Consider the following 112122-nt stretch of genomic DNA (forward strand, 5'->3'; position numbering starts at 1 on the left):
GTGTCGGGTGTGGTTGGTGTGTTGTTTGAGATTTGTATAGTGTGCGTGAGTGTCTTTGTTTCTGCCTTGACTGACAGGGCTGCGCTGCCGTGTGGGCTGTGGGTGGTTGATCTTCGGGTTGATGGTCTGCGGTTCGGTTGGGGCGCTGGTTCGTTTTCGGGCTGGTGTCCCTGGTGGTGTGGTTTGTGGTGTTGGTTAAGTTGTGTAGGGCGCATGGTGGATGCCTTGGTGCCGGATGGCCGATGAAGGACGTGTGAGGCCGCGTTAGTCCTGGGGGAGTTGTCAACTGTGCTGTGATCCCAGGGTTTCCGAATGGGGTAACCTGGCCGGGTTGGTGCCCGGTCGCCGCTTTCTGAATGTATAGGGGAGTCGGTGGTGTGGCGGGGAAGTGAAACATCTTAGTACCTGCTGTGGAGAAAACAAGAGTGATTCCGTGAGTAGTGGCGAGCGAAAGCGGAGGAGGCTAAACCGGGTTCGTGTGATAGCCGGCAGGTGTTGCGGGCTCGGGGTTGTGAGGCATGGGCGTTGTCCGCTGCCGCGGGCAGGTGTCTGGTGTGTTGGTTAGCTGAACGGTCTGGGAAGGCCGGCCGGAGTGGGTGAGAGTCCCGTAGGTGAAGGCTGATGTGCTGGGTGCGGCTTGTGTGCTCGAGTAGTGCGGGGTTCGTGGAGTCTCGTGTGAATCTGCCAGGACCGTCTGGTAAGCCTAAAGTGGTCCGGTGACCGATAGTGGAGAGTACCGTGAGGGAATGGTGAAAAGTACCCCGGGAGGGGAGTGAAAGAGTGCCTGAAACCATGTGCCTGTAAGCCGTCAGAGCCCGGTGTGGTGGATTCGTCTGCTGCGGGTGGGTGATGGCGTGCCTTTTGAAGAATGAGCCTGCGAGTCGTGATGTGCAGCGAGGTTAACCCGTGTGTGGGGGAGCCGGAGCGAAAGCGAGTCTGAAGAGGGCGTTGAGTTGTGTGTTGTGGACCCGAAGCGGGGTGATCTACCCATGTCCAGGGTGAAGCGGCTGTAAGAGGTCGTGGAGGCCCGAACCCACCTAGGTTGCAAACTGGGGGGATGAGGTGTGGGTAGGGGTGAAAGGCCAATCAAACTCCGTGATAGCTGGTTCTCCCCGAAATGCATTTAGGTGCAGCGTCGTGTGGTGCACCGGGGTGGTAGGGCGCTGGTTGGGTGATGGGCCGTGTCGGTTACTGAGCTCAGCTAAACTTCGAATGCTCTGGTGTTGAGTGCGGCAGTGAGTCCGCCGGTGAGAAGATCGGTGGTCGAGAGGGAAACAGCCCGGATTACCGGCTAAGGCCCCTAAGGGTGTGCTGAGTGGAAAAGGATGTGGGGTCGCGTTGACAGCCAGGAGGTTGGCTTAGAAGCAGCCATCCTTGAAAGAGTGCGTAATAGCTCACTGGTCGAGTGGTTTCGCGCCGATAATGTAGCGGGGCTGAAGTACACCGCCGAAGCCGTAGCAGCGCTGGGCAGGTTTTGCTTGTCCGGTGTTGGGTAGGGGAGCGTCGTGCCAGAGGTGAAGCCGAGCCGTGAGGTAGCCCTGTGGGGTGTGTTGGTGGATTTGGTGCGAGTGAGAATGCAGGCATGAGTAGCGTGACGGCTGTGAGAATCAGCTGCGCCGATTGACTAAGGGTTCCAGAGGACGGTTGTTCCGCTCTGGGTTAGTCGGGGCCTAAGGCGAGGCCGAGAGGCGTAGTCGATGGTGAACCGGTTGATATTCCGGTACCCGAGTGCCGCGATGGACGCGATAGCGGTTGTGCTAACCGGTCGGTTGCTGGTGCCGCTGCCATTTCGGTGGTGGTGGTGTTGGTTGCTGGTTGGGGTCCCTGCCGTGTGTAGTGTAGTGATGGGGTGACGCAGTGGGGTAGCCGTACCGTCTGGTGGATCAGGCGGGGTAAGGTGGTAGCCCGTCCTCTCAGGCAAATCCGGGGGGATGTGGGGTGAGCGCTGAGGCGTAGCCCGTCAGGGTGAATTCGGTGATCCCGTGCTGTCGAGAAAAGCCTCTAGCGAGTGGTGTCTCGGCCCGTACCCGAAACCGACACTGGTAGTCAGGTAGAGTATACTGAGGCGTTCGAGTGATGTGTGGTTAAGGAATTCGGCAAATTGCCTCCGTAACTTCGGGAGAAGGAGGGCCCTCGGTCGTGGCCGGAAGCCGGCGGAAGCGGTTGGGGGTTGCAGAGGCCAGGGAGAAGCGACTGTTTACTAAAAACACAGGTCCATGCGAAGCCGTGAGGTGAGGTATATGGACTGACGCCTGCCCGGTGCTGGAACGTTAAGAGGATCCATCAGCCCTTCGGGGTGTCGTGGTGAATTGAAGCGCCAGTAAACGGCGGTGGTAACTATAACCATCCTAAGGTAGCGAAATTCCTTGTCGGGTAAGTTCCGACCTGCACGAATGGCGTAACGACTTCTCCGCTGTCTCAACCACATGCTCGGCGAAATTGCAGTACGAGTAAAGATGCTCGTTTCGCGCGGCAGGACGGAAAGACCCCGGGACCTTTACTATAGCTTGGTATTGGTGCTTTGTCTGGTTTGTGTAGGATAGGCGGGAGCCGTGGAGTCCGCCACGCTAGTGGCGGCCGAGGCGTTGGTGAAATACCGCTCTGGTCAGGTGAGGCTTCTAACCTGCGGCCCTGGATCGGGTCGGGGGACAGTGCCTGGTGGGTAGTTTAACTGGGGCGGTTGCCTCCTAAATGGTAACGGAGGCGCCCAATGGTGCCCTCACGTCGGTTGGAAACCGGTGTTTGAGTGTAAGCGTAGAAGGGTGCTTGACTGTGAGACTGACGGGTCGAGCAGGTGCGAAAGCAGGGGCTAGTGATCCGGCACCGGTGTACGGATGCGGTGTCGCTCAACGGCTAAAAGGTACCCCGGGGATAACAGGCTGATCTTCCCCAAGAGTCCGTATCGACGGGATGGTTTGGCACCTCGATGTCGGCTCGTCGCATCCTGGGGCTGGAGTTGGTCCCAAGGGTTGGGCTGTTCGCCCATTAAAGCGGCACGCGAGCTGGGTTTAGAACGTCGTGAGACAGTTCGGTCCCTATCCGCCGCGCGCGTTGGAGATTTGGTGGAGGGCTGTCCCTAGTACGAGAGGACCGGGATGGACGAACCGCTGGTGTGCCAGTTGTCCCGCCAGGGGCATGGCTGGTTGGCTACGTTCGGGAGCGATAACCGCTGAAAGCATCTAAGCGGGAAGCGTGCTTCCAGATGAGATCTCCGTCAACGAACCGTTGGTGAGGCGCCCGGGAGATGACCGGGTTGATAGGCCCGACATGGAAGCGCCGCAAGGTGTGGAGTGGACGGGTACTAACCGCCGAGGACTTAACCCAACATGCAAGCAAACCCGCGAAAGGCGGGCCCTGCGCAGTCTCCGCTGGTGGGGACGGGGGCGCTCACGCACGCTATGCGATTCTGAGGCAACACACCGCCCGCCTCGGGCGGCCCCGCTGGGCGGGGCCGACCGGAGGGGGGCGGGGCTCACTGGTTTGTTTGGTGGTGAGAGCGGAAGTGGCACACCCGGTCCCATTCCGAACCCGGTCGTTACGGCTTCCAGCGCCGATGGTACTGCACTCGCGAGGGTGTGGGAGAGCAGGACACCGCCAAACAACACAACACGAAAAGAGGGCTCCCGCGCCAGCGGGAGCCCTCTTTTGATGTCCGTACCCGATTCAAAACGATGGAGTGCGGTCGGCGGCCGGGCTCCGGAGCCAGTCGTTCGTTCGCGTCGGGGGTGCGCAGCAGACGGGTCTGTAGGATCAGGAGCTGTGCATGAGCTGCCTATTCATCGCGTCGGGATATTCGGGGGGACCTTTGATCCCCCGCACCTCGGGCATCTGGTCGCCGCCAGTGAGGCGGCTCATCGGTGTGCGCTCGACGAGGTGGTATTCGTTCCCGCCGGCGACCCCTGGCAGAAGAACGACCGCGACGTCAGCGACGCCTCGGCGCGTTTGACCATGACCCGACTGGCGATCGAACGAGACTCACGATTCCGGGTCAGCACCTGCGACATCGACCGTGAAGGCCATACCTATGCGATCGATACGGTCGCCGACGTCCGCGCCGAATACACCGCACCCGTCGATCTGAACTTCGTCTTCGGCGCCGATTCCCTCGAGAATCTCCACACCTGGCATCGGGTCGAGGAGCTCTACATGGCCGTCAAGTTCATCGCACTCAATCGCCGGGGGCACTCACGCGCACGGGTAGATACGTCGTCCGGCATAGACGTCGAGTTCGTCGACATGCCCGGAGTCGACGTCTCGTCCAGCGAATGCCGCCGGCGCGTCCGCGTTGGGGAACCGGTTCGCTACCTCGTTCCCGAGGCGGTCGACGCCTACATCGAAGAACATCGTCTCTACCGAAGCTGAAATGAGAACGTGTCGCAGGTCAGACGGTACTAAGCGGTCGGAATTCGTCGGCGGTCGCGTGTAAGACTAGAGCGGTACGCCGGGATGTCCGGCAGGGTTCTCATCGATAGGGGAGTACGTGACCGCAACCGACACCGCCATAACACTGGCGTTCTCCGCAGCCGAAGCGGCCGCAGAGAAGAAGGCGCACGGCATCAATCTTCGCGACGTCACCGAGCAGATCGCCCTCACCGACGTGTTCGCGATCGTCTCAGCGGCCAACGAGCGGCAGGTCAAGGCGATCGTCGACGCGGTGGAAGAACGCCTCATCAAGCAGCACGACACCCGGCCGCTGCGCCGCGAGGGCAAGGGCGGCGAGTCGTGGGTGCTGCTGGACTACGGGGAACTGGTGGTCCACGTCTTCCACGAGGAGGCACGCGAGTACTTCGGGCTGGACGGACTCTGGAAGGACTGCCCCTCCATCCCGTTCGAAGAAGGCCCTCCGGGCACGCCGACCGGCGCGGACGGTAACGAGACCTCCGAGGAGCGGCAGTGAACCGACTCGTCGTACTGCGGCACGGCCAGACCGAATGGAACCTGTCCGGCCGCATCCAGGGATCGTCGGACATCGGACTCGACGAGACCGGTCGAGCCCAGGCCGCTGCGGCGGCCCCGACCCTCGCCGGCTACGAGCCGGCACGGATCATCTCCTCCGACCTGCGCCGCTGTGTGGACACGGCCAAGCCGCTGGCCGAATCGACCGGACTCGAGATCGAGCTCGACAAGCGCCTGCGCGAGCGCGGCTACGGCCCCTGGGAGGGGCTGACCATGAAGGAGATCGCCGAGCGGTTCCCCGACGACCACAGGCGGTGGCGCTCACAAGAGCCCCTGCTCAACCCCGAGATCGAGACCTGGAACGAGCTCAAGCGCCGCACCGGCGACGCCGTCGCCGACCTGATCGACTCCGACGTCGACGGCACGGCGATCATCGTCTGCCACGGCGGCTCGGCCCGCCAGATCGTCGGCGGCGTGCTCCGGTGGGACCACGACCCGACCAGCGGCCTCTCCGGCATGGACAACCTCCACTGGGCCGATCTGCGCCGCATGAAATCCGGCAAATGGCGCATGTTCGGCTACAACCTGGGCGTCAAGCCGCCCTACACGATCGGTTCGGGCCCGCTGGCGAGAGGCCAGCAAGCGAGCGGCGGATCGTAGCGGTGCAACCGCGAACCGACCTGAGGCGTCATACCCGCATGCAGACACCGAACCTTCGCATCAGACAGCTCACAAGGCTGGCCGCAGCCGTGATGAGCGGCGTACTCATGACCGGTGCGCTCGCCGCCTGCGGCGGCGGCCAAGGCGGCGGCGAGGAGACCGCGACGCCCACGACGACCTCGGAAGCGCCCACCGGCGCACCGGCCGAGACCGGGAGTACCGAGCCGGAGCCGACCGACACCGAGGAGAGCGAGCCGATGCCCGACGACGAGACCACCCCCCGGCTGGATCCGTCCGCCGGTTCCGACAAGTCCGGACCCAAATCCGAGATGACCATCGGCGGGACCGTGGAGTCCGGCGTCGAATCCGGATGCCTGATCCTCGAGCACAAGGGCACCGTCTACGGCATCTTCGGCGAATACGACGAGTCCGTCGTCTACGCCGGAGCCGAAGTGACCCTGCACGGCCACACCGACCCGGGCATGATGTCGTTCTGCCAGCAGGGGACTCCGTTCGTGGTGGAGGAAGCCGAATCCGCCGGTTAGGTAGTGTGGCCGGGTGACCGTCGCCGTCGTAACCGACTCCACCTCGGCCCTCTCCGAGCACCAGCGTGCCTCGCGGGCCGATCTGACCGTGCTCGGCATCCCCGTGCTGATCGCCGGGGAGGAGTACCGCGAAGGCGAGACCGTCGGCGCCGAGCGGATCCTGCAGGCGCTGCGCGAGCCCCGGACGGCGGTGACGACCTCGCGCCTGGCCCCCGAACTCCTCCGCGAAACGTACGAGCGGCTCCTCGACGAAGGTGCGGACGGCATCGTGTCGGTGCACCTGTCGAGCAAACTGTCGGGGACCGTGGCGGCCGCCGAGGCGGCCGCCACCGGGTTCGCCGGGCGGGTAGCGGTGGTCGACTCCCTGAACGCCGGCATGGGCGTCGGCTACCCGGCGCTGACGGCGGCGGACGCGGCCGCCAAAGGAGCCGACATGCTCTCCGCGGCGGCGGCCGCCCGGGAGGCGATCGGCCGGACCACGACCTACTTCTACGTGGACACGCTCGAGTACCTGCGCCGCGGCGGACGCATCGGCACCGCGAAGGCGCTGATGGGGTCGGCGCTGTCGGTCAAACCGATCCTGGGCGTCGACGACGGTCGAATCGACATGCTCGAGAAGGTCCGCACGCCCACCCGCGGCCTGCAGCGACTGGCCGCGCTGGCAGTCGGCGACGCGGGGGACGCGCCGGTCGAGATGACGGTGCACCACCTGGCCGCCGAGCGCCGCGCCGAGGCGCTGGCGGGCTGGCTGCGCGAGCGGTTCGGCGAACGGCTGCGCCGGATGGAGGTCACCGAGGTCGGCGCCGCGATCGGAGCCCACTGCGGGCCGGGCCTGGTCGGCGTCATCACCCGCCGCCTGGCCTGAGCCGCCGCAGTATGACCCGCCGATCGGGCATCGTCCACTCCGATTGCGCTCGTCCACAGCACCGATCCGGTTGTCCACAGGCGGGAAAAATCGCCAGTCACGGCCGTAACCGCGGCTCGTTGAGCCGGGTATGGACGTCAAAGATCCCACCGACCGCGCGGCGCTCGCCTCGCGGCTGCAACTCAAACTCGCCGAATCGTCAGAACCGCAACGGGTCTGCGAAGAGACGATCGACGCCGCCGAGGACGGCCGCGGGACGCCGCCGCGCGCACCCCGGCGCCGGGGACTGAGCGAGCGGGCCGAACGGTTCCAGGCGCGACTGGGACTCTCCCATGTGAACCGTTGGGTCCTGGTGGCCGTCGCCGTCGTGGCGGCCGCGACGGGCCTGTCGGCGATGATCCTGTCCTGGCCCCAGTCCGAGCCGGCCGCGACGGCCGAAGTCGAGCCGACCGCTTCGCCCGCGACGCAGCCGGAGACGATCGTCGTGTCGGTCGCCGGCGCGGTGCGGCGCCCCGGAATCGTCGAGCTCGAGTCCGGATCGCGGGTCGCCGACGCCATAGCGGCGGCCGGCGGGATGGCCGAGGAGGCCGACCCCGGATTCCTCAACCTCGCCCGAGTGGTCACCGACGGCGACCTCGTAGCGGTGCCCGACGCCGACTCCGCGCCCGAGACGGCAGGCAGCGGCGGTGCGGCCGCGAGCGCCCTGGTCAACCCCAACGTCGCCGACGAGCGGACGCTCACGACCCTGAACGGCATCGGCCCGGTCCTGGCCGAGCGGATCGTGGCCCACCGCGAAGCGAACGGCAGCTTCCAGTCGGTCGAGGAGCTGGCCGACGTCCAGGGCATCGGGCCGAGCCTGCTGGATCAGATCCGCGACCAGGTGGCGCTGTAATGGCCGCCCTGAACGGGAGGCATCCCGAGCCCTCGAAGACCGTCGCCCGAGACCTGCGGCTGCCGCTGGCTGCGGCCGGCGCGTGGGCCGCCGCACTGGCCGGCCTCTACGGCGGCACCGCCGTATGCCTGCTTACCGCGACCGGCTGCGCGGTCCTGGTGGCGGCGGCGCGAGGCCGGGCCGACCGCCCCCGGGCGGCGGTCGCGACCGTGGCGTTCGGGGGGCTGCTCGCCGCGGCCGTGACCGCAGTGCATGTGACGGTGCGCGACGATGACCGCCTCGGCCGGTTGACCGCCGACCAGACCGTCGGCGAGGCCGAGTTGGTCATGCACACCGCGCCACGGCCGTCGGCGCGGAGCCCGGGCGTGTACACCGCGAGTGCCCGCCTGCGGGCCTTCGAGACGGGTTCGGTGACCGTGCGGGGCCGCTGGCGGGTCTTCCTCATCGCCAGCGGCGACGAATGGGCGGACGTCACCGTCGGCCGGCCGATAGCGGTCGAGGCCGCCCTCCGGGAAGCCGAGCCCGGCCGACTGACCGCCGCGGTCGTCAGCGCGAGGGGACCTCCGGAAACGATTGGCCGCCCGGCGCCGCCGCACCGCCTCGCCGCACACGTGCGATCGCACTTGGCCGAAGCCGCCTCGGCGGTCCCGGCGCCCGAGTCGGGACTCATACCGGCATTGGCGGTCGGCGACACCTCGGGCATGGACCCCGGGCTGTCGGCGGACTTCCGGACGACCGGCCTGGTCCACCTGGTGGTGGTGTCCGGCTACCACTTGGGCCTGGTCACCGGGGCGGCCCTGGCGGTCGCGCTCGCCGCACGGGCGGGGCCGCGGACCCGGGTGGCGGTGGGCGCGGTCGCGGTGGTGGGGATCGTGGTCGTCGCCGGGCCGCAGCCGAGCGTGCTGCGGGCGGCGGTGATGACCGGGATGATGCTGCTGGCGCTCGCGGCCGGTCGGCCCGCCGCGGCGATGCCCGCATTGGCGACGGCGGTGCTGGTGCTGGTCCTGGCCGACCCGGACATGGCCGCGCGGCCGGGGTTCGCGCTGTCGGTGGCGGCTTGCGCCGGGCTGCTGCTGTTGGCCTTCCGGTGGGCGAGGCCGCTGGAGCACCGCGGCTGGCCGCAGTGGGCGGCTCTGGCGGTGACGATCCCGGCAGCCACCCAGGTGGCCGTGACACCGCTGCTGGCGGCGTGGACCGGCGGGGTCAGCCTGGTGTCGGTGCCGGTGAACCTGCTGGCGACGCTCGCGGCGGCCCCGGTGGTGGTGCTGTCGGTGTCGGCGGCGGCAGCGGCGGCGGTCTGGATCCCGGCCGGAGAGTGGTTCGCGGCCCTGGCGGCGATCCCGGCGCGGTGGCTGGTGTGGTTGGCCGAGACCGGGGCGGCGGTGCCGGGGAGCACGCTGCCGTGGCCGGAGGGCGCCTGGTGGGGCTTGGCCGCGGCCGCGGCCCTGGCGGCGTTGATCGGCCTGCTCCATGTGCGCCGCTTGCGGCGGCCGCTGCTGGCCGTGATCGCCGCGGCGGTGCTCGGTTCGGTGCCGGCCTGCTGGTTCACCGGCGGACCGCCGTCTGGCTGGGTGGTGACGATGTGCGATGTGGGGCAAGGCGACTCACTGGTGCTGCCCGCAGGGGACGCGGTGGTGGTGGTCGATGTGGGCCCGGACCCGGGCCCGGTGGACGCTTGCCTGGACGACCTCGGGGTCGACCGGATCGCCCTGCTGGTGTTGTCCCACTTCCACATCGACCACGCCGCCGGGATCGGCGGCGCGGTCTCGGGCCGGGAGGTGGAGGCGATCCTGGCGCCGCCGCCGGGCGAGGCGACCTATGGCTTCGACCTGGTCGAGGAGCACGCCGGCGGGGTGCCGATGCTCGATCCCGCGCCAGGGCAGGTCTACCGGTTCGGTGCCACGAGCTTGGAGGTGCTGTGGCCGGGCGAACGGCTGATGTCGGGGACGCGATCGGACCCGAACAACAACTCGGTGGCGGTCCGGGCCGAGGTGGCGGGGACAACCCTGCTGTTGACAGGGGACGTCGAGGCGGAGGCGCAGCAGCGGCTGCTGGAGACCGGGCGGGGCTTGGCGGTGGACGTGCTCAAGGTGCCGCACCACGGCTCGGCGTTCCAGATCCCGGAGTTCCTGCGCGCGACCGAGCCCGCGGTGGCGCTGGTGGGGGTCGGAGCGGACAACTCGTACGGTCACCCGAACCCGGGCCCGCTGGCGCTCCTGGAGGAAACCGGCGCACTGGTGTTCCGCACCGACACGTCGGGCCGGGTCACCGTCTCGAGGGAAGGAGGCCGATTCGAGGTCGCGACCGACCGCCGCGCCGCCTGAGGCCCCGGTTCGCCGCAACGCGGACGGTCCGTCGCAAGACGGGCCGGCGCCTCGGACCTCACCCCGGGCGACCGGCGTTCCACCCATAGCGCAGCGCCGCATGCGGCGCGAGGCGCGGCATGCGAGGATGTATCTCGTGGCTGCACTCCTACCGATCCGCTTGGTGCTCGGCGACGACGAGTTCCTCGCCGAGCGGGCCGCCGACGAGTATGTCGCGGCGGTGCGCAACGAACTCCCGGCCTCCGACCCCGAAGCCGTCGTCAACCGGGTGACCGGCTCGGAGGTGACCGCCGGCTCGTTCGGCACCCTGATCAGCCCCAACCTGTTCGGCGGGGCCGTGATCGCCGTCGTCGCTTCGGCGCAGGACGCCGACAAGGGCGCCATCGCCGCGATCCTCGACTACGCGCGACGGCCGGCGCCCGGGGTGTACCTCGCGATCTGCCACAACGGCGGCAACAAGGGCAAGGCGCTGCCGGAGGGACTCAAGAAGCTCGACGTCGAGGTCGTGAAGGCCGCCAAGATCAAGCGCCAGCCCGACCGGGTCGCGTTCGTGCGCGGCGAGCTGCGCGCGGCCGGAGCCTCGCCCAGGTCGGCCTCGGCCGAGATCGCCGACACCATCATCCAGGCCGTGGGCTCCGATCTGCGGGAGCTGGCCTCGGCCTGCTCGCAGTTGGTGGCCGACACCGAGGGGAACATCACCGTCGACGGCGTAGCCCGGTACTACTCCGGCCGGGCCGAGGTCACCGGGTTCACCGTGGCCGACGCGACCGTGGCCGGGAACCCCGGGGAGGCGCTCGGCGCCCTCAGATGGGCGATGCAGATCGGGGTCGATCCGGTGCCGATCGCCGACGCGCTGGCCATGGCCGTGCGGAACCTGTCGCGGGTCGCCGCCGAGCGCGGGGGTTCGAAGCAGTTGGCCGCGCAGCTCGGCATGGCCCCCTGGCAGATCGACAAGGCGCGCCGTCAGTCCCGGAACTGGACGGCCGACTCCCTCGCCGAGGCGATGCGGGTCTGCGCCCGGCTCAACGGCGAGGTCAAGGGCGGATCCGACGACCGGGCCTGGGCGTTGGAGCACGCGGTCCTCGAGATCACCCGACTGAGCGGGGCCGACCCGTACCGGCGGGCTCCGGTCCGGTCCGGGGAGCCTGGTGGTCGTGTCTGAATACCGTCACGGCCGCGTCGTCCGGCCTCGCCGCCCCTGGTATGCGAGGGTGCTCCGAATCCGGCACCTGCGCCTCTCGAACGCCTGGTGCGTGGTCCTGTTCGAAGGTTCGATCGTGCTCGGCGTCCTCATGGCGCTCACCGAGCTCGTCTCCTGGTGGGTCGTGCCGGTGCTGCCGCTGGCGGTGGCGGCCATGGTCAAGCTCAACGACCTAGTCGCCGGCGCCGCCGACCGGACCGGCGGTCAGGCACGCTAAAGGCTCCGGTCGGGTCGGTGCCCTCCGGAGCCTTTGAAGTCTGCGCGCTAGCCCGCCTTAGGAGGCGTTCTCCAGCTTCTTGTAGGCCGCGGCCATCTTCGACTTGCGCTGGGCGGCCTGGTTCTTGTGGATGACCCCCTTGGAGGCGGCCTTGTCCAGTTGACGGCTGGCGGCCCTCAGGTGGGTCTCGGCGGCGGTGACGTCGCCGGCGGCCGTCGATTCGCGGAACTTGCGGACGGCGGTCTTCAGCGACGACTTCACGGCCTTGTTGCGCATCCGGCGCTTCTCGTTCTGCCGGTTGCGCTTTTCCTTGGACTTAATGTTCGCCACGCGTGAAGCCTCAGTCTCGTGATTACTTGGTTCCTTGCAAACCGCGTCGGGCGCAGGGCGCGCGCCACGCGACAATCAACGGTACCAGGAGCCGAGCAACGCACACGGCGCGGCGTCCCGACCGCGAGCCAGGTTACACCCGGTGCGGCCCGGCGTCCGCGCGGCCGCTCGGCGGTGCCGCCAGGCTCGCCGGTGACGGGGTGCCCCATGCGCTCCGACGCGCCGACTTTGCCGCCTTCATCCTATAGGATATAGGATATTTCCTATAGGATCGGGCCCGGGCCGTGGTGGGCGGCGTGTCCGCTCGGTGCCTCGGGTCAGCCGCGAATCGTAAGGCAGAATTGGTGCGCCCACCTAGACGAGCCGTGCCGAGTCGCGGCCCGCTAGCCTCGCCGAGAAGGAAGGCCAACGTGACGAACGCGCCAGGTTCGACCGCTCCGGCTGCGATCCGGAACTTCTGCATCATCGCGCACATCGACCACGGCAAGTCGACCCTGGCCGACCGCATGCTGCAGATCACCGAGGTCGTCGAGACCCGGAAGATGCGCGAGCAGTACCTCGACCGCATGGACATCGAGCGCGAGCGCGGCATCACCGTCAAGTCGCAGGCCGTCCGCATGCCCTGGAGGACCCGCTCCGGCGACGCCGAGGGCGACCGGTTCGTCCTCAACATGATCGACACTCCCGGCCACGTGGACTTCACCTACGAGGTCTCGCGGTCGCTCGCCGCCTGCGAGGGTGCGATCCTCCTGGTCGACGCCGCCCAGGGCATCGAGGCGCAGACTCTCGCGAACCTCTACCTGGCCATGGGCAACGACCTCACGATCATCCCGGTGCTCAACAAGATCGACCTGCCCTCGGCCGATCCCGACCGCTATGCCGAGGAGCTCGCCCACCTGATCGGCTGCGAGCCCGAGGACGTCTTCCGCGTCTCGGGCAAGACCGGCGAGGGCGTCATCGAGCTGCTCGACGCCATCGTCGAACAGGTCCCGCCCCCGAGCGGCGAGGCCGACGCCCCGCCCCGGGCGATGATCTTCGACTCCGTCTACGACACCTACCGCGGCGTGATCACCTACATCCGAGTCGTCGACGGCAGGCTCAAGGCCCGCGACCGCATCCGCATGATGTCGACCCGGGCCGACCACGAGCTGCTCGAGATCGGCGTCATCAGCCCCGAGCCGCAGGTCGCCCAGGCCCTCGGCGTGGGCGAGGTCGGCTACCTCATCACCGGCGTGAAGGACGTGCGCCAATCGAAGGTCGGCGACACCGTCACCGACGAGCGCAAGCCCGCGGCCGCGGCGCTGCCCGGCTACACCGAACCCAAGCCGATGGTGTTCTCCGGTCTGTACCCGATCGACGGCTCGGACTACGGGAACCTGCGCGAAGCGCTCGACAAGCTCCAGCTCAACGACGCCTCCCTGCAGTTCGAACCCGAGACGTCGGCGGCGCTCGGCTTCGGCTTCCGCGTCGGCTTCCTCGGGCTGCTGCACCTGGAGATCATCCGTGCGCGACTCGAGCGCGAGTTCAATCTCGACCTCATCTCCACCGCTCCCAACGTGGTCTACCAGGTGACCATGGAGGACGGCGAGCAGGTGGAGGTCACCAACCCTTCGGAGTTCCCCGAGGGCAAGATCGCCGCCATCACCGAGCCGGTGGTCAAGGCCACCGTGCTCACCCCGACCGACTGCATCGGACCGGTCATGGACCTGTGCCAGTCGCGGCGCGGCGTCCAGGAGGGCATGGACTACCTGTCGACCGGCCGGGTGGAGATCCGCTACACGCTGCCGCTGGCCGAGATCGTGTTCGACTTCTTCGACCAGCTCAAGTCCCGCACCAAGGGCTACGCCTCGCTCGATTACGAGATCGAGGGCTCCCAGGAGGCCGCACTGGTCAAGGTCGACATCCTCCTCCAGGGAGAGCGGGTCGACGCCTTCGCCGCGATCGTCCACAAGGACCAGGCTTACGCCTACGGAGTGAAGCTCGCCCAGCGGCTGAAGAAGCTGATCCCGCGCCAGCAGTTCGAGGTGCCGATCCAGGCCGCGATCGGATCGCGGATCATCGCCCGCGAGAACATCCGCGCGATGCGCAAGGACGTCCTCGCCAAGTGCTACGGCGGCGACATCACCCGCAAGCGCAAGCTGCTCGAGAAGCAGAAGGAGGGCAAGAAGCGGATGAAGACCGTCGGGCGGGTCGACGTCCCGCAGGACGCCTTCATCGCCGCCCTGCGCAGCGACGAGAACTGAGACTCCGCCAGAGACGAGGACGGGCGCCGGAGTAATCCGGCGCCCGTCGCTGTTTCGGTTACTGCTGCGGAGGAGGCGGAGGTTGCTGGGGCGGCTGCTGCTGTTGCGGCGGCGGCGCTCCCTGACCCGGGGCGGGCGGCTGCTGAGGGTAGCCGCCCTGCGGTGGCGGCTGCTGCTGGTATCCGCCCGGCGCGGGTTGCTGCTGCGGGTATCCGGGAGCCTGCGGCTGCCCCGGCGCGCCCTGCGGCGGCGCCGGCGGGCGCTTGGGCAGATTCCCCTGCTTCGACAGCAGCCACTGGTGCACCTCGGGCTGGAACACCAGGTAGAACGCCGCTCCGACTGCCGCGAGCCGGGCGAGCCCGAGCAGGGCGGTGAGGGCGGCGTACCAGCCCACGCCCCAGCCGCCGAAGAGGCCGAAGAGCGAGAAGAACCCGAGGATGCCGAAGCCGATCAGCAGCGGCGTGCGCGGGTCGGCCGCTCCGAACGCGCCCAGTCGCTCCTTGACGATGAACCAGACGATGACGATCGAGAGGCTGTAGAAGACCAGGCCGACGATGCCGCCGGCCAGCACGAAGCCGCCGAGGAACGGCACCGCGATGAGGGCGATGATGGAGAACAGCAGCATCAGCACCGATGCCGCCATGTAGCCCCACAGGGCCTGGGTCAGCCAGTTGACCTTCTGCGGGCGGTGCGGGTTGGGCTTGACGCCCCACTCGCTGAGCGGGTCGCCCCCACTGGGCGATTGGGGGCCGGGGCCTTGGCCGGGCGATTCCGGTCCGGCCGGTTGAGGCGGATAGGTCATTGCAGTTTTCTCCGGGGGGTTGGAGGGTCTATTACCGTGCTCACTCTACCGTCTCCGCGCCGCGCTCGCCTGACCCGTAAATGGGCTACTGCCTTGGGAGATGCCGCAATTCGTGGCAATTGTGCGGCATTGGAGAGACATGATCCCCCGGCCGTCCGGGGCCCCGGGGGCGGCTTCGATCACTCCGGGGAGTTCAGCGTAATGGTGACAATGGACTCATCGAAGTTTGCGGCCTCGGTCACTTCGAGATCGGGAACGATCCAGCCTTCGTCGCCCGGCTGCCAATGCCGTCCGCCGTAGGCGACCGAGGCGAAGTCGTACTCGTGCGATTTGGCGACCGCCCATGAGGCGCGGTTCCAGCCGCCGGCCCGGTCCTCGGAGGCGATCGCCACGACCGGTCCATCCACATCGGCCACCTCCGCGCCCCACTGCTCGGCGAAGTCCGCCGCCAGGGCCTGGGCGTCGAGCGACCGCTCCCGCGAGTCGGGCACCATGCACGACACCCCGCTCCGCTGGCCGCCGGCGAGCGCGGCCGCCACGGCGAACGCGTCGTCCTCCCACTGGTGGTAGAGGTCGGGGTGGGCGCTCACCTGCACCGCCTGCGCGGCGTCGCCGATCGCCATCTCCTCCCAGCCGTCGATGCGGCGCAGCTTCTCGTAGAACTTGAACGACGAGTAGACCGGGTCGAGCACCTCTTCCTCGGTGCCCCAGCCGGCGCTGGGCCGCTGCTGGAATAGGCCGAGCGAATCGCGGTCCCCGTAATCCACATTGACCAGACCGGACTCCTGGAACGCGGTGGCGATCGCCACCGCCACCGCCCGCTCGCTCATGCCGTCGCGCTGGCCGACCGCCGCGATCGTGGCCGCGTTGTGGGTCTGCTCGGAGGTCAGATGCAGCGGCTCGGCACCGTCCCCGATGTGGCAACCGGTCGGCTCGGGGGAGAGGGCGTCTTTGACGTCGTCGGTGCAGCCGGCGGTGAGGCCGACCGCGAGCGTGAGGACGAAGAGTGCTCGCAGCGGTCGCAACGTGACTCCGATCGGATCGGGGCTGCCTAATCTACCCAGTGGGGTGAGTCCTTCTCAAGGAAGGACTGGACGCCTTCGCGGCCCTCGGGAGCGAAGAAGTACCGGGCCGTGGTCGCGGCCGCCTCCTTGAGCCGCCGCCGCAGCCCCGGATCGCCGGTCAGCTCCTTGACCCCGGCCAGCGCCGAGGGCCCGCCCCGCTTGAGCCGCCCGACCGCCCGCTCGGTCTCGGCGGCCGCGTCCTCGGCGACGGCGTCGGCCAGTCCCCAGGCCGCCGCCTCCTCGGCGCCGAAGGTCCGCCCGGTCAGGAACAGCTCGCCCATGCGGGCCGGGCTGAGGCGGCGGGCCACCACCGGCGCGATCACCGCCGGGACCACGCCGAGGCGCACCTCGCTGAACGCCAGGGTCGTGCCGGTGCGGCAGATGGCGAGGTCGGCGGCGGCCAGCAGCCCGAGCCCGCCCCCGCGGACGGCGCCGCCGGCGACGGCCACGATCGGCTTCGGCGCCTCGGCCATGTCGGCGAGCGCCTCGGCGAGGCGGGTGGCCGGCAGGTCGGCGGCGCCGGTGGCCGCGGCCGACTCGGTCAGGTCGGCCCCGGAGCAGAACACCGGGCCGGCGTGGTCGAGGACGACGACTCGGACCGACTCGTCGGCGGTGGCCCTGACCAGCGATTCCCGCAGGCGCGCGATCAGCGCGGTCGACAGGGCGTTGCGGCGGTCGGGCTCGTTGAGGGTAATGGTCGCCACCCCGCGGTCGGCGCGGTAGGCGATCGGTGCGTCGGTGGGTTCCACGCCAGTACCGTAGACCGCGTGTCCGCTGAAGTGGTAGCCGCCGCCGCGAAGTCGCCCGAGACCGGTCGGCGCGGGTTCGGGATCTACGTCCATGTGCCTTTCTGCGTCTCCCGTTGCGGCTATTGCGACTTCAACACCTATACGGCCGCCGAGCTCGGCGCGGGCGTCTCCCGCGAGACCTACGCCGGGCTGGTGCGCGCCGAGATCGGCCGGGCCGCGGCGCTGTTCGGGTCCGTGCCGCGGGTCGACACCGTGTTCTTCGGCGGCGGCACCCCCACGCTGCTGCCGGCCGCCGATCTGGCCGCGGTCCTGGCCGAGATCGACGACCGATTCGGGCTCGCCGACGGTGCCGAGGTGACCGCCGAGGCCAACCCCGAGTCGGTGGACGCCGGGTACCTCGCCGAACTGCGCGCGGGCGGCTTCACCCGCCTGTCGATCGGCATGCAGTCGACCGCCCCGCACGTCCTGCGCGTCCTCGACCGCGAGCATTCCCCGGCCAAGGCCCTGGCCGCCGTCGAGCACGCCCGCAACGCCGGTTTCGAGCACGTCAGTCTCGACCTGATCTACGGCACCCCCGGCGAGACCGCCGCCGACTTCGCCGCGAGTCTGGCCGCCGCGGTCGACTCCGGGGTCGACCACGTCTCGGCCTACTCGCTGATCGTCGAGGAGGGCACCGCGCTGGCCCGCCGCATCCGCTCCGGCCGGGTCCCGCGGCCCTCCGACGACGTCGCCGCCGACCGGTACCTGGCCGCCGAGGCCGCGCTCGGCGAGGCCGGCTTCTCCTGGTACGAGGTCTCCAACTGGGCCCGTTCGCCGGAGGCGCGCTGCCGCCACAACCTCCTGTACTGGGACGGCGGCCACTGGTGGGGGGCGGGCCCCGGCGCCCACTCCCACCTGCCCGGGCTGCGCTGGTGGAACCACAAGCACCCCTCGACCTATGCGACCGCGCTGGCCGGCGGCCTGCCGCTCGCCGAGCACGAGGAGCTCTCGGACGAGGACCGGTACTTGGAAAGCGTGATGCTCCTGACTCGCCTCGAACAAGGTCTCCCGGTATCGTGGCTGCGTGCGAACGGTTTGGCAGCCGCGCAGCAGGTGGTCGCCGATGGCCTGGCCCTCCTCGAGGGCGGGCGCCTTCGCCTCACCCTTCGAGGACGCCTGCTCGCCGATGCGGTAGTGAGGGATCTCACGGCCTGATCGGCGCCCCCCGACAATCCCCCCAATACTCCGGAGCCATCGATGCACCACTCACTCCAGTCCTCCGCCGTGCGCCGCCGCGGCCTCCTCACCGGGGCGCTCGCCGGCGTCGCCGGGGTCGCGGCCTGCTCGGACGAGGAGGAACCGCCGCCGGTGGACGAGGGCGGCGTCGGCGCGGCCGAGGAGACCACCCCGTCCGAGTCGCCCTCGCCCGAGCCGCCCCAGCCGCTCACCATCACCCACGTCGGCGACACGTTCCCCGGCTCCCACCCCAACCGGCTGCCCTCCGACGGCGGCGCGAGCTTCTTCGAGGGCGTGGCCGACGAGCTCAGCGGCGACGTCGTCATCGCCAACATGGAGGGCGCCCTGTCGACCCTGGAGTTCGACAAGTGCGGCGGCGGCTCGTGCACCTACTTCCGGCTCCCCGGCGAGTACGCCGGGGTCTTCGCCGAGGCCGGCATCGACGTGCTCAACATCGCCAACAACCACGGATGGGACGCCGGACCCGACGGCGCCGCCCAGACCGTCGAGGCGGTGAACGGCGCCGGCATGGAGCTGGCCGGCATGAAGGACGAGGTCGTCACCGTGGAGGCCCGGGAGCTGACGGTCGCGGTGGTCGGCTTCGCGCCCTACTACTTCTACACCGACGTGCGGGACCTGGACGCGGTCGCCGCGCTGGTCTCGGCCGCCAAGTCCAGCGCCGACCTGGTGGTGGCCACCGCCCACCTCGGCGCCGAGGGCACCGACCAGCGCCACGTGCCCGAGGGGGTCGAGAACTACCTGGGCGAGAACCGCGGCGACACCCGTGCGTTCTGCCACACCTGCGTCGACTCCGGGGCCGACCTCGTCGTCGGCCACGGCCCGCACGTGCTGCGCGGCATGGAGCTGTACAACGACAAGCTCATCGCCTATTCGCTGGGCAACTTCGGCGGCGGGCAGAACCTGTTCTCCATCGACGGGCACCTGGGCATCTCCGGCATCCTCAAGGTCGACCTGCTCGAAGACGGCACGCTCACCGGCGGGCGGATCGTCCCCAGCCGGATGGACGACCGCGGTTACCCTCAACTGGACGCCGACGGGGCGGCGATCGACTCGCTCAACGAGCTGGCCGCCGACTTCGGCGAGGCCGGCGTCACCGTCGACGGCGACGGCGCGCTCGTCCTCCCGGACGTCCGAGGCGGCGCCTAGACTGGCACTCTGAGGCAGGGAGTGCCAAACTTGAGTCCGGTCGGATAAGGGCAAGCGCGACAGCGAAGGGACGTGGCCGCGATGGACGATCGCAAGCTCGAAGTGCTGCGTGCCATCGTCGAGGACTACGTCGCCACCCAGGAGCCGGTGGGGTCGAAGGTGGTGGCCCAGCGCCACGGCCTCGGTGTGTCCGCGGCGACCGTCCGCAACGACATGGCCTACCTCGAGGAATCCGGCTACATCCACCAGCCGCACACCTCGGCGGGCCGCATCCCCACCGACAAGGGCTACCGCCTGTTCGTCGACCGGCTCGGCAAGATCAAGCCGCTCTCGACCGCCGAGCGGCGCGCGGTCCACCGCTTCCTGGCCGAGGCGCTCGACCTCGACGACGTCGTCACCCGCACCGTGCGGCTGCTCTCGCAGCTCACCCACCAGGTCGCGGTCGTCCAGTACCCGAGCCTCAACCGCTCGACCGTGCGCCACCTGGAGCTGGTCTCCTTGGGGCCGGGCCGGCTCATGCTGGTCATGATCACCGACACCGGCCGGGTCGAGCAGCGCCAGTTCGAGCTGTCGACCGACCTGTCCGAGGACGACATCCTGGATCTGCGCAAGCTCATCAACGAGCAGCTCCAGGGCAAGCCGCTCACCGACGCCCCCGGCATCATCGCCGACCTGTCCGACCTGGCCCGGCCGGAGCTCGGCACCGCCGTCGCCGAACTGGCGCGCGTCCTGCTCGAGACCGTGGTCGTCCGGGCCGAGGACCGAATCGCCGTGGCCGGTGCGGCCAACCTCACCCGCCACGCCGCCTATTTCTCCGGATCGCTCCGTTCGATCCTCGAGGCGCTGGAGGAGGAGGTCGTGCTCATGCAGTTGCTGGGCCGGGCCGACACCGGTCCGCTGCTGACCGTCCGCATCGGCGACGAGAACGAGATGGACGACTTCCGCGAGACCGCCGTGGTCACCGCCGGGTACGGGCCCGGAGCGGTGGTCGGGCACATGGGCGTGCTGGGACCGACCCGCATGGACTACCCGGGCACCATCGCCGCCGTCCGCGCGGTGGCCCGGTACGTCTCCGAAATTCTGGAACAGAACCGCTGACAAGGGACTATGAGAGCGCACGTGGCTAAGGACTACTACGGGATCCTCGGTGTCGACAAGAACGCCGACGAGGACGAGCTCAAGAAGGCGTACCGGAAACTGGCGCGCAAGTACCACCCGGACGTCAGCGACGAACCCGATGCCGAAGAGAAGCTCCAGGACATCAACGCCGCGTTCGAGGTCCTGATGGATCCGCAGAAGCGCGCGATCGTCGACTCCGGCGGCGACCCCTACGATCGCGCCGCCGCCGGGGGCGGGGCCGGGCCCGGCGGCCCGTTCATGGGCTTCGAGGACATCATGGACGCCTTCTTCGGCGGCTCCATGGGCGGCTTCGGCAGGCGCGGCCCGCGCTCGCGGCGCCGCCCCGGCTCGGACGCGCTCCTGCGCCTCGACCTCGACCTCGAACAGGTCGCCTTCGGCACCGAGTCGACCCTGACGGTCGACACCGCGGTGGTGTGCGACGAATGCGACGGCGCCTGCACCGAGGGCGATGAGACCCCGAGCACCTGCACCACCTGCGGCGGCTCCGGCGAGGTCCAGGTCGTGCAGCGCACGATCCTCGGCCAGGTCCGCACCGCCCGCCCCTGCTCGGCCTGCTCGGGCTACGGCACGGTCATCACCGACCCGTGCCGCAAGTGCGGCGGGGAGGGCCGCGTCCGCTCGCGGCGGCGGATCACCGTGAAGGTCCCGCCGGGCGTCGAGGACGGGATGCGCATCCGCCTCTCCGGCGAAGGCGAGGTGGGGCCCGGCGGCGGCCCGGCCGGCGACCTGTACGTGGAGGTCCACGAGAAGCCCCACGAGGTCTTCACCCGCGACGGCGCCGACCTGCACTGCCGGGTCCGGGTGCCGATGACGCAGGCGGCCCTGGGCACCAAGCTGAACGTCCACACCCTCGACGACCAGGTCGAGATCGAGGTCGCGCCGGGCACCCAGCCGGGCACGATCAAGAAGGTCCGCGGCGCCGGCGTGCCGAAGCTGCGCGGCGGCGGCGCCCGCGGCGACCTGTACGTCGACCTCGACGTGCGCACGCCGACCAAGCTCGACACCGAGCAGGAGGAGCTGCTGCACAAGCTGGCGACCCTCCGCGACGAGGAGATCAAGGAAGTGAAGACCGGCTCCGGCTTCTTCTCGAAGATGAGAGACGCTTTCAACGGCCACGCCTAGATGGATCCGGTCTTCCTGGTCGAGGCGCTGCCCGACGGCGCCTCGACCGTCCTCGACGGCCCCGAGGGGCACCACGCCGCCGACGTGCAGCGGCTCCGGCCCGACGAGCGCCTGACCCTGACCGACGGCTCCGGCGCGCTCGCGCGGGCGCGGGTGACCGGGGCCGAACGCGGGCGCCTCCACCTGGAGATCCTCGAGCGCCGGACCGTCCCCGAGCCCGACCCGAAGCTCACCGTCGTGCAGGCGCTCCCCAAGGGAGACCGCGGCGAACTGGCCGTCCAGATGCTCACCGAGACCGGCGCCGACGAGGTCGTGCCCTGGGCCGCCGCCCGGTCGATCACCCAGTGGAAGGGTCCGCGCGGCGACAAGGCCCGCGCCAAATGGGCCGCCGCCGCCCGCGAGGCCACCAAGCAGGCCCGCCGCGCCCACCTGGCCCGCGTCGCCGAACTCCACACCACCAAGCGGCTCCTCGACCGCCTGCGGCCAGCCGCCCAGGTCCTGGTCCTCCACGAGACCGCCGCGCAGCCGCTGTCCCAGGTCGACCCGGCCGCCTCCGGCGAGATCGCGCTCGTGGTCGGACCCGAGGGCGGCATCGGCCCCGGCGAGCTCGACGCCCTCGCCGAGTTCGGCCCTCGCGTGCGGCTCGGCCCGACCGTCCTGCGCACCTCCACCGCCGGGCCCGCCGCCCTGGCGGTCCTCCAAGCCCGCCTCGGCCGCTGGTAATAAGATCGCGCAATGACCGATCCGGACTGCATCTTCTGCAAGATCGTCGCCGACCAGATCCCGTCCCAGCGGGTCCGCGAGACCGAGCGCGTCCTGGCCTTCCGCGACATCAACCCCAAGGCCCCCACGCACGTGCTGGTCATCCCCAAGGACCACCACGCCGACGTCGCCGCCCTGGCCCGGCGCGACCCGAACCTGGCCGCCGAGGTCCTCACCGTCGCCGCCGACGTGGCCGACGACGACGGCGTCACCGAGACCGGCTGGCGGATGCTGGCCAACTCCGGCCGCAACGCCGGACAAGAGGTCGACCACGTCCATGTGCACGTATTCGGCGGCAAACCGCTCGGACCGATGCTGTCGGGCTGAAAGCTCAAGCGGTTGGGGATTTCGCATTGTCGGGCCTCGGCGCGGAGTTCTACCATTGAGGCATCGCAAGCGGCGGTCACCGGATCGCCGTTCATCTCCAATTGGGAAGCAGGTGGCGAACAGCCCGTACGGGCGAAGCCTATGACCGACCGCTCTACGCAAACCGGCCAGATCACCTCGACGATCACCGTCGCCGACCAGCGGGCGCTCATGGCCCTGCTCGGCCGAGCTGACGAGAACCTCCGGTACATCGAGAACCGCAGCCCGGGCGTCGACCTGCACGTCCGCGGCGACACCATCACCATCACCGGCGTCAACGGCGAGGCTCACGCGACCGAACGGCTCATGAAGGAGCTGCTCGCCTTGATCGAGAACGGCGAGAACGTCGATCCCGACATCATCCGGCGCACCGAGACCATGCTCGAAACCGCTCCCGCCGAGCGGCCGGTCGACGTGCTCACGCACAACATCGTCTCCCGCCGCGGCAAGGCGATCCGGCCCAAGACCCTGGGCCAGAAGCGCTACGTCGAGTCGATCGACGAGCACACCGTGATCTTCGGCATCGGACCGGCCGGGACCGGCAAGACCTACCTGGCCATGGCCAAGGCCGTGCAGGCCCTCCAGGCCAAGGAGGTCAACCGGATCATCCTGACCCGGCCCGCCGTCGAAGCCGGCGAACGGCTCGGCTTCCTGCCCGGCACCCTGGGCGAGAAGATCGACCCGTACCTGCGGCCGCTCTACGACGCGCTCCACGACATGGTCGACCCCGCCTCGATCCCCAAACTGGTGGAGGCCGGCACCATCGAGGTCGCCCCGCTGGCGTTCATGCGGGGCCGGACGGTGAACGACGCGTTCATCATCCTCGACGAGGCGCAGAACACGACCGCCGAGCAGATGAAGATGTTCCTGACCCGGCTCGGGTTCGGTTCGAAGATGGTGGTCACCGGTGACGTGACCCAGGTCGACCTGCCCCGCGGGACCGCATCGGGCCTCCGCGTGGTCCGGGAGATCCTGGGCGGGGTCGACGACGTGTCCTTCACCAACCTATCGGCGAACGACGTCGTCAGGCACCAGTTGGTCAGCGACATCGTCACCGCCTACGAGCGGTGGGACGCCGCACGGGCCGAAGCCGACGAACCGAAGAAGGGGCAGCGGGGCAGCCGTGGGCATTGAGATCGCCAATGAGTCCGGGCAGGCGGTGGACGAGTCCGGCATCGTCGACGCCGCCCGCTTCGCCCTCGGCGAGATGGGCGTCAACCCGCTCGCCGAACTGTCGGTCATGATCGTCGACCTCGACCACATGACCGCGCTCAACAAGCGCTGGATGGGCGGCACCGGCCCCACCGACGTGCTGTCCTTCCCGATGGACGACGCCATGCCGAGCCGGCCGGACTCCACCGAGCCGACCACGCCGATCCTCGGCGACCTCGTCCTCTCACCAGACGTGGCCGAGGCGCAGGCCAGGGACGCCGGGCACTCCACCACCGACGAGCTGCACATGCTCACCGTCCACGGGGTGCTCCACGTCCTCGGCTACGACCACGCCGAACCCGAGCAGGCCAAGGAGATGTTCGGCCTGCAGAACCGGTTGCTCGAAGCCTGGCGCGCCGGACGGCGCGCCGCGCAGGGAGCGGAGAGTTAGGTCCCGATGGGCTTGGACTACACCCTTCTCGCCACGGCGGTCGCCCTCATCCTCCTCGCCGGGCTGGCCGCCATGGTCGACTCTGCGGTCAACGCCGTCTCCCCGGCGCGGTCGGCCGAACTGGCCGAACAGCACCGGCGCGGCGCCGCCGCCCTCGTCCGCATCACCGACGACCTGCCGAAGCACCTGAACCTGCTCATCCTGCTGCGGGTCGGCTGCGAGTCCGCCTCGATCGCGGTCATGGCCGTGGTCGCCTTCCACACCTGGGACGGCTCCTGGCTCGCGGTGGGCCTGACCGCCGTGATCATGACCGTCGTGTCGTTCGTGATCATCGGCGTCGGGCCCCGCACCATCGGCCGCCAGCATGCTTACCCGATCGCCCTGGCCGCGGCCGGACCGGTCCACCTGCTGGGCGCCGCGCTCGGTCCGCTCGCGCGGCTGCTGATCCTCATCGGCAACGCCGTCACCCCCGGCCGGGGCTTCCGCGAGGGCCCGTTCGCGACCTCCCAGATCGAGATCCGCGAGATGGTCGACGCCGCCGAGGCCTCCGGCACGGTCGACCACGACGAGCGCGACATGATCGAATCGGTCTTCGCCCTCGGCGACACCGTCGCCCGCGAGGTGATGGTGCCGCGCACCGCAATGGTGTGGATCTCCGCCGATCAGGCGGCCTCCGAGGCGAAGCGGGTCGCGCTGCGGTCGGGCTTCTCCCGCATCCCGGTGATCGGCGAGGACCTCGACGACGTGCGCGGCGTCGCCTACCTCAAGGACCTCGCCCGCCTCGACGCCGACGACCCGCCGGTGGCCGAGGTGATGCGGTCGGTCTCGTTCGTGCCCGACTCCAAGCCCGTCGACGACCTGCTGCGCGAGATGCAGACCGCGCGCATCCACATCGCGATGGTGGTCGACGAGTACGGCGGCACCGCCGGGCTGGTGACCATCGAGGACATCCTCGAGGAGATCGTCGGCGAGATCACCGACGAGTACGACGACGAGCTGCCGCCGGTCTCCTGGCTCGACGACCGGTCGGCGCGCGTGACCGCCCGGTTCGGCATCGACGACCTCGCCGAGCTGTTCGGCGCCGAGCTGCCCGAGATCGACGTCGACACCGTCGCCGGGCTGCTGGCGCACGAGCTCGGCAAGGTGCCGCTCGCCGGCGACCGGGCCGTCCTGGCCGGACTGGAGCTGACCGCGGAGGGTACCGTTGGCCGGCGCAACCGCATCGAGACGGTGCGCGTGAGCCGCCTGCCCGAGGCCGACGACACCGTCCGCGCCGAGGCGCCGTCCACCGACCATGAGAGGCACGAAGTAAATGTCTGAGCCGACCGCCGAGGCCCTCGATCCCGAGGACGCCAAGCTCGTCACCCTCGCCCGGGGGGCCGCCGGGAGGGTGCAGCAGACCACCGGCGCGGCCGTCCGCGACGGCATCGGGCGCACCTACGCCTCGGCCGCGGTCGACCTGCCCTCCCTGCGTTTGACGGCGCTGCAGGCGGCCGTGGCGCAGGCGTTCGCCGCCGGGGCCGACACGCTCGAGGCCGCCGTGGTCTTCGGGGCCGCCGCCGACGACGAGGGCGTCAAGGCCGCCCGCGAGATCGCCGCCGACCTCGCCGTCTACGCGGTGGTCGGCAAAGAGGTGAACCGTCTTGGGTGAGGACGCCTACCGGGCCGGATTCGCCTGTTTCGTGGGCCGTCCCAACGCGGGCAAGTCGACGCTGACGAACGCGATCATGGGCCGGAAGATCGCCATCACCTCCAAGCGTCCGCAGACGACCCGCCACGTCGTCCGCGCCATCCTGCACCGGCCCGACTCGCAGCTCATCCTGGTCGACACCCCGGGCCTCCACCGGCCCCGCACGCTGCTGGGCGAGCGGCTCAACGAGCAGGTGCGCCAGACCTGGTCCGAGGTCGACGTCATCGGGGTGTGCCTGCCCGCCGACGAGAAGCCCGGACCGGGCGACCGGTTCATCGCCGAGGAGATCCGGAACCTGCGCGCCAAGGTCGTGGCCGTGGTCACCAAGATCGACCTGGTGAGCAAGAACAATCTGGTCCGGCACCTGACGAACGTGTCCGAGCTGGCCGACTTCGCCGACATCGTGCCCGTCTCGGCCAAGACCGGGGAGAACCTCGAGACCCTGGTGGACGTGTTCGCCGGGCACCTGCCCGAGTCGCCGCAGCTCTACCCGGACGGGATGGTCACCGAGGAGCCCGAGCGGGTCATGATGGCCGAGCTGGTCCGGGAGGCCGCCCTCGAAGGCGTCCGCGACGAACTCCCGCACTCCCTGGCCGTCGTCATCGAGGAGATCGAGGACGAGCAGAGCGAGGGCGGGCCGCGCAAGAAGATCTGGGCCGAGATCTACGTCGAGCGCCAGAGCCAGAAGGGCATCGTCATCGGCAGGCGCGGCGAGCGGCTGAAGCGGGTGGGCACCAAGGCCCGCAAGGGCATCGCCGAGCTCATCGGCGGGCGCGTGTACCTCGATCTGCACGTCCGGGTCGCCAAGGAATGGCAGCGCGACCCGAAGCTGCTCAAGCGCCTCGGCTTCTGATCCGGCCCCGGCGCGGCTCGAACGGGCCCGCCTGTTTCAGCGCACTTGTGCGCACCGTATGCGCACGAACGCGCACAAGTGAGTAGTGACAGCCCTCACCGAACCCTCGCTTGCACGCCGTTTCCGGCATCATGTACGCTTAATACATCGACGCGGGATAGAGCAGCTCGGTAGCTCGCCAGGCTCATAACCTGGAGGTCGTAGGTTCAAATCCTGCTCCCGCTACCAAGAAATACCAGGTCAAACCCGGTTTCCTCACCAGAGGGAGCCGGGTTTTTCCATCCGTGTTGCTCGTTCGTTGCTCAGATGAACCATGATCACTCGGCACAACCCTGAATTACCAGCAGTCATCATCGTGATCTGTATCACTAAAATAGCTATCGTCCTCCGGTGCAACGAAAACACGATCCCTATTCGAGTGTAGATGCGGAGCCGTGGACGCTTGGAGCGTCGAGGTCTGCGGGAATGATGTGCCCAGCGGGAAAGAGCTCAGCTCGCACTAGCTTGTCATCTTGGTAGGCGAACAGCATCGCAGCTGGCTGGGTGTAGGTGGCCTCTTGTGCTGGTTGCACACCCAGGTTCCGGTCATGCGGTGTGTACTCGACCTGGATCTTGAGGATCTTGGCTGTTGCCGCAAATACCTGGTTATCGATCCTGGCCGCCTTGACTGGAATGGTCTTCCGGGGTTCAGGGATGATCGACCAAGCCTTGAGAGTGGGGAGTCCCAACCCAGGCATTCCCTTGAACCAGTCGGCGAGGTCCAGACGCGTTCGGCCGTCAGCTTGCAGGTTACGTTCCAGGGCAGAACGGAAAACCCCGCTTTGCAGGGCTCGATCGAGCTCGAGAGGGGCCTCGACTTTTGGGTTGGCTATCCAGGCAATGAGTTCCTCGTTCGTGGAGAAGTACTTCATATGTCCGACGTGGCGGACATGTGCCTCTCGGAGAAGATCCGGGTGCAACCGGCCGTCATCGCCTTGGAAACCCTTGTCAGCGGAGACGAAAATGGGGTTCTGTGACTGCTCCGCGGCGTTCAGGAAGGACAGCCAGGCTACGACGTCGCGTCCGCCCCTGACGCCCTGCGCGCCAGCCAGTGCCGGCCGAATCCGACTGGCCTCGCGGTGCATTGCCTCTTTCTCAGCGTCTTCCGGGGCTGGCAGCACCTCTTGGATGACACGCCGTACACCCTCCTCGTACTGCTTGACCGCCGATGAGATCGAAGGTGCGTAGCGAGGTTCGCCGGTGCGCAGGAACTCGATGCACCCTGTCCAGGTCGCCACCTCCCGCGTGAGTCGCATCCGCGCCGATGTTTGCTGGTCCTCTGGCTGCGTCGTGTCGAGTGCTCGCTCGAGAAGCTTCTCGATCTTGCGTCGGTAGGAACTCGTCAGCTCCGTCATTACGATCTCTGGGATCGCCAGACGGATGCGTCGCTCCGCGGCGACCGCCCGCAGCAGCGTCATCTCTGGCATGAACAGATGCCCATCGATGAGCTGATTCGTATCAAAGACGATTCTGTGCATGGCACCCAGTCTATCGCCCACGGTGATCCATAAGAGCAGCGCAGGGGGCGCGGACTGAATCCTCAAGTGCAACGTCGTAGTACGTCATTCGCTCGTAGATAACGATGTTGTAGCGATTCCGCTGCCCGGGTGCTGGGAGGTAAAATCATTCGACCGAACCCAACCGCTTGATCGCGACGGCCGAAGAACCCAAGCGCAACATCCAGCAAACCAGGAGCACTATGCCCGATTATGATTTTAAGACACTGTCTCCTGCAGACTTTGAGCTGCTCGTACGCGACTTGCTGAATGCCGAGCATGGCTGGCGTCTTGAGGCTTTCGGGCATGGTCGCGACGGAGGTGTTGATCTCCGAGGGCAAACCAGTGATGGCAGCCTCGTAATTCAATGTAAGCACTATGCAGGGTCGACATTCGGGGATCTCCTCAAGGCTGCGAAGAGTGAACGGTTCAAGCTCGAAACCGAAAACCCAGATCGGTATATATTTGTTACTTCTCAGAATCTCAGCAAGACTCAAAAGGACACCTTGTGTGGCGAGCTGAGGCCATATCTAATGGATTCTCACGATCTCTTGTCGCGGCTTGACCTAAATGAATTGCTAGGTCGACACGCGAAGATCGAGGAACGGAATTTTAAACTGTGGCTAGCATCCGATACCGTTTTGAGGAGAATAGTTCAGGCTGGGCTATGGGAGCGGAATGAAGCTCTCCTCGAAGATATCCGTGACCGGGTCCAGCTCTATGTAGCGAACGCAGGGTTTGATCAAGCAAGGGATGTTCTCAACTCGCAGGGGGTAGTTGTACTCACGGGAGCTCCAGGTGTCGGAAAGACCATGCTAGCGGAAATGCTGCTGCTCTCACACTGGTATGAAGGCTGGCAAGTTATACAATTGTCAGATATTAAAGAAGCCTGGGATAGTACCGTTCGGGGCAGGCAACAGATATTCTTTTTCGACGACTTTCTAGGTCAGACCGACTTGAGTGAGCGTAGTAGAGCTAGCGATTCTCAAATTACCCGATTCATGCGCAGTTTGGAACGAGACCCTAGCAACCGTCTGGTGATGACAACCCGGACGCAGATTCTTAATCAGGCGAAACTTATTAGCGAGGAAGTCCGACGCGCCGAATTCAACCCGAGTCAATATATTGTGAAACTGGCAGATTATGGACCATTTGAGCGTGCGCAAATTCTCTATAATCATCTGTACTACTCAGTGCAAGACCGCGAAGTTATACGCGAGTACGTTGCCGATAGGCGATACCATGAAGTGATTTATCATCCGAACTACTCTCCGAGAATCATTGAGCAAGTGATCCGAAGGAGAGTTTCGTCTGCAAGAGAGCTGGATGACGCGATCCGTACCGCGCTAGATAGGCCAATCGAGCTCTGGGGAACAATGTTTGAGACAGTTCTCTCTTCGGCGGCGCAGAAAATCGTAATCACAATCTCCTCATTTCCCGTCGAAGGAGTTCGACCGGAGATCCTGCGAAAACTGTGCGCTGCGGATCTGACGCCAATCCAGTACAACCATGCTCTGAAGCCGCTGGAAGGGACCTTTGTGTCGATTCAGCATCGGCCGCGTCATACAGTCCCGACAATCGCGTATGCTGATCCCAGTGTTCGAGACTATATTCTTGCGTTTCTTGATGGGGAAACAGAGTACGTAGTACAGCTCATCCAAGGTGCCACGGAACTAAGTCAAATTGCTACTCTACTTGACTACGCCAGTGCTGTTGTGAGCGGCGGCACGAAATTTCCCGGCATTGCTTCAGCAATTAGATCAAACCAACGTATGGTCGCGGACTCGGTGCGGAAAATAATCCACGATAGCGATCCTGCATCGCGAATCGAAGAAGGACGACTCGCATTCCCTATCATGAAGCCACTAGTGCACTTGCTTGGACACGCCTCATTCCACATGCCAACTGAGCTGCCTGACCTTGTTCAGATCGCCTTTGACCTCGCTGAGCGCTGCGACTATCAACTCCTTGAAGAGACTCTTGAGGGCATGGCCTATATGGTGATTCGAGATCCAGAGACGTTCGAGCTTATAATGCCAACCTTGATTCCGAAACTCCTAAAAGCCTGGGGTCATGAAGTAATCCAATCTGACAGATTGATGGACTTTGCGAATTTCGTCGAGCAGCACGAAAGCTTCTTGGGGCAATTCACTGATCCTCAGGAACTTGTACGGGAAGCAGCCCTTTCGGCGTTGCAAGCCGATCTGGATGCTCTGAACGACAATCGTAGTTCAATCCATGCTGACATGGAATGGATTGATGGCGTTGAAGAAGCCGCAGTTGCGACGGGGGTACTTGAGCAGCTCAGCCCCGAGATTACTCGTGAGCGCATTGAGACTTTGGAAGAATACGATATAGAAGAATACGACTATGTGGGTGCGTATGAATCTGCCTCTAAACCAGTCCTTGGGGCGGGGATCAGTCAGCAGGCCCGAGAGCCTGCACGGAACCAAGAGATCGAAATCGATGCCATGTTCGACAATCTAAGCTAGCGACCTCGTGCATGGTTGTGGTTGGCGCGCAACAGCTCCTGTGTGCGGCTGAGTTCAGCTCGAGGAACCGGTCGCGCGGGCGGCGGTCTGCTGGTGTGAGAGCAGTCCGGCGACGGCTCCGATGATGTCGGTCATGGGCTCGCGGCGGCCGTGGTGGCGGGCGAGGGACCGCCAGTTCTTCAGATGCGCGATGCCGTGCTCAACACGGATCCGCCGGGACGAGTGCGCATGGCGCTGCTCGGCCAGGAGTGCCTCGTACCAGGCCGGCGGGTGCTTCTTGAACTTCCGGTGCGGTGGTGTCACGACCCGTCCACCGGATTCGGTCCCGAGCCCCTGGTATCCGGCATCGGCCAGCATGGTCGTGTCGTTCTCGGCGGCCAGCAGCTCCGGCAGCCCTAGCTGCCGGGCGTGGGTGATGTCCGCGCGGCTGCCGGGCACCGCTGGGCTGCAGTACAGCACGCGTCCCTCGGTGTCGGTGACGACCATGGTCTTCACCGCGTTCTGCTTGGTCTTGCCGGAGACGAACCGGTCGCGGCCTGGGCTGCCTTCCGCGGGTCGGCGGACGCGGATCTCGGTGCCGTCGACGATGCCGGCCTGTCCGGTGGCGCCGAGGTGGTCGACGACCTCGGCGAGGGTGCGCAGCCGGACGCCAGGAGCGATGGAGCAACCCCGAGCGGCCAGTAACGGCCGGATCTCACCGACAGCGCGGGTGATGGTGGAGCGGTCGACGCCGAACCAGCAGGCGAGCACGTCATGGGTGACGCCGTGCCGCAGGTTCACCAGGGTGGCCAGGAGTCGGTCGATGAAGACCAGCCGGTGCTTCGCTCCGGCGCCGATGGCTCGGCTCCGCGGCCGGGAGACCAGGCGGTCGATGCGCTGCTGCTCCCAGATCGGTCCGATCTCGGCCTCGATCGCGGCGATCACCTCGGGTGTCAACCCGGTGATCCGCCGGTCGCCAACGATCGCATCCCGCACTCCGGTCCCCACCATGGACCTATGATCCACGTTGAAGGCCTTGTGCGCCAACCACAACCATGCACGAGGTCGTTAGGACGGCCGCTATCCGCGTTCGTTGAGCGCCTCGAACTACCTCCTTCGCTCTTCTTCGGCGAACCGGCGTTCGGGCGAAGTTCGAAACCGGCGTTGGGGGAGATGTCGGGGCTCTGGTGCAGAGTTGGACCATGGCGATACGAAAACTCCCGGACCTCACCCCCGAACAAGTGGTTCAGTTGCAGGACGCGTTGCTGGAGAACGCCAACGCTCTCCTGACATCGGCGCTCGCCCTCCTGGATCAGGGCCAGGTGGCCCTTGCAAGATCGTTGGCAGTCCTGGGGTTGGAGGAATCAGGCAAGGCGATCGCAATCCATGAGCGGCGAGTCGCCATTGTCAGTGCACCAGAGGGTGAACCCTTCAGATGCGACGATTTGGATCAGCTGTGGGCAAGTCATGAGCAAAAGCTTCACAAGGTGTACTACTTCTTGCTCGAAGAGCCGTACTGGTTTGATCGAGAACCTCCTGACTCGGGCCGGAATGCAGCCCAGCTTGGCACGATCAAGTCCTGGGCACGCCGCCACGACAGGTGGAAGCTGCGAGGCTTCTACGTGGATCTTGACAAGCTCGGAAACGTTAAGATGCCCACGGACGCAGATGACAAGACAACCCTGCGTGAAGTCATCGAGCGAGTTCATCAGATTGGATGGCAGCTTCGACTAGGTGAGCACATCGAAGGCCAGCAACAAGATGAACGCGAAGCGGGCTTTCCTCCGCTATCCGACGAGAGCTTGGAGTGGCTTGACGCGAACGCCAAAAACATTGACGGCTCACCGAATGAGTTCCACCAGTCGTTGCGGCAGGGAGTGCCGGGGCAATCCTTGTCCAATGCTGCTTACCGCTTCAACCTCCCCGGATCGGACCAGAACCCGTTCCCCAACTTCGGAAAGCCCGGATACGAAGCTGAGACCATCGAGCTCATCGCGTTGGCGGAAGAACTGGGCCAGGAGGATAGCGAGTGAGTACTGATACTTTGGCGGTGATCGGTGCATTGGCTGGAACTATTGGCGCGCTGACAGGGGTTGTCTCAGCTGTCTGGCAGATTCGGGTGCACCAGCGCTTCGGCCGACTGATCTCTATCAAGCTGTCAAATCTGATCCCAGTTTACGGACCGCCCTATGCCCCTGAGTTCCATGATGACGATCAGGTGGCGATAAACGTGTTCAATCGAGGCGGCGCGTCCGTGACTGTACTGAACTACGGTGTCAGCATGGGGCGACCAAAGAAGGGCATCAATTTGTTCGTGCTCGATCCGCATGTGATCTCCACGCAGCTGCCAGCCGTGCTTGAGCCAGGGGGCCGCCCAGTTCAGGTGACGGTTCCAGTCGGACAGTTGCGAGAAGCGCACGCGAAGCGCAACCTCCCATTCAGGCAGATGCGCCCATGGGTTGAACTCGGGGACGGGCGACGGATTTATGCGAGAAGCGGCGTTCCCCTAGCGTAGCGCAGGGTTCGACTGGTCGCGATTCCTATACGAAAAGGTTGCTGCTATGCACTTTTCCGGCCCCAGGCAGAGCGCTAAGCGTCTTCAGGAGCGAGGATAGTATTGCATCGATTCCCGACCAATCCTGGCTGCCCCTCAATGACGGATCAGACTGGAGTGCACGAACCTTCGCCTTGAACCTCTTCTGAATATTGGATTTGTCCGCTACCTCGCCTTGGTATCGGCTGATGCCAGGCAGTCGTCCTTTCCAATGCACCGGATGAAGTCCGTCCGCCCCGGAGAGAACATCCGTTCCCAGATACAGCTCTATTGACCCAGCTAGTCCGTTCACATTCATCTTAGCGGTACCTTGAGGCCCAACGGTTGGATAATTCCTAGCCAATTGAATGTCCGGATAGTGCGTAACCGCGAAGTGGGAGGGAAGCTTGAAACCTCTCAAGCCTGATACGGCCTCGTAGGCTGCGCTGTCATTGTCAAGCAGGGCAATGACTCGATTCCTTATTCCGGCTGCAGTAAAGCTCTTCAGGTTCCTTACAACACTTCCTGCTCCTCCTTCCACGCCCACGGCGTGCTCAAAAAATCTGATGTAAGGCGCCAAGTGCGGTTTGACGATGCGAATTCCATCATTCAGTACTTCGGCATCAAACGTTCCTTCCGTAAGTACAATTGTGGGTTCAAGGCCGAGATCCCAACTTGTGGGGTCATCCCATATCTCTTCCTTATTTCGTGCGAGGCAGCACCCTCCGCCATCCTCGGTAAGGTCTATGGTGATTATCTTGCCATCTGGCACGTGTGCTACGATCGCCCTTAGTACCACTCGAATATCCGCGTACTCATCAAAAGGCCAAATATAGGCATCATCATACTTCAGATGGTACCTGACGGGTCCTCCTGAAATGGTTCCTTGGATATCATTCCACCAATCTTCAAATTTTTCATTGAGAAGTGTGTCAATTCTCGAATCGACTTCGGCGAGCATTTCCTCTCGGTCAGAGTTGCTTTCCATCTGACGGATGTATCCAGCGATATTTCTTTGGGATTCTACGTCCGAGTTCACGTGAAGCAAGTAGGCATCCTTGACCGCATCTTTGCCAATACCCATTGCATCGAGTCGATCCCGCAGTTCTCGCGCCTGAATCTGAACCACATAGACTTCCTCGTCAGGATCAGGTTGCTCGTGTGAAGCTACGCGCCAATATGTCGCATACCAGCGCGCCTGCGAGCCGGTCAATACCTTGACCGGACTGTCGACAAACAGATACTCAAGGCCGACGGGCGGGACTGGCCAGTTGCGGATGTGGTGTACGAGTCGCCTATTGACATAAATTCCGTTATAGTGTCCCATTCATGACTCTCTTGTGATCTGGTGGGCGAACTCCAACTAGAGTAGACGCCATCTTCTGCCCAATCAAAGAGGAAATACCCTTAGGTCCGGCCCGACCTGGATCGGTAGGAAGGTCAAGTTAGTGAGCCTTCGACTTTCAGCGACGTATCGATCTACCCGGACTGGCAGAGAGCCCGGTTCCTTCCGGCCCCCATACTCTCCCCGAGGTGCAGATGATGCTCCGCATGACCTTTGATCTCGGCGTGACCGAGGCTCTCTAGATCCAGGGCGATGATGTGAAGGTCCGCTGCGAGCTCGGGCGCCAACAGTCCGCAGTTGGAGAGCTCACGGATCAGGTCAGCGGCCAGGGGCCCTGCGTCGCTGCCGTTGAGGGATCGCGGGAGACGATTTGCCAGGCTGTCCCCCAGGCGGATGCGAGGGCGTCATCGACTGCGGCTCGGTCAAGATCCGGAAGCGCCACATAGGTGTCGTGGGCGATGGTGATCGCGAGCTGTTGTGCTGCCGTGTTGGCGAGGCCGATGGTGCCTGTGAACGCCTCGGTGCTGTCAATAGTGAGAGCTGCGCTTGCTGCGGCCCACCATGAGTGGTGTCCTGCGCGGCCTTCTTCGGGGTAGGGGCCGAAGGGGTGTACGGGGTCGTCGGTGTTGGTGCGCATCTGGTCGCGGTGCGCGGCGGCGATGGCGATGGCGGTGCGCCAGCGGTCGTAGGTCGCTTCGTCGGTTGGGGCCTCGCCGAAGGCTTCGGTCCAGGCAGGTCGTTCGGTGACGGCTATGTCGGTGAGGTGGTCGACGCGGGCACTGAAAGCGCCTGCGACGTGGTCGAGGTAGTCGCGGAGTGCGGTGGGGACGGCGTCGCTGTGGTGGAGGACAGCGGGTGCGATGGCCCAGGGGAGCGGGAGCCTCCCCCCTTGATGGGGACACCCTGATCGCCGGGCCGGTAGGCTCGGCTGCAAGGAGCGATCAAGGTGACCTCAGGCAGCAAGTACACCGATGAGTTCAAGGCCGATGCGGTCCGTTTGTACGTGAACGACCCTGATTCGTCGTATGTCACGACCGCGCAGGCGTTGGGTATCTCGCCGAACACGCTCAAGAACTGGGTGCGCAAGGCCAGTGCGGGCAAACTCACGGCCGATGCCGCTGGGCAGAGCTCGAATCCGACGCTCGATGTAGCCTCCCAGGCTGTGATCGAAGCAGAGAACCGTCGCCTGAAAGCCGAAGTCGCCCGCCTGCGCGAGGAGCGCGACATCCTGCGCAAGGCGTCGGCGGTTCTTCTCCGCGCGACGGACTGAGCGAGCGTTATCAGTTCGTCGCCGATGCCCACCAGGCCGAAGGCTGGGCGGTCACCCGCCTGTGTGCCGCGCTGGGGCTGACGCGCTCGAAGTACTACCAGTGGAAGGGCACCAAGGAGGCCCGCCGTGCCCGCAAGGCCTCCGACGCGGCCGTGTTCGAACAGATCACGGCCGCCTGGAAGGACTCCGGGGAGTCCTACGGCTCGCCGCGGATCACCGCCGATCTGCGGCGAGCGGGGGTGCTGGTCAATGAGAAGCGCGTGGCCCGGCTGATGCGTGAGGGCGGGATCGAGGGCCGCTCGTGGCGCCCGAAGCGGCCGATCACCACCGTGCCCGACCCCGAGGCGCCGGCGGTGCCCGACCGGCTCGGACGGACCTTCACCGCCGAGGCCGTCGGCCAGAAGTACGTCTCGGACCTGACCTACCTGCCGCTGGCCGACGGCACGTTCCTGTATTTGACCTCGGTGATCGATCTGGCCAGCCGCAGGGTCGCCGGCTGGACGATCACCGACCACATGCGAGCCGAGGTCGTGGCCGACGCGTTCGAGGCCGCCAGGGGCACCCGCGGCACGCTGGCAGGCGCCATTGCGCACTCGGACAACGGCAGCCAGTACACCTCGCTCCTGTTCAGACAGTACTGCGAGCGGCACGGCCTCCTGCAATCCGCGCGGGAAAGTCGGCACCAGCGCCGACAACGCACTCGCTGAGTCCTTCCACGCCTCGCTCAAACGCGAACTGCTCGGCACCGGCGGCAGGTTCACCGACGCCGACACCGCCCGGCTGGAAGTGTTCTCCTACCTCAACTGGTTCAACCACCGCAGGCGGCACTCGTCACTCGGCTACGACTCCCCGGTCGAGTACGAACAGCGCCTCGCTACAGTCCCAACAACCGTCTAGATTCGGTGTCCCCATCTGAGGGGAAACTCCCAAGTCCATGACGTGCGCGTAGAGCTGATACGTGTAGACTTCCCGGGTTTTGACCTCGACAGTGATGTTCGGCAGCCAGATCTCCTCGACGTACTGCCTGAATGAGACCTGGCCGCGAACGAGGTGGTCGCCGCGCTGGGCGTCGACCTCGGCCTCCGCAGCCTTCCACTTTTTGTCGGCCTGCTTCTTCGTCGAGAAGGTTCCAGCGGACCTCCGGTCTCCCCGCCGATCGAAGTACACTGCGGTCCACCGTCGCTCGCCATCGGAGTTGTAGCGCTTGAGCGAATAACCCATGGATTCCCGTCCTGTTCTCGTTGCTGGTTCGTTGCTCTGATGAACCGCGCTCGAGCGGTACCTGCAGGCACGCACCGGTATGATTCCGGGAATCGTTCTCGCAGGTCAGGATGGAAGTTAGTTCGGCATTTCGCTGGTCACAAGGGTCCCTGTAGTTCCGACAGGACCGGGCTCATAACCTGGAGGTCGTAGGTTCAAATCCTGCTCCCGCTACCAACGCCCGGGCCATTCGGCCCGGGCTTTTTTCGTGCCCACTCGGGCCGAACTTGTAGAACTACGCTTTTATAAACCGTAGTTCTATAAGTTGGAGGCACAGTGGACAAGAGCCTCATCGGCCTGCACGACCACTACCGATGAGCGGCCCGACCTCGTTGCCTCCGTTGGTGCCCCGGCGTCTCCACGTTCGATTCCCGTCACGGCCGTCAGCCGTTCCCCGCTTCTTCACTGCTTGTTGGTGGAATCGCACCCGCCGGGGACATAGCGTCCGGAAGCGAGATTGAAGATTCAACGGTCAGTTCACCGTGGACCGGTGAAGCTGGTACGTGCCGTACTGCCATTGGAGCCGCTATGAGCCCCAGATCCTCCACCGCCGGGCACCGACTGCCGCTGCTCACCTCCCATCCGGGTGGGCGCTCGGCCATGACCTGCGAGTACCGATGCGGCAACGCCTGCAGCCACCCCGCCCCGAACCGCTCCGACAACGCCTACCTCGGCGACCTGATCGCCGGGGCCGTATCGCGGCGCTCCCTGTTCCGCGCCGGCGCGGTCGCCTCGGTCGCCATCGGCGCCGCCGGAACCGCCGCCGCGCCCGCAGCGGCCTCCCCGTCCGACACCGCCCCCGGAACGGCCCGTTGGGGCTGGACTCCCCGCGGCCTGGACTTCGACCCGGTCGACCCCAACACCGCCGACGAGGTCGTCGTCCCCTCCGGTTACGACAGCCAGGTCGTGATCCGCTGGGGCGACCCGATCCTGGAAGGCGCCCCCGAGTTCGACGCCGACGACCTCACCGCCGAAGCCCAGGCCGGACAGTTCGGCTACAACTGCGACTACCTGGCGCTGCTCGACCACCCGTGGGCCTGGCACAAGAAGGTGCTGTTCGCCAACCACGAGTACACCGACGAGCAGCTCATGTTCGCCGGCTACGACCCCGACAAGCCCACCCGCGAACAGGTCGAGATCGCCTGGGCCGCCCACGGCCTGTCCGTGGTCGCCCTCGAGGAGGACCACCGCTCCGGCGAACTCACCCCGATCGTCGGCCACGGCCTGAACCGCCGCTTCACCGCCTCCTCCGAGTTCGAACTCACCGGACCCGCCGCCGGCAGCGACCTGCTCCAGACCGCCGCCGACCCCACCGGCACCGCCGCGCTCGGCACCTTCAACAACTGCGGCGGCGGCACCACCCCGTGGGGGACGGTCCTGACCGCCGAGGAGAACTTCCACCAGTACTTCGCCAACGCCGGCGAGGTCACCGACCCCCAGGCCCGGGAGCGGCTCGACCGCTACGGCACGCCCACCGGCGCCTCCCGGCGCAAGTGGGAACGGTTCGACTCCCGCTTCGACGTCACCGCCGAACCCAACGAGATCAACCGCTTCGGCTACATCGTCGAGGTCGACCCCTACGACCCCGAATCGACGCCCCGCAAGCACACCGCGCTGGGCCGGTTCAAGCACGAGGCCGCCAACCTGCGCGTCACCCGCGACGGCACCGTCGTCGCCTACATGGGCGACGACGAGCGGTTCGACTACTTCTACAAGTTCATCTCCAGCCGCAAGATGAAGAAGGGCCACAGCAAGTGGGCCCGGCGGCACAACCGGAAACTGCTGGAGGAGGGCACCCTCTACGTCGCGACCTTCACCGGCGACAGCCCGGCCGAGGAGATCGACGGCTCCGGGACGCTGCCCTCCGACGGCGAATTCGACGGCACGGGCGAATGGATCGCGCTGGCCAGCGGCCAAGAGTCGTTCGTCGAGGGCATGAGCGCCGAAGAGGTCTACGTCTTCACCCGCCTGGCCGCCGACAAGGTCGGCGCGACCAAGATGGACCGCCCCGAGGACGTCGAGCCGAACCCGCACACCGGCAAGGTCTACATCGCCCTGACCAACAACTCCCAGCGCGGTGCCGCGGGCCGCGCGGGCGCCGACGAGGCGAACCCGCGCAATGCCAACCGGCACGGCCAGGTCGTCGAGGTCACCGAGCAGTGGAACGACCCGACCGCGGCGTCCTTCAACTGGAACCTGCTGCTGGTGTGCGGCGACCCGGCCGACTCCGATTCGTACTACGGCGGATTCCCCAAGGACCAGGTCAGCCCCATCTCCTGCCCGGACAACGTCGCGTTCGACCCCAAGGGCAACCTGTGGATCTCCACCGACGGCAACTCGCTGGGCTCCAACGACGGCCTGTTCGGCGTCGCCCTCGACTGGGCGAACCGCGGCCAGGTCAAGCAGTTCCTGACCGTGCCGGTCGGCGCCGAGACCTGCGGGCCGGTCATCCAGGACCGCCACGTCCTGGTCGCGGTCCAGCACCCCGGCGAGGTCGACGGCTCCACGTTCGAGGACCCGGCCTCGGTGTGGCCCGACGGTCCCGGCTCCGTCCCGCGTCCCTCGGTGGTCAACGTGACCCGCGACGGCCGGCGGCGCATCGGCTCCTGACATTCCTCCGATGAGGCTTGAGGGGCGGCCGACCACCGGCCGCCCCTCAAGCGCCCGAACGTCACCATGCGGTCACCGTGCGAGTGAAAATCTACCGCCCGTACTGGACTCTGCGTGACAGATGGGGTCGACTAGTCCTTGACGGCAGTGCGCCGGCGCCCCCTGTGCCGGCCCGAGCCGCGAGGAAAGGAAGAAGATGACACTGGATGCGAAGGTGGGGCCTTCGAGTGTCGGCACTGATGAAGTCTGGACCGTCGAGCGCGTCAAGGCGCTCGGGGTCATGACCAATGTCGAGACGGCCGCGCAGATCCTGGGCATCGGCAGGACGGTGGCTTACCGGCTCGCCAAGGAGGGGGACTTCCCCGTGCAGGTCCTCCGGATCGGCCACAGCTACCGGGTGCCGGTGCTGCGGCTGCTGGAGGTCCTGGGCGCCGAGCCCGAACGGCCGGAGTGATCGAGCGTGCCGCCGCGCAGCGGCGGCACGATCTCACTTCTTCTGGCCGCGCTTGTGCTTGAAGTGGACGAACAGGCGCCCGAAGTTCTTGGAGTCCTTGTCGATCCGGTGGTACAGCGCCTTGATCTCCTTCTGCTGCAAGAACCGCAGCACCCGCTTCTTCAACTGGCCCGAGCCCTTGCCGGGAATGATCTCGACCACGTCGATCCGCTTGGCGATCGCCTCGTCGATCACCTCGCGCAGGGCCCGGTCGATCTCGCCGCTCCGGTTGTAGATGTCGTGCAGGTCCAGTACGAGTTTCGCCATACCGCCTCCCAGCCCGCCGGCGCCCGGCGCAGGTCCGGTTCGAGATAGATGCGTCTCGTCTCGGTGGGGGGCGAGACGCGCGCTGATATCCTTGCACACCGGCGACGCACCGAGCGCTCCAGCGTTCGGAACGGGCGACGGCCCTGCGCACCGCCAGGGGACGCCATTCGTCCCGGCCGTACCGTTCGGCCCCTGTGCAGACCGCGCCCGCGTGGCCGACGCAGGACCGAGTGGCGGACCGGTTCCGGCATATGAAGACCCGCACGGGTCGTGCCGAGAACCGATCTGCGAAAGGCCGAAGCGTCGTGACCACACTGCGAGCGCGCCCCCACTCCGGCGCCGCCCTCGAACGCCCCACCCTCGGGCAATGGCTGGCCGTGGCCGCCGTCGCCCTCGGCGTGTTCGTCGTGATGACCGCCGAGATCCTGCCGGTGGGGCTCCTCACCCCCATCGCCGGCGACCTCGGCGTCAGCGACGGCACCGCCGGCCTCATGCTCACCGTGCCCGGCCTGGTAGCGGCCGTCGCGGCACCGCTGAGCACCGTCCTCACCGGCCGCGCCGACCGCCGCCTGGTGCTGCTGGGCCTGGCCGTCCTGGTGGCGGTCGCGAACCTCGCCGCCGCCCTCGCCGACGGCATCGCGGTCATGCTCGCCGCACGCGTCCTGGTCGGCGCCGCCATCGGCGCGTTCTGGTCGGTCGCCGGAGGCATCGCCGTGCGACTGGTGCCCCCCGCGTACGTGCCGCGCGCCACCGCCGCGATCTACGGCGGCATCGGCGCCGCGACCGTCCTCGGCGTCCCGGCCGGGACCTTCCTGGGCGACCTGCTCGGCTGGCGCGCCTCCCTGGCCGCGCTCGGCGCTCTGGCACTGGTCGCCCTGGCAGCGATCGCCGCCTGGGTGCCGCGCCTGCCCTCGACCGGGACGGTGCGGTTCGCCGCGCTGCCGCGCCTGCTGCGCGATTCCGCGGGCGTGCGCCGGGGCCTGGCCCTGACCTTCCTGATAGTCGCGGGCCACTTCGTCGCCTACACCTACATCAGTCCGATCCTGGCCGCGGGCGGTGCCGGGACCGGCCGCGTCGGCGCCCTGCTGCTGGTGTTCGGCGTGGCAGCGCTGATCGCCACCTTCGCCGCGGGCGCGCTCATCGGCCGCCGCCTGCGCGGCACCCTGATCGGCCTGTCCGTGGCGATGTCACTGGCGATGGTGCTCATGGCGGTCGCCGTGGGCGACCTGTTCTCGGCCGCGGCCGTGCTGGTCCTCTGGGGCGCCGGCTACGGCCTGGTGTCGCCCGCGGTCCAGACCTGGTACATGAACGCGGCCCCGGGGCAGACCGAGGTCGCCACCAGCCTCAACACCATGATGTTCAATCTGTCGATCGCGGTCGGGTCCTTCACCGGGGGCGTGGTGGTCGACGCGGCCGCCCCGAGCGCGGTGCTGTGGATCGGCGCGCTCCTGCTGGTGCCGGTGGCGATCGGAGTGCGATTCGCCAGGACCTGACCGGCCCCGCTCGAGTGGATGTCGTACCCGTGCGGTGGGATGGTCCGAGCGGCGGTTGGCCTACCGGCCCGGCGGGCTTGCGGGAGCTCCGCCGACCGGACTGCGACCGGCCGCCGCCCTTGACATCCCAATTAAATGAGTGGCGGCCGCCGCCGCGCCGCGCGAAGATCGGAGCCATGTCCGAATGGGAACTCGAGCGAGCGATCAGGGCCTACTACGAGCGCGGCGGCGAAGCCGTCCGCCTGACCGCCGACGGGCAGGGCCGACTCGAGTTCGCGCGCATGCGGGACCTGATCCGCCGCCTGCTCCCGGGCGATCGCCTCGACGTGCTGGACGTCGGGGGCGCCACCGGAGTCCACGCCGAATGGCTGGCCGCCGACGGCCACCGGGTGACGCTGGTCGATCCGGTCGAGAGCCAGGTGGCGGCGGCCGCCGAACTCCCGGGGGTGGAGGCGCTGGTGGGCGACGCCCGGGAGTTGCCCTGCGGAGACGACGCCTTCGACGCGGTCCTGCTGATGGGGCCGATCTACCACCTGACCGACCGGTCCGAGCGCGTCCGGGCGCTGCGCGAGGCCTCCCGTGCGGCCAGGCCCGGAGCCGTGGTCGCGGCGGTGACCATCAACCGGGCCGCGGGCTGGCTCGACTTCCTGTGCCGCCGGGTCGGGGGAGGGGCCGCCACCATCTCCTATGAGGAGAGCCTGCGGGCGCTGCGGGAAGGCGACATCGGCTATTTCGATCTGGGCCTGTTCACCACCGCCTACCTGCACCACCCCGGCGAGATCGCCGACGAATTCACCGAAGCGGGCCTGGGCGGACCCGACCAGTTCGCGGTGCAGGGTCCGGCGGGAGTGATCCCCGACCTCCACGACGTGCTCGACCACGAGGAAGCGGCCGTGCACTACATGGAGGCGATGCGCGGCCTCGAGGCCGAACCGAGCCTTTTGGGCGCCAGTGCGCACCTGCTGACGGTCGCCAGGGCCGGCTGAGCCCCGCGCCGAAGTAACATCGCCCCCGAGGGCCCGGCCATCGGGCCCGCGGACGAGGGAGCCGTACCCGCACCACGACAAGACGGCCTCGAAGGGAGTTGCGTCGTGGCGTGGCTGATCCTGATCGGCTCGGGCATCCTGGAGGCGGTGTGGGCGGCGGCGCTGTCCGCATCGCAGGGCTTCAGGCGCCGGCGGCCGACCGCCCTGTTCTTCGCCGCTCTCGCCCTCAGCATGACCGGGTTGGCATGGGCGATGACCTCGCTGCCGACCGGCACCGCCTACGCGGTGTGGGTGGGGGTCGGCGCCACGCTGACCGTGCTGTGGGCCGTCTGGACCCGGCAGGAGCGGGCCACCTGGTCCAGGATGGCGCTGCTGGCGGTGCTCGTCGGCTCGATCGTCGGCTTGAAGGCGGTGAGCTGACATGCCGTGGGTCCTGCTGCTCGTCAGCGCCGTGCTCGAGGCGGTGTGGGCCACCGCGCTGGGCCGGTCCGACGGCCTCACCGACCTCGGGCCCACGGTCGTGTTCGCCGTCGCGCTGGCGGCGAGCCTGATCGGTCTGGGCCGTGCGGCCGCGGCGATTCCCATCGGTACCGCCTACGCGGTCTGGGTGGGCGTCGGCGCCGCGTTGACGGTCGCGTACGCGATGGCCACCGGCGACGAGGGCGTCTCGGCGCCGAAGCTCGTCTTCCTCACCGGGATCGTGGTCGCCGTCGTCGGACTCAAGCTGGTGCCGGCGGGCGGCGAGCGGCATCGCCGATGCGCGCTCAGGTGTCGGCCCTGACGACGACCACGGGGCACTTGGCGTGGTTGATGCAGTGCTGGCTGACCGAGCCGATCAGCGCGCCCACGAAGCCGCCGTGCCCCCGGCTGCCCAGCACCAGCAGGTCGGCGTCCTCGGCGCGGTCCAGGAGCGCTTTGGCCGGGTGCGCCTCGAGCGCGTAGCGCTCGACCTCGACGCCCGGATGCGCGCTGAGCGCCTGCTCGATCGCGTTGTTCAGCGATTCCCTGGCCGCGTTCTCGAACTCCTCGCCGGGGAGCATGATCACGGCCGCCCCGTAGGCGGCCGGGATCTGCCAGGCCTGGACCGCTTCGACCTTGGCGCCGGTCGTCTTGGCCTGCCCCAGCGCCCAATCGAGTGCGCGCTGCGATGACGGTGACCCGTCGACTCCGACGACTATCCGTCCTTGGTCGTTCTCCTCGGATGCCATGTCCGGCCTTCCTTTCGGCTGGTCGCTTTACTCCAGTCTCCTCCTATGATCGGGGCGCGCCGGGGGCGAAGGGCCCGGAAGTCCGATTTCGTGTCGATGCCCCTCGACGGGTCCACCACCGGACCGGCGGTCGGCGGGTTAAGTCCGTGTCTCGGCGTGGGCGAGGGCCGACCGGGTCAGGCGGCCGACGATCGCCGGGGCCTCCCGCACCAGGTCGTCGTTCTCGGCGGCCTCGACCATGAAGCGGGCGAAGTCGATGCGCCGGGTGCGGTCGCTGGCCAGGATCGGGTCGCCGACGTGGCGGCTCCAGACCGGCAGGCCCTGGCCGGGGCCCTCCTCGAGGGTGCTGCCGCGCACGACGGTCCAGCGGGTGCCGCTGTCGAAGACCCTGCGGCAGGCCTCCACCTGGTCGTCCAGGTCCACGGCGCGGACGAGCTTCGCGAGCCGGCCCACCACGGCCACGGCGAGCTTGAACTTCCAGCCGTACACGTCCTTGCCGTCGCGGGTGATGTGCCAGCCGCAGGAGAAGATCAGCCGTGCGCCTTCGGGCGCGTGGTCGAGCACGGCCTGGGCGGTGCCGGAGGCGTAGTGGTGCATGCCCCACGGCACCAGCACCGTGAACACCGCGTCGCAGCCGTCGACGGCGCGCTCGATCACGGCGCGGTCGTCGGTCGGTCCGGGGACGACCGTGATCCGTTCGGCGAAGTCGGCGAGCTTGGGCACGCTCTGCTCCCGGCAGACGCCGACGACTTCGTAGCCGCGGTCGAGGGCGTGGCGCACCATGTAGCGCCCGAGCTTCCCGGACGCGCCGACTATGCACACCCGCTTGCCTTCGCCCGGCGGGCGGCTCTCGATCGGTTCCATGACATGCTCCTCCGCTCGTCATCATGGCTACCTTTACACTGTACGGTAGCCCTTTACGGTGTACGGTACACCTGTCCCGAGCGATCGACCAGGAGGACCACGTGACCACCGATCCCGGCGCCCCGCGTCCGCCCCGCTCCGGCCCGCTCACCAAGGAGGCGGTGCTGCACACGGCGGTCGCGATGGCCGACCGATCCGGCGCCGGAGTGCCCAGCATGCGCAATCTCGCCGAGCGGCTCGGCGTCAAGGCCATGGCGCTCTACCACCACTTCCGCAACCGGCCGGCGCTGCTCGACGGCATGGTCGATCGCGTCTTCGGTGAGATCGAGCCGCCGCCCGAGGACGCCGAGTGGCGGGAGGCGATGCGGCGGCGGGCGGTCTCGATGCGCGAGGCGCTGATCCGGCACCCGTGGGCGATCGGGCTGATGGACTCGCGGACCGAACCGGGACGGGCGACCCTGCGCCACCACAACGCGGTGATCGGCTGCCTGCGCTCGGGCGGTTTCTCGATCGCCGGTGCGGCGCACGCGGTCTCGGTGCTCGACGGCTACATCTACGGCTTCACGCTGCAAGAGCTCAGCCTGCCGTTCGAGACACCGGCCGAGCTCGAGGACACGGCCGACTCGATCATGCGGGGGCTGCCCGGCGACGAGTTCCCGCACCTGGCCGAGATGGTCGCCGACCATGTTATGAGGCCCGGCTATGACTACGCTGAGGAGTTCGGCGTCGGACTCGACCTGATCCTCGACGGACTCCAGCGGCGGCGCGAGTCCTGGCGCTGACCGATCCGGGGCGGCCCTCTCAGGAGCGGAGCGACCGGTCGTTCGTCACCGGGCGCATTCTCGCAACCCGCTCGTCCCCGGGGCCGCCGTCGGTCCCGATGATTCCGGACCCGCCGCGTCGTCTTTAGGGGAGGGAAAGGAATTCAAGCGGGAAGGATCACGTCATGGGCGAACTGATCGTCACCGAGTTCATGACCCTCGACGGCGTCGCGCAGGCACCGGGCGCGCCCGACGAGGACTCCGAAGGCGGCTTCGAGTACGGCGGATGGCAGGCGCCGCTGCTCGACGCCGAAGCCGACGGGCTCATCTTCGACCAGGCCAAGAACATGGAGGCGCTGCTGCTGGGCCGGCGCACCTACGACATCTTCGCGGGCTACTGGCCCTCGGCCCCGGCGGAGATGGACTTCACCCGCCTGCTCAACACCGTCCCGAAGTACGTCGCCACACGCACGCTGGAGGACCCCCTCGACTGGGAGGGCGCGAGTGTGCTCGAAGGCGACCTGGCCGAGGGCGTGGCCGGGCTGAAGGAGCGCTACGGCCGGGTCCACGTGATCGGCAGCCTCGACCTGGTCCGGTCGCTGCTCGCGGAGGGGCTGGCCGACCGGCTGAACCTCTGGGTCTACCCGCTGGTGCTCGGCGCGGGCAAGCGCGTGTTCGAGGGCGGAGCGGCGCCGTCGGCGCTGCGGCTGATCAAGTCGCGGGTCTTCCAGAACGGGTCGCTCCAGCTCGAATACGAGCGGGCCGGCGAGCCGACCGTGGGCGACCTCAGCGACACGCCCTGACGGCCGGGGCGTGCGAGGGCCGATAGTCGGATTTTCGGCCCCGGTGTCGGTGGCTCAGGGGGACTGCGGCGACCGCAGTCCCCTCAGGAGCAGTTCGACCAGCCGGCGGGGGTCGTAGCCTGGATCGTCGCCGCGGCCGATGCAGAGGTTGCCGATGCCGCGCATCAGTTCGTAGGCCCGCACGCCGGGCTCGATCTCCCCGGCCTCGGCCGCGGCGACGAGCAGCTCTTCGCAGACGGGCAAAAGGCGGTCGATGAAGTAGGTGTGCAGCGTCTCGAAGCTGCCGCTGCCGGACTGCAGTGCCTTCGCGAGCCCGTGCTTGGTGACCAGGAAGTCGACGAAGAGGTCGACCCACCGAGTGAGCGCGGCGGACGGGGAGTGGGCCTCGGCCAGCAGGGCCGGGCCGGCTTCGGCGCAGGCCTCGACCTGGTGGCGGTAGACGGCGACGACCAGGTCCGCCCGGGTCGGGAAGTGGCGGTAGATCGTGCCCATGCCGACGCCGGCCCGGGACGCGATCTGGCGTACGGGCGCGTCGACGCCGGATTCGACGAACACCGCGGCGGCCGCCTCGAGTAGTCGCCGCTGGTTGCGCAGCGCGTCGGCCCGCTTGCCGCGGACCGGCTCCCCCTCGGACTGGCTCGTGGCCGACATCACGGTCTCCTTCTCGGGCGGCGCTTGCTGAAACGGAACTTCGTTCCGTATCGTTGTGGAACAACGCTCCGCTTCAAAGCGTAGCCGAGCCGGACACTCCCGTCCGCCTCACCCAACGGAAACGGAAGACCCACCATGAGCACAGCATCGCTCGCCCCCGCCCCCGTCCAATCGGTCGCCCCGCTGACGCTGACCGCACCCGACCGGCCCGTCGACCTCCAGGTACGGGTCTCCGCACCGGTGACCGGCGGCGACCTGCCGATCATCCTGCTCTCGCACGGCGGCGGCCCCTCGAACCACCTGTCCTCCCTGAACGGCTACGCCCCGCTCGCCGACCACTTCGCGGCGAACGGATTCGTTGTCATCCAGCCCACCCACCTCGACTCCAAGTCGCTCGACCTCGAACTCGACGACCCCGACGCGGTGTACTGGCGATCCCGCGCACAGGACATGACCCGCATCCTCGACCGGCTCGACCAGATCGAGGCCGCCGTCCCGCAGTTGGCCGGCCGCATCGACCGCGGCAAGGCCGCCGCCGTCGGGCACTCCGCGGGCGGAGTCACCGTGAACCTGCTGCTGGGCGCCCGCCTCACCGAACCCGACGGCACCGAGGTGAACCTCACCGAACCCCGGATCACCGCAGGCGTCCTACTGGCCTCCATCGGCAGGGGCGAGGCCCTCAGCGACGGCGCGGCCCGGCTCCACCCCCGCCTGGCGACCGTCGACTTCTCCACCATGACCGCGCCGACGCTCGTGGTGGCCGGCGACCGGGACGACAATCCCCGACTCACCATCGGGGGACCGGACTGGCACGCCGACCCGTACCACCTCGCCCCCGGCCCGAAAACCCTGGTCACCCTGTACGGCGCCGAGCACGGACTCGGCGGCGTCTCGGGATACGACGTGGCTGAGACCACCGACGAGAACCCGGAGCGGGCGGCCGCGGTCGCCCGGCTCTCCCGGGCCTACCTCCGCACCGAGCTCTACCCCGGCGACACCGCCTGGCAGGAGGCCCGCGAGGCGCTGGCGACCGGCCCCGACGCGCTGGGGCGCATCGAATCGAAGTGACCGCGCAGCCGCGCGCTCAGTTCGCCTCCGGGGCCAGCAGCTCGGTTCCGGTCCGGTACAGCTCGGTCATCAACGGGCGCAGCGCCTCGCCGCGGGCGGTGAGCCGGTAGGTGACGCGGGTCGGGAAGCCGACGGCCTCCATCCGCTCGGCCACGCCGAGATCGGTCAACCGGGCCAGCCGCTCGCTCAACACCTTGTCGCTCAAGGACGGCAGCAGCCGCCCCAAATCCCGATAGCTCAAGGGCCCGTGCAGGAGCTCGCGGATGACCAGCGTGGTCCAGCGCCCGCCGACCACCCGCAGGGCCGCCTCCACCGGGCACGCCGGATCCGGCGCGTCCGTGCGGCCCGCATCCGTGGGCACCAGCGTGCGGTCCCAGTCACGCACCATTTGGTGAGTCACACGTCCCCCTGCTTCACTCGCCGCCATGAGCAGAACAACAGTGACACTCACCGACGATGCGGCGCAACACCCGCGGGTCTTCGCCGAGGCGTTCAACTCCGGAGACCCCGACCAGGTCGAGCGCGTCTACGAACCGGACGGCGTCCTCATCACCGAGCACGGCCGGGCGCTCACCGGCGCGGCGCGGCGCGAGGCCAACTCCGCGCTGCTGGCCCTCGGGCTGCCGATAACGGTCGAACCGCGCACGGTCTCGGTCAACGGGGACCTCGCCCTGCTGATCGTGGACTGGGAGATCGCCGGCCGCGGCGCCGACGGGCGGCGGGTCGAAGTCCGCGGCACCGCCACCGACGTCGCCCGCAAAGGGACCGACGGCCACTGGCGATACGCCATCGACAACCCTTGGGGCACCTCGGCGACCACCGGTCGTTAGGAAACCCGGCCCGAGTCGGAAGCCCGTCCGTCGGACGAGCGCGGCCGAACCGGCCGCGAGCGCTACAGCACCGGCATGCGACCGGTGTCCGGATCCCGGGTGGTGATGCAGTAGGGCAGGCCCGAGGGGTCGTTCATGACCCGCCAGTGTCCGAAGCGCTCACCCACGACCGCGCCGAGCCCGGCGTGCCGTTCGGCCTCGGCGTCGACGTCGGTGCAGGCCAGGTCGACGTGCGCTCGGGTCGCCTCGTGGGACCCGGCCGACTCGAGGCGCTGGAGCAGCAGCTCCAGCGCCTCGCCCGGCGACCGTTCCAGGCGTTCGAACTCCGCGCGGATGCTGGGGACGCGCTTGCGGTCGGTCAGGGCCGACCAGAACTCGACCTCGCGGTCGTACAGGTGCGGCGGGATGTCGATGCAGAGCTGGTCGACCAGGCTGTGCTGCCCGGCGGGGGAGAAGACCGGGCCGGTCCGCCGCGACTCCCCGTGGAAGTCGACCACGCAGAAGGGGAACCCGCCGGGCGAGCGCATGACCGCCAGCTCCTCCTCCGCGGCGATGCGGGTGGCACCGAGGGAGGCCGCACGGTCGGCTTCGGCGGCGACGCTGTCGACGTGGAGGTCGAGGTGGTTGCCGCCGTCACCGGACTCGACGCGCTGGACGCGGAGGTACGGGTCGCCGTTCGGAGGAAACAGCGTCGCGAACTCCCCGTCCGGACCGCGGTAGGGCGACAGGGTCGAGCGGGTGGTGTTCAGCCAGAACTCCGTCGAGGCCCGGAAGGTCGGGGCCGGTAGGTCCCAGAACGCCGTCATCCATCGAATCGCCATACGACCGAAGTCTAAGGGTTATCGCACAGATCGCACGGGACCGCTCGACCGAGCCGCGCGAGCTGGGATCGGTAGGCTGGGCCGCGAAGGGTCCGACCGCGACCCGCCTTCGGTCGACGAAGGCCGCCGACGCTGTGGGGAGGGCATCGGTTGGGGGAATCGGTGACCGACGAGACGCTCGTCCGGTCGCTGCTGAGCGAGCAGTGCCCGGACCTGGCCGACCGGGAACTGCGCCGCGTCGACGGCGGCTGGGACAACCGGATGTGGCGACTCGGCGACGACCTGGCGGTCCGCCTGCCGCGGACCTCGCGCGCGCCGTCGCTGCTGGAGAACGAGCACCGGTGGCTGCCGGTCCTGGCGCCGCGGCTGCCGCTGGCGGTGCCGGTCCCCGTCCGAAGCGGCGAGCCCTCGGAGCGGTTCCCGAAGCCTTGGATCGTGACCACCTGGGTCGCCGGTGAACCGGCCGACCGGGTCCCGATCGACCGCGGCCCGGACGCGGCCGAGGCTCTGGCGCGCTTCTTGACCGCGCTGCACGTGGAAGCGCCGGGAGACGCCCCGGTCAATTCCCGACGCGGCGGTCCGCTCAAGAGGTACGCCGACGAGATCGAGCGGCAGTCGGAGACGCTGGCTCCCGAAGGGGCGGCCGATCGGATGCGGGAGGTCTGGGACGACGCGGTAGCGGCCGCCGAGTGGGACCGGCCGGCGGTGTGGGTCCACGGCGATCTGCACCCGGCGAACGCCGTGGTCGCCGACGGCACGCTGGCGGGCGTGATCGACTTCGGCGAGATGCGCGCAGGTGATCCGGCCGCCGACCTCGCCGCGGCGTGGCTGCTGCTTCCGGAGGGCGCGGCGGCGCGGTTCTTCGAGGCGTACGCCGAAGCCGATGAGGTGACCATCCGGCGGGCGCGCGGGTGGGCGCTGCTGGGCTGCTTGCAGATGCTGGAGATCGGCCGGGCCGGTCAGCTCGGCCTGCCCGGAGGCAAGCCGACCTGGAGGCGCACCGGCGAGGCGGCGCTCAACCGACTGCTCGGATCGTCCGCCTCGTCGCCGTAAACGCTCCTCGAGGAAGGAGAGCGGTCAGCCGGAGTGCCTGGCGGTTCCGAGGAGCGCGGCGAAGTCGCCTGCGGGGAGATCGAAGACGGGCGAGTCATGGCCGAGCTTGGAGTCGCGAACCTGGAACCCGGAGGTCAGGTGGCGGGCCTCAACGCAGTCAGCGTTCGAGGAGCTGTTGCTCCGTGAGCTCCTTCTCCAGGATTGGCGGCACTCAACGCAGTCGGCGCTAGAGCCGTTAGAGCTCCGTGAGCTCTTCCGCCAGCCGGTGAACTCAGCCATGAAGAAACCTTCCGATCGGTATCGCGTTCTCCCAAAGAGCGCCCGCAATCCGATCATACAAGGCGAGTTTCTTGTCCTCGACGATGTGGCGGCTCTGGTCTATCGCTTCCACGTAGACGAAGGGCGGTCCTGCATCGGAGCGGCCATCTGGGTGGAAGATGTTGAACGCATGGAGTGCTTCGTGAGGTGCATCCACCACGCGAACTTCGCATTTGGGCATGGCATCTACCTCGAGGAGGCGCTGAACCTGATGCTCCTTCTCTGGTTCCGTGAGTCGTGAAAGCTCGGCGATCGCCTGTGCAGGGATGAGGAATCTCGCTTCCGGATGATCCGTGCGGCTGAAGAAGTGCTCGATCCGCCGCTCCTTGCGTTTCCAGCTCTTGATCTTCTGGGCCGGACCGCCTTCGAGAGGCTCCGCCAGGAGTTTCATGTGGTAGGGCTCCTTCTGGAGTAGTCCGTGAAGCAGGAGCGGATCCCAGGTGAGGATTCGGCCATACCTCCGCTCCGAACCCTCGACGATGAACAGGTTCCGTTTCTCGAGGTCCGAGATCACTCCCGGCCCCTCGTGAAGCTGCTCGATGACGTGGAGCAGGAACGCCGCGCGCTCCTTGTCAACCCCGAGCTTGAGGCAGATCAGGGCCACGTTCCCCGGATCGGGCAGGCGGTCGCCGCGCTCCCAGCCTCCGACCGTGTTCTGGTGCTTCTTGATCGCCTCGCCGATCCACTTCTGGGATACGTTTGCCTCGTCCCGGATCGCGATCAGTTCGGCGCGGACATGCCACTCGGACAGTTCGGGGTACTTCATCGAGCCTCCCATTGCAACGGCTGGACCGTCTGATGATAGCGAATCCTCCCGCCTTGGGGCTCATGCAAACCGCGCAATCCGTCCTCTCGGTTCGCGACACAATATTTGTGGCCGAATATTGTGTCAACGCTGTTGTTGACCAGCCTCCTTTGTAGCCCAATTTACGGCTTGACACCCCGTGCGAGCTGCAAAAACATCCCCTATCGTTTGATGCATCGCGGGCCGCGCCGGGCGGCTCGCGTCGGTGGGGAAATGCCTCGGGAGTCTGCGTCCTCCCGATCCAATCGCGGCTCCCGAGGCGCCACTCCACAGGCAGCGTCAGATCCGAAATGGAGAAGCAATGCGGTATCCGGTCACGCAACCGAATAGCGGCCCCGGCCGCCCGCCCGAGGAAATCGAGTTGGGGGTGACGATCGTGGGCGAGACCCGCGTGCGCGTCCTGTTCGATCCGGACTGGGGCTCGCTGGTCTGCCTGCGTGTCGCACCGGGCGAGATCGCCCAGTACCTCGGCGTCGTGACCGGTGCCAACACCGGCACGCCCAACCTCCACCTCATGGAGGATCACGGCTGGCGCTTCCCGACTCCCGAACTGCGCGAGTCGATGCGTCGGACCGTGGTGGGGCTGTACCGGAACTGGCAGGAGCAGCGATGAGACGCCGGCCCGAACCGTGGCAGGCGATCCCGGGGCGGCACGTCTCGGACGGCGGGGCTCCGCCGTGGTGCCTCACCTGCACGCGCCACTACAGAGCGCCGATTCGCTTCCCATGCGGCACCTATCGCTACCAGAATGAACGGGGGTGACACAGACTCGGGCGCGGCGGCCGGCCACTTTGTAACTGTCCCCAGGCCTCCCGTAAGGCCGCCGCGCCCGACCATCTTCCCTCGGAAGGTCCCCGCACAGAGTCCCTGGGCCGAGGGAAGAGGGGCCGGTCGGCAGGTGCCGACCGGCCCCGCGCATGCGATACTTCATCACCATGAATGCCCTAGACCGTGTCCGGCTCCGCCTCGATCGGATCCACGCCGCGGTCGGCCAGATCGATCGGTCGTTTCTCGACACGCCCGCACTGCCATGCGCGCCGCTCGGCCGGGCCCTCGGGTGCTCGATGACGCTGAAGGTCGAGACGCTCAACCCGGTGCGGAGCTTCAAAGGGCGCGGCGCGGAGACGGTCGCGGCCCTGGCCGGTGAGCAGGGCGTGTCGCGAATGGTGTGCGCGAGCGCGGGAAATCTCGGGCAGGCGCTGGCTTACAGCGGATCGCGTCGGGGCCTCGGCGTCACCGTCGTGGCGGCGACGACCGCCAATCCGCTCAAGCTCGATCGGATCGCCGCCCTCGGCGCCGACGTGCGGCTCGAAGGCGAGGACATCGAGGACGCCCGGCTGCTGGCGGGACAGATCGCGGAGGCCGACGGCGCCTACCTGGTCGAGGACAGCTTGGACCTGGCGACCTGCGAAGGCGCCGCCACGATCGGCCTCGAACTCGTCCGGGACGACCCGGCGCTCGACGTGGTGCTCGTGGCCCTCGGCGGTGGAGCTATGGCCAGCGGCGTGGCCTACGTCCTCCGCGCGCTCGCCGAACACGTGGAGGTGATCGGCGTCCAGCCGGTCGGTGCGCCCGCGATGGCGCAGTCGTGGCGGCGGGGAACGGTCGTCGAGACCGACCGCATCGAGACGATCGCCGACGGCGTCGCGGGGCGCTGTCCGATCCCCGAGGTGCTCGACGACCTGCTCGTCGTGCTCGATGACGTCGCGCTCGTGGGGGAGGACTCGATCAAGGCCGGTATGCGCGCGCTCTACGAGCACGCGGGGCTCGTCGTCGAACCGTCCGCGGCGCTTGGGATCGCCGCCGTCCTCGAGCAGCCCGAACGGTTCGCCGGGCGGCGCGTTGCCACGATCCTGTGCGGAAGCAACGTAGGACCCGACGACTTCGCGCGGTGGGTACTGGAACCGGCCGCGCGGCTCGGACGTTAGTTGCGCGCCTGGAGGGCTCACGTGCTCGGGGACGACCGGTCGGAATCGGCGGCGACGATGTCGGTCAGGGCGGTGGTGATCGATTTGACCCGGTCCGGTCCGGTGACCGCACCCCAGCGGGATTCGAGGTCGGCGAAGAAGGCTTCGCCGACCTCGGCGGCTCGACTGCCTCGATCGGCGTAGACGACCACGCGCGCCCGCCTGTCGTCGGGGTCGGGGACACGGCGAACGTAGCCGCGTTCCTCCAGGTAGCCGATCAGTTCACTCATCGCCTGCGGCGTCATCTTGGCCCGGCGGGCCAACACGGTCGGGCGTGTGCCGTCGCAGTCCATGAACCGGAAGACGTTCAGCACGTGGGTGGGACGCAGGTCGTCGTAGCCTGCCGCCACGAGATGCCGGTGGAGCTCGTCGATGACCAGGTCGAAGGCCTGAACGATGAGCTGTGGCGCCAGCATCGGCTGCTGGTTTGCATTTACTTCGGTCACCTTATAACCTCGCCTTCTAAGGAAGCCTGAATATATCAAGGATAGCGAGGGGAACCGAAATGACCTGGCGCAAAGCCGCACGAGTGACCGCGGGAATCGTCCTGACGCTCCTCGGCCTGCTGTGGATACTTCAGGGCGCCGACCTGGTGCGGATCGAGCCGATCCTGTGCGTCGCCGACTGCGAACCGGTCACCGGCGGCTCGCCGGGCTGGCTGATCACCGGCATCGTGACCGCACTGATCGGGCTGACGCTGGCCGTCGCGCCGTGGAAGCGGCGCCGACGCGACCGAGACCGGAATTGACCGGGAATCGGTGTTGAACCTGCGCGACTCTTGCAAGAGGGGACATGATGGTGTCGGCAGCGGGATACGCCGCAGGTTCGTTCCGGCCGCTCGGACTATCAACCGAGCGCCCGGAGTCAGGACACAGCACGAGGAGGCAGCCACTATGGCCTTGTTCATGACGATCGGCTACGGAGATCAAGCAGGATACGACCGGACCGACTCGTCCGTACGCGATGCGGCGCACGCCCACGACGAGCGTCTGCGAGCCAGCGGCGCACTGATGGGCGTCGCCGGTGAACCGGTACAGGTGCGCAACCACAACGCAGCGGAGATGCAGGCCACGAGCGGCACATTCATGCAATCGGAGCTGCCCGTCGCCGGATTCGCGATCATCGAGGCGGACGACATCGACGAAGCCACGCGGCTCGTCTCCGAAACACCATGCGCCGTCGCTCACGGCGTGGTCGAAGTATGGCCGCTCCGCCCGGCGGCGTGAGCGCCCGAGAGGGCACGGTCGGGACGGCGGTCGGGCGGTACCCCACTCGTGGGGTACCGCCCGACTTCGCATCGTCGGCGTGACCGGGACTCGTGAACCGCGACTCGCGCTCGCCCTCGCTCCGGCTTCGGGCCGTCAGCCGACCGTGAGCGAATGGACCGACCACAGTTCGCCGTCGCAGTCGGCGTCCGGTTCCTGTGCCCAGTCGCGGTCGGGGCGGGTCTCGGCCTCGCCTTCGTACTCGAGCGAGGACCCGCCGACGGTGAGCGTATCGCCGTCTGCGAGCCGGACCTCGCCGTCAGAGCCGGTGAAGACGATCCGGCCGTCGTCCCATCGGACCTCGCTGGCGCGCCAAACGAGGACGAGTCGCCGATCGTCATCGGCCTTGAGCCGGACGCATCGGTCGGTGATATCGAGTTCCCCGGTGCCGCCGAGGGCGTCATGGCCGCCCTCGGGCGCGGTATCGGAATCGTCGATCACCGCGAGCGGGCCGTAATCGGTGCTTGAGGAATCGGACTGGCCGCAGCCTGCGAACGGGATCGACATCGCCAGCGCGGCCACCAGGACCCCTGCGCGCCTACGCGGTCCGGGCTTGTGCACCGGGTGCGTCGCCAAAGTAGACCACCTTCGAAACGACATCTCTCATCTGTCCAGGACGCCATCCTACGTGCGACCAAGTCGCGGAAGCACCGGTTCGACCGGAGCGTGCCGTCGGTTCGAGGTCTGCTGTCCCGCATCGTTTGCGGGAACCGAATACTCTCGTATCGAGCGCGGCCGCCGGCGGGCCGACGCCGAAATGGAGTGAGGAGTGCGGATGGACGACCGGATACTCGATCCGGATGGCGCCCAAGATCGACTCGCCGCCTGGAAGGACCGGATCGACCAGCTCGCGGCCGATACCAAGGCGATGAGCGATCAACTGGAGGAGCTGCGTCTGACCGTCGCCGACTCCAACCGGATCTGCGAGGTCACCCTCGACCACTCCGGGAACATCGTGGATCTCCAGTTGAGCTCGCGGATGAACCGGGCCCGGCCCGAGGACGTGGCGAGAACGATCATGGAGACCGTCCAAGAGGCCAAGCACCGCCTGGCCGACCGGTCCCGGGAGATCATCGAGACCACGCTCGGCGCCGACTCGGCCGCGGGCCGGGCGATCGCCGGGCGCGTCCGCAACCAGCTCGATCCCGATGACGACTCCGACCAGAACGGGCGGGGGTGAGCCGTCATGGGCGACGGAGTCGGCGTCGAGCCCGAAGAACTGCGCGGACACGCCTCCAACCTGGAGTCCCTGAAGGCGCGTTTCAAGGCGGCCAGTTGCCACATCCAGCAGGAAGACGAGGCGTACGGACTGCTGTGCAGTTGGATGCCGTCCGTCCTCGAAGCCAGGCACACCCGCCAGGACGAACTCATCGCGTTCGCCGAGGACAATCTCGACCGCGCCGCCCGGGCGGTGCGGCAGACGGCCGACGACAACAGCCGTTCGTTCGCCGAGCAAAAGAACGAACTCGGGAATTTGGGCCGGTCGACATGCCGGATGAGTCGCTGATCGCCGAACTGGCAAGCGTGCCGTCGGCTCGGCTGAGGCGGCTCCTGGCAGGCCGGTCTGCCTCCGCCGGCATGTCCGGGTCAAGAGACTTCGACGATGACCTTTCCCAGGTTGTCGCCTGCGGCCAGCCGTTCGAAGATCGCGGGGGCCTCCTCCAGGGGATCGATCCGGTCCACCGCGGGGGCCACGGCCCCGTCGGTCACCAGGGCGGTGACCGCCTCGAGGTCGGTGCGCGATTGCGGCACCGCCAGCACCCTGACCCGCTTCCCGTCGGATCGGCCGATCGTCCATCCGGCGAGCACGGTCGCGAGCAGTACCCGTGTGTACCCGCCCACCATCAGATACGTGCCGCCGGCGCGGAGTGCCTTGTGCACGCGGTACGGCGAGCGGTGCGCGACGAGGTCGACGATGCGGTCGTAGCGGCCGCGCTGATCGGCCCAGTCCTGCTCGGCGAAGTCGATCGTCTCGTCGGCGCCCAGGCGCAGCAGGTGGTTCCGCTTGTCGGCGCGGTCCACGGCGGTCACGGCCGCGCCGAGGTGCTTGGCCAGCCCGATCACGAACGCGCCACCCGATCCTCCCGCGCCGTTGACCAGCAATCGGTCACCGGACCGGAGCCCCCGCGTGGCGCGGTGCGCGATGCAGCCCGCCTGCGGGATCGCCGCCGCATCCGAGAAGGACAGACCCGGCGGCTTGCGGGCCAGCAGGCGCGGCGAGGCCGCCACGAACTCGGCGAGCGCGCCACGGTATCCGGGCAGTTCACCGAACACCTCGTCGCCCGCCGCGTACTCGGTCACCGAATTCCCCACCGCCGCCACGATCCCCGCGATATCGGATCCGGGCACCGGATTGCGCGGGCGCCGCAGTCCGGCCACGCGCGCGTAGTAGGGCCTGCCTGCGAGGTTCTCGCGGTCCGATCCGTTCAGCGAGGCGGCCTTGACTTGGACCAGGATCTCATCGTCCGCCGGTTCCGGTTTCGGGAGATCAGCGACGGCGATGACGTCGGGTGGTCCGTAGCGGTCCTGGATGACGGCTCTCATGAGGGGACTCCTGGTTTGCAGCGGCGGGGAACCCATCATAGACGGCGACATCCGAGCGCGCGGCTTTCGCCGGGACGGGTGGGCCGAATCGGGGGACAACTATTGAAAGCCGTGATCACTCAATACAACCGATACTGGCAAGAGAGGTGTGTTTTGCCTGGGTCGACTGCGTCGGCTCTTCGACCGAGCGTGAATGAAAGTTCTTGAACCCTGCTATCCTCGGTCTCATCCCCGGTGATCGTCCAAGGAGGCCGTCGTGACGCTCATCCGCAATTCGGTCGTCCTCCCGTGCGACCCCGAAGAAGCCTTCGACTATCTCTCGGATCTTCGCTCTGAACTGGAGTGGAACCCCGACTGCACCTCGATGGAGAAGGTCACCGGCGGGCCGGTCGATCAGGGAACCAAGTTCCGGGCGCGGTGGAAGGGCAGCCCCGAAACCGAGGTCACGATCACCGACTACCGACGCCCCACGACCTGGACTGCCCATGCCGAAGGATCGTTGGAGATCAACTTCACCGCGAGACTCGAGCCGTCGTCCGGGAGCACTGAACTCAACGTCGACTTCGATGTTCGACCGCACGGGTTCTTCCGCCTGGTATTCCCTGCAATCCAACTGATGCTGCGGCGGCAGGAGAAGGCCAACATGAGGCGACTGCGGGAAACGTTCGAGAGACGAGCCGGGGCGAATCCGGACGGCGGCTGAACCGCCTTCTCGGCCCGAGATCGGCGCCGCTTTCGGTATTGCCGGCGGCCGTCCGGCCCGAACGGCCCGCGGGGCCTCACGTCTCGAGCTCTTGCAGCATCGCCTCCGCTTCGGCGGCCAGATCACGGTTCGGGTATTCGTCCACCAACATCTGCAGCAGATCGATCGCCCGCTCCCATTGCGATTCCGAGCGTTCCGGATCGCTCTCGGCGTTGAACTCGGATGACTCGACCAACAGACCGGCGCAGGCGAACGCCGCATCGGGACGGATCCCTTCGAGCTGCTCCAGCATCGGTGCCACCAGCGGGCCGGACTCCGACACCTCGGCGGGCAGGTCCGAGTCAGGGCCGGTCAGGCTCTCCACCTGCGCGAACACCAGGCAGGCCGTGCGGTTCCCGGAAATGTCCTCCCGCCATTGATCGGCCACGTCCTCCAGGCCGGTCAGGGCCCGCTCGGCCAGCGGATCATCGGGCTCGGCGGCCACCAGCGCCTGGACGTCGGCGAGGGCCTGGTCGAACCGCTGCACCGGATCGGCGTAATCGACCAGCGTCGCCAGCACCAGGTCGACCTGGAGCGACAGGATCCGCTGCTCGGCCTCCGCATGCAGCAGTGCGTCGTGCCGCTGCAGGTAATGGGTCTCCAGACTGCGGATCGCCGCATCGATCCTCACCTTCTCGGACCCGCTGTAGAACTCGTCGTCCTCGATCACGGCATCGAGGTAGTAGCCGCATGTCATGGCCTGACTGCGGATGGCGTCGTACCGGTCGGTGGCCAGCGCGTGGTGGCCCCAGTGCAGGTGCTCGGCCTCGGCCACCGCGGCCGCGCAGTCGCCTCGCGCGTGGGCATCCGTCTGGGCGTCGTAGCGCCGCTCGGCGTCGAGGACGATCCAGCCGTACGCGCCCGCATAGGCCGCCAGCACCGCGACGAACGCGGGCAGCCAGAACCGGCCGCGCCCCGGTAGGGGACCGGGGGACTTGGAGTAGCGGTGGTAGGCGGTTTCGAAGTCGGCGGCTCGCCAGGCCGCGATGGCCGTTGTCAGTGCCACCAGTCCGACCGCGACGAACCAGAACGGCGGCGGTGGGGGTTCGGACCGGCGGATGATGAGTGCCAGTACGCCGGTGACGAACAGGGTGGTTCCGAACTGGGGCCAGCGCCGCAGGTAGGCGAATCCGAGTCCGAGGGCGGTGGCGTTGCCGAGCGCGGCGGTCGCGGCGTGTCGGTGGAGGGCCCACCATCCCGGGTTGTCGGGGGCCGGTTCGGTCTCGTCGGACGTCATAGGGGGCTCACTCCAAGGGGGCGCGGCATCCTCCCAGTGTGCACCACGACGTCGAGGCGATCTTGGATGATCGTTCCCCGTTCAGTCGTCGAATTCGAAGCCGTCGGCCTCGGCCGTGGCGATGAGCCGACGCACGCGGTCGCCGTCCTCGATCACGGTGCGCATCATCGTGGCCAGTGTTTCGAGGGCCGTCCGGTCCGTGCCGTGGGCGCAGAACATGCCGCCCTCGGAGTCGTAGGAGAACCGGCTGCCGAGCGCAGGGTCCTCGGCGCTGACCAGGAGTTGCGCGACTCCCTCCCAGAAGTACCCGTTCGGTTCGTGGCCGAGCCGTTCGATCAGTTCGTCCACCGGCGTGGTGCCGGCGTCCAGCAGCAGTGAGAAGCTCCCGGGGGTGGTCTCGACCAGCTTCATCAGGCTCATCCGAGAAAGCTAGCACCCGGCTGCGACACGGGCGGCGGCCAAGCGGATCGACCGGCGGTCGCCCGCACCGAACCGCTCGTCCGGTCTCACGTCTCGAGCTCTTGCAGCATCGCCTCCGCTTCGGCGGCCAGGTCACGGTCCGGATACTCGTCCACCAGCATCTGCAGCAGTTCGGTCGCCCGTTCCCAGTAGGCTTCCGAATTGTCGGGGACGTCATCGGCGGTGGATTCGGCCTGCTCGACCAGCATTTCGGCGCAGACGAAGGCGGCGTCCGGACGGATCTGGTCGATGCGCTCCAGTATCGGAGCCACCAGCGGCCCGGATTCCGACGCCTCGGCGGGTATCGGCGAGTCGGGTCCGGTCAAGGTTTCCAGGTCGGTGGTTATCAGACAGGCCGAATCGTCTTCGAATACTTCTTCCCGCCACCACCTCGACACGTGCTCCAGGCCGGTCACAACCCGCACTGCCTGCGGAGCTTCGGGATCGTTGGCGATCATCGCCTGGACGTCGACGACGGCGTTGCCGAACCGATCCCCGGGAACCTCATGCCCGGCAAGCGAGGCCAGCACCAGGTCGACCTGCTGCGCCAGTCGCCGCTGTTCGGCCTCGTTCTGCAGCAGCGCATCGGGCCGCTCCAGGTAGGCGTTGAGGCGTGCGATCTTCCCCTCGATCACCAGGGGGTCGGTCCGGTGGGACTGGTCCTCGTACATCGAATCGAGGTAGATCTCGCACGTCCGGGCCTGGCTGCGGATGGCGTCGTGCCGGTCGGTGGCCAGGGAGTGGTGGCCCCAGTGCAGGTGGTCGGCCTCGGCCACGGCCGTCTCGCAGTCGCCTTTCGCGTGGGCGTCGGTCTGGGCGTTGTAGTGTCGTTCGGCGTCGAGGTTGATCCAGCCGTAGGCGCCTGCGTAGGCGGCCAGCACGGCGGCGAACGCGGGGATCCAGAACCGGCCGCGTCCCGGCAGCGGTCCGGGGGACGGGGAAGTGCGGTGGCGGAGGGTCTCGAAGTCGGCCGCTCGCCATGCCGCGATGGCCGTCGTCAGTGCCACCAGTCCGACCGCGACGAACCAGAACGGTGCCGGCGGGGGCTCCGATCGGCGGATGATGAGGGCCAGCACGGCGGTGACGAACAGGGTGGTTCCGAACTGGGGCCAGCGCCGCAGGTAGACGAATCCGAGCCCGAGGGCGGTGGCGTTGCCGAGCGCGGCGGTCGCGGCGTGCCGGTGGAGGGCCCACCATCCGGGGCTGTCGGGGGCGGGTCCGGTCTCGTCGGACGTCATGGGTCTCACTCCAAGGGGCGCGGCGTCCTCCCAGTGTGCCGTATGGTGCCGATCCAGCTCCATACCGCAGCGGACACTCCGGAGGCCGATCTGGATGAGGCCGTCCCGCCCCTCCGGACGTAGGCTGGGGGTGTGAGTGAGCATGCGGGTACTTCCGGTGATCGGGTTCGGAGGGATGCGCGCTGGGACGCGCACCGCCGCCGGGCCGGCATGGTCCAGGACCTGCGCGAGCGCGGGGCGATCGGCGCCGCGGCGGTCGAGCGTGCCATGTCGACCGTGCCGCGTCACCGGTTCATTCCAGAGGTGACGGTTCGGACCGCCTATCAGGACGTAGTCGTGGTCACCAAGCGCGACAGCGCGGGCGAGGCGGTCAGTTCGGCCTCCCAGCCGGCGGTGGTGGCCCAGATGCTCGGGCAGCTCGACGTCCGGCCCGGCCAGCGGGTGCTCGAGATCGGGGCCGGCACCGGGTACAACGCGGCGCTGCTGGCCGAGCTGGTGGGCCCGGAGGGATCGGTCACGACCGTCGACCTCGACGCCGACACCGTCAATCGGGCCCGCGAGTCGCTGGACGCCGCCGGGTACCGGCGGGTCCGGGTCGTCCAGGGCGACGGTGAGCGCGGCTTCGCCGACGGCGCCCCCTACGACCGGATCATCGTGACCGTCGGGACCTGGGACCTGCCGCCGGCCTGGTGGGACCAGCTCGCCGAGGGCGGGATCCTGGTCGTGCCCTTGGAGATCCGCAGTTCGGAGCACTCGATCGCCTTCGAGTACGTCGGCGGGGTCCTGCGCAGCCGGTCGATCATCTGCTGCGGGTTCATGCCGATGCGCGGGATCGGCGCGCACGGGACCCAGACGGTCGAACTGTCGGCGGGCCGGATACTGACCTTCCACGCCGACAAGGAGGTGGACGCGGCCGGGGCCCAAGGGGTCCTGGACGAGCGCGGGACGTCGGTGTGGACGGAGGTCGCGGTCCGGCTTGGTGAGGACATGGCCCAGCTCGCGCTCTGGTTGGCGTGCGCGTTCCCCGGCTGCGGGCGGATGAGCGCGCCGTTCGGGGACCACGGGCAGTTCAGGCTGCTGCTGCGCTGGGCCAATCCGGCGGTGGTCGACGGGCGCGATTTCGCGTACGTGGCGTGTCGGCGCAGCGGCGATGGGAGCGATGCCGAGGTCGGGGTGCGCGGGCACGGACCGAACGCCTCGGCGCTCGCGCGGAAGCTCGCCGAGCAGGTCCGGGCCTGGGACCGGCTGTGCCGCGAGGACGTGCGGCTGCGGATCGACGCCTACCGCAGCGAAGTCGGGCCTACCGTGGACGGCCGTTTCGTGGTGCCCAAGCTCCACAGCCGGCTCGCCATCCAGGCCGTCTAGGGTCCTACGACCCCGGGAGGAGGCGCGGTCGCGCCTCGGGGCGGACGCGGCCGTCGCACCGCCCGGGTAGCGTCGGAGCCGACCGCCGACACCCAGCGGAGGAAACCTGATGTCCGACACCACCACGGCTGAGGCCGGGGCCGATCCGACGGCCTCGGAACCACCCGACAAGGCGCCCATATCGCGGCTGTGGGCCTACGCCAAAGACCACGTGCGACTGCTGCTGATCGGAGGCGCCCTCTCGTTCGGCGGCGGCATCGCCGGACTGGTCCAACCCCTGATCGCGATGGAGGTCATCGACGCCCTCTCCGCCGACGACTCCCTGCGCGACCCGCTCCTGCTGCTCGCGGCCGTGGTCGTGGTCGGCGGGACCCTGAGCGCGCTGGGCCCCTACCTGATGCAGATCGCCGGGCAGGACGTCGTCCTGGGCGTCCGGCGGAGCCTGGTGGGCCGGCTGGTGCGACTCGAGGTCGCCGAGGTCGACCGGCTCCGGCCCGGAGACCTGGTCTCCCGTTTGACCTCGGACACCAACCTGCTGCGCACCGTGGCCAGCACCACGGTGATCGGCGGGGTCACCGACGCGTTCATGATCCTCGGCGGTATCGCGCTCATGGCCTGGCTGGACCCGGTCCTGTTCGGCACCACGATGGCGATGGTCGTGATGGTCACCGTCACGATGATGTTCATCCTGCCGCGCATCCAGAACGCCACGCGCGATTCGCAGAAGGCCCTGGGCGACATGGGATCGCTGCTGGAGCGGATCTTCAGCGCCTTCCGCACCGTGAAGGCCTCCAGCGCCGAGGACCACGAGATCGGCAAGCTCGACCAGGCGGCGAAGACCGCCCGGGACCGGGGCGTCACCGCCTCGCTGTGGGAAGGGCTCGCGGGCGTCGCGGCGTGGATGCCGATCAACATCGCATTCCTGATGGTGCTCGGCGTCGGCGGCGCCCGGGTCGCCTCCGGCGCGATGGACGTCGGCACGCTGATCGGCTTCCTGCTGCTCCTGTTCTACCTGATGGGACCGGTCAACGGCCTGATCGCCTCCCTGTCGCAGCTCCAGATCGGCCTGGCAGCGGTCAAGCGGATCGAGGACGTGGCCGGACTGGCCGCCGAGGAGTCCGGGAACGGCGAGGCGCCGACCGCCACCGGTCCGGCGCGGGTGTCGTTCGAGGACGTCCGGTTCCGCTACGGCGACGACCTCCCCTTCGTCCACCACGGCGTGACCTTCGAGTCGAGCGGCAAGGGCCTGACCGCGTTCGTGGGCCCCTCCGGCGCGGGCAAGACCACGGTGTTCTCGCTGATCGAACGGTTCTACCCGATCACCAGCGGCGCGGTGAGGGTCGACGGCCGGGACGTCCGCGACTGGCCGCTGGCCGACCTGCGGGAGACGATCGGCTACGTCGAGCAGGACGCACCGGTCCTGGACGGGACGCTGCGCGAGAACCTGGTGATGGCCGCGCCCGACGCCACCGAGGCCGAGATCCTCGACGTGGTCGAGCGGGCCCGACTCGCCGAGCTGGTGGGGAAGCTGCCCGAGGGCCTCGACTCGGCGATCGGATACCGGGGGACGACCCTGTCGGGCGGAGAGCGCCAACGGGTGGCGATCGCCAGGGCGCTGCTGCGCAAACCGCGCCTGCTGCTGCTCGACGAGGCGACCTCGCAGCTCGACGCGACCAACGAGGCGGCCCTGAAGCAGCTCATGCTCGACGCCGCCGAACGCACCAACGTGCTGGTGGTGGCCCACCGGCTGTCGACGGTGACCAGCGCCGACCAGATCGTGGTCCTGGACACCGGCAGGGTCCGCGCCGTGGGCTCCCACGCCGAGCTGGTCGAGCAGGACGAGCTCTACCGCGACCTGGCCGCCCAGCAGCTCCTGGCAGTCGCCGAATAGCGAACGGCGGCGCGGCCGGACTCCGGTCACGGCCGCGCCGCCCCGACCGCACGTCCGAATAAGACTGATCGCGTGATTTGGGACGGCATTCAACGCTCGTTCACAACAGGGAAGGCTCCATGAAGGCCGCAGCCGCTGTACTGGAGGCACCTGAACCCGAACGAGAAGAGGAAACGCATGTCCCGCAAGGGTGTCCTCCTCCGCGGACTCGCCGCCGCGGCCGCCGCCGGCTTCGCCATCACCTTCGCCGCCGACACCGCCGCCGCCAAAGGCGGCCACCACCCGCCCGCCGACGACGAACCGACCGTCATCGCCCACCGCGGCGCCAGCGGCTACCTGCCCGAGCACACGCTCGAAGCCTACGAGCTCGCGATCGCCCTGGGCGCCGACGTCATCGAACCCGACCTGGTGCTCACCGCCGACGGCGAACTGCTCGCCCGCCACGAGCCGTACCTGAGCGGCACCACCGACGTCGAAGACCGCCCCGAGTTCGCCGACCGCGAGACCACCAAGAACGTCGAGGGCCGACAGATCACCGACTGGTTCGCCGAGGACTTCACCGTCGCCGAACTCAAAACCCTCCGCGCCGAAGAGCGCCTGCCCGACCTGCGCCCCCGGAGCGCCAAGTGGGACGGCCGGTTCCAACTGGTCACCTACGGCGAGCTCCTCGACCACCTCGAGGCGCGCGGCCACGACGTCGTCACCTACCCGGAGATGAAGCACCCGGCCTACTACGACCGGATGGGACTGAGCATCGAGGACGCGCTGGCCGACACGCTGGCCGAACGCGGCCTGGACCGGGCCGATTCGCCGGTGTGGGTGCAGTCGTTCGACTACGACAGCCTGATCGAGATCGCAGAGCGCATCGAGAACCCGATCGGCCTGAACATCGGCGGCTCGGGGACCATCTCGGACGCCGATCTCGACCGGTACGCCGCGACCCTGGACACCGTCAGCCTCAGCAAGGACCGGATCGTGCCGCGCGACGCCGAGGGCTACCTGCTGGAGCCGACCGACGTGGTCGACCGGGCGCACGCGCGGGGCCTGGAGGTGCACGTGTGGACCTTCCGCAGCGAGAACGCGTTCCTGCCGGCCGACTTCCGGAAGGGCGACAGGCCCTCCAAGCGGGGCCGCTACAAGGACGAGTACGAGCTGTTCTACGGGCTCGGCGTCGACGCGGTCTTCAGCGACCACCCGGACAAGGCGATCCGGGTGCGCGAGAAGCGCTAGGCGGGTTCGGCCAGGGCTCGTCCGAACGCCGAGGGGCCGTCCCGGCCGCCGGGGGCGGCCCCTCGGTCCTGCGCGTATCCGGGTCGAGCCTCCCGCCCGGGGTCTTCCGGTCCGCGCCGGATCGCGATCTGGAAGTGGACGGTCTCGGCGGGCGCGCCGAGCGGATCGTCCGCCGCGGGCCGCATCTCGTTGACCGCGATGCGCTCGTCGTAGACGGCCTTGCCGTACCGGGACCAGAACGCCACCGCTCCGGGAGCCCGGGCGTCGACGTAGAGGTGGACGCCGGTGTAGCGCTCGCGCGAGGCGATGAACGCCAGGCACCGGCGGGCCAGTGCGTCCCCCAGGCCCCGCCTGCGGTGCTCGGGACGGACGTACACCCGCCGCAGGGTCGCGGTCCGGCCCTCCTCGAAGCGGCAGGTCACCTCGACCGGGTGGGGCGGCGAGGTCGGCGTCTGGCCGCGGACTCCCGCGGTGCCCACGACTGATCCGTCCACTTCGGCCACGAACAGCGCGTTGTCCTCCGGGGCCGAGTAGTGCGACTCCAAATCGATTATGTCCGAATGGGGCCCTGGGCGGTAGCCGTGTCCGAGGTCGCGGTACAGGGTGTCGAGCATGACCGATCTCGCCCGATCGAGATCGTCCGGTAGGGCCCGGCGAATCGTATACGCGCGCAGGGGCGTCTCGTCGAATGCGGGGATGGGACTCGACATGGATTCGATTGTTCCACCGCCGGCGCGCGGGCATCGCATCTCGACAGCGAGACTATCCTCACTGGAGTGCGTTATGCGGCCGTTATCGATGCATCCGAAGCGGCCGGTGCCCTTCGGCCGGGCCCGTGCCGGGTGAGGGCCGGTCCGGGCGGCGTCAGCCGGCGAAGCGGTCGGTGAGGCCGAACAGGGCCCCGCTGGGCGAGGACAGCACCGCGGTCCGCGCCCGCTCCTCGCCCGGCGGCACCACGACCCGCCCGCCGAGACCGACCGCCCTCGCGGTCTTCCGGTCGAGCGAATCGGCGCCGAAGCAGACCACCCACTGCGGATCCAGGTCCCGCTCCGGGCCGTCGGCGGCGTGGCATCCACCGAACTCCAGGCCCGTCTCCCGCGTCCGCAGCGCGACGGGCGCGTCCGGGCCGCCGGCAGGGCGGACGCCCAGCGCCCAGTCCAGCAGCTCGGCGTAGAACTGCATCGGCTCGGCCGGATCCCCGTCGTAGACGTACTCGAACCAGGCGGTCGCGCCCGGCTCGCCGTAGGCGGTGAAGCCCATGCCGTCGTTGAGCGGCTCGTAGAGGCCGAACCCGCCGCCGTCGGGGTCCTTGAGGGCGGCGTAGACCAGGTCGTCGCCGACGCGCATGGGCTGGGTGATCGTGGTCGCGCCGAGCTTCTCGGCGTGGGCGGCCGCGAGCAGGCAGTCCTCCACGTGGAAGGCCACGCCCCAGCTCGCCGGCCTGTCGGGCTGGTCGGTCTGGTTCGGGGCGATGCCCGCCACCGCGCGGGCGTTGGCGACGCTGGTGCCGAGGCACAGCTCGGTGTAGTGCCCGAACTCCTCGCCGGCGTCGAAGGTCTTCCAGTCGAAGAGGCGGGTGTAGAACTCGAGCTCGGCGGCCAGATCGGGGGCGTTCGCATCGGCCCAGATCGGGGCGCCGAGCGGTATCGAGGTCGGCATCGGAGCCGCTCCTTCGCGGGTCGGGGTCGGAATCCCCAATCACGGTCCCACGCGGGTACGACCCGGGCAAGCGTTTCAGCCTACGGCCGCAGGGGAGCCCGAACACCGCGCCGCTCAGAGCCGGCGTTCGCGCAGCAGGTCGCGGATCTGCTCCAGCAGCACGAGCTGCTCCTCGCGCTCGGCCTCCGCCTCCTCGGGCGCTGCCGCCATCCGCTCGCGGAGCCGGTTGAACGGGACCACCACCACGAAGTAGACCGCCGCAGCGGTCAGGACGAACACCACGATGCCGTTGAGGAACAACCCGTACGGGAACTCGACGCCGTTGACCGCGAAGCTGCCGCCGGCCTCCTCCCCGCCGGTCATGAGGGCGATGGCCGGGTTGATGAACGCCTCGCCGAACGAACCGACCAGCGCGGTCACCGCCGCGCCCATGACGACGGCCACGGCCAGTTCGACCACGTTCCCGCGCATCATGAAGTCCTTGAAACCTTTGATCATGGCCGAAATTCTCGCATCCGCCCAGGCCGGAACAGACTCGGCGAATCACCACATGTCGCATTCGCGAGGCCGGTGAGCCGAAGTTCACATGATCGAAATATTTCGCGACAGCCTTTTAACACAGCGGCTCGGGCTGCGTAACACGCCGCAGTGAAGCTGGCATGACTCCGGTAGGTAGGAGAACACGCGCCGGCCGCTTGCCGCCGCCTCGGACGGCGGCTCGACCGGGCCACGACGGCCCCTCGGTCGGCGCGTGGCACCTGCCCCGAGCAATGTCGCTCCCCTCGAAGCCGGAACCAGACTCTAAGCCCACTTTCGCCTATCACTGGAGAAGAGAGGAGGCGGCAATGCCCGAGCTCGATACCGGGAACAACTCCTGGATCCTTATCTCCGCCGCCCTAGTGCTGCTCATGACCCCGGGACTGGCCCTGTTCTACGGGGGTCTGACCCGGGCCAAGAGCGTCATCAACATGATGCTGAAGTGCCTGGTCGCCATCGGCACCACCAGCATCGTCTGGATGCTCGTCGGCGAGTCGATGGCCACCGACGGCAGCGGGAACTTCTTCCCGACCGACTTCTCGGGCGCCTTCGGACTCGACTACGTGACCGACCTCGGCACCGTCGACGGCGGCGTCTCGGCCGGAGCCATGTCGGCCTTCGGCATGATGTTCGCGATCATCACCGTCGCCCTGATCGCCGGCGCCGTCGCCGACCGCATGAAGTTCTCCTCCTGGGTCGTGTTCGCCGTCGCCTGGGTCGTCCTGGTCTACGCCCCGGTCGCCTACTGGGTGTGGGGCTCGGGCTGGATCGACGGCCTCGGCGTCATGGACTACGCCGGCGGTACCGCGGTCCACGCCAACGCCGGTGCCGCGGCGCTCGCCCTCGCGCTGGTCGTCGGCCGCCGCGTCGGCTGGAAGGACGGCACCTTCGCCCCGCACAACCTGCCGCTGGTCGTCATCGGCGCGGGCCTGCTGTGGTTCGGCTGGTTCGGCTTCAACGCCGGCTCGGCCTTCGTCGCCGACGAGGCCGCCGGCCTGGCGCTGCTGAACACCCAGGTCGCCACCGCCGCGGCGATCCTCGCCTGGCTCGTGATCGACCGCCTCCGCGGCATCAAGCCGTCGGTGCTCGGTGCCTGCTCCGGCGTCATCGCCGGCCTGGTCGCCATCACCCCGGCCGCCGGCCTGGTCGCGCCCCTCGGCGCGGTCGCGATCGGCGCCATCGCCGGTGTGATCTGCCCGCTGGCGATCGGCCTGAAGCACAAGCTCGGCTACGACGACTCGCTCGACGTGGTCGGCCTGCACATGGTCGCCGGCATCTGGGGCTCGATGGCCGTCGGTCTGTTCGCGGTCGCCGACATCACCGAGGTCACCTGGGGCGACGCCCAGAACGGCCTGTTCTACGGCGGCTCGTTCGGCTTCTTCGCCAACCAGACCGGCGCGGTGTTCGCCGTGGTCGGATACTCGTTCGTGGTGGCCCTCATCATCGGCCTGATCCTGAAGTTCACCATCGGCGTCCGCATCAGCGAAGAGGACGAGCTGGCCGGCATCGACGCCGCCCAGCACGGAGAGGCCGGCTACGACCTGCCGGTCAACGGCGAGGCCTTCCCGGCCCCGACGTCCCCGACCGACGCTCCCGACAAGGTCCAAGCCTAGACAAAGCGCGCCCGTCGCCATCTCCGCGGACGGCCGCCCGGTCTCAGACCGGGCGGCCGTCCTTGTCGCCTGCGACCGGGCCGTTAAGCTCGTAGGAGTACCCAGCTTTAACACCACCGAGAGGTTCGCCCGTGTTCGACGCCTTGTCAGAACGTCTGTCGGGAATCTTCGACTCACTGCGCGGCAAGGGCCGCCTGACCGAAGCAGACATCGACGCCACTGCCCGCGAGATCCGCCTGGCGCTGCTCGAGGCCGACGTCGCCCTCCCGGTGGTCAAGACCTTCATCTCCCAGGTCAAGGAGCGCTGCAAGGGCGCCGAGGTCTCCAAGGCCCTCAACCCCACCCAGCAGGTGGTGAAGATCGTCAACGAGGAGCTGGTCGGCATCCTCGGCGGCGAGACCCGCCGGCTCAACTACGCCAAGCGGGCCCCGACGGTCATCATGCTCGCCGGCCTCCAGGGCTCCGGTAAGACCACCCTCGCCGGCAAGCTCGCCAAGTGGCTCAAGGCCGACGGCCACTCGCCCCTGCTGGTCGCCGCCGACCTACAGCGGCCCAACGCCGTCGGACAGCTCGAGATCGTCGCCGAGCGCGCCGGGTCGGCGATCTACGCCCCCGAGCCCGGCTCGGGCGTCGGCGACCCGGTGAAGGTCGCCGGCGACGCGATCGGCGAGGCCGAGCGCGCCGGCCGCGACGTGGTCATCATCGACACCGCCGGCCGGCTCGGCATCGACGAGGAGATGATGACCCAGGCACGCGACATCCGCGAGGCCACCGACCCCGACGAGGTCCTGTTCGTCATCGACGCGATGGTCGGCCAGGACGCGGTCAACACCGCCGAGGCCTTCCGCGACGGCGTCGGCATCTCCGGCGTGGTCCTGTCCAAGCTCGACGGCGATGCCCGCGGCGGCGCCGCACTGTCGGTCCGCCACGTCACCGGCCAGCCGATCCTGTTCGCCTCCACCGGCGAGAAGCTGGAGGACTTCGACGTCTTCCACCCCGACCGGATGGCCTCGCGGATCCTCGGCATGGGCGACATGCTCACGCTCATCGAGCAGGCCGAGAGCGCCTTCGAGGCCGAGCAGAAAGAGGAGATGACCCAGAAGATCCTCGAAGGCGAGGACTTCACCCTCGAGGACTTCCTGGAGCAGATGCAGGCCATCAGCAAGATGGGCCCGATCGGCAACATCCTCAAGATGATGCCCGGCATGAACCAGATGAAGGACCAGATCGAGTCGATCGACGACAAGCAGATCGACCGGACCACCGCGATCATCCGCTCGATGACGCCCGAGGAACGCAGGAACTCCAAGGTCATCAACGGCTCGCGGCGCCTGCGCATCGCCAACGGTTCGGGCGTGACCGTCTCCGAGGTCAACCAGCTCCTCACCCGGTTCAAGGACGCGCAGAAGATGATGCGCCAGATGAGCGGCGCGATGGGCGTGGGCGGCGGCGGCAAGGCCACCAAGTCGAACAAGGTCAAGCGCAAGGGCAAGAAGGGCAAGAAGAAGGTCGTGCGCCGCGGCGGGCCCGGAGGCGGGCCGGCCGGATCGCCGCAGCTCCCCGGCGGGATGCCCGGCGGCGCGCCCGGCGGCCAGATGCCCGACCTGTCGAAGCTCAACCAGGACGACCTGCCCGACATCGACCTCGAAGAGTTCGCGAAGCAGCAGAAGAAGAAGCGCTGACCGAAGCCGTGGACAGCGGCCGGGCCCGTGGGCGATACTGCGAGGCGTCATGACTGAGACGCAAGTGCCCACGCGCCCGCTCCACCTCCGCGTGGTCTGGCTGCCCGACGACACCGTCCGCGACCTCTACGTCGACGGCGACCGCATGACCTTCGACCCGGTGGACGGCGCCGAGACCGTCGCCACGGCCGGATTCGCACTGCCCGGCCTGGTCGACGCCCACTGCCACATCGGCATCCGGCGCGGGGCGGCCCCCATCGAATCGCTCGACGAGGCCCGCTCCCTGGCCTACACCGACCGCGACACCGGAGTCCTGGCCATCCGCGACGCCGGTTCGCCGTACCCCTACCCCGAACTGGTCGGCGAGGACGGACTCCCGCGCCTCATCCGCGCCGGGCAGCACATCGCCGCCTCCAAGCGCTACCTGCGCGGCATCGGGCTCGAATGCGAGCCCGACGAGGCCGCCGGAGCCCTGGCCCGCCAGGCCAAGTTCGGCGACGGCTGGGTCAAACTCGTCGGCGACTGGATCGACCGCTCCCGCGGCGACCTGGCCCCCAGCTTCGAACCGGAGGTCCTCACCGCCGCCATCGAGGCCGCCCACACCGAAGGCGCCAAGGTGGCCGTCCACACCTTCTCCGAAGAGGCCGTCGCCTGCGTCGTCGAGGCGGGCGCCGACTCGGTCGAGCACGGCACCGGACTCGCGCCCGACCTGCTCGACCGCATGGCCGCCCAGGGCACCGCGCTGGTGCCCACCATGGTCAACATCGACACCTTCGACGACATCGCCGCCACCGCCGAATCCAAGTTCCCCACTTACGCCGACCACATGCGCCGCCTCAAAGCCGGTTTCCCCGACGTGGTGCGCGCCGCCTGGGAGGCGGGCGTGCAGGTCTACCTCGGCACCGACGCGGGCGGCGGCATCGACCACGGCCTGGCGGCCGAGGAGATGCACCTGCTGCACGAGCGGGCCGGCATCCCGGTCGACGGCCTGCTCGCCGCCGCCTCCTGGAAGGGGCGCGACTGGCTCGGCCTCCCCGCCGACCTCGGCGACCTCGTCGTCTACGACCGCGACCCGCGAGTCGACCTCTCGGCCCTCCGCGAACCGGCCGCGATCATCCTGCGCGGCCGCGTTCTCGCCTGATGCCAGAAGTATGCAATGGACGGTTCGGTTCGGAGGATCGTTCATTGGTCGGATAAGCTTGATCGGCCCGAATCGCCGGAACGACGAAAGCTTCCGAAATGAATGATCACCCTGCGAACGACTCCGCCGACACTCCCGATGAATCCGAAACCGGCCGATCGCCCGAGAACGCGAATCCGAATGCGACCGGACCGGTCGGCCCGCAATTCCCGCCCGCGCCGCCCGCACCCGTGCCCGGCGGGGTGCCCGCCGCGCGGCCGGAGAACGGCATGGGCACGACGGCCCTGGTCTTGGGCATCATCGGACTCGCCATCGGTTGGATCCCGGTGGTCGCCTGCTTCGGATGGATCGCCTGCATTCTGGCGATCGTATTCGGCGGAATCGGGCTATCCAAGGCCGGCAGCGGAAAGGCGACGAACCGAGGCTCCGCGATCGCCGGAATGTCGCTCGGAATCATCGGATTCGTCATCGGCCTGATCCTGACCATCGCGGTCTGGGGCACTTTCAGCTCGATATCGGACATTTCCGAGGCTTCGGATGAGCCCGAAGCCGTAGAGGAGCCCGTGCCCGCCGACGAGGCGGAAGAAGAGGAGGCCGAAACCGATCCGGCCGAGGACGAACCCCAAGACTCCCAGGGCGTCGGCGCCGGCATCTGGGAGGTCGGCGCCGATATCGAGGCCGGAACCTATGTCACGACCCCGCCCGGGGACGGAGCGTTCGACGGTTGCTATGTGGCGCGGTTGTCGGGGTTCAGCGGTGAGTTCGAGGACATCATCGCCAATGCCAACATCGACGGCGGCGGCCGCGGGCGCATCACCATCGACGAGAGCGACACCGGCGTCGAGTTCACCGGAGACTGCACCTGGCAGCTCGCCGGCGAGGACAACCTCGCCGACCCCGGCGCCGAGGTCGGCCGCGGCGTCTGGGAGGTCGGCACCGAAGTCGAGCCGGGCACCTACGTCACCCAAGCCGAAGAGGACGGAGCGTTCGACGGTTGCTATGTGGCGCGGTTGTCGGGGTTCAGCGCTGAGTTCGAGGACATCATCGCCAACGAGAACATCGACGGCGGCGCCCAAGGCCGCATCACCATCGACGAGAGCGACACCGGCGTCGAATTCAGCGGCGAATGCGTCTGGACCCTCCAATGACCGTCGCAGCCGACGACGTCGCTGGTCGGGGAGTCGCCGACTGAGACCACCTAGCCATCGCATTGTGGCACCGGTTGTATATGGTGAGCGCCTGTGTCGATTCCACCCGAACAGAGAGTGTAGAAGCGATGTCCTATCCCCCGCCTCCGGACCAGTCGGGTCAGGGTGGTTACCAGTACGACCCATACGGCGGCCAGCCCGATTCCCAGCCCCCGAGCCCGCAGCCCGGGGGCTACAGCCCTCAGCCGCCGCCCATGCAGCAGCCCGGGTACGGCCAACCGGCGCAACCCCAGCAGCCCTACGGGCAGCAACCGGGCATGCCGCCGCAGTACGGCGGCATGCCCCCGCAGGAGCCGCCCAAAGGGCAGGCGATCGCCTCGATGGTGCTCGGCATCTGCGGTGCCGCGCTGGTCTGCATCCCCTTCGTGAACCTGGCGCTGGGCATCATCGCCGCCGCCCTCGGCGGCGTGGCGCTCAAGAAGGTCAACGCGGGCCAGGCCGGAGGCAGGGGCATGGCCATCGCCGGCCTGGTGCTCGGGATCATCGTCTGCGGCCTGTTCGCACTGGGACTCATCCTGCGTGCGATCGGCATGGCCACGTTCTACTCCACCGGGTTCTGAGACCCGGGCCGACCCGAAACGAACGCAAGCGGCGCGGGCGAAGCCCGCGCCGCTTAGCCGCGTCCGCTACATCGTCACCAGGCAGAACGGGTGGCCCACCGGGTCGGCGAAGACCCGGAAGCTCGCCCCGCCTCCTTCGAGCCGGCGGGCGCCGAGCTCCAGCACCCGCCGTTCGGCCTCGTCGAGGTCCTCGACCCGGAGGTCGAGGTGCATCTGCTGCGGGACGGCCGGGTCCGGCCAGGTGGGGGCGCTGAACACCTCCGCCCGTTGGAAGGCCAGCCCCGGACGGTCCGGCGCGTCGCCGATGACCACCCAGTCGCCGTCGTCCTGCACTTCGATGAAACCGAGCAGTCCGCGGTAGAACGCCGACAGTTCCTTGGGATCCGGGCAGTCGATCACCAGCCCGTGCCATGCACCAATCATGCCCGCAGTGTGGCAGAGCGGCCCGACACCGGTCCGGCGATCAGGTCACGTCCTCGAACCCGCCGCCGGCGCGGTCGGTGCTCGGCTCGCGCCGGTCGCGATCGTCCTCGGCGCTGCCGCCGACGGCCTTCGAGGCCGACTGGTGGGGACTCTGCCCGTTGACACCGCGACGGGCGTCCTCGACCCCCCGGTTGACCCCGCGGGTGGTCTCGTTGAGCTCGTCCTTGACCGGCTTGGCGGTCTCCTCGAGGTCCTGCATCGTCGACTTCAGCGGGTTGGTCAGCATCTCCTGGTCCTCTTCGCTCAAGACGTGCTTGCGCACGAACGTCCTGGGGTTGAGGTCCTCGGGCTTGACGTCGATGCCGGTCTCGCGGCTCAGATCGGAGGCGGCGTTCGAGGCCATGTTGCGCGCCTTGACGATGAACCTCCGGATACTGGCCAGCGCATGCGGAATCTTCTCGGGCCCCCACAGGAACAGGGCGAGCAGGAGCAGGATCAGGAAGCCCGTCGTACCGATATTTCCGAACACGTCGACCTCTCAGGAGCTGAAGAATCTCCGCCAAGGGTATTCGCTTGCCTGATCGGATGGCAAGGCGGCGGTCAGTCGGTCGAAGCCGCCAGCGTGACCTGGGCGCTGGCCTCGACGCCGTCGCGCTCGTAGACCACGGTCACGGTCGTGCCCGGAGCCAGTTTGCGTACCAGCGCGACCAGTTCGGTGTTCTCGGTCACGGTCGTACCGTTGAAGCTGGTGAGGACGTCGCCGTCTTCGAGTCCGGCCTCCTCGGCGGGGGAGCCGGGGATGATCCGCTGCAGCTCGACACCCACGCCCAGCGCCGGGTCGCCCAGCTCGGCCCCGATCACGGTCCGGGAGGCGGTTCCGGTCTCGACCAGCTCGTCGGCGATGCGTTTGGCCTGGTTGACCGGGATGGCGAAACCGATGCCGATGTTCCCGGCCTCGGCGCTGTCGGCGGCGGTCGAGGCGATCGCGGTGTTGATGCCGATGACCTGCCCGCCGATGTCGGTGAGCGGACCGCCGGAGTTGCCGGGGTTGATCGCCGCGTCGGTCTGGATGGCGGCCATCACCGACTCGATCTCGCCGGCGGCGTTCTGGGTGAGCACGGGCCGGTCGACCGCCGAGACGATGCCCTCGGTGACCGTCGAGGACAGCCCGAGCGGGGCGCCGACGGCCAGGACCGGGTCGCCGACGGCGACCTGGTCGGAGTCGGCCAGGACCATCGACGGGTAGCCCTCGCCGGGCAGGTCGAGCACCGCCACGTCGGAGTCGGGGTCGGAGCCGACGACCTCGGCGGTCTCGAGTTCACCGTTGCTGAACAGCACCTGGAGCTGCTCGGCCACCTCGGAGCCGCCGCCGGTGACCACGTGGTGGTTGGTCATGACGTAGCCGTCCTCGCTGACGATGAAGCCCGAGCCGTTGCCGCCGCCGTCGGTCAGGACGGTCACCACCGACGGCATGATGCCGTCCACGACCCCGGCCACGGAGTCGGGGTCGCGCTGGGTCTGGGGGTCGGCTCCGGTGATGGTGCCGCCGAAGGAGTCGGTGCGGGTGGCCCAGATGCCGATGGCGGAGCCGAGGGTGCCGGCGATGAGGGCGACGATCGCGGAGACGGCCACGACGATCCCGAGCCCCGGGCGTCCGGCGGGCCGCGGGCGCGGCGGCAGCGGCTCGGGAGCGGGGCCCGGGTGCATGGGGCGGGCGTGGACGACCGCGTGGCTGGAGGGGTCGCGCCAGGGATCGTCGGGGGCACCGGGGTTCCACCAGGCCGAGCCCGGCCGGCCCCCCTGGGGGTGGTGGGGCGGCTGGGGCGGCTGGGCCCCCGGCGCGGCATGGGGTCGGTCGGTGCCGTAGCTCATCCTTCGATTGTCGCCCACGGGCGCAAGAATGGCACACCGTTCCGATGGAGGGACGGTCCGCCCGGAGGGGAGAAGGGTTCGGATCCGGCGTGTTACGGTCCCGATAACGAGGACTCGCCCCAGACCGGCGTCCGAGGCGAGCCTTCGTTGTCTGATCGGCGGAGGGGGTGCCCGCCGGTGGGGTGTCGGTGCGCTGGAGCGGCTACTCGAGGGCCCCTTTGAGCTCCTTGTGGAGCGTCTCGGCCTCCTCGGGCGTCATCTCAACGACCAAGCGGCCGCCGCCTTCGAGCGGCACCCGCATGATGACGCCGCGGCCCTCCTGAGTGACTTCCAGCGGGCCATCACCGGTCCGCGGCTTCATGGCCGCCATATTTCGTCTCCCCTCGATCCAAGGTCGCTGGTTGCGACTCGACGTTGCTGGATCAAGTTTCCCCGATAACGTGGGGGAGAGCCAACTCGCCCCTCCGTTTATGTGACCGAGTTGCGGAGAAAAACCGCAAAAAAGGGCATTTCGGGTGAGGAGAATCATCCCTGGGTACAGGCTTATTCCTCAGGGTCCTGTTCGTGTTCGGTCCCGAGCAGGAACGCGGTCCCCTCGATCTCGCGCCCGTAGGGGGCCACGAACGTCGGCAGCTCGGTCGGGCCCAGCGACCGCGTGTAGGACCAGAACCGGCGGACCGCCTCGGCCCGGTCGGCGGCCTCGACCGGGATCGACAGGCTCACCAGCCAGTCGCTGCGGCGCTCCGGCGCCGGCAGCGCGCGCACCAGCGCCTCCCACGCCTCCGGCTCCAGCCGCTTCCAACCGTCGTCGGCGTCGTCGACGCGGCAGGGCCGCTCGAGGCGGCGGCGGTAGGCCACCTTGCCGCCGTCGACCGCGCCGAACGCGAAGATGCCGTCGGGGCCGGCCAGGGCCACTTCGTCACCGTCGGCGGACCCGGCCGGGAGCGGGGGCGGCTCCACCGAGTCGGCCTCGTAGGCCTGTTGCTCTGTGTACTCGTCCTCGTTCAGCACCAGCAGCCAGTAACGCATGCCCACATCCCACCACGTCAGTCGGCGGGTTGGCGCTCTGCCTCCAGTTCGGCAATGCGCTCGTCACGTCTGCCGATCTCCCACGCCAGGCGCCGCATCGTCGCGTCGACCTGCTTGGTGCGGTAGCCGCGCGGCCCGGTGTCGAAGCGCAGCGCCCCCACCTCGGCCTCGGAGATCGGCTCGTCTTCGGGCAGCCCGGCGGGCTCGTCGTCGGGCGCGTCGTCACGCAGCGAGTCGTCGCCGGTGGCCCACACGACGATCGAGAAGGCGATCCACACTCCTATGGCCGCGACGACGACCGGCAGCACCAAGTTCACGGGGGTTCCTCCAGAGCGCTAAGCGAAGAACGCGAAATAGGCGAACATCGCCATTGTGACGACCGCCAATGTCACACCGAGACGCGGGTTGTGGGGCACGACCGGTTTGATCGGCCTGCCCGCCCGGTCGTGCATCGGCATGCGCGGCTTGTTGGCCGCCCCCACCAGGACGTACCCGATCAGGGCCGCCAGGACCGGCGGCAGGAACATGACCCACCAGGTCGAGTCGCCGCCGCCGGTGGCGCCGAGCCACAGCACCTGCCCCAGCAGGCACGCGGCCATCACGGCGCCGTAGATGAGCAGTTCCCGCAGGATGTGGTGGACGCGGGGGAGGAACGTGGGCCGCTGGGCCGCCCGCATCGCCGCCAGGCGGGCGTCGGACGCCTCCCGCAGCCGCACCCGGGCCCCGCGCACGACCTCGTCGAGCTCCTCGCCCGCGACCGGCTCGGGGGCCAGGTCCGGGACCGGCCGCCGCAGCGCCGCGCAGCCCTCGGCCAGCGAGGCCACCTCCTCGTCCAGATCGCCGCGCAGCTTCTCGACCGACTCCCGGCCTCGCGCCAGCCGCCGCTGCGCGCGCTCGGCGCCGGCCGACGTGTCGGACTCGAGCCGGGCCAGCTCGTGGACCAGGTCCCGGTACTCGCTCATCCCGCTCACCGGAGCTCCCCTCCCGGCGCGTCGATCGGACCGGCCTCGTCGAGCCGCCCGGGCCTGACGTAGGGCACCGCGAGGGTCTCGGTGCCCGCGTGCCGGTCGATGACCAGGCAGCGGTTGGCGCGGCCCTCCCAGTTGTTGTTGGGGTCGCCGGTGACCGCGCCCAGATCGGTGGCGGCCACGTTCAGCGCCACCAGACCCGAACAGTGCTCGCGCCCGGCCGAGCCGCCGATGTCGTCGAGGAAGCGCCGCGCCCCGCGCCACCAGCCGATGAGATGGAAATCCTCGGCCGGACCGTGCACGAGCCTCCGGCGCAGCGCGGCCGCCTTGCCGTCGGCCCCGTCGGCGCCGAACCACAGCAGGTACGTCGGCCCCTCGCTCTCGGCGTCGAGGACCTCGCCCGGCTCCAGCCGCCGCACCCGATGGCCGCCGGCCTCGAGCGTCGCGGCCGCGCCGTCGGCGACGTCCTCGGCACCGACGGCGGTGGACGCGATCTGGAACTCGGCCCCGCCCGGCTCGTACTGCCGCCCCAGCGACGCGGCGGCCGCGGCCACCACATCGGCCGCGACCGGCGAGGTGCCCAGCACCGCCAGGTGGCGGCCGGGACTGCGGTCGAACCGGTAGCCCACCGTGGACACCCCCACGTCGACCGCCCGGCCCAGGAGCGCCCGCGGCGCCGGGTCCGGCCGCAGCGCCGCATACGAGGGATCGTCGGCCAGGTGCTGCTCGTCGAAACCGCGGAACACCACCGGCTCGGCATCCGACTCGCGCCGCTCCCACAGTTGCCGCCGGAGCCCGGCCAGGAGCGGCTCGGCCGCCGAAGCGTCGGGGAAGGAGCAGGTGCGGTCGCGCCCGCGGACGCCCCCCGCGTCGTTGACCACCGCCTGCCCCACCGAGATCGCCTCGGCCGCATCGTTGTCCTCGGCCAGCAGGTGCTTGGAACCCGGCAGCGCCACCCGCAGCGGGAACTGCCCGAAGATCGAGTCCTTCTTGGTGTACAGCGCCTCGATTCCCGAGATCGTCTGGCTGGCCAACACCAGGTGGACGCCGTACGAGCGGCCCTTGCGGGCCAGCTCCTCGAGGTGGGCGACCGCCTCCCGGGCGAGCCGATCGTTGCCGGCGAAGAGGACGTGGAACTCATCGATTACCGCGACGATGCGCGGCAGCCGCGCCTCCGGGCGCAGCTCCCGCAGCCGGGCCAGGCCGGTCGCCCCCGCCCGCTTCATCAGACCCGCCCGCCGGGACAACTCCCGCCGCAGCGCCCCGAGCACCGCGACGCCGTACTCCCGGTCCGACTCCACGCCGACTGCCCGCACATGCGGAATCCACGACTCGTCGACCGCGCTCGGGGTGAACTCGGTGAACGAGACCCCCTCCTTGAAGTCGAGCAGATACAGCTCCAGTTCCTCCGGCGAGTAGCGGGTGGCCAGCCCGTACAGCACGTCGAGGATGAACACGGTCTTGCCGCCGCCGGTGCGCCCGCCGATCAGCCAGTGCGGGGTGGCGTCGTCGAACGACACCGTCACCTCGCCCCCGGGATCGCGGCCGATCACCGTGGTCAGCCCCTCCCGGCCGGACTCGCTCCAGAACCGCTCGGGCACCAGGTCGGCGACGCTCAGCGTGGACGCCTCGCGGCGCTGATCGGCGCGGGCGTCGAAGACCCCGCGGGTCATACTCGGCGAGGGCGCCTGGTCGAGCCTGACCGGCAGCGGCAACCCGCCCACGCGGGCGCCGTCGTCACCGCAGGTCAAGTAGGTGGCGTGCTCGAGCGCCGGGAGCGACTCGGTCCCCGCCGACCGGCGCCACCCGCAGACGACCAAGTGGCAGCGGGCGGCCGGACCGGCGTGGGCGAGCGCGGCGATGCGCTCGCGGACGGCCTTGCCCACCTGCGGCGGGAACCCGGCGATGACGATCAGATGGTACGGGCGGTTCGCGATCGACTCGCCGCGCGCGGCGATGTCGCGCAGCTCCGACAGCCGCTTCTCCGCGGCGGTCAAAGCGCGTCCCAGCCCCAAGTGGTCGGTCGCGACCGGCTCGGCCAGACCCGCGTCGACCAGCGGCGTGGCCGGGGCGAACACCTGCCCCAGGGTGACGCCGTCGATGAGCGACAGCTCCAGATCCGGATAGGCGGCGACCAGACGCACCAGCAGACTCTGGAGCAGCCCGCCGACGCGCGCGTCGGCCGCATCGGCGTCGGCCACCAGATGACCGCCGCCGAACAGATCGACCAGGGCCGGGAAGACCGGCTCGCCCTCGAGCTCGGCGGTGCCGACCCGGGCCGACCCGCCCCGCGGCTCGTCCGCCCGCACCGGCGTACCGTTCGCGAGAGCGTGGAGCTCCTCGCCGAGCCAACCGGTGGCGGCGGCACCGGCGGCCGCGCGGAGACGCCCGGCCAGATCGCGGCGCCGACGAGTGGCGTCGGTGGCGACCAGCCGCGACTCCTCCTCCGCCAGCAGCCGGTCGGCCCGGTCGGCCGCCCCGGCCGCGCCGCGCAGCGCGGCCGCCGCACGCTCCAATTCGGTCCGCCAACTCAACGCTGCCTCCTGCGCGAACGGGGTGTCGCCGACGACCCCACTCTATCGACAAGGGATCAGGCGTGCGTGTAGAGACCGAGCGCCAGATCGGCCAGGTGGTGCGGATCGTCGGCGCCGCACAGCTCCCTGGACGAGTGCATCGACAGGATCGGCGCGCCGACGTCCACGGTGAGCACGCCGAGCTGCGTCGCCGAGAGCGGACCGATGGTGGTGCCGCCGACGACGTCGTTGCGGTTGACGTAGAACTGCCACGGGACGCCGGCCCGCTCGGCGGAGCGGACGAACATCGCCTGCTCCTCGGCGCCGGTGGCGTAGCGCTGGTTGGCGCTGGCTTTGAGCATGGGGCCGCCGCCGGGCAGCGGGAGGTGGCCCGGCTCGTGCTTCTCGGCGAATCCGGGGTGGACGGCGTGGCCGGTGTCGGCCGACATCATCTCCGAGGCGGCCGCGGCGCGGGCGAACGCCGGGTAGTCGTCGCCGGCGATGCGGCGCAGGACGGTCTCCAGGAACGGGCCTTGTGCCCCCGAGTAGGTCATCGACCCGGTCTCCTCGTAATTGAACGAGGCGAAGACCGGCACGCCCGGGGCGTCCTCGGCGGCGATGATCGCGGCGAGACCGGCGTGGGTGCTCAGGAGGTTGTCGAGCCGCCAGGCCGCGAACAGCTCGCCGTCTTTGCCCAGATAGGACGGCCGGTCGCAGGCGGCGGTGAACAGGTCGAAGCCGAGCACGTCGCCGGCTTCGACACCGGCCTCGGCGGCGACGAACTCGAGGAACTCGCCCTCGCGGGGCTCGCCGAGCCCCCAGACCGGGGTGAGCTGGGACTGCGGGTTGATCGCGCGTCCCTCGTTGGTGCCCGGGTCGAGGTGGATCGCCAGGCGCGGGACGCGCAGCAGCGGGCGGTCGACGTGCACCAGGACCTCCGAGCCGTCGCGCATGGCCAGGCGGCCGGCGACGCCGAGGTCGCGGTCGAGCCAGGTCTGGACCGGCACGCCGCCGTAGACCTCGACGGCGACCTGCTTCCAGCCCGCGGCGCCGGTGTCCGGCCGCGGCTTGACCTTCAGCGTCGGCGAGTCGGTGTGCGCCCCGAATATCCGGAATCCGTCGGCGACCCGGCCGCCCAGCCGCCAGGCGATGATCGAGCCGTCCCGGACCGTGTAGTACCCGCCCGCCTCGGACGGCCAGGCGTCGACCTCACGCAACAGCCGGAATCCGGCCGCCTCGAGCCGGTCGGCGGCGACGGCGCACGCGTGGTACGGCGTGGGCGAGCGGCCGATGTATTCGGCGAGGTCGTCGGTGTGGGATCGGTCGAACCGGGGCATCGGAGCTCCTTCACTGGCGGATACCGGGCGCGGCTGACAGCATAGATGAATGCGCGCGTTGAAACTGGGGCGAAGGGTGTTCGGTGAGGACGAGTACGCGGTGATGGCGATCGTCAACCGCACCCCCGACTCCTTCTACGACGCCGGCTCGACCTTCGAGTTCGACGCGGCGATGGCGGCCGTGGGCGGCGCGGTCGCGGCCGGCGCCGACATCGTGGACGTCGGCGGGGTCAAGGCCGGCGAAGGCCCCGAGGTGACCGCCGCCGAGGAGGTCGAGCGGGTGGTGCCGTTCATCGAGGCCGTGCATGCGGCCCATCCGGGCCTGGTGGTCTCGGTCGACACCTGGCGGGCCGAGGTCGCGCGCGAGGCGGTCTCGGTGGGTGCCGAGCTCATCAACGACACCTGGGCCGGGTGGGACGCCGACGTGGTGAAGGTCGCCGCCGACACCGGTGCGGGGCTGGTCTGCTCCCACACCGGCGGGCTGGAGCCGCGGACAGTGGCCTCCCGCCCCGCCTACGAGGACGTGGTGGCGGAGGTGGCCGCCGAACTGGCGGGCCGGGCCGAGGCCGCGGTGGAGGCCGGGGTGCGGGCCGACGGCATCGTCATCGACCCCACCCACGACTTCGGCAAGACCACCTACCACTCCCTGGACCTGACCCGCCGCCTGGGCGAGCTGGCCGGGACCGGCTGGCCGGTGCTGGTGGCCCTGTCCCGCAAGGACTTCGTGGGGGAGACGCTCGACCTGCCGGTCGACCGCCGCCTGAACGGGACGCTGGCGGCCACGGCCGTCTCGGCCTGGCAGGGTGCGCGGGTCTTCCGCGCCCACGACGTGACCGCCACCCGGGAGGTCCTGGACATGGTCGCCTCGATCAAGGGCCGGCGGCCGCCGAAGAACCCCCACCGCAGCCTGTGACCGGGCGTTGAACGCCGCGGTGAGGCCGCCGGTGCGGCATGGAGGTCGGACACCGCTCATGCCACACCTGTTTGTGAATGCTGTGCTACACTGATTATGTGCTACACATGGAGGCAGTCGTGGCGAATGTGACCCTGAGTATCAACGATGACCTGCTGCGTCGCGCGCGCATCCGTGCGTTGGAGCTCGACACCACGGTCAACGCCGTGGTCCGGGAATACCTGGAGGGCTTCGCGGGAGAGAGCGAGGCGAATCGCGCCCTGGCGGAGTTCCTGGAGATTTCGGACGAAGTGAGCGCCTCCAGCGGTGACGACGGACGCGGATGGACCCGAGAGGACCTCTATGGCCGGTAGGACCTTCCTCGACACCAATGTTCTGGTCTACGCGGTCGATAGCGCCGAACCCGACAAGAAGAAAGTCGCGCGAGAGCTGCTCGCGCAGGCCGCGAACGTCGTCATCTCCGCGCAAGTGCTCACCGAGTTCTATGTGACCGTTACTCGTAAGCTCAAACCCGCTGTCGATCCGGAAACCGCGGCGCACATGGTTCGAAGGCTTGCGCGAATCCAGTGCGTGGCGATCGACGAGCAGTTGGTCCAGCGAGCCCTGCGTGTCGGCCAGCGCTGGCAATTGTCGCACTGGGACTCACTGGTCGTCGAGGCAGCCCGCCAAGCTGGCTGCTCACGATTGCTCACGGAGGATCTGGCCGATGGCGCGGCCTACGATGGCCTGTTGATCGAGAATCCTTTCGATTGACGGCGCTCAGCGAATCCCACAACTTCGGCAGGACCACCTCTGACGTCCGTGAGGGCCTTGGCCGGCGCATCACGGTGAGGGCGGTGGGTTAAACCATTACGCCCTAGCAAGCGGCTCGGGTGGCGCACAGGGTGATCAGTGCGCGCCGCGGCGAACGCGGTGCGCATCGAATCCGGCGAGGGTGGTCTGCTCCATCGTGTTCACAGCAAGCTGGTGTGCAGCCCGGCGGCGAACGCGGCCAAGGGGCCCATGACGTGTTCGGCATCGCGGGCGGCCCCGCGCAGGGTGTTCGAGGCGAAGGACCGCTGGAATTCCAGGCCGACGTAGGCCAGGCCGGGGTGCGTGGTGGAGACGCCGCCGGTGTGCCGGGGCATGCCCGTCTCGTCGAGGGCGCCGAGGCCGGACAGGTAGCCCAGGTCCGGGCGGTATCCGGTGGCCAGCAGCACCGCGTCGACCTGCTCGCGGGTGCCGTCGTCCCAGACCAGGCCGTCGGAGTCGAAGGCGGTGAACATCGGCCGCCGGTCGAGCAGCCCGGACTCGAACGCCTTGCGGTAGCCGCCGGTGTCCAACGCCAGTCCGCCGGACACGAACGGGGCGAACCATTCGACCGGCAGGTGGTCGTACCCGGCGGTGAGCGTGTGATGGATGTCGCGGCCGCCGGGGCGCTGCTCGACCAGGTTGATCGGGCCCCGGGCGGCGAGCGTGACGGTGGCGGTCTGCGCCAGTTCGCAGCCGACCTGGACGGCCGAGTTCCCACCGCCGACGACGACCACGCGCTTGCCCGCGTACGCATCCGGGCGGCGGTAGTCGGCCACGTGCAGCACCTCGCCGCCGAAGTCCTCCTGGCCGGGGAACCGGGGCAGATGGGGATTGCCGAACGAACCGGTGGCGGCGACTACGCCTGCGGCCCCGAACGTCTCGCCTGCGGCGGTGCGTACCAGGTAGCCGCCGTCGGCGGTGGTGACGGCTTCGACGCGGGCGCCGGTGCGGATGTCGACGTCGAGGTCGGCCGCGAAGCCTTCGAGGTAGTCGGCGATCTCGTCGCGGGCGGGGTAGTCGTCGGGGTCGGCCGGAATGGGGCGGTATCCGGGGATGGCGCTGAAGCGGGCCGGAGAGAACACGCGCAGGCTGTCGTAGTAATGCGGCCAGGAGCCCGCCGCGCGGGGACCGGCCTCGAGGACGAGGGGGTCGAGTCCGGCGTCGCGGGCGGCGCGGGCGGCGACCAGGCCGGACTGGCCGGCGCCGATGATCACGATGGGGTTGCTCTGTTCGCTCATGCGAGCCATCATATCGTCATATCGCGAATTGACGAATTGAAGAGGCGGTGGCCTCGGTCACCGGGCATACTTGACTCATGACGACCGAGACCGGGCCGCTCGACAGCGACGTGCAGGACTTCCTCAAGGCATTGGCCAGCACCACCCGGCAAGAGGTCATGTTCCTGTTCAACGGCGACGCCGAGCTCACCGTCGGCGAAGTCGCCGAACGGCTCTCACTGGCGCCCTCGGCGGCCTCGGCGCATCTCGCGACGCTGCGCGAGGCGGGGATCCTGGTCTCCCGGCGCGAGTGGAAGACCGTCCACTACCGGGCCAACCCGGACGGCATCCTCAACGGACTCGATGGCTTGCGCGACTACCTGCTCTCCTGCTGCCCGCCGGACGACTACGGCCGGGGCTGCGGCTGAACGTCGTTCATCTTCGAATTCCGCGACCGTCTCATCGTCGTGGTCGGCGGCGAATCGGCCCTGGAGGGGGTGGTCGGCTGACGCAGAACCCCGCCGCGGCCGCCGAATACCCCCGGCGTGCTGCCCCTCCGAGCCGGGGCATGCCCGCTACTAGGTGAACTCCTTGGTGTCGAGGTTGAACTCGAACGGCGATGGCAGCTCCAGCGGCTGCCCGTAGCGGACCGTCTTCCGCTCCAGGTAACGGCCGTGACCGTCGGGTTCGTGGTACATGGTGACCGTGCCGTCACCGTCGTACCGGTCCACAATCAGATAGATCGGAATGTCGGACCCGGCGTAGCTGTCCCGCTTCCAAACCAGGTCGCGGTGCCGTGTCGATGGTGAGGTGATCTCGGCGACGAGCCGGACATGTTCGCTGCTGATCAGCCATTCGTCGTCGCTCCGGAGGGTGTCCTTCGGGACAACGATCAGATCAGGGATGACTGCCTCGTCCGTAGCGGGTAGTTTGATGGATTCGGTGTTGGTGACCGCCCATCGCCGAGGTTGTGTATTCGGTACCAACTGCTCGATCAGGATCGAGAACACCAGGTTGTGCCCTGACGTTGGTGTCGGCGACACGATGATGGCTCCTTGCAGGATCTCCGCGCGAGAGCCAGGCGGCGGTTCGAGGCTCTCCCAGGTCTCCCAAAGGCGATCTCGGTCAGACTTCAAGTCGGGCTTTGGAGATTCGGTCGCCACCATCGTCAGACCTCCCATGTCGGCCCCCTTCCTGATCTCTCGGTTCGTACATGACCAGGACGGATCGGCGCTACCAGTATGCGGCAATGCAAGGGTGCGCGTCACCATCCCCGGCGGTACAACGATCGGGGGACTGAATAGTGGCGAATCTTCGCTGAACCGTCGACCGGTTCAGGCCGAGGACATCGGCGATTGAGGAGCCCCCTCAGAGCCTGCCGGTGTCCATGTGGGCCACCGCCTCGTCGAGGTCGTCGGTGACCAGGAGCTGGTCGACGTCGTCGGGGTGCACCTTCCCGTCGGCGACCATGGTGCCCCGCAGCCAGTCGATCAGGCCGCCCCAGTAGGCGGTGCCGATCAGGGCTATCGGGAAACTGCCGACCTTCTGGGACTGCACCAGGGTCAGCGACTCGAACAGTTCGTCCATGGTCCCGAAGCCGCCCGGGAGGGCGCAGAACCCGGTGGAGTACTTGAGGAACATGACCTTGCGCACGAAGTAGTAGTGGAAGTTCAGCTCCAGGTCCACGTACGGGTTCAGGCCCTGCTCGAACGGCAGCTCGACGCCGAGCCCGACCGAGGTCACCCCCGCGTCGGCCGCGCCCCGGTTGGCCGCCTCCATGGCTCCGGGCCCGCCGCCGGTGATGACCGAGTAGCCGGCCTCGCCGAGCTTGCCGCCCAGTTCGGCGCTCAGCTTGTACTCCTCGGAGTCGACCTCGGTGCGGGCCGAGCCGTAGACGCCGATGGCCGCGCCGAGGTCGGCCGCCTCCAGCGTTTCGAAGCCCTCGACGAACTCGGCCTGGATCTTCATCACCCGCCAGGCCGCCTTCTGCTTCCACTCCTCGCGGTGGCGGAGGTCGAGCAGGTGCTCGTCCTCGGTGACGCGGCGCTGCTCGGTCATGACTCCTCCACATACTCTCTCAGCGCTTCGGCGCATCGCTCGATGAGCGGCAGTTCGACGCGCTCGTCCTGCTTGTGGGCGAGGTTCGGGTCGCCGGGGCCGTAGTTGACCGCCGGGATGCCGAGCACGGCGAACCGCGCGACGTCGGTCCAGCCGAGCTTGGCCCGCACCTCGCCGCCGGCGGCGGCGACGAACTCGGCCGCCTCCGGCCGGTCCAGGCCCGGCCGGCAGGACGGGGCCGAGTCGGTGAGCTCGACCTCGTAGCCGTCGAACACCTCCCGGACGTGGGCCTCGGCCGACCGCTCGTCGCGGTCGGGCGCGAACCGGTAGTTGACCTCGACCCAGCACTCGTCGGGGATGACGTTCCCCGCCACGCCCCCGCCTATGCGCACCGCGTTCAGGCCCTCCCGGTAGGCGCAGCCGTCGACCTCGACCTCGCGCGCCCGATAGGCGCCCAGCCGCTCCAGCACCGGGGCGATCTTGTGGACGGCGTTGTCGCCCTTCCACGACCGCGCGGAGTGCGCCCGCTTGCCGTGCGCGGTGACCTTCGCCCGCATCGTCCCCTGGCATCCGGCCTCGACCAGGCCGTGCGTCGGCTCCAGCAGGACGGCGAAGTCCGATTCGAGCCAGTCGGGGTGCGAGGCCGACAGCTTGTTGAGGCCGTTGCTGGCGGCGTCGATCTCCTCGCACTCGTAGAACGCGAAGCTCAGGTCGAACCGGGGCCGCTCCAGGGTCGCGGCGATCCACAGCGCCAGCGCGGTGCCCGACTTCATGTCGGAGGTGCCCAGCCCCCACAGCACGTCGTCCTCCAGACGGGTGGGGAAGTTGCCGTTCACCGGGACCGTGTCCAGGTGGCCCGCGAGCATGACCCGCCGCCGCAGGCCGAGGTCGGTGCGGGCGACCAGGGTGTTGCCCTCGAGGTCGATGCGCAGGCCCGGCCGCTTCCGCAGCACCTCCTCGACCGCGTCGCAGATCGCGGCCTCGTCGCCCGAGACCGATTCGATGTCGCACAGCGCCCTGGTCAGCCGCACGGGGTCGGCGAGGACTGCCTCACTCAGTACCGTCACAGTCGCAGACGATACTCCGGCCGCCGATAGGCTCTGAGGGTGAGCGAATTCCTGACTGACCCAGCATGGGGCGCCGGGGTGGCGACGATCGCCGCCGACGGGACCGTCCTGGACGTGTGGTTCACCGATCTCGGCCTGGGCGAGGCCCCGGCCGATCTGGCCGAGCCGAAGATCGACGCCGAGAATCCGACCGGCACCTCCTCCCGTGGCGTGGCGGTACGGATCGGTTCGCTGGCCGAGGAGCCGGCCGACACCGCCGACGTCTACCTGCGCCTGCACCTGCTGTCGCACCGGTACGTGACCCCGCACACGATCAACCTGTCGGGCATCTTCGGGCTGCTCCCGAACAACACCTGGACGAACTTCGGCCCGGTCCAGGCCGCCGAGGTCGGCCCCGCGCGGCTGCGCCTGCGCGAGTCCGGGCGGGCCCTGCAGGTCAAGTCGATCGACAAGTTCCCGCCGATGGCCGACTACGTGAGTCCGGCGGGGGTCCGGATCGCCGACGCCTCCCGCGTGCGCCTGGGTGCACACCTGGCCGACGGCACCACGGTGATGCACGAGGGCTTCGTCAACTTCAACGCCGGGACGCTCGGCAACTCGATGGTCGAGGGCCGCATCTCGGCCGGCGTGGTGGTCGGCGACGGCTCCGACATCGGCGGCGGGGCCTCGATCATGGGAACGCTTTCAGGGGGTGGCAAGGAGGTCATCTCCATCGGTGGGCGCTGCCTGCTGGGCGCCAACGCCGGAATCGGGATTTCCTTGGGCGACAACTGCGTGGTGGCCGCCGGCTGCTACGTCACCGCCGGCTCCAAGGTGACCCTGCCGGACGGGAACGTCGTCAAGGCCGCGGTCCTGTCGGGCAAGGACAACCTCCAGTTCTGGAACAACTCCCAGACCGGCGTCCTGGAGGCCCGGCTGCGGGAGGGCTCTTGGGGCGAGCTCAACCAGGCCCTGCACAGCGGCCAGTAGCGGTGCGGGCCCGTCCGATCGGCATCGGGCGGGCCTTGCCTTTATATAGAAGTTCGTCTATCTTGGGTGTGGGAGCGTTCCAACACAAGTCTCACCCCCACCCGAGAGGCAGAGCCATGCGAAACGCCGCAACCCTCCGCCGCAGACGGACCCGCGGGGCCCTGGTGGCCCTCGGCGCCGCGGCCGCAGTAGCCGCCGGCGCCGTCGCACTCGTCCCGGCGCACGCCGACCACAACAACCCCGGACCCGAGATCCGCGTCAACCAGTACGCCTACACCGCCGACGGCGCCAAGGGCGCCACCTACGTCAGCGACGACTCCAGCGGCCGGAGCTGGGAACTGCTCGACGCCTCCGGCAACGCCGTCGCCTCCGGCACCACCAGCGTCCACGGCCTCGACCAGGCCTCCGGCGACAGCGTCCACAACATCGACTTCTCCGACTACGACATCCCCGGCGCCGACTACCGGATCCAGATCGACGGCCGCCAGAGCCACCCGTTCGAGATCACCGGCGACCCCTGGGGCGACCTGCGCGACGACGCCCTCGCGTTCTTCTACCACCAGCGCAGCGGCATCGAGATCGAGGAGCAGTACGTCGGCGCCGAATACGCCCGGCCCGCCGGCCACGTCAACGTCGCCCCCAACCAGGGCGACGACGGCGTCGGCTGCCTCGACGACGGCTGCGACTACACCCTCGACGTCGCCGGAGGCTGGTACGACGCCGGCGACCACGGCAAGTACGTCGTCAACGGCGGCATCTCCACCTGGCAGCTCCAGAACGCCTACGAGCGCACCCTGCACACCCCCGACGCCGACCCCGACGTCTTCGCCGACGGCACCCTGGCCGTCCCCGAATCGTCCAACGGCGTCCCCGACCTGCTCGACGAGGCCCGCTGGCACCTCGAATTCATGATGAGCATGCAGGTCCCCGAAGGCGAGCAGCTCGCAGGCATGGCCCACCACAAGGTCCACGACATGGCCTGGACCGGCCACCCCATGCCGCCCCACGAGGACCCCGAGGTGCGGCGCCTCAGTCCGCCCAGCGTCACCGCCACCCTCAACCTCGCCGCCGCCGCGGCCCAGGCCTCCCGGCTGTGGGAGGACCACGACCCGGCCTTCGCCGCCGAGACCCTCGAAGTCGCCCGCACCGCCTACGACGCGGCGCAGGCCAACCCGGACCGCTACCCCGACCCCAACGACGGCACCGGCGGCGGCGCCTACTCCGACGACGACGCCAGTGACGAGTTCTACTGGGCCGCGGCCGAACTGTTCACCACCACCGGCGAATCCCGGTACCGCTCGGACCTGACCGCCTCGGAATGGTGGTTCGGCGAGGGCTTCACCGACCACGGCTTCGCCTGGCCCTCGACCTCGCCGCTGGCCGACCTGACGCTCGCGCTGGCCCCCAGCGGCCTGTCCGAGTCCGAACGGCAGGCCGTGCAGGACTCGGTCGTCGACGGCGCCGACGGCTACGTCGCCGCCGCGGGCGGCCAGGGCTACCCCGTCCCGTACGCGCCCGAGGACTGGGACTACGCCTGGGGCTCCAACAGCCAGGTCCTCAACAACGCCACCGTCATCGCCTACGCGCACGACCTCACCGGCGACCCGGCCTACCTGGACGCCGTGGCCGAGGCGATGGACTACCTCCTGGGCCGCAACGCCCTCGGCCAGTCCTATGTGACCGGCTACGGGGAGAAGGACGCCCACAACCAGCACCACCGGTTCTGGGCCAACCAGGCCGACTCCTCGTTCCCGAACCCGCCGCCCGGCACCCTGGCGGGCGGCCCGAACTCGTCCCTGCAGGACGAGACGGCCCAGGAGCACCTGTCCGGCTGCGCCGGCCCGAAGTGCTACATCGACGACATCGACTCGTGGTCGACCAACGAGGTCACCATCAACTGGAACGCGCCCCTGGCGTGGATCGCGGCCTTCCTGTCCGATCGGGCCGGCGACGACGGCACCGAGCCGACCCCGAGCCCGACGCCGACCGAGCCGACGCCGACGGAGCCGACTCCGACCGATACCGAACCGGTCGGCGACCTGGCGCCGGTCGACGACCTCTCGGCGGAGGTCGGCTTCGACTGGGTCGAACTCACCTGGGACACCCCGCCGTGGGACCGCCAGATCGAGATCTCCCGCGACGGAACGGCGATAGACGTCCTGCCGTCGGGCTCCACCTCCTTCAGCGAGACCGGCCTGGACTTCGACACCGAGTACACCTACTCCGTCAGCGCCGTTCCGGAGGAGAACGAGCACGCCTTCAGCTCGACGGTGACGGTCACGACCACCTTCCCGCCGGACGAGGGCCCGTGCTCGGGCGACCTGGAGATCGTCAACGACTGGGGCTCGGGGTTCCAGGCCAACGTCACCGTCTCGAACGTCGGCGACCGCACCATCGACCAGTGGAGCCTCCGCTGGGACTGGAGCGGCGACACCGAGGTCACCTACCTGTGGAACGCCGAATGGAGCCAGTCCGGGACGACGGTGACCGCGAGCAACCTGAGCTGGAACGGCCGGCTCGAGCCCGGTCAGACGGCCGAGTTCGGCTTCGTCGGCTCCGGCACCGCCGAGGTCCCGGGTCTGGTGGGCCTGGGCTGCAGCATCACCCGATAGTCCGATCCGGATGACCGATCCGCTGCCCCGGCCCCGCAACGGGGCCGGGGCAGCGGACCGGCCGCCTCGCCCTTCTCGCGAACGAGCCGGACTCCTCCCGGCGAACGATGCGACCCGCGGGTGGCTCGGATACCGTGGCCCGCATGGTTAATATCGGAGAATTCGGCGCGACCAACACCCCGTCGGACGGCTTCACGGTCGTCACCACCGAGAACGTGCCCGGCCACGAGATCACCGAAGTGCACGGCGAGGCCTTCGGCATCACCGTGCGCGCCCGCAACATCGGCTCCGACATCGGATCCGGTCTCAAGTCCATCGCCGGGGGCGAGCTCAAGGGCCTCACCAAGGCGCTCGTCGCCGCTCGCGAGCAGGCCGTGGCCCGCATGGCCGAGCAGGCCCAGGAGGTCGGCGCGAACGCGGTGGTGATGATGCGGTTCGACGTCTCCGACGCGCGGGGCATCGGCACCGAGGTCTGCGCCTACGGCACCGCGGTGACCGTCGTCAAGAAGTAGGCGTCAGCCCCAACTGCTTGCCGGCCAGCGACACCTTCCGGACCGCCAACTGCTCGGCGACCTCGGTGATGGCCCTGGAGGCCGGCGCGTCCGGTTCGGACAGCACCAGCGGCATCCCGGCGTCGCTGCCCTCGCGCAGCCGCAGGTCGAGCGGCACCTGGCCCAGCAGCGGCACCTCGGCGCCGACGTCGCGGGTGAGCGCCTCGGCGACGATCTTGCCGCCGCCGGAGCCGAACGGCTCCACGTGCGAGCCGTCGGGGAGCTCCATCCAGGACATGTTCTCGACCACGCCGGCCAGCTTCTGGTGGGTCTGGGTGACGATCGCCCCCGCCCGCTCGGCCACCTCCGCGGCGGCCTGCTGCGGGGTGGTCACCACCACCAGCTCGGCCGACGGCAGGAGCTGCGCCACCGAGATCGCGATGTCCCCGGTCCCCGGCGGCAGGTCGAGCAGCAGCACGTCCAGATCGCCCCAGTAGACGTCGGCGAGGAACTGCTGCAGCGCGCGGTGCAGCATCGGGCCGCGCCAGACCACCGCGGCGTTGCCGGGGGTGAACATCCCGATCGAGATGACCTTCATCCCGAACGCCTGCGGCGGCATGATCATGTCCTGGACCTGCGTCGGCGAGCCCTCGACCCCGAGCATCCGCGGCACCGAGTGCCCGTAGATGTCGGCGTCGGCCACGCCCACCGACAGGCCCTTGCGAGCCAGCGAGGCGGCCAGGTTGACCGTGATCGACGACTTGCCGACCCCGCCCTTGCCGGAGGCGACGGCGAACACCCGCGTGCGGGACTCGGGCAGGTTGAACGGGATGACCGGTTCCGAGGCCTGCCCCGGCCCGCGCAACTGCGTCTGCAGGTCGCGGCGCTGCTCCTCGGTCATGACGCCGAAGTCGACCTCCACCGATTCGACGCCCTCGACACTCCGGGCGGCCTCGCTCACGTCCCCCTGGAGCGTCTCGCGCAGCGGACAGGCAGCGATGGTGAGCAGGATTTTGACCGTCACGCGGCCGCCGTCGACCTCGATGGCGTCGACCATCCCCAGCTCGGTGATCGGTCGGTGGATCTCGGGGTCGTTGACGTGCGAGAGCGCCTCGCGGACGGCCTCGACCACAGCGTCGGTATCAGACATATCCCAATCGTAGCCACCTGGACGCGCATCGCCATGCGGGCTAGGCTGCCGACCATGCTGCCGTTCGAGATCGTCGACGTCTTCACCGACCGCGCCTTCGCCGGCAACCAGCTCGCCGTCGTCTACGACGGAGCAGAGCTCTCGACCCGGCAGATGCAGGCGGTGGCGAACGAGTTCGGTTTCTCCGAGACCTCGTTCGTCCTCCCGCCCACCACCGGCGAGGCCGACTACCGGGCCCGGATCTTCACCCCGGCGGAGGAGCTGCCGTTCGCCGGCCACCCCACCATCGGCTCGGCGGTCGCCGCGGTCGCCTCCGAGCGGGTCAGGCCCGATGGCGGCACCGTCGTCCAGGAGTGCGAAGCCGGGCTGATGACGATCGGCCTCGACGGCGCCACAGCGAAGCTCACCTCCACCGCGATCGCCGTGGGCGAACCGGTCCCGGTCGCGGTGGCCGCCCGCGCCTGCGGCCTCGACCCCTCGCGCGTGGTCGGCACCCCGCAGACGACCTCGGCCGGGCTGCCGCACAACTTCGTGCACCTCGAGGACGCCGACGTGACCGCCGCGACCAGCCACCTCGGCGAGCTCGAACTGGTCTACCCGTTCAGCTTCGACCGCGAGACCCGGGCCGTCCACGGCCGCCTGTTCCACAACAGCGTCGGCGAGGACCCGGCGACCGGGTCGGCGGCCATGGCACTCGGCGTCTACCTGGTCGAACACGGCCTGATCCGGGGCGAGGGCGCCCACGCCTACGAGATCGGCCAGGGCGCGGAGATGGGGCGCCCCTCCAAGCTGTCCGGCGAGGTCGTCGTCGAGCGCGGCAAGGCCGTCGCCGCCTCGGTCACCGGATCGGTCGCCCACGTCGCCAGGGGCGAGCTGCTCACCCTGCCCAGCGAGCGCTGAACGACTCGGCCGTGTAGCGCTCGGCCGCCAGGTCGTCCGGCCAGACGGCCCGCCGCAGGTCCGCGGCCCACAGCGCGCGCGGCCAGCCGCCCTTGCGCAGCAGCGCCGCCACGAACCGCTCCGGTTCGCGCAGCGCATGCCACACCGACGGCAGGAACGTCGCCCGCCGACGCTGGTCCCGGCCGCTGAGGGTGAGCCCGTCGGTGCCGGGCCGGAGCGCGTCGATCAGCCCGCCGAAGGAGTCGACCGCGAGCGCCCGCGAGGGAGACAGGACGGCGACGGTGACCGTCAGGTCCGGCAGCTCCTCGCTCGTCACCGCCGGCAGCCGGGGATCCCGGGTGGCCAGGCGGGCGTTGCGCACCACATCGACGCCCAAGGGGCGCGACGCGGCGAGGGCGCCGATGCAACCGCGCAGCCGGGAATCCCGTTCCAGGGTGACGAAGGTCGCGGCCGGTTCGGCCAGCCGCGGCCGCAGTTCCTCGGGGGCGGCGGCCGCGATCAGCTCCGAGGCCAGGGGAGGGCGGGGCGTGAAGCTCGACTCGACCGCGGCGCGCGCCAGCGCCGTCAGCACCCCGCCGAGATCGGACTCCATCAACTGATGGTGCCACGGCGGCTGCCGATCACCGCATCCCGTCCCGAATGCGCCGGTTTCGCGCCGGAGCGGCCCGCCGGTGCTGTGTTCGGCCATCTGTGCATGAGAGACTGCCCCCATGAACTCACCGCGCCCCAGGCAAGCGCCGAACGACCGAACCGCCGGTCTCGCCGAGGTGATCGACCTGCCGCCGGCGAACGAAGACTCCGAGGAGAACGAGGCCCGGCTCGGGCGCATCCAGGAGCTCGACTCCCTCGCCGGGAAGGTCGCGCTGGTGACCGGTGCCGGAGCTCCGGACGGGATCGGATACGCCATCGCGACCCGGCTGCGCCTGCTCGGCGCCGCGGTCGCGATCGTGTCGACCACCAAGCGGATCCACGAGCGGGCCGGGGAGATCGACGCGGTCGGTTTCGTGGCCGACCTGGCCGACGAGGCCGAGGTCGGCGGGCTGGGCGACGCGATCACCGACTCCATGGGCGAGGTCGACATCGTCGTCAACAACGCGGGACTGACCTCGAAGTCGGATCCGGCCGTGGTCAAGCCGGTCGCGCAGTTGTCGTACGAGGACTGGCAGAACGAGATGCGCCGCAACCTCGACACCGCGTTCCTGGTCTCCCGCGCGTTCGTGCAGGGCATGGCCGAGCGCGGCTGGGGCCGGGTGGTGAACATCGCCGCGGCGATCGGCGTGATCCAGGCGGTGCCGGCCGAGGCCGCCTACGCCGCCGCGAAGGCGGGCGTGTCGGGCCTGACCAGGGCCCTGGCCACCGAGGTGATCGCCGACGGGGTGACGGTCAACGCGGTGGCGCCGGGCCTGGTGCGGACCGGCTCCTCGACGGTCAACGAGCTGCAGCGCGGCCTGGACGGCCCGATGGGCCGGCCTGGCACTCCCGAGGAGATCGCGGCGGCCGCGGCGTTCTTCTGCGCCCCGTCGGCGTCGTTCGTGACCGGCCAGACCCTGGTCGTCGACGGCGGGGCCGGCATCCGGGCCTGAACGGCGAAATGGGACGTGAGTCCGCAACCTCGGGGGCACGGCGGTCGTTAGTCCGGCATGACGATGCCGATCTACGATGCCACCAGTGTCATCCGGACCCAGACTGCGACACGGACGGCGGCGATGGACGAGGCCTTCGGGGAGACCAGGCGAGAGATCAAGGGGCGCATCGGCGCCGGGCTGGTGCTGCTGCTCGGCGGCCTGGTGGGGCTGGGGGCGGCCTTCGACCTGGCCTACGAGCGGGTGGCGTCCCTGGTCGATCCCGGGCACGTGATCTCCTGCGATTTCAACCCGGTGCTGTCGTGCGGCACCGTCATGGACACCTGGCAGGCCTCGGCGTTCGGCTTCCCGAACCCGCTGGTCGGGCTGATGGCGTTCCCGTTCGTGGTCTACACCGGGGTACTGCTGCTGGCGCGGTCGGAGCCGCCGCGCTGGATCATGCTCGGGTTCAACCTGGGGGCGCTGGGCGGCCTGGCGTTCGTGGCCTGGCTGATCTACCAGTCGGTGTACCGGATCGGGGTGCTGTGCCCGTGGTGCATGGCCGTCTGGGCGGTGGTGCTGCCGATCTTCTGGTTCACCACGGTCTACAACCTGCGGAGCCGGGCGATCCCGGTCGGTGAGGACTGGCGCGGCCCGGTCGACGACCTGCTGCGTTTCCACTGGGTCGGGTTGGCCGTCCTGTACGGTGCGGTGCTGGCGGTCGTCGGCACCGGCTTCTGGGACTACTGGTCGACGCTGCTCTAAGGCGAGCGGTTCGCCGTTGACCGGGACCTGGAGCACCTCGGGCCAACTGCGGCGCATGAGTTCCCGGAACACCTTCCCGGAGGCCCGGTCGGCCTGCGGCGCCGACAGCAGCAGCCGGTACATGTGCCTGGAGTTGACCAGGATGAACGTGTCGAATGCGATGTCGCTCTCGGTCAGGTGGGCGTTGAGCCACGTGCCGGAGCGGTGTTCCCAGTAGAACAGGTCGAGCGGGTCGTAGAGGCGCTGCGCGGTGTTGAAGTCGGTGGCGGCGGTGAATTCGGCGAACGCCCGCTCGAACGCCTCGGGCCGGGACTTGCGCTTGGTCAGCAGCAGCGCCATGTGGCCCGGACGGAGGGACTTCGGCTCCTTGCGCTTGGCGCGGTAGTAGGCGCGGCCGATTTCGTACAGGTTCGACCGGAGGTGGAGGCCGCGTTCGCCCGGCTGTCCGCGGTGGGCGGCGGCCATGCCGGGGTTGCTCAGCCGGGGGGAGTTACGGTGCATGATCGAGCCCAGCGGTTCGGGCGGCCTCCGCCCGGCCACCTCGATGCGGTGGTGCTCGAGCCCGAACCGCTCGGCCAGTTCGGCGGCGGTCGCCACGTCGCGCTGCACCAGTCGCCGGGAGGGCCCCTTGCCGCCGGGGACGTCGTAGGTGAAGTAGGAGAGCCGGTCTACGAACGGCCTGGTCAGCGCCAGGGTGGTCCGACTGTCGAGCCCGGCGGTCAGGGAGACCTCCAGGCGGCCGGTGCCGGTCAGCACCTCGAGCTGGCCGTGCAGGAGCGGCAGGATCTCGTCGACGACCGCTTCGGCGCTGCGGGTCTCCTGGCGCTCGCGCGGGAAGCAGCGCCGCACGGCTCCGGTGTCCAGGTCGAGTTCGGTGCTGGGCGTCAGCACGACCACGCCCTCGTGGGTGGTCGCCCGGCCGGGCAGGGCGTACGCGCCGTACTCGTTGCGCAGTGCGCTCGGGTCGGGGAAGGCCGAAGGTCCGGCGTCCAGTCGCTCGGCGACCAGCCCGGCGTGGGAGGCGACGCACGGCGAGGGGGCGCCCTGCTCGTAGAACACCGCTCGCATCCCGGCGGCGTCGGTCTGGACGGACGCCGATTCGGCGTCGCCGTAGAAGACCGCGTAGCGGCCCGAGAGCATCTCGAGCCGGTCGAGCATCGCCTCGGGTCCGGCGAACCGCGCCCGCAGGAGCGAGGCGGCGATCGACGCCGGGTCGTGATCCCAGGTCTCCAGGTCGATCGCCCGGCCCAGGATCGCCGTCCAGGCCCCTCCGGCCCGGGCGACGGCGATCGGCGACCGCGGGTCGTAGGACAGCAGCCGGCGGCCCAGCCGCAGCCGCCGCCAGTGCGCGACCGGCTCGGTGTGGTCGGTCTCGGTCAGCAGGAACCCGCGCGCCCACAGCAGGTGCCCGCAGTCGTCGGCGGCCGGGATCAGGTCCTCGGCGAGGCCCGGTTCGGTCCGGGTCTCGATCGGCGGCCGGACGTGCCGGCGGATCAACGAGGTCAGGCGGTGAGCGTTCGGCGGCATGGGGGTTCTCCGAGAGGACGGCCTGCGATCGGCGTGGTCGGTGTCGTTCCCAGAACGCGCGCCTCGGGCTCCCGGTTGCAGCCGGGAAGATGAACCCTAGGTGAGCTTCATGCCGGTGGGCTCGAGCCAACCGCCGTCGGAGAGGTGCTCGATGACCTGCTCGACGGCCTCGGCAACGCTCATGTCGGTGGTGTCGATGGTCATCTCGGCGTCCGAGGGCGCCTCGTAGGGGTCGGAGATGCCGGTGAACTCGGCGATCTGCCCGGCGCGGGCCCGGGCGTACAGGCCCTTGCGGTCGCGCGCCTCGCACACCTCCAGCGGCGTGGAGACGTGGACGAGCACGAAGTCGGCACCGGCGGCCTCGGCCATGCGGCGGGCCTCGGCCCGGTCGGACTCGTACGGGGCGATGGGGGCGGCCATGCCGATGCCGCCGTGGCGCGCGACCTCGGCGGACACGAACCCGATCCGGCGGATGTTCATCGACCGGTCGGCCTTGGAGAAGCCCAGTCCGGACGACAGGAGCCGACGCACCACGTCGCCGTCGAACAGCGACACGGTGCGGCTGCCGTCCTCCAGCAGCGACTCGTACACCCCTCGGGAGATGGTCGACTTGCCCGAGCCGGACAGGCCCGTGAAGAACAGCACCAAGCCGCGGTGCCGCCGCGGCGGGCGCGCCTTGCGCAGCTCGGCGGCCACGCTCGGCGGGGTGTGCCACTCGGGCAGGCCGAAGCCGCGGTCCAGCATGTCGGCGATCTCGGCGTTGGTCAGGGCGCTGCGCCTGAACGGCGGCTCGATGTCCTCGATCGGCCGCCACTGGCCGTCGCGGGTGTCGTAGGCCAGATCGCGCGGCACCATCGCCCGCACCCCGTCGCCGCCGCCGAGACCGTCGGGCCCGGTCATGAGGTGGGTCGCCCCGTACGCGGCGGCGACCTTCGCGGTCAGGAGCCCGTCGCGGATTCGGTCGCCGCGCTTGGACAGCGGCACAGTCAGCACCGTCGCCGTCGTCAGCCGGTCCTTGGCGGCCAGGATGCTCCGCACCAGCGCCGCCGTGGGCAGCCGCAGCGCCTTGTCGCCGCCCAGCTCGTCGCCGGTGGGGATCATCACCAGCACGTGCGCGGCCAGGTTGTGCGCGGCCCGGGCCAACTGCGCCAATTGGGGCCGGTGCAGCGGCCGATCGGCCACCAGCGCCAGCACCCGCGGCTTGGTGTAGGTCGTCCGCGCCTGCTCCGGGGTGGCGCGCAGCCCGATGAACACCCCGTGCGCGGCGTCGGCGATGCGCCGCACCGGACCGCCGACGCGGACCATGTCCGGGCCGAGCGCGTCCAGCGAATGGCATTCGACCGCCGCCACCGGCGCTCCCTCGGGGTCGGTGATCCGCAGCACCCGCCGCCTCGGGTCGGGGCCGTCGAGCCGCCCGGCGATATCGGTCGGCACGTCCAGCGTCACCGGCACCGGCCAGGCCGTGCCGTCCGGCAGCGTGCCGGAGCGGGCCACCCGCCGCGACTCGGCCTCGCTCATGAAACCGCTCAGCGGCGCGTACGCGCCGCAGAGCAGCAGCTCCAGGTCCGCCAGCTCGTGCGGCAGCGGAGTGTGGCTCGGTGCCTCGGCGAGCACCTCGTCGGGCAGAACCCAGTCAGACATCGTCGTGTGCGATCCCTTCGCAGTGATCGGACCGTCGGCATTCGAATCCGGTGGCAGCACCAGGGTATGCCACCGAACCGAGCCGCTCCTCACCCGCGGCGACCGAGTCGCGTCCCGCATCGCGGATGAGGCACTGGCAGCGCCGATACGCGTAAGTTACGCTGGCTGCGCCCATTTGCGGCCTCGAATCCGTGCCGCCCGGGCGACAATGCAGCGTAGTAGAGCAGTGACCGCGGACATCGGCGTCGGCGCGAGCGGCCCCGACGGGTTTGCCCACATCACCCACTGGAGAACTCCATGGACTACTTCGAGACCCCTCGCGAAGCCGATGAGAAGCAGCTTCGCCGAGACATCCGCAGGCTCGGGAACCTCCTGGGCCAGGCCCTGGTGCGGCAGGAGGGGCCCCAACTGCTCGATCTGGTCGAGGAGGTCCGCGGACTCGTCCGCGACCAGCCCGACGCCGTCGCCGCCCGCCTGGCGAAGCTGGAGGTCACCGAGGAGGTCCACCTCGCCCGCGCGTTCGCCACCTACTTCCACCTGGCCAACATCACCGAGCAGGTCCACCGGGCCCGCGACATGCGCCGCGGCCGCGCCGAGAACGGCGGCTGGCTCGCCCAGGCCCGCGCCGACATCACCCACGAGAACATCCCCCCGGCGCAGATCGCCGCCGCGGCCGAGCGCCTCGAGGTCCGTCCCACCTTCACCGCCCACCCCACCGAGGCGGCCCGACGGTCGATCCTGGTCAAGCTCCGCGGCATCGCCGATCTGCTGGACGAGGAGGCCGCCGAGCACGCCGTCGTCGGCTCGGCCGACGTGGACGCGGTCAACGCCCGCCTGGCCGAGATCATCGACCTGCTGTGGCAGACCGACGAACTGCGCGTCGACAAGCCCGAGCCCACCGACGAGGCCCGGAACGCCATCTACTACCTCACCGACCTGTACCGCGACGCCGCCGCCCGCGTCCTGACCGACCTCAACGCCACCCTCACCGACCTCGGCGGCTCCCCGCGCCCCGGCTCGGCCCCGCTCCAGTTCGGCACCTGGATCGGCGGCGACCGCGACGGCAACCCCTTCGTCACCCCCGAGGTCACCCGGCAAGTGCTCCTGATGCAGCACGAGCACGGCATCGCCGCCGCCGAGGGCGCTATCGCCCAACTGATCAACGAACTGTCGGTCTCCCAGGCCGTCCGCCCGGCCTCGCAGGAACTGCTCGACTCGGTCGCGGCCGACCTCGAGCGCCTCGACAACATCCCCGAGCGCTACATGCGCATCCACGGCGAGGAGCCCTACCGGCTCAAGGCCCGCGCGATCGCCGCCAAGCTCGCCAACACCCGCACCCGCCACGCCGAGGACCTGCCCCACCGGCCCGGCATCGACTACGCCGACGGCCGCGAACTCCTCTCCGACCTCCAGGTCATGCGCGACTCCCTCGCCAGGCAGCGCGGCCAGCTCGTCGCCAAGGGCGTGCTGGACAAGGTCATGCGCACCGTCGCCGCCTTCGGCCTCCAACTGGCCACGATGGACGTACGCGAGCACTCCGCGGCCCACCACGCCGTCCTCGCCGAGCTCTACGACGCCTCCGACGAGCTCGACAAGCCCTACGGCGAACTGACCGACGACGAGCGCGACGCGCTGCTCTCCCGCGAGCTGTCCGGACGCCGCCCCCTCGCCCCGCACGAGGTCGAGCTCACCGACGCCAACCGCAAGACCTTCGACGTCTTCCACGCCATCAAGGACGCCCAGCACCAGTTCGGCAAGTCGATCGTGGAGTCCTACGTCATCTCCATGACCCACGAGCCGGCCGACGTGCTCGCACCGGCCATCCTCGCCCGCGACGCCGGACTGCTCGACGTCGCCCGCGGCCGGGCCGACATCGGCTTCGTGCCGCTGCTCGAGGGCGTCGAGGAACTGGCCGGGGCCGACGAGCTCATCGACCGCCTGCTGAGCCTGCCCGCCTACCGCGCCATCGTCGCCGCCCGCGGCGACATCCAGGAGGTCATGCTCGGATACTCCGACTCCAACAAGGAGTCGGGCATCACCACCAGCCAGTGGTCCATCCAGGCCGCCCAGCGCCAGTTGCGGGACGTCGCCTCCAAGCACGGGGTGCGGCTGCGCCTGTTCCACGGCCGCGGCGGCACCATCGGCCGCGGCGGCGGTCCCACCCACGAGGCGATCCTCTCCCAGCCCTCGGGCACCCTCGACGGCGCCATCAAGATCACCGAGCAGGGCGAGGTCCTGTCCGACAAGTACACCCTCCCCGCTCTGGCCCGCGAGAACCTGGAGCTGACGGTCGCGGCCTCGCTCAAGGCGACCCTGCTGCACACCGAGCCGCGCCACCGGCCCGACGTGCTGGGCCGCTGGTTCTCGGTCATGGACCGGACCTCCGAGGCCGCCAAGGCCGCCTACCGCGACCTGACCGGCCGCCCGGGCCTGTCGGACTACTTCTGGGCGGTGAGCCCCACCGAGCTGCTCGGTGCGCTGAACATCGGTTCGCGCCCGGCCAAGCGCCCCAACACCGAGGCGGGCCTCGAGGGCCTGCGCGCGATCCCGTGGGTGTTCGGCTGGACCCAGTCGCGGCAGATCGTGCCCGGCTGGTTCGGCGTCGGCTCGGGCCTCGCGGCCGCCCGCGAAGCCGGCCTCGGCGACGAGATCGCCGAGATGCACGGCAAGTGGCACTTCTTCCGCAACTTCATCTCCAACGTGGAGATGACGCTGGCCAAGACCGATCTGGAGATCGCCTCCCAGTACGTGGCGACCCTGGTCCCGGAGGACCTGCGGCCGATCTTCCAGGTCATCAAGGACGAGCACGAGCGGACCGTCGCCGAGATCCTGGCGCTGACCGGCGAAGGGGAGCTGCTGGAGTCCAATCCGCAACTGGCTCGCACGCTGGAGGTCCGAGACCGCTACCTGGCGCCGCTGCACCACCTGCAGATCTCGCTGCTCAAGCGCTACCGCTCCGATGGCGGCCGCGACGGCGAAGCCGACCCGCAGCTCAAGCGGGCGCTGCTCATCACCGTCAACGGCATCGCCGCCGGGCTGCGCAACACCGGCTGAACCCGAACGCGGTCAGGCCGAGTGGGCGGCCTTCTCCTCCTGCTCGGCCAGATGCCGCCGGTGCTGCTCGCAGGCCCGGGGCCACAGCTCGGCGATCTCGGCCCCGGTCAGGGCCAGGCCGAATTCGTCGGTGAGCAGCCGGCCGAACTCCTCGGCGGTCTCGACGGTGGCGACCGACTTGCCGTCGGGCAGCTTCGGATCGTGGACGGTCAGGGTGCGGGCGCGGAGCGCCCGCACCTCGTGCGGCCGCGGGCGCTCGACCGCCAAGGTCTTCACGAATCCCGACTCCGGGGAGGTCTCCAGTTCGCGGCATTTGGGACCGTAGTCCTCGATCCGCCTGGGGGACAGGTCGAAGTCGAAACTCAGCAGTTCCACGCGCGGGTCGAGCGAGCAGCGCCACAGCCGCTCGTCGAGCCGCCGGAGGCTGAAGTTGAACGAACCGACCCGGTGGCTGCCTTCGGCCAGCGGCAGCGGATCGCAGAATCCCAGGCCCAGCCCGGCGTCGGCCAGGTAGTCGCCCTTCTTGAGGCGCACCAGGAGCGGCAGGTGGTTGAACCATTCGCGGTCGCCGTGCACGGCCCGCGCCACGCCGCCGCGCATCCGCACCACCTCGAATCCCATCGCCTCCAAGGCGTGCGCCATCACCTCGTTCTGCTCGTAGCAGAAGCCGCCGCGCCGCCGCTCGACCAGCTTCTCGAACAGGGCGTCCCGCTCCAGCCGGATTGGCCGTCCCAAGTGGATGTCCAGGCTTTCGTAGGCGATGGCCTCGATGTGCGCCCGGTGGAGGGCGACCAGGGTGCGCAGGCCGGTTCGCCGAGCGGTGCGGAGCCCGATCCGCTCCAGGTAGGCGTCGAGTTGGGCTGAGGTGAACACCCCTCGACGGTAGCGCGCGACCGGGTCCGAATGTCGCAGTCATCGAATACCGTCCCAGGTGCGGCCAGAGCCGTTGCGGCGGTGTGGCATAGTCTCACCGTCCCTCCCGGAACCGCCCTCTTTGAAGGAGAGTCCCCAATATGGTCATGGGCCCCACCCACGCCATGTCGGGCGCCGCCCTGTGGCTCGCAGGGTCGGCCGTCGCCGACATCGCCTTCGGGATCGACCAGTCCTCCGCCGAACTCGTGGTCGGCACCATCGCCGTCTCCGGCGCCGCCCTCTACCCCGACATCGACTGCGCCGGCAAGGTCACCGAGAACAAGGGAGGGTCCACAGTGGCCCGTTCCTTCGGCGTGGCCTCGCTCCTGGTGGCCGAGTGCGTCGAACGGCTCTGCTACTGGTTCTACCTGCTGACCAAGACCAAAAAAGACAAGAAGCGAAGCAACGGCCACCGGACCTTCACGCACACCGCCGTCCACGCCGGGCTGATGGGCGCCGGGACCGGCCTGCTGGCGGCCCAGTTCGGCAAACCCGCGGTCATCGCGATCCTGTTCGTGCTCACCGGACTGGCCGTACGCGGACTGCTCCCCTCGGCGGTCAACAAGAAGGGCTGGCTGATCACCACCGGCGCCGCCCTCGCCGCCTCCTACGGCATGTACCGCCTGCTGCCCGAGGAACGCTCCTACTGGCTCATGGGCCTGGCGATGGGCATCGGCTGCTTCATCCACATCCTCGGCGACATGATCACCAAGATGGGGTCGCCGCTGCTGTTCCCCGTCCCGATCAAGAAGCGCCTCTGGCAGGACGTCGGCCTGCCCAGGGACATCGCCCTCCGCGCCGGCGGCAAGGGCGAGAACCGGATCCTGCTGCCGATCCTCACCGGCGTGGTCGTCCTCGGCATGTTCTACAACCTCCCCGAGGTGCAGGAGCTGCTCTTCGGCAACGCGGTCGCCGAGACCGCCGGAGACTCCGGCACATCGCCTTAGCTCGCGAGGCGCGAAGGCGCCGAGAGGTAGACTCGACCGGTTCCCGGAGCCGCGCGCACCGCCGGCTCCGGCCCGTCAGCATGCCCAGAGCTCACCCGCGAGGGAACACCATGTCCGAAGGCCAAGCCAGTTCCAAGCTCACCAGCCTGCTCGACGCCACCGGGGCCTCGCCCAAGCTGGCCCGCGTCGCCGAGCTGGCGGCCGACTCGGACCGGCCGGTCGACATCATCGCCGTCCCCGGCGCCCGGCCGCTCGCCATCGCCCGGGCCGCCGGGCACGCGCCGGGGCCGATCCTGGTGGTCACCGCCACCTCGCGCGAGGCCGAGGAGCTCACCGAGGCGCTCGGCTCCTTCGTCCCCGAGGACGACATCGCGCTCTACCCGGCCTGGGAGACCCTCCCGCACGAGCGCCTCTCACCGCGGTCGGACACCGTCGGCACCCGCCTGGAGCTGCTGCACCGCATCCACGACGGCGACGTGCCGCGCGTCATCGTCACTCCCGTGCGCGGCGCGCTCCAGCCCCAGCTCAAGGGCCTGGGCGCGCTGGAGCCGGTCCGCCTGCGCCGCGGCGACGAGCACGACCTGACCGAGCTCGCCGAGCGACTCCTCGACCTCGCCTACGAGCGGGTCGACCTGGTGGAGAAGCGCGGCGAGTTCGCCGTGCGCGGCGGGATCCTCGACCTCTTCCCGCCCACCGCGCAGCACCCGCTGCGCCTGGAGTTCTTCGGCGACGAGGTCGACGCCATCCGCGAGTTCTCCGTCGCCGACCAGCGCTCCCTGGAGGCGGCCGACGAGGTGCGAGCGACCGCCTGCCGCGAACTGCTGCTGACCGACCGGGTCCGCGCCAGGGCCGCCGAGCTCGCCGAGACCCATCCGGGCCTGGCCGACATGTGCGCCAAGCTCAGCGAGGGCATCCCCGCCGAAGGCATGGAGTCGCTGATGCCCGCCCTGGTCGGGGCGGACCACCTGGAGCTGTTCAGCGAGACCCTCCCGCGCGAGACGCTCGTGATCGCCGTCGAGCCCGAACGCATCCGCTCCCGCGCGGTCGACCTGGTCGCCACCTCCAACGAGTTCCTGGAGGCGTCCTGGACCGCCGCGGCGGCCGGGGCCGAGGCTCCCGTCGACCTCGGTGCGGGCATCTTCCGGGACCTGGCCGAGGCGCGGCAGACCGCGCTCGGCCGCGGCCAGCGCTGGTGGACCGTGTCGCCGTTCTCGGCCGCGCCCGAATCCGATCCGCTCGCCGACGAGCTGGCCGCGATCACCGGTGAGGGATCCGGCGCCGAGGCGGCCGACGATTCGATCACGGTCGACCTCGGCATCACCGAGGCGCCGCGCTACCACGGCGACTCGGCCAAGCTCACCGCCGACATGCGGACCTGGACGCAGGCCGGGCGCGCGGTCGCGGTCGTCTACCCGGCGCTCGGCGGCGCCGAGCGCGCCGCCGAGCAGTTGCGCGCGGCCGGGGTCGGCGCGCACCTGGCCGAGCGGCCCGAGTCCTTCCGGCCCGGCGAGGTGGTCGCCTGCGTCGGCACCCTGGCGGTCGGCTTCGTCGACGACGCGGCCGGGGTCGTGGCCGTCACCGCCTCCGACATCGCCGGCGGCAAGGCCCTGGCCGCCCAGCGGCCCCGCAAGGGCAAGGCCGTGAAGCGGCGCGGCCAGGTCGACCCGCTCGAACTGCGGCCCGGTGACTTCGTCGTCCACGACGCCCACGGGGTCGGCAAGTACGTGGAGATGGTGCGGCGCAGCATCGGCGGCGCCGAGCGCGAGTACCTGGTGATCGAGTACGCCGCCTCCAAGCGGGGCCAGCCGGGCGACCGCCTGTTCGTGCCGACCGACTCGCTCGACCAGTTGACCCGGTACGTCGGCGGGGAGCAGCCCACCATCCACAAGCTGGGCGGGACCGACTGGCAGAAGACCAAGCGGCGGGCGCGCAGGGCCGTCCGCGAGATCGCCGCCGAGCTGATCCAGCTCTACGCCGCCCGGCAGTCGTCCCAGGGCCACGCGTTCGAACCGGATACGCCGTGGCAGCGCGAGCTCGAGGACTCCTTCCCGTTCATCGAGACCCCCGACCAGTTGTCGGCGATCATCGACTCCAAGCGCGACATGGAGTCGCGGGTGCCGATGGACCGCCTGGTGATGGGCGACGTGGGCTACGGCAAGACCGAGGTGGCCGTGCGCGCCGCGTTCAAGGCGGTGCAGGAGGGCAAGCAGGTCGCGGTCCTGGTGCCCACCACCCTCCTGGCGAGCCAGCACTACACGACCTTCACCGAGCGCATGGGGCAGTTCCCGGTGCGGATCAGGCAGCTCTCGCGTTTCCAGTCCGCGCGGGAGGCCGCCCGGATCCAGGAGGGCATCGCCAACGGCGACATCGACATCCTCATCGGCACCCACCGGCTCCTGCAGGCGGAGACCCGCTTCAAGGACCTGGGGCTGATCGTCGTCGACGAGGAGCAGCGATTCGGCGTGGAGCACAAGGAGAAACTCAAGGCCCTGCGCGCGGCCGTGGACGTGCTCACCATGTCCGCCACGCCCATCCCGCGGACCCTGGAGATGGCGGTGACCGGTATCCGCGAGATGTCGACCATCGCCACCCCGCCCGAGGAGCGCCACCCGGTCCTGACCTACGTGGGCGCCTGGGAGTCCAAGCAGGTGGCGGCGGCGATCCGCCGCGAGCTGCTGCGCGACGGCCAGGTGTTCTACCTCCACAACCGGGTCGAATCGATCGACCGGGCCGCGACCCGCCTGCGCGAGCTCGTGCCAGAGGCGCGCGTCGCGGTCGCCCACGGCAAGATGGGCGAGGGCCGGCTCGAGCAGATCATGCAGGGATTCTGGGAGGGCGAGTTCGACGTGCTGGTCTCGACGACGATCATCGAGTCGGGCATAGACATCCCCAACGCGAACACCCTGATCGTGGAGCGGGCCGACCTGCTCGGCCTGTCCCAGCTCCACCAGATCCGCGGCCGCGTCGGCCGCAGCCGCGACCGGGCCTACGCCTACTTCCTCTACCCGCCCGAGACCCCGCTGTCGGACACCGCCCACGAGCGGTTGGCGACCATCGCCCAGCACGCCGAGCTGGGCGCGGGCATGTACGTGGCGATGAAGGACCTGGAGATCCGCGGCGCCGGCAACCTGCTGGGCGCCGAGCAGTCCGGCCACATCGCCGACGTCGGCTTCGACCTGTACCTGCGCATGGTCGGCGAGGCGGTGACCGCCTTCAAGGGCGGCGCCGAGGAGCCGCCGGCGCCGGTCAAGGTCGAACTGCCGCTGGACGCGAACGTGCCGGTCGACTACATCGAGGTCGAGCGCCTCCGCCTGGAGATGTACCGCAAGATCTCCGAGGTCCGCGACGAGGCGGAGCTCGAAGGGGTCCGGGAAGAGATGGAGGACCGCTACGGGCCCGCGCCCGACCAGGTCCAGACCCTGTTCCACCTGGCCCGCTTCCGGCTCCTGGCCCGCCGCCACGGCCTGACCGACGTCGCCCTCCAGGGCAAGAACCTCCGCCTGTCGCCGGTCGAGCTGCCCGACTCCAAGGAGCTGCGCCTGTCCCGCCACTACCCGGAGGCCCACTACAAGGCCCCGGCCGGCCTGATCAGCATCCCGCGTCCGACCACCTCCCGCATCGGCGGCAAACCGCTGGAGGGCCTCGCCCTGCTCCAATGGACCGCCGACCTCATCACGGACGTGGTGCCGCCGGTCGAGGCGCCGCAGGTGACCTGATCGATCCGGCGGGTGGGCGGGGTGGGCGTCGACCGGGCGTGCGACTAACCTCACAGGGGCAGTAGTGGGATTGGAAGGGAAAGACCGTGCGCACATTGAAACTGGCCGGTATCGCCGCAGTCGGGCTGGGAGCGCTGACGGCGTGCTCCTCCAGCATGCAGGGCGCGGCCATGTTCGTCGGGGACGAGCGGATCACCGAGAACACGATCGACGGCTACGTCGACGAGATCGCCGACCTCACGGTGGAGGAGAGCGGCGGCGCCCTGGAGGATTTCGACTACGGCGCCAACCGCGAGCAGGTGGTCATCTGGGTCATGCTGTCCGAGATCGGCCAGCGCGAGGACCTGTCCGAGCCCGACACCTCCCAGGCCACCAGCGAGCTCCACGGGCTCTTCCTCGAGGCCGAGGGCTACTCCTCGCAGATCTACGAGGGCGCCGAGCCCCGCGAACTCACCGACGCCGAGATCGAGGCCATGAGTGAGCTCGGCACCGATTTCACCGAGCTGCGGCCCGCCGACCAGGAGAGCCTGATGCAGATGGCCGGCATCTCCGACGCGCTGTCCGGCTACATCGAGGATTACGACGTCCGGGTCAATCCGCGCTACGGAGTCGAATCGTTCGACATCGGCAGCGAGGAGCTCGACGGCCTGTTCGAAGTGGAGATCCCGCAGCGTTGAGCACCGTCGTCTGGCTCCTGACCTCGCCGCGCATCCCGGCCGGGCTGCTCACCGTCGATGCCTGGGACGCCCTGCACGAGGCCGAGGCCGTGGCGGCCTTCCGGGATTCGCCGACCGTCGCGGCCGTGCGCGAGGCCGGGATCGAGGTCCGTCTGGTCGAGGACGCCGCCTCGTTCCTGGAGGAGGGCGGGGTCTGGATCGTCTCCGACGACGGCGACGAGGAGCTGCGCGAGGCCCTCGCCGAGTACCTCGCGGGCGGTGAGCTGGAGCTGGAGGTGGTCTACGGGTCGTGGGACCCGCCCGGGGCGCGCCTGCTCGACCTGGTCGCGGCCGTCGACCAGTTGCACGCCGAGCAGGGCGGCTGCCCGTGGCATCGTGAGCAGACTCACGACTCGCTCGGGCCGTACCTGCTCGAGGAGGCCTACGAGGTGCTCGACGCGATCGCGGGCGGCGATCCGGCGGAGCTGGAGGAGGAGCTGGGCGACCTGCTGTTCCAGCCGGTCCTGCACGCCAGGCTGGCCGCCGGGCGCGGGGAGTTCGACGTCGACGACGTCGCCGGCGGGCTGGTCGACAAGATCATCCGGCGGCACCCGCACGTCTGGGGCGAGGCCGACCCCGATCGGCTCTACGAGCACTGGCACGCGGCCAAGGCCGCCGAGAAGCCCCACCGCACCCACCCGGCCGAGGGCCTGTCCCGCCAGTTGCCGTCGCTGGCGCTCGCCTCGAAGGTCATCGACCGCTTCGCGGACGCCGGGACCCCGCTGGATCTGCCGGCCCCGCCCGAGGGCTGCGGGCCCGGGGCCGAGGAGGTGGGGGAGTTCCTTCTCTCAGCCGTGGCCGCGGCGAAGGCCGCCGGCGTCGAGCCCGAACTGGCCCTGCGGCGGGCGCTGATCGATAAAGCGGGTCTTGACCAGCGAACCTGATAATGTAGCCGTGACCGAGGGTAACGAGAGTTCACCGGGAAGCAACGTAGCTGACTTAACAGTACCGTTCGGCTGGGCTTAACAATGGGCCCGAAGTTTGCTACGGTCGTTCACATGCCACCCGGTGACGCAAGTGACGCAGGCTCGTTGGAGCCTGCCACCCAGGTCCAAGGTACGGAGGCCCGTGGAGACGGGTTGACCTTCGGTCAGCCGACCGTCTCCGACGGGCCGCGATTGTGGGAACTCGTCAACCAGGCGGGTAACCTCGACGTCAACAGCAGGTACGCTTACCTGCTGTGGTGCCGCGATTTCGCCGGCACCTCCGTCGTCGCCCGCGATGCCGCGGGTCGTGCGGCGGGCTTCATCACCGGTTACCTCCGGCCGTCCGCGCCCGATGTCTACTTCGTGTGGCAGGTCGCGGTGGCTTCGGACCACCGTCGCCGGGGTCTGGCGCGGCGCATGCTCGACCATGTGGTCGATGCGCTTCGTCCCCATGGGGTTCGCTTCGTGGAGACGACAGTAACTCCGGACAATAAAGCGTCCATGCGGCTGTTCGAATCGTTCGCCGAGGCGAACGGTACGGCGATGAGCTTGGACGTGCTGTTCTCTGAGCAGGAGCTCGGCTCCGGTCACGAGCCGGAGGTGCTTCACCGCATCGGTCCGCTCGCGGACTGAGCCCCGCCCTACCCGGGCACCGACAAGTGCCGGCCCGGGTATGTGCCCGGCGGCGAGTCGCCGGGAAGCGGAGAGCAGCCAATCAGGCCGACCAAAAGAGACAATGCAGGTTTTCGAACAGGTCGAATCAGAAGTCCGTTCCTACTGCCGGGGCTGGCCCACGGTGTTCACCACCGCGCGGGGCAGCACCATCACCGATGAGTCCGGGAAGTCGTACATCGACTTCTTCGCCGGAGCGGGGACGCTCAACTACGGTCACAACCATCCGGCGCTGAAGAAGGCGCTCCTCGACTATCTGGCCGAGGACAACGTCATCCACTCGCTGGACATGTACTCGGACGCGAAACGGAAGTTCCTCGAGACCTTCAAGGAAGTGATCCTGGAGCCGAGGGACCTGGACTACAAGGTCCAATTCCCGGGCCCGGCCGGCAACAACGCCGTCGAGGCCGCGCTCAAGCTCGCCCGGAAGTACACCGGCAGCGAGACCATCATCTCCTTCACCAACGGCTTCCACGGGATGACCCTGGGCGCCCTGGCCGTCACCGGGAACTCGATGAAGCGCGGGGGCGCGGGCGTGCCGCTCAACCACGGCACCACCATGCCCTTCGACAACTACATGGACGGGCAGACGCCCGACTTCCTGTGGCTCCGCAGCCTCCTCGAGGACCCCGGCTCCGGGCTCGACAAGCCCGCCGCGGTCATCGTCGAGACCGTCCAGGGCGAGGGCGGCATCAACGTCGCCTCCTCCGAGTGGCTGCGCGGGCTCCAGGACGTGTGCCACGAGCACGACATGCTGTTCATCGTCGACGACATCCAGATGGGCTGCGGCCGCACCGGTCCGTTCTTCTCGTTCGAGCGCGCCGGCATCAAGCCCGACATCGTGACGCTGTCCAAGTCGCTGTCGGGCCTGGGCCTGCCGTTCG

General features: G+C 69.1%; 114 protein-coding genes, 1 tRNA gene, 2 rRNA genes, 1 pseudogene and 1 riboswitch (1 of these 119 only partly in view). Of the genes and pseudogenes, 74 read left to right on the top strand and 44 right to left on the bottom strand.

The window, feature by feature from the left end; all coding sequences use genetic code 11:
* Positions 1 to 193: 193 nt before the first annotated feature.
* The 11 genes from CUT39_RS10560 to CUT39_RS10610 all read left to right on the top strand — a co-directional run bounded on the left by CUT39_RS10560 (position 194) and on the right by CUT39_RS10610 (position 11600).
* A 23S ribosomal RNA gene (locus CUT39_RS10560) occupies positions 194 to 3324 on the top strand.
* A 159-nt stretch (positions 3325 to 3483) separates the two neighbouring features.
* Positions 3484 to 3600 (top strand): 5S ribosomal RNA (gene rrf, locus CUT39_RS10565).
* Positions 3601 to 3759: 159 nt separating this feature from the next.
* Positions 3760 to 4362, top strand: a complete 603-nt coding sequence (gene nadD / locus CUT39_RS10570; RefSeq protein ID WP_232805704.1) for a nicotinate-nucleotide adenylyltransferase — start codon at positions 3760 to 3762, stop codon at positions 4360 to 4362.
* Positions 4363 to 4480: 118 nt separating this feature from the next.
* Entirely contained in the window at positions 4481 to 4897 is a 417-nt protein-coding gene (rsfS, locus tag CUT39_RS10575) for a ribosome silencing factor (protein ID WP_100446325.1), read from the top strand.
* Positions 4894 to 5556: a histidine phosphatase family protein gene (locus CUT39_RS10580; RefSeq protein WP_100446327.1), complete on the top strand. Its 663-nt coding sequence runs from the start codon at positions 4894 to 4896 to the stop codon at positions 5554 to 5556. The genes rsfS and CUT39_RS10580 overlap by 4 nt, the downstream gene beginning before the upstream one ends.
* Before the next feature lie 92 nt (positions 5557 to 5648).
* Positions 5649 to 6101, top strand: coding sequence for a hypothetical protein (locus CUT39_RS10585; RefSeq protein ID WP_157930598.1), 453 nt, complete (start codon positions 5649 to 5651; stop codon positions 6099 to 6101).
* Positions 6102 to 6114: 13 nt separating this feature from the next.
* Positions 6115 to 6966, top strand: coding sequence for a DegV family protein (locus tag CUT39_RS10590; RefSeq protein ID WP_100446331.1), 852 nt, complete (start codon positions 6115 to 6117; stop codon positions 6964 to 6966).
* 130 nt (positions 6967 to 7096) lie between these two features.
* Positions 7097 to 7858, top strand: coding sequence for a ComEA family DNA-binding protein (locus CUT39_RS10595; RefSeq protein WP_100446333.1), 762 nt, complete (start codon positions 7097 to 7099; stop codon positions 7856 to 7858).
* Positions 7858 to 10182 carry a ComEC/Rec2 family competence protein gene (locus CUT39_RS10600; protein WP_100446335.1) on the top strand — a complete coding sequence of 775 codons (2325 nt, stop codon included), beginning with the start codon at positions 7858 to 7860 and terminating at the stop codon, positions 10180 to 10182. The genes CUT39_RS10595 and CUT39_RS10600 overlap by 1 nt, the downstream gene beginning before the upstream one ends.
* Before the next feature lie 136 nt (positions 10183 to 10318).
* Positions 10319 to 11344, top strand: coding sequence for a DNA polymerase III subunit delta (gene holA / locus CUT39_RS10605; RefSeq protein WP_198587049.1), 1026 nt, complete (start codon positions 10319 to 10321; stop codon positions 11342 to 11344).
* On the top strand, positions 11337 to 11600 hold the full coding sequence (locus CUT39_RS10610) for a hypothetical protein (RefSeq protein WP_157930599.1): 264 nt from the start codon (positions 11337 to 11339) through the stop codon (positions 11598 to 11600). Before holA ends, CUT39_RS10610 begins: the two co-directional genes overlap by 8 nt.
* Before the next feature lie 57 nt (positions 11601 to 11657).
* On the opposite strand, the gene rpsT is transcribed toward CUT39_RS10610, so the two are convergent.
* Positions 11658 to 11930, bottom strand: a complete 273-nt coding sequence (gene rpsT / locus CUT39_RS10615) for a 30S ribosomal protein S20 (RefSeq protein WP_100446339.1) — start codon at positions 11928 to 11930, stop codon at positions 11658 to 11660.
* 365 nt (positions 11931 to 12295) lie between these two features.
* Between rpsT and lepA the strand changes: the two genes are divergently transcribed.
* The gene (gene lepA / locus CUT39_RS10620; RefSeq protein ID WP_100446341.1) at positions 12296 to 14173 is read left to right on the top strand and encodes a translation elongation factor 4; all 1878 of its coding nucleotides are present in this window, start codon (positions 12296 to 12298) and stop codon (positions 14171 to 14173) included.
* 58 nt (positions 14174 to 14231) lie between these two features.
* Here the strand turns inward: lepA and CUT39_RS20775 are convergent, their stop codons facing one another.
* The 3 genes from CUT39_RS20775 to CUT39_RS10635 all read right to left on the bottom strand — a co-directional run bounded on the left by CUT39_RS20775 (position 14232) and on the right by CUT39_RS10635 (position 16788).
* Positions 14232 to 14975, bottom strand: coding sequence for a hypothetical protein (locus tag CUT39_RS20775; protein WP_198587051.1), 744 nt, complete (start codon positions 14973 to 14975; stop codon positions 14232 to 14234).
* A gap of 179 nt (positions 14976 to 15154) precedes the next feature.
* Entirely contained in the window at positions 15155 to 16000 is an 846-nt protein-coding gene (locus CUT39_RS10630) for a hypothetical protein (RefSeq protein ID WP_100446343.1), read from the bottom strand.
* Positions 16001 to 16026: 26 nt separating this feature from the next.
* Positions 16027 to 16788 (bottom strand): enoyl-CoA hydratase-related protein, encoded by a 762-nt coding sequence (locus CUT39_RS10635; protein ID WP_198587052.1) that lies wholly within the window; start codon positions 16786 to 16788, stop codon positions 16027 to 16029.
* 18 nt (positions 16789 to 16806) lie between these two features.
* Here CUT39_RS10635 and hemW point away from each other — a divergent pair, with 18 nt between their 5' ends.
* The 12 genes from hemW (at position 16807) to CUT39_RS10695 (ending at position 26934) form a co-directional block, all read left to right on the top strand.
* Positions 16807 to 17982: a radical SAM family heme chaperone HemW gene (gene hemW / locus CUT39_RS10640; protein ID WP_100446347.1), complete on the top strand. Its 1176-nt coding sequence runs from the start codon at positions 16807 to 16809 to the stop codon at positions 17980 to 17982.
* Positions 17983 to 18024: 42 nt separating this feature from the next.
* Positions 18025 to 19170 (top strand): CapA family protein, encoded by a 1146-nt coding sequence (locus tag CUT39_RS10645; RefSeq protein WP_100446349.1) that lies wholly within the window; start codon positions 18025 to 18027, stop codon positions 19168 to 19170.
* Between the two features lie 81 nt (positions 19171 to 19251).
* Complete coding sequence (gene hrcA / locus CUT39_RS10650) at positions 19252 to 20268, top strand: heat-inducible transcriptional repressor HrcA (protein ID WP_100447066.1); 1017 nt, start codon at positions 19252 to 19254, stop codon at positions 20266 to 20268.
* Between the two features lie 21 nt (positions 20269 to 20289).
* The gene (gene dnaJ / locus CUT39_RS10655; RefSeq protein ID WP_100446351.1) at positions 20290 to 21432 is read left to right on the top strand and encodes a molecular chaperone DnaJ; all 1143 of its coding nucleotides are present in this window, start codon (positions 20290 to 20292) and stop codon (positions 21430 to 21432) included.
* Complete coding sequence (locus tag CUT39_RS10660; RefSeq protein WP_100446353.1) at positions 21433 to 22155, top strand: 16S rRNA (uracil(1498)-N(3))-methyltransferase; 723 nt, start codon at positions 21433 to 21435, stop codon at positions 22153 to 22155.
* Positions 22156 to 22167: 12 nt separating this feature from the next.
* Positions 22168 to 22521: a histidine triad nucleotide-binding protein gene (locus CUT39_RS10665; RefSeq protein ID WP_100446355.1), complete on the top strand. Its 354-nt coding sequence runs from the start codon at positions 22168 to 22170 to the stop codon at positions 22519 to 22521.
* Between the two features lie 141 nt (positions 22522 to 22662).
* A complete protein-coding gene (locus CUT39_RS10670) occupies positions 22663 to 23694 on the top strand; it encodes a PhoH family protein (protein ID WP_100446357.1) in 1032 nt (343 codons plus the stop codon).
* A complete protein-coding gene (gene ybeY / locus CUT39_RS10675) occupies positions 23684 to 24163 on the top strand; it encodes an rRNA maturation RNase YbeY (RefSeq protein ID WP_100446359.1) in 480 nt (159 codons plus the stop codon). The genes CUT39_RS10670 and ybeY overlap by 11 nt, the downstream gene beginning before the upstream one ends.
* A 6-nt stretch (positions 24164 to 24169) precedes the next feature.
* Positions 24170 to 25483: a hemolysin family protein gene (locus CUT39_RS10680; protein WP_100446361.1), complete on the top strand. Its 1314-nt coding sequence runs from the start codon at positions 24170 to 24172 to the stop codon at positions 25481 to 25483.
* Positions 25476 to 25814 (top strand): cytidine deaminase, encoded by a 339-nt coding sequence (locus tag CUT39_RS10685; RefSeq protein WP_100446363.1) that lies wholly within the window; start codon positions 25476 to 25478, stop codon positions 25812 to 25814. Before CUT39_RS10680 ends, CUT39_RS10685 begins: the two co-directional genes overlap by 8 nt.
* Positions 25807 to 26706 carry a GTPase Era gene (gene era, locus CUT39_RS10690; protein WP_100446365.1) on the top strand — a complete coding sequence of 300 codons (900 nt, stop codon included), beginning with the start codon at positions 25807 to 25809 and terminating at the stop codon, positions 26704 to 26706. The genes CUT39_RS10685 and era overlap by 8 nt, the downstream gene beginning before the upstream one ends.
* A 151-nt stretch (positions 26707 to 26857) precedes the next feature.
* Positions 26858 to 26934: transfer RNA gene (locus CUT39_RS10695), tRNA-Met, on the top strand.
* A 182-nt stretch (positions 26935 to 27116) separates the two neighbouring features.
* On the opposite strand, the gene CUT39_RS10700 is transcribed toward CUT39_RS10695, so the two are convergent.
* Positions 27117 to 28223 (bottom strand): PIN domain-containing protein, encoded by a 1107-nt coding sequence (locus tag CUT39_RS10700; protein ID WP_157930600.1) that lies wholly within the window; start codon positions 28221 to 28223, stop codon positions 27117 to 27119.
* 221 nt (positions 28224 to 28444) lie between these two features.
* Between CUT39_RS10700 and CUT39_RS10705 the strand changes: the two genes are divergently transcribed.
* Entirely contained in the window at positions 28445 to 30733 is a 2289-nt protein-coding gene (locus CUT39_RS10705) for an nSTAND3 domain-containing NTPase (protein WP_198587053.1), read from the top strand.
* Between the two features lie 54 nt (positions 30734 to 30787).
* On the opposite strand, the gene CUT39_RS10710 is transcribed toward CUT39_RS10705, so the two are convergent.
* Entirely contained in the window at positions 30788 to 31723 is a 936-nt protein-coding gene (locus CUT39_RS10710) for a transposase family protein (RefSeq protein ID WP_198587054.1), read from the bottom strand.
* 191 nt (positions 31724 to 31914) lie between these two features.
* Here CUT39_RS10710 and CUT39_RS10715 point away from each other — a divergent pair, with 191 nt between their 5' ends.
* Positions 31915 to 32745: an AbiV family abortive infection protein gene (locus tag CUT39_RS10715; protein ID WP_100447070.1), complete on the top strand. Its 831-nt coding sequence runs from the start codon at positions 31915 to 31917 to the stop codon at positions 32743 to 32745.
* Entirely contained in the window at positions 32742 to 33227 is a 486-nt protein-coding gene (locus CUT39_RS20270) for a hypothetical protein (RefSeq protein WP_157930601.1), read from the top strand. The genes CUT39_RS10715 and CUT39_RS20270 overlap by 4 nt, the downstream gene beginning before the upstream one ends.
* A 25-nt stretch (positions 33228 to 33252) precedes the next feature.
* Here CUT39_RS20270 and CUT39_RS20275 read toward each other — a convergent pair whose 3' ends face one another.
* Together CUT39_RS20275 and CUT39_RS10720 are read right to left on the bottom strand one after the other, a co-directional pair.
* Positions 33253 to 34572 carry a HEPN/Toprim-associated domain-containing protein gene (locus tag CUT39_RS20275; RefSeq protein WP_157930602.1) on the bottom strand — a complete coding sequence of 440 codons (1320 nt, stop codon included), beginning with the start codon at positions 34570 to 34572 and terminating at the stop codon, positions 33253 to 33255.
* A 331-nt stretch (positions 34573 to 34903) separates the two neighbouring features.
* A complete protein-coding gene (locus CUT39_RS10720; protein ID WP_100446371.1) occupies positions 34904 to 35524 on the bottom strand; it encodes a hypothetical protein in 621 nt (206 codons plus the stop codon).
* Between the two features lie 12 nt (positions 35525 to 35536).
* On the opposite strand from CUT39_RS10720, the gene CUT39_RS21780 reads away from it, so the two are divergent.
* The 3 genes and pseudogenes from CUT39_RS21780 (at position 35537) to CUT39_RS21790 (ending at position 36757) form a co-directional block, all read left to right on the top strand.
* Positions 35537 to 35860 carry a transposase gene (locus tag CUT39_RS21780; RefSeq protein WP_408611135.1) on the top strand — a complete coding sequence of 108 codons (324 nt, stop codon included), beginning with the start codon at positions 35537 to 35539 and terminating at the stop codon, positions 35858 to 35860.
* Positions 35857 to 36519 (top strand): annotated as a pseudogene (locus tag CUT39_RS21785) (IS3 family transposase); the annotation flags it as partial. The gene CUT39_RS21780 and the pseudogene CUT39_RS21785, both read left to right, overlap by 4 nt.
* Positions 36446 to 36757, top strand: coding sequence for an integrase core domain-containing protein (locus CUT39_RS21790; protein ID WP_408611136.1), 312 nt, complete (start codon positions 36446 to 36448; stop codon positions 36755 to 36757). The pseudogene CUT39_RS21785 and the gene CUT39_RS21790, both read left to right, overlap by 74 nt.
* Here the strand turns inward: CUT39_RS21790 and CUT39_RS20280 are convergent.
* Entirely contained in the window at positions 36692 to 37081 is a 390-nt protein-coding gene (locus CUT39_RS20280) for a hypothetical protein (protein ID WP_157930603.1), read from the bottom strand. The two genes, CUT39_RS21790 and CUT39_RS20280, sit on opposite strands and share 66 nt — an antisense overlap.
* A gap of 567 nt (positions 37082 to 37648) precedes the next feature.
* Between CUT39_RS20280 and CUT39_RS10730 the strand changes: the two genes are divergently transcribed.
* Both CUT39_RS10730 and CUT39_RS10735 read left to right on the top strand, forming a co-directional pair.
* Positions 37649 to 39730, top strand: coding sequence for a PhoX family protein (locus CUT39_RS10730; RefSeq protein WP_100446373.1), 2082 nt, complete (start codon positions 37649 to 37651; stop codon positions 39728 to 39730).
* Positions 39731 to 39926: 196 nt separating this feature from the next.
* Entirely contained in the window at positions 39927 to 40184 is a 258-nt protein-coding gene (locus CUT39_RS10735) for a helix-turn-helix domain-containing protein (RefSeq protein WP_100446375.1), read from the top strand.
* Between the two features lie 33 nt (positions 40185 to 40217).
* On the opposite strand, the gene CUT39_RS10740 is transcribed toward CUT39_RS10735, so the two are convergent.
* A complete protein-coding gene (locus CUT39_RS10740) occupies positions 40218 to 40490 on the bottom strand; it encodes a Smr/MutS family protein (protein WP_100446377.1) in 273 nt (90 codons plus the stop codon).
* A gap of 305 nt (positions 40491 to 40795) precedes the next feature.
* Here CUT39_RS10740 and CUT39_RS10745 point away from each other — a divergent pair, with 305 nt between their 5' ends.
* From CUT39_RS10745 to CUT39_RS10760, 4 genes are all read left to right on the top strand, one after another.
* Entirely contained in the window at positions 40796 to 41983 is a 1188-nt protein-coding gene (locus CUT39_RS10745) for an MFS transporter (protein ID WP_198587055.1), read from the top strand.
* Between the two features lie 176 nt (positions 41984 to 42159).
* The gene (locus tag CUT39_RS10750; protein ID WP_100446381.1) at positions 42160 to 42969 is read left to right on the top strand and encodes a class I SAM-dependent methyltransferase; all 810 of its coding nucleotides are present in this window, start codon (positions 42160 to 42162) and stop codon (positions 42967 to 42969) included.
* Positions 42970 to 42995: 26 nt separating this feature from the next.
* Positions 42996 to 43062, top strand: a riboswitch (guanidine-III (ykkC-III) riboswitch).
* Between the two features lie 12 nt (positions 43063 to 43074).
* Positions 43075 to 43389, top strand: a complete 315-nt coding sequence (locus tag CUT39_RS10755) for a DMT family transporter (protein WP_100446383.1) — start codon at positions 43075 to 43077, stop codon at positions 43387 to 43389.
* 1 nt (position 43390) lies between these two features.
* Positions 43391 to 43750, top strand: a complete 360-nt coding sequence (locus CUT39_RS10760) for a DMT family transporter (RefSeq protein WP_100446385.1) — start codon at positions 43391 to 43393, stop codon at positions 43748 to 43750.
* Here CUT39_RS10760 and CUT39_RS10765 read toward each other — a convergent pair.
* Both CUT39_RS10765 and CUT39_RS10770 read right to left on the bottom strand, forming a co-directional pair.
* A complete protein-coding gene (locus tag CUT39_RS10765) occupies positions 43734 to 44177 on the bottom strand; it encodes a universal stress protein (RefSeq protein ID WP_100446387.1) in 444 nt (147 codons plus the stop codon). The two genes, CUT39_RS10760 and CUT39_RS10765, sit on opposite strands and share 17 nt — an antisense overlap.
* Before the next feature lie 138 nt (positions 44178 to 44315).
* Complete coding sequence (locus CUT39_RS10770) at positions 44316 to 45041, bottom strand: NAD(P)-dependent oxidoreductase (protein ID WP_100446389.1); 726 nt, start codon at positions 45039 to 45041, stop codon at positions 44316 to 44318.
* Between the two features lie 101 nt (positions 45042 to 45142).
* Here CUT39_RS10770 and CUT39_RS10775 point away from each other — a divergent pair, with 101 nt between their 5' ends.
* Together CUT39_RS10775 and CUT39_RS10780 are read left to right on the top strand one after the other, a co-directional pair.
* Positions 45143 to 45823, top strand: coding sequence for a TetR/AcrR family transcriptional regulator C-terminal domain-containing protein (locus CUT39_RS10775; protein WP_232805705.1), 681 nt, complete (start codon positions 45143 to 45145; stop codon positions 45821 to 45823).
* Between the two features lie 164 nt (positions 45824 to 45987).
* On the top strand, positions 45988 to 46605 hold the full coding sequence (locus CUT39_RS10780) for a dihydrofolate reductase family protein (protein ID WP_100446393.1): 618 nt from the start codon (positions 45988 to 45990) through the stop codon (positions 46603 to 46605).
* A gap of 54 nt (positions 46606 to 46659) precedes the next feature.
* Here CUT39_RS10780 and CUT39_RS10785 read toward each other — a convergent pair whose 3' ends face one another.
* On the bottom strand, positions 46660 to 47256 hold the full coding sequence (locus CUT39_RS10785) for a TetR/AcrR family transcriptional regulator (RefSeq protein WP_100446395.1): 597 nt from the start codon (positions 47254 to 47256) through the stop codon (positions 46660 to 46662).
* A 135-nt stretch (positions 47257 to 47391) separates the two neighbouring features.
* Between CUT39_RS10785 and CUT39_RS10790 the strand changes: the two genes are divergently transcribed.
* Entirely contained in the window at positions 47392 to 48324 is a 933-nt protein-coding gene (locus tag CUT39_RS10790; RefSeq protein WP_100446397.1) for an alpha/beta hydrolase family protein, read from the top strand.
* A 16-nt stretch (positions 48325 to 48340) separates the two neighbouring features.
* Here the strand turns inward: CUT39_RS10790 and CUT39_RS10795 are convergent, their stop codons facing one another.
* Positions 48341 to 48712 (bottom strand): winged helix-turn-helix transcriptional regulator, encoded by a 372-nt coding sequence (locus CUT39_RS10795; protein ID WP_100446399.1) that lies wholly within the window; start codon positions 48710 to 48712, stop codon positions 48341 to 48343.
* Between the two features lie 37 nt (positions 48713 to 48749).
* Here CUT39_RS10795 and CUT39_RS10800 point away from each other — a divergent pair, with 37 nt between their 5' ends.
* Complete coding sequence (locus CUT39_RS10800; RefSeq protein ID WP_100446401.1) at positions 48750 to 49154, top strand: YybH family protein; 405 nt, start codon at positions 48750 to 48752, stop codon at positions 49152 to 49154.
* Between the two features lie 62 nt (positions 49155 to 49216).
* Here the strand turns inward: CUT39_RS10800 and CUT39_RS10805 are convergent, their stop codons facing one another.
* Positions 49217 to 49975 carry a VOC family protein gene (locus CUT39_RS10805; protein ID WP_100446403.1) on the bottom strand — a complete coding sequence of 253 codons (759 nt, stop codon included), beginning with the start codon at positions 49973 to 49975 and terminating at the stop codon, positions 49217 to 49219.
* Positions 49976 to 50137: 162 nt separating this feature from the next.
* Here CUT39_RS10805 and CUT39_RS10810 point away from each other — a divergent pair, with 162 nt between their 5' ends.
* Positions 50138 to 51028, top strand: a complete 891-nt coding sequence (locus CUT39_RS10810) for an aminoglycoside phosphotransferase family protein (RefSeq protein WP_198587056.1) — start codon at positions 50138 to 50140, stop codon at positions 51026 to 51028.
* Positions 51029 to 51052: 24 nt separating this feature from the next.
* Here the strand turns inward: CUT39_RS10810 and CUT39_RS10815 are convergent, their stop codons facing one another.
* Both CUT39_RS10815 and CUT39_RS10820 read right to left on the bottom strand, forming a co-directional pair.
* Positions 51053 to 51364: a DUF397 domain-containing protein gene (locus CUT39_RS10815; RefSeq protein ID WP_332870158.1), complete on the bottom strand. Its 312-nt coding sequence runs from the start codon at positions 51362 to 51364 to the stop codon at positions 51053 to 51055.
* Positions 51300 to 52112: a Scr1 family TA system antitoxin-like transcriptional regulator gene (locus CUT39_RS10820; protein WP_157930604.1), complete on the bottom strand. Its 813-nt coding sequence runs from the start codon at positions 52110 to 52112 to the stop codon at positions 51300 to 51302. Before CUT39_RS10820 ends, CUT39_RS10815 begins: the two co-directional genes overlap by 65 nt.
* Positions 52113 to 52512: 400 nt before the next feature.
* Here CUT39_RS10820 and CUT39_RS10825 point away from each other — a divergent pair, with 400 nt between their 5' ends.
* Both CUT39_RS10825 and CUT39_RS10830 read left to right on the top strand, forming a co-directional pair.
* Positions 52513 to 52764 (top strand): hypothetical protein, encoded by a 252-nt coding sequence (locus tag CUT39_RS10825; protein WP_157930605.1) that lies wholly within the window; start codon positions 52513 to 52515, stop codon positions 52762 to 52764.
* Positions 52765 to 53086: 322 nt separating this feature from the next.
* Positions 53087 to 54079 carry a threonine ammonia-lyase gene (locus CUT39_RS10830; RefSeq protein ID WP_100447072.1) on the top strand — a complete coding sequence of 331 codons (993 nt, stop codon included), beginning with the start codon at positions 53087 to 53089 and terminating at the stop codon, positions 54077 to 54079.
* A 17-nt stretch (positions 54080 to 54096) separates the two neighbouring features.
* Here CUT39_RS10830 and CUT39_RS10835 read toward each other — a convergent pair whose 3' ends face one another.
* The gene (locus CUT39_RS10835; RefSeq protein WP_157930606.1) at positions 54097 to 54564 is read right to left on the bottom strand and encodes a MarR family winged helix-turn-helix transcriptional regulator; all 468 of its coding nucleotides are present in this window, start codon (positions 54562 to 54564) and stop codon (positions 54097 to 54099) included.
* Positions 54565 to 54623: 59 nt separating this feature from the next.
* On the opposite strand from CUT39_RS10835, the gene CUT39_RS10840 reads away from it, so the two are divergent.
* Together CUT39_RS10840 and CUT39_RS10845 are read left to right on the top strand one after the other, a co-directional pair.
* Positions 54624 to 54866 carry a hypothetical protein gene (locus tag CUT39_RS10840; protein ID WP_198587057.1) on the top strand — a complete coding sequence of 81 codons (243 nt, stop codon included), beginning with the start codon at positions 54624 to 54626 and terminating at the stop codon, positions 54864 to 54866.
* Positions 54867 to 55011: 145 nt separating this feature from the next.
* Positions 55012 to 55344: a YciI family protein gene (locus tag CUT39_RS10845; protein ID WP_100446415.1), complete on the top strand. Its 333-nt coding sequence runs from the start codon at positions 55012 to 55014 to the stop codon at positions 55342 to 55344.
* 135 nt (positions 55345 to 55479) lie between these two features.
* On the opposite strand, the gene CUT39_RS10850 is transcribed toward CUT39_RS10845, so the two are convergent.
* Positions 55480 to 55959 carry a hypothetical protein gene (locus tag CUT39_RS10850; protein WP_157930607.1) on the bottom strand — a complete coding sequence of 160 codons (480 nt, stop codon included), beginning with the start codon at positions 55957 to 55959 and terminating at the stop codon, positions 55480 to 55482.
* 199 nt (positions 55960 to 56158) lie between these two features.
* Between CUT39_RS10850 and CUT39_RS10855 the strand changes: the two genes are divergently transcribed.
* Positions 56159 to 56563 (top strand): YbaB/EbfC family nucleoid-associated protein, encoded by a 405-nt coding sequence (locus tag CUT39_RS10855; protein WP_100446419.1) that lies wholly within the window; start codon positions 56159 to 56161, stop codon positions 56561 to 56563.
* 6 nt (positions 56564 to 56569) lie between these two features.
* Positions 56570 to 56890: a hypothetical protein gene (locus tag CUT39_RS10860; RefSeq protein ID WP_100446421.1), complete on the top strand. Its 321-nt coding sequence runs from the start codon at positions 56570 to 56572 to the stop codon at positions 56888 to 56890.
* Positions 56891 to 56970: 80 nt separating this feature from the next.
* On the opposite strand, the gene CUT39_RS10865 is transcribed toward CUT39_RS10860, so the two are convergent.
* Positions 56971 to 57927, bottom strand: a complete 957-nt coding sequence (locus CUT39_RS10865; protein ID WP_198587058.1) for an NAD(P)-dependent alcohol dehydrogenase — start codon at positions 57925 to 57927, stop codon at positions 56971 to 56973.
* A gap of 256 nt (positions 57928 to 58183) precedes the next feature.
* Between CUT39_RS10865 and CUT39_RS10870 the strand changes: the two genes are divergently transcribed.
* The gene (locus CUT39_RS10870) at positions 58184 to 58630 is read left to right on the top strand and encodes an SRPBCC family protein (protein WP_100446425.1); all 447 of its coding nucleotides are present in this window, start codon (positions 58184 to 58186) and stop codon (positions 58628 to 58630) included.
* 76 nt (positions 58631 to 58706) lie between these two features.
* Here CUT39_RS10870 and CUT39_RS10875 read toward each other — a convergent pair whose 3' ends face one another.
* The 3 genes from CUT39_RS10875 to CUT39_RS10885 all read right to left on the bottom strand — a co-directional run bounded on the left by CUT39_RS10875 (position 58707) and on the right by CUT39_RS10885 (position 61603).
* Positions 58707 to 59906 (bottom strand): hypothetical protein, encoded by a 1200-nt coding sequence (locus CUT39_RS10875; protein WP_100446427.1) that lies wholly within the window; start codon positions 59904 to 59906, stop codon positions 58707 to 58709.
* 81 nt (positions 59907 to 59987) lie between these two features.
* On the bottom strand, positions 59988 to 60326 hold the full coding sequence (locus tag CUT39_RS10880) for an Imm51 family immunity protein (RefSeq protein WP_100446429.1): 339 nt from the start codon (positions 60324 to 60326) through the stop codon (positions 59988 to 59990).
* 86 nt (positions 60327 to 60412) lie between these two features.
* Positions 60413 to 61603, bottom strand: a complete 1191-nt coding sequence (locus CUT39_RS10885; protein WP_100446431.1) for a hypothetical protein — start codon at positions 61601 to 61603, stop codon at positions 60413 to 60415.
* Positions 61604 to 61735: 132 nt separating this feature from the next.
* Here CUT39_RS10885 and fxlM point away from each other — a divergent pair, with 132 nt between their 5' ends.
* The 3 genes from fxlM to CUT39_RS10900 all read left to right on the top strand — a co-directional run bounded on the left by fxlM (position 61736) and on the right by CUT39_RS10900 (position 66089).
* A complete protein-coding gene (gene fxlM / locus CUT39_RS10890; RefSeq protein WP_157930608.1) occupies positions 61736 to 62968 on the top strand; it encodes a methyltransferase, FxLD system in 1233 nt (410 codons plus the stop codon).
* A 109-nt stretch (positions 62969 to 63077) separates the two neighbouring features.
* Positions 63078 to 64859, top strand: a complete 1782-nt coding sequence (locus CUT39_RS10895) for an ABC transporter ATP-binding protein (protein WP_100446435.1) — start codon at positions 63078 to 63080, stop codon at positions 64857 to 64859.
* A gap of 177 nt (positions 64860 to 65036) precedes the next feature.
* Positions 65037 to 66089, top strand: coding sequence for a glycerophosphodiester phosphodiesterase family protein (locus tag CUT39_RS10900; RefSeq protein WP_100446437.1), 1053 nt, complete (start codon positions 65037 to 65039; stop codon positions 66087 to 66089).
* Here the strand turns inward: CUT39_RS10900 and CUT39_RS10905 are convergent.
* From CUT39_RS10905 to mscL, 3 genes are all read right to left on the bottom strand, one after another.
* Positions 66086 to 66799 carry a GNAT family N-acetyltransferase gene (locus CUT39_RS10905; protein WP_198587059.1) on the bottom strand — a complete coding sequence of 238 codons (714 nt, stop codon included), beginning with the start codon at positions 66797 to 66799 and terminating at the stop codon, positions 66086 to 66088. The two genes, CUT39_RS10900 and CUT39_RS10905, sit on opposite strands and share 4 nt — an antisense overlap.
* 154 nt (positions 66800 to 66953) lie before the next feature.
* A complete protein-coding gene (locus CUT39_RS10910; protein WP_100446439.1) occupies positions 66954 to 67748 on the bottom strand; it encodes a VOC family protein in 795 nt (264 codons plus the stop codon).
* 114 nt (positions 67749 to 67862) lie between these two features.
* Positions 67863 to 68246, bottom strand: coding sequence for a large conductance mechanosensitive channel protein MscL (gene mscL / locus CUT39_RS10915; protein WP_100446441.1), 384 nt, complete (start codon positions 68244 to 68246; stop codon positions 67863 to 67865).
* 347 nt (positions 68247 to 68593) lie between these two features.
* Between mscL and CUT39_RS10920 the strand changes: the two genes are divergently transcribed.
* The 3 genes from CUT39_RS10920 (at position 68594) to CUT39_RS10930 (ending at position 72721) form a co-directional block, all read left to right on the top strand.
* Positions 68594 to 69898 (top strand): ammonium transporter, encoded by a 1305-nt coding sequence (locus CUT39_RS10920; RefSeq protein ID WP_100446443.1) that lies wholly within the window; start codon positions 68594 to 68596, stop codon positions 69896 to 69898.
* 131 nt (positions 69899 to 70029) lie between these two features.
* On the top strand, positions 70030 to 71580 hold the full coding sequence (gene ffh / locus CUT39_RS10925; RefSeq protein ID WP_100446445.1) for a signal recognition particle protein: 1551 nt from the start codon (positions 70030 to 70032) through the stop codon (positions 71578 to 71580).
* A gap of 49 nt (positions 71581 to 71629) precedes the next feature.
* Entirely contained in the window at positions 71630 to 72721 is a 1092-nt protein-coding gene (locus tag CUT39_RS10930) for an amidohydrolase family protein (protein ID WP_100446447.1), read from the top strand.
* 106 nt (positions 72722 to 72827) lie between these two features.
* On the opposite strand, the gene CUT39_RS20285 is transcribed toward CUT39_RS10930, so the two are convergent.
* Positions 72828 to 73244 carry a hypothetical protein gene (locus CUT39_RS20285; protein WP_157930609.1) on the bottom strand — a complete coding sequence of 139 codons (417 nt, stop codon included), beginning with the start codon at positions 73242 to 73244 and terminating at the stop codon, positions 72828 to 72830.
* Positions 73245 to 73284: 40 nt separating this feature from the next.
* On the opposite strand from CUT39_RS20285, the gene CUT39_RS10940 reads away from it, so the two are divergent.
* Together CUT39_RS10940 and CUT39_RS10945 are read left to right on the top strand one after the other, a co-directional pair.
* Complete coding sequence (locus tag CUT39_RS10940; protein ID WP_157930610.1) at positions 73285 to 73869, top strand: hypothetical protein; 585 nt, start codon at positions 73285 to 73287, stop codon at positions 73867 to 73869.
* A gap of 254 nt (positions 73870 to 74123) precedes the next feature.
* Positions 74124 to 74489 (top strand): DUF4190 domain-containing protein, encoded by a 366-nt coding sequence (locus tag CUT39_RS10945; protein WP_157930611.1) that lies wholly within the window; start codon positions 74124 to 74126, stop codon positions 74487 to 74489.
* Between the two features lie 66 nt (positions 74490 to 74555).
* Here CUT39_RS10945 and CUT39_RS10950 read toward each other — a convergent pair whose 3' ends face one another.
* From CUT39_RS10950 to CUT39_RS10990, 9 genes are all read right to left on the bottom strand, one after another.
* On the bottom strand, positions 74556 to 74912 hold the full coding sequence (locus CUT39_RS10950; RefSeq protein ID WP_100446453.1) for a VOC family protein: 357 nt from the start codon (positions 74910 to 74912) through the stop codon (positions 74556 to 74558).
* Between the two features lie 40 nt (positions 74913 to 74952).
* Positions 74953 to 75441 carry a Sec-independent protein translocase family protein gene (locus CUT39_RS10955; RefSeq protein ID WP_100446455.1) on the bottom strand — a complete coding sequence of 163 codons (489 nt, stop codon included), beginning with the start codon at positions 75439 to 75441 and terminating at the stop codon, positions 74953 to 74955.
* A 71-nt stretch (positions 75442 to 75512) separates the two neighbouring features.
* Entirely contained in the window at positions 75513 to 76784 is a 1272-nt protein-coding gene (locus tag CUT39_RS10960) for a S1C family serine protease (protein ID WP_100446457.1), read from the bottom strand.
* Positions 76785 to 76986: 202 nt separating this feature from the next.
* Positions 76987 to 77154 (bottom strand): DUF3117 domain-containing protein, encoded by a 168-nt coding sequence (locus CUT39_RS10965; protein WP_100446459.1) that lies wholly within the window; start codon positions 77152 to 77154, stop codon positions 76987 to 76989.
* A 173-nt stretch (positions 77155 to 77327) separates the two neighbouring features.
* Complete coding sequence (locus CUT39_RS21190) at positions 77328 to 77813, bottom strand: hypothetical protein (RefSeq protein ID WP_100446461.1); 486 nt, start codon at positions 77811 to 77813, stop codon at positions 77328 to 77330.
* 17 nt (positions 77814 to 77830) lie between these two features.
* Entirely contained in the window at positions 77831 to 78130 is a 300-nt protein-coding gene (locus tag CUT39_RS10975; RefSeq protein ID WP_100446463.1) for a DivIVA domain-containing protein, read from the bottom strand.
* A gap of 18 nt (positions 78131 to 78148) precedes the next feature.
* On the bottom strand, positions 78149 to 78784 hold the full coding sequence (locus CUT39_RS10980; RefSeq protein ID WP_157930612.1) for a GtrA domain-containing protein: 636 nt from the start codon (positions 78782 to 78784) through the stop codon (positions 78149 to 78151).
* Complete coding sequence (locus CUT39_RS10985; RefSeq protein WP_157930613.1) at positions 78781 to 81315, bottom strand: FtsK/SpoIIIE domain-containing protein; 2535 nt, start codon at positions 81313 to 81315, stop codon at positions 78781 to 78783. Before CUT39_RS10985 ends, CUT39_RS10980 begins: the two co-directional genes overlap by 4 nt.
* Positions 81316 to 81371: 56 nt before the next feature.
* Positions 81372 to 82631 (bottom strand): M18 family aminopeptidase, encoded by a 1260-nt coding sequence (locus tag CUT39_RS10990; RefSeq protein WP_100446469.1) that lies wholly within the window; start codon positions 82629 to 82631, stop codon positions 81372 to 81374.
* Positions 82632 to 82680: 49 nt separating this feature from the next.
* On the opposite strand from CUT39_RS10990, the gene folP reads away from it, so the two are divergent.
* The 3 genes from folP to CUT39_RS11005 all read left to right on the top strand — a co-directional run bounded on the left by folP (position 82681) and on the right by CUT39_RS11005 (position 84297).
* Complete coding sequence (gene folP / locus CUT39_RS10995; RefSeq protein WP_100446471.1) at positions 82681 to 83544, top strand: dihydropteroate synthase; 864 nt, start codon at positions 82681 to 82683, stop codon at positions 83542 to 83544.
* Between the two features lie 119 nt (positions 83545 to 83663).
* Positions 83664 to 83897, top strand: a complete 234-nt coding sequence (locus tag CUT39_RS11000; protein WP_157930614.1) for a hypothetical protein — start codon at positions 83664 to 83666, stop codon at positions 83895 to 83897.
* The gene (locus CUT39_RS11005; RefSeq protein WP_100446475.1) at positions 83887 to 84297 is read left to right on the top strand and encodes a PIN domain-containing protein; all 411 of its coding nucleotides are present in this window, start codon (positions 83887 to 83889) and stop codon (positions 84295 to 84297) included. The genes CUT39_RS11000 and CUT39_RS11005 overlap by 11 nt, the downstream gene beginning before the upstream one ends.
* Before the next feature lie 200 nt (positions 84298 to 84497).
* On the opposite strand, the gene CUT39_RS11010 is transcribed toward CUT39_RS11005, so the two are convergent.
* A complete protein-coding gene (locus CUT39_RS11010; protein ID WP_232805706.1) occupies positions 84498 to 85574 on the bottom strand; it encodes a flavin-containing monooxygenase in 1077 nt (358 codons plus the stop codon).
* A 77-nt stretch (positions 85575 to 85651) separates the two neighbouring features.
* On the opposite strand from CUT39_RS11010, the gene CUT39_RS11015 reads away from it, so the two are divergent.
* Positions 85652 to 85981, top strand: a complete 330-nt coding sequence (locus CUT39_RS11015; RefSeq protein WP_100446479.1) for an ArsR/SmtB family transcription factor — start codon at positions 85652 to 85654, stop codon at positions 85979 to 85981.
* A 150-nt stretch (positions 85982 to 86131) separates the two neighbouring features.
* Here CUT39_RS11015 and CUT39_RS11020 read toward each other — a convergent pair whose 3' ends face one another.
* The 3 genes from CUT39_RS11020 to dapE form a co-directional block, all read right to left on the bottom strand.
* Entirely contained in the window at positions 86132 to 86734 is a 603-nt protein-coding gene (locus CUT39_RS11020; RefSeq protein WP_157930615.1) for a Uma2 family endonuclease, read from the bottom strand.
* A 187-nt stretch (positions 86735 to 86921) separates the two neighbouring features.
* Positions 86922 to 87611 carry an LOG family protein gene (locus tag CUT39_RS11025; protein WP_232805707.1) on the bottom strand — a complete coding sequence of 230 codons (690 nt, stop codon included), beginning with the start codon at positions 87609 to 87611 and terminating at the stop codon, positions 86922 to 86924.
* The gene (gene dapE, locus CUT39_RS11030) at positions 87608 to 88678 is read right to left on the bottom strand and encodes a succinyl-diaminopimelate desuccinylase (RefSeq protein WP_100446485.1); all 1071 of its coding nucleotides are present in this window, start codon (positions 88676 to 88678) and stop codon (positions 87608 to 87610) included. The genes CUT39_RS11025 and dapE overlap by 4 nt, the downstream gene beginning before the upstream one ends.
* A 39-nt stretch (positions 88679 to 88717) precedes the next feature.
* Between dapE and CUT39_RS11035 the strand changes: the two genes are divergently transcribed.
* From CUT39_RS11035 to CUT39_RS11045, 3 genes are all read left to right on the top strand, one after another.
* The gene (locus tag CUT39_RS11035) at positions 88718 to 89647 is read left to right on the top strand and encodes a DapH/DapD/GlmU-related protein (protein ID WP_100446487.1); all 930 of its coding nucleotides are present in this window, start codon (positions 88718 to 88720) and stop codon (positions 89645 to 89647) included.
* A gap of 116 nt (positions 89648 to 89763) precedes the next feature.
* Positions 89764 to 92259, top strand: a complete 2496-nt coding sequence (locus tag CUT39_RS11040; RefSeq protein WP_157930616.1) for a glycoside hydrolase family 9 protein — start codon at positions 89764 to 89766, stop codon at positions 92257 to 92259.
* Between the two features lie 143 nt (positions 92260 to 92402).
* The gene (locus CUT39_RS11045; protein ID WP_100446489.1) at positions 92403 to 92771 is read left to right on the top strand and encodes a YbjQ family protein; all 369 of its coding nucleotides are present in this window, start codon (positions 92403 to 92405) and stop codon (positions 92769 to 92771) included.
* Here CUT39_RS11045 and CUT39_RS11050 read toward each other — a convergent pair.
* Positions 92761 to 93900 (bottom strand): Mrp/NBP35 family ATP-binding protein, encoded by a 1140-nt coding sequence (locus CUT39_RS11050; protein WP_100446491.1) that lies wholly within the window; start codon positions 93898 to 93900, stop codon positions 92761 to 92763. The two genes, CUT39_RS11045 and CUT39_RS11050, sit on opposite strands and share 11 nt — an antisense overlap.
* Before the next feature lie 54 nt (positions 93901 to 93954).
* On the opposite strand from CUT39_RS11050, the gene CUT39_RS11055 reads away from it, so the two are divergent.
* Entirely contained in the window at positions 93955 to 94800 is an 846-nt protein-coding gene (locus tag CUT39_RS11055) for a PhzF family phenazine biosynthesis protein (protein ID WP_100446493.1), read from the top strand.
* Here the strand turns inward: CUT39_RS11055 and amrA are convergent.
* Positions 94778 to 95392, bottom strand: coding sequence for an AmmeMemoRadiSam system protein A (gene amrA, locus CUT39_RS11060; protein WP_157930617.1), 615 nt, complete (start codon positions 95390 to 95392; stop codon positions 94778 to 94780). The two genes, CUT39_RS11055 and amrA, sit on opposite strands and share 23 nt — an antisense overlap.
* 118 nt (positions 95393 to 95510) lie before the next feature.
* Between amrA and CUT39_RS11065 the strand changes: the two genes are divergently transcribed.
* From CUT39_RS11065 to CUT39_RS20290, 3 genes are all read left to right on the top strand, one after another.
* Positions 95511 to 96383, top strand: a complete 873-nt coding sequence (locus tag CUT39_RS11065) for an SDR family NAD(P)-dependent oxidoreductase (protein ID WP_100446495.1) — start codon at positions 95511 to 95513, stop codon at positions 96381 to 96383.
* Positions 96384 to 96446: 63 nt separating this feature from the next.
* The gene (locus tag CUT39_RS11070) at positions 96447 to 97127 is read left to right on the top strand and encodes a vitamin K epoxide reductase family protein (RefSeq protein ID WP_198587060.1); all 681 of its coding nucleotides are present in this window, start codon (positions 96447 to 96449) and stop codon (positions 97125 to 97127) included.
* Between the two features lie 204 nt (positions 97128 to 97331).
* Positions 97332 to 98747 carry a hypothetical protein gene (locus tag CUT39_RS20290; RefSeq protein WP_157930618.1) on the top strand — a complete coding sequence of 472 codons (1416 nt, stop codon included), beginning with the start codon at positions 97332 to 97334 and terminating at the stop codon, positions 98745 to 98747.
* 3 nt (positions 98748 to 98750) lie between these two features.
* On the opposite strand, the gene cysC is transcribed toward CUT39_RS20290, so the two are convergent.
* The gene (cysC, locus tag CUT39_RS11080; RefSeq protein ID WP_100446501.1) at positions 98751 to 100295 is read right to left on the bottom strand and encodes an adenylyl-sulfate kinase; all 1545 of its coding nucleotides are present in this window, start codon (positions 100293 to 100295) and stop codon (positions 98751 to 98753) included.
* 297 nt (positions 100296 to 100592) lie between these two features.
* On the opposite strand from cysC, the gene ppc reads away from it, so the two are divergent.
* Positions 100593 to 103349, top strand: a complete 2757-nt coding sequence (ppc, locus tag CUT39_RS11085) for a phosphoenolpyruvate carboxylase (RefSeq protein ID WP_100446503.1) — start codon at positions 100593 to 100595, stop codon at positions 103347 to 103349.
* 12 nt (positions 103350 to 103361) lie between these two features.
* On the opposite strand, the gene CUT39_RS11090 is transcribed toward ppc, so the two are convergent.
* Entirely contained in the window at positions 103362 to 104222 is an 861-nt protein-coding gene (locus CUT39_RS11090) for an arylamine N-acetyltransferase family protein (RefSeq protein WP_157930619.1), read from the bottom strand.
* A gap of 140 nt (positions 104223 to 104362) precedes the next feature.
* On the opposite strand from CUT39_RS11090, the gene CUT39_RS11095 reads away from it, so the two are divergent.
* From CUT39_RS11095 to ectB, 6 genes are all read left to right on the top strand, one after another.
* Positions 104363 to 105208 carry a metal-dependent hydrolase gene (locus tag CUT39_RS11095; protein WP_100446507.1) on the top strand — a complete coding sequence of 282 codons (846 nt, stop codon included), beginning with the start codon at positions 104363 to 104365 and terminating at the stop codon, positions 105206 to 105208.
* Positions 105209 to 105318: 110 nt separating this feature from the next.
* A complete protein-coding gene (gene mfd, locus CUT39_RS11100) occupies positions 105319 to 108924 on the top strand; it encodes a transcription-repair coupling factor (protein ID WP_100446509.1) in 3606 nt (1201 codons plus the stop codon).
* Positions 108925 to 109010: 86 nt separating this feature from the next.
* Entirely contained in the window at positions 109011 to 109601 is a 591-nt protein-coding gene (locus CUT39_RS11105; RefSeq protein WP_157930620.1) for a hypothetical protein, read from the top strand.
* Positions 109598 to 110524: a MazG family protein gene (locus CUT39_RS11110; RefSeq protein ID WP_100446513.1), complete on the top strand. Its 927-nt coding sequence runs from the start codon at positions 109598 to 109600 to the stop codon at positions 110522 to 110524. Before CUT39_RS11105 ends, CUT39_RS11110 begins: the two co-directional genes overlap by 4 nt.
* Positions 110525 to 110719: 195 nt before the next feature.
* A complete protein-coding gene (ectA, locus tag CUT39_RS11115) occupies positions 110720 to 111199 on the top strand; it encodes a diaminobutyrate acetyltransferase (RefSeq protein ID WP_232805708.1) in 480 nt (159 codons plus the stop codon).
* A gap of 103 nt (positions 111200 to 111302) precedes the next feature.
* Positions 111303 to 112122 carry the 5' portion of a diaminobutyrate--2-oxoglutarate transaminase gene (gene ectB / locus CUT39_RS11120; protein ID WP_100446517.1) on the top strand. Its footprint extends 440 nt past the window's final position, so only the first 820 of its 1260 coding nucleotides appear in the window; the start codon lies at positions 111303 to 111305; the stop codon falls past the right edge of the window.

Origin of the sequence: Glycomyces xiaoerkulensis (assembly GCF_002798405.1) — a bacterium.
GTDB classification, from domain to species: domain Bacteria; phylum Actinomycetota; class Actinomycetes; order Mycobacteriales; family Micromonosporaceae; genus Glycomyces; species Glycomyces xiaoerkulensis.

Excerpts from the sequence above, each read along its gene's own strand:
- CUT39_RS10990 (WP_100446469.1), bottom strand. The coding sequence starts at position 82,631 with ATGCCCCGGTTCGACCGATCCCACACCGACGACCTCGCCGAATACATC.
- CUT39_RS10790 (WP_100446397.1), top strand. The coding sequence starts at position 47,392 with ATGAGCACAGCATCGCTCGCCCCCGCCCCCGTCCAATCGGTCGCCCCG.
- CUT39_RS10905 (WP_198587059.1), bottom strand. The coding sequence starts at position 66,799 with ATGTCGAGTCCCATCCCCGCATTCGACGAGACGCCCCTGCGCGCGTAT.
- CUT39_RS10860 (WP_100446421.1), top strand. The coding sequence starts at position 56,570 with ATGGGCGACGGAGTCGGCGTCGAGCCCGAAGAACTGCGCGGACACGCC.
- CUT39_RS11005 (WP_100446475.1), top strand. The coding sequence starts at position 83,887 with ATGGCCGGTAGGACCTTCCTCGACACCAATGTTCTGGTCTACGCGGTC.
- CUT39_RS10920 (WP_100446443.1), top strand. The coding sequence starts at position 68,594 with ATGCCCGAGCTCGATACCGGGAACAACTCCTGGATCCTTATCTCCGCC.
- CUT39_RS10600 (WP_100446335.1), top strand. The coding sequence starts at position 7,858 with ATGGCCGCCCTGAACGGGAGGCATCCCGAGCCCTCGAAGACCGTCGCC.
- CUT39_RS10795 (WP_100446399.1), bottom strand. The coding sequence starts at position 48,712 with ATGGTGCGTGACTGGGACCGCACGCTGGTGCCCACGGATGCGGGCCGC.
- CUT39_RS10730 (WP_100446373.1), top strand. The coding sequence starts at position 37,649 with ATGAGCCCCAGATCCTCCACCGCCGGGCACCGACTGCCGCTGCTCACC.
- CUT39_RS10715 (WP_100447070.1), top strand. The coding sequence starts at position 31,915 with ATGGCGATACGAAAACTCCCGGACCTCACCCCCGAACAAGTGGTTCAG.
- CUT39_RS10910 (WP_100446439.1), bottom strand. The coding sequence starts at position 67,748 with ATGCCGACCTCGATACCGCTCGGCGCCCCGATCTGGGCCGATGCGAAC.
- CUT39_RS10800 (WP_100446401.1), top strand. The coding sequence starts at position 48,750 with ATGAGCAGAACAACAGTGACACTCACCGACGATGCGGCGCAACACCCG.
- CUT39_RS10865 (WP_198587058.1), bottom strand. The coding sequence starts at position 57,927 with ATGAGAGCCGTCATCCAGGACCGCTACGGACCACCCGACGTCATCGCC.
- CUT39_RS10885 (WP_100446431.1), bottom strand. The coding sequence starts at position 61,603 with ATGACGTCCGACGAGACCGGACCCGCCCCCGACAGCCCCGGATGGTGG.
- CUT39_RS10595 (WP_100446333.1), top strand. The coding sequence starts at position 7,097 with ATGGACGTCAAAGATCCCACCGACCGCGCGGCGCTCGCCTCGCGGCTG.
- CUT39_RS10710 (WP_198587054.1), bottom strand. The coding sequence starts at position 31,723 with ATGGTGGGGACCGGAGTGCGGGATGCGATCGTTGGCGACCGGCGGATC.
- CUT39_RS11020 (WP_157930615.1), bottom strand. The coding sequence starts at position 86,734 with ATGGGAGGTCTGACGATGGTGGCGACCGAATCTCCAAAGCCCGACTTG.
- CUT39_RS10685 (WP_100446363.1), top strand. The coding sequence starts at position 25,476 with ATGTCTGAGCCGACCGCCGAGGCCCTCGATCCCGAGGACGCCAAGCTC.
- CUT39_RS10645 (WP_100446349.1), top strand. The coding sequence starts at position 18,025 with ATGCACCACTCACTCCAGTCCTCCGCCGTGCGCCGCCGCGGCCTCCTC.
- CUT39_RS10700 (WP_157930600.1), bottom strand. The coding sequence starts at position 28,223 with ATGCACAGAATCGTCTTTGATACGAATCAGCTCATCGATGGGCATCTG.
- CUT39_RS11070 (WP_198587060.1), top strand. The coding sequence starts at position 96,447 with ATGCCGATCTACGATGCCACCAGTGTCATCCGGACCCAGACTGCGACA.
- CUT39_RS11055 (WP_100446493.1), top strand. The coding sequence starts at position 93,955 with ATGCTGCCGTTCGAGATCGTCGACGTCTTCACCGACCGCGCCTTCGCC.
- CUT39_RS10740 (WP_100446377.1), bottom strand. The coding sequence starts at position 40,490 with ATGGCGAAACTCGTACTGGACCTGCACGACATCTACAACCGGAGCGGC.
- amrA (WP_157930617.1), bottom strand. The coding sequence starts at position 95,392 with ATGGAGTCCGATCTCGGCGGGGTGCTGACGGCGCTGGCGCGCGCCGCG.
- mscL (WP_100446441.1), bottom strand. The coding sequence starts at position 68,246 with ATGATCAAAGGTTTCAAGGACTTCATGATGCGCGGGAACGTGGTCGAA.
- CUT39_RS10855 (WP_100446419.1), top strand. The coding sequence starts at position 56,159 with ATGGACGACCGGATACTCGATCCGGATGGCGCCCAAGATCGACTCGCC.
- CUT39_RS10930 (WP_100446447.1), top strand. The coding sequence starts at position 71,630 with ATGACTGAGACGCAAGTGCCCACGCGCCCGCTCCACCTCCGCGTGGTC.
- CUT39_RS10895 (WP_100446435.1), top strand. The coding sequence starts at position 63,078 with ATGTCCGACACCACCACGGCTGAGGCCGGGGCCGATCCGACGGCCTCG.
- CUT39_RS10820 (WP_157930604.1), bottom strand. The coding sequence starts at position 52,112 with ATGAAGTACCCCGAACTGTCCGAGTGGCATGTCCGCGCCGAACTGATC.
- CUT39_RS10670 (WP_100446357.1), top strand. The coding sequence starts at position 22,663 with ATGACCGACCGCTCTACGCAAACCGGCCAGATCACCTCGACGATCACC.
- CUT39_RS11025 (WP_232805707.1), bottom strand. The coding sequence starts at position 87,611 with ATGACCGAGCAGCGCCGCGTCACCGAGGACGAGCACCTGCTCGACCTC.
- folP (WP_100446471.1), top strand. The coding sequence starts at position 82,681 with ATGCGCGCGTTGAAACTGGGGCGAAGGGTGTTCGGTGAGGACGAGTAC.
- CUT39_RS10660 (WP_100446353.1), top strand. The coding sequence starts at position 21,433 with ATGGATCCGGTCTTCCTGGTCGAGGCGCTGCCCGACGGCGCCTCGACC.
- CUT39_RS20775 (WP_198587051.1), bottom strand. The coding sequence starts at position 14,975 with ATGACCTATCCGCCTCAACCGGCCGGACCGGAATCGCCCGGCCAAGGC.
- CUT39_RS11015 (WP_100446479.1), top strand. The coding sequence starts at position 85,652 with ATGACGACCGAGACCGGGCCGCTCGACAGCGACGTGCAGGACTTCCTC.
- CUT39_RS10945 (WP_157930611.1), top strand. The coding sequence starts at position 74,124 with ATGCAGCAGCCCGGGTACGGCCAACCGGCGCAACCCCAGCAGCCCTAC.
- CUT39_RS10770 (WP_100446389.1), bottom strand. The coding sequence starts at position 45,041 with ATGGAACCGATCGAGAGCCGCCCGCCGGGCGAAGGCAAGCGGGTGTGC.
- CUT39_RS20275 (WP_157930602.1), bottom strand. The coding sequence starts at position 34,572 with ATGGGACACTATAACGGAATTTATGTCAATAGGCGACTCGTACACCAC.
- CUT39_RS11010 (WP_232805706.1), bottom strand. The coding sequence starts at position 85,574 with ATGAGCGAACAGAGCAACCCCATCGTGATCATCGGCGCCGGCCAGTCC.
- CUT39_RS10805 (WP_100446403.1), bottom strand. The coding sequence starts at position 49,975 with ATGGCGATTCGATGGATGACGGCGTTCTGGGACCTACCGGCCCCGACC.
- CUT39_RS10845 (WP_100446415.1), top strand. The coding sequence starts at position 55,012 with ATGGCCTTGTTCATGACGATCGGCTACGGAGATCAAGCAGGATACGAC.
- CUT39_RS10875 (WP_100446427.1), bottom strand. The coding sequence starts at position 59,906 with ATGACGTCCGACGAGACCGAACCGGCCCCCGACAACCCGGGATGGTGG.
- CUT39_RS10900 (WP_100446437.1), top strand. The coding sequence starts at position 65,037 with ATGTCCCGCAAGGGTGTCCTCCTCCGCGGACTCGCCGCCGCGGCCGCC.
- CUT39_RS10830 (WP_100447072.1), top strand. The coding sequence starts at position 53,087 with ATGAATGCCCTAGACCGTGTCCGGCTCCGCCTCGATCGGATCCACGCC.
- CUT39_RS10780 (WP_100446393.1), top strand. The coding sequence starts at position 45,988 with ATGGGCGAACTGATCGTCACCGAGTTCATGACCCTCGACGGCGTCGCG.
- CUT39_RS10965 (WP_100446459.1), bottom strand. The coding sequence starts at position 77,154 with ATGGCGGCCATGAAGCCGCGGACCGGTGATGGCCCGCTGGAAGTCACT.
- CUT39_RS10765 (WP_100446387.1), bottom strand. The coding sequence starts at position 44,177 with ATGGCATCCGAGGAGAACGACCAAGGACGGATAGTCGTCGGAGTCGAC.
- CUT39_RS20285 (WP_157930609.1), bottom strand. The coding sequence starts at position 73,244 with ATGTCCGATATCGAGCTGAAAGTGCCCCAGACCGCGATGGTCAGGATC.
- CUT39_RS10735 (WP_100446375.1), top strand. The coding sequence starts at position 39,927 with ATGACACTGGATGCGAAGGTGGGGCCTTCGAGTGTCGGCACTGATGAA.
- CUT39_RS20280 (WP_157930603.1), bottom strand. The coding sequence starts at position 37,081 with ATGGGTTATTCGCTCAAGCGCTACAACTCCGATGGCGAGCGACGGTGG.
- CUT39_RS10760 (WP_100446385.1), top strand. The coding sequence starts at position 43,391 with ATGCCGTGGGTCCTGCTGCTCGTCAGCGCCGTGCTCGAGGCGGTGTGG.
- CUT39_RS10585 (WP_157930598.1), top strand. The coding sequence starts at position 5,649 with ATGAGCGGCGTACTCATGACCGGTGCGCTCGCCGCCTGCGGCGGCGGC.
- CUT39_RS21190 (WP_100446461.1), bottom strand. The coding sequence starts at position 77,813 with ATGCGTTACTGGCTGCTGGTGCTGAACGAGGACGAGTACACAGAGCAA.
- CUT39_RS11095 (WP_100446507.1), top strand. The coding sequence starts at position 104,363 with ATGGTCATGGGCCCCACCCACGCCATGTCGGGCGCCGCCCTGTGGCTC.
- CUT39_RS11040 (WP_157930616.1), top strand. The coding sequence starts at position 89,764 with ATGCGAAACGCCGCAACCCTCCGCCGCAGACGGACCCGCGGGGCCCTG.
- mfd (WP_100446509.1), top strand. The coding sequence starts at position 105,319 with ATGTCCGAAGGCCAAGCCAGTTCCAAGCTCACCAGCCTGCTCGACGCC.
- CUT39_RS10705 (WP_198587053.1), top strand. The coding sequence starts at position 28,445 with ATGCCCGATTATGATTTTAAGACACTGTCTCCTGCAGACTTTGAGCTG.
- CUT39_RS10950 (WP_100446453.1), bottom strand. The coding sequence starts at position 74,912 with ATGATTGGTGCATGGCACGGGCTGGTGATCGACTGCCCGGATCCCAAG.
- CUT39_RS10840 (WP_198587057.1), top strand. The coding sequence starts at position 54,624 with ATGACCTGGCGCAAAGCCGCACGAGTGACCGCGGGAATCGTCCTGACG.
- CUT39_RS10750 (WP_100446381.1), top strand. The coding sequence starts at position 42,160 with ATGTCCGAATGGGAACTCGAGCGAGCGATCAGGGCCTACTACGAGCGC.
- CUT39_RS10785 (WP_100446395.1), bottom strand. The coding sequence starts at position 47,256 with ATGTCGGCCACGAGCCAGTCCGAGGGGGAGCCGGTCCGCGGCAAGCGG.
- CUT39_RS10880 (WP_100446429.1), bottom strand. The coding sequence starts at position 60,326 with ATGAGCCTGATGAAGCTGGTCGAGACCACCCCCGGGAGCTTCTCACTG.
- CUT39_RS10960 (WP_100446457.1), bottom strand. The coding sequence starts at position 76,784 with ATGAGCTACGGCACCGACCGACCCCATGCCGCGCCGGGGGCCCAGCCG.
- CUT39_RS11050 (WP_100446491.1), bottom strand. The coding sequence starts at position 93,900 with ATGTCTGATACCGACGCTGTGGTCGAGGCCGTCCGCGAGGCGCTCTCG.
- CUT39_RS11045 (WP_100446489.1), top strand. The coding sequence starts at position 92,403 with ATGGTTAATATCGGAGAATTCGGCGCGACCAACACCCCGTCGGACGGC.
- CUT39_RS10815 (WP_332870158.1), bottom strand. The coding sequence starts at position 51,364 with ATGATCGGATTGCGGGCGCTCTTTGGGAGAACGCGATACCGATCGGAA.
- cysC (WP_100446501.1), bottom strand. The coding sequence starts at position 100,295 with ATGTCTGACTGGGTTCTGCCCGACGAGGTGCTCGCCGAGGCACCGAGC.
- CUT39_RS10680 (WP_100446361.1), top strand. The coding sequence starts at position 24,170 with ATGGGCTTGGACTACACCCTTCTCGCCACGGCGGTCGCCCTCATCCTC.
- hrcA (WP_100447066.1), top strand. The coding sequence starts at position 19,252 with ATGGACGATCGCAAGCTCGAAGTGCTGCGTGCCATCGTCGAGGACTAC.
- ppc (WP_100446503.1), top strand. The coding sequence starts at position 100,593 with ATGGACTACTTCGAGACCCCTCGCGAAGCCGATGAGAAGCAGCTTCGC.
- CUT39_RS11065 (WP_100446495.1), top strand. The coding sequence starts at position 95,511 with ATGAACTCACCGCGCCCCAGGCAAGCGCCGAACGACCGAACCGCCGGT.
- CUT39_RS10665 (WP_100446355.1), top strand. The coding sequence starts at position 22,168 with ATGACCGATCCGGACTGCATCTTCTGCAAGATCGTCGCCGACCAGATC.